Origin of the sequence: Nocardiopsis alba DSM 43377 (assembly GCF_000341225.1) — a bacterium.
In the GTDB taxonomy this organism is placed as follows: domain Bacteria; phylum Actinomycetota; class Actinomycetes; order Streptosporangiales; family Streptosporangiaceae; genus Nocardiopsis; species Nocardiopsis alba.
Genome location: NZ_ANAC01000010.1, coordinates 287,101 through 402,443, shown reverse-complemented (window position 1 = coordinate 402,443; position 115,343 = coordinate 287,101). Strand labels below are relative to the sequence as shown.

Below are 115,343 nucleotides of genomic sequence, written 5' to 3'. Positions count from 1 at the left end.
GGCGGTGTCTCCTACATCATGCAGCGGGACCACTCCCTGGACCTGCCGCGCCGTCTGCAGATCGAGTTCTCCCAGGTCATCCAGCAGTTCACCGACGCCGAGGGCGGCGAGTTCCCGGCCGACCGCATCTGGGAGATCTTCTCCAAGACCTACCTGTCCGAGACCGGCCCGGTGTCGGTGCTGGCGCACCGCTCCAGCACCGCGGAGGACGGCACCTACCGGATCGAGGCCGACACCCGCGTCAACGGCGAGGTACGAGAGCTGTCCGGTACCGGCAACGGTCCCATCTCCGCCTTCGCCGACGCCCTGACCGAGGTGGACGTCAAGGTCCGGGTCATCGACTACATCGAGCACTCCATGGGCGAGGACGGCAACGCCCGCGCCGCCGCCTACGTGGAGGCCGAGATCGACGGTCGCGTGGTGTGGGGCGTGGGCATCCACAGCAGCATCACCACGGCCTCCCTGCGCGCCATGTGCAGCGCCATCGGCCGCGCCTGATCCGAGACGAGGGCGGGCCCGGGACCGACACGGTCCCGGGCCCGCCCTCGTGCGTTCGGAAGGCCCGCGGGCTACTCGTAGCCGAACTTCTGGGTCCAGGCGTTGGACGCCTCGCCGACACCGATGGCGGTCAGATCGCAGTTGAGGATGTTGGCGCGGTGGCCGGGACTGTTCATCCAGGCCTCCATCACCTGCTCCGCGCTGCTCTGGCCCTTGGCGACGTTCTCCGCGCCCCAGGAGGAGTAGCCGTGACGTCGGGCCCGATCGCCGGGCCCCTCTCCGTCGGGGTTGTCGTGCGCCATGTAGTCGCGGGCGGCCATGTCCTCGCTGTGCTCCTGGGCGGCGGCGGTGAGCCGGCCGTCCACGTGCACCGGGTCGCAGCCCTGGGCGGCGCGTTCCTCGTTGACCAGGTTCACCACGGCGGTGGCCCGGGGGCCGGACGAGGTCGGGGTCTCGTCTCCGTTCCCACCGCCACCGTTCGTGCCGCCTCCGTCGTCGCCTCCGCCGTCCTCGTCGGAGTTCGGACGGTCGGAGCTCTCAGCGGTGTCCTCGGGGGAGTAGGAGGCGGTGGCCTGGTCGCTCCGCGGGCCGCTGTCGCCGCCGGGGCCGTCGCGCTCGGGCGAGGCGGTGGGCTCGACGAAGAAGTCGTCGTCCTCTTCGGCGCCGGGGACCATGGAGTCGTCGGCGACCCCCTCACCGGACGCCCCGAGGGTGGGCGAACCGTCGGCGGGGCCGGTCTCGTCCCCGACCCCGTGCAGGATCAACGCCCCGGCCAGGGTCAGACCGATGGGTACCGCCGCCACACCCGCCACCAAGGGCAGGGCGCGGCCTCTCCGGCGTCGTTCCGGGTGGCCCTCACGAGAAGCCGCCTCCTGTTCACGAGGGCTCTTCCTGCGTCTGCCTCGGCGACCTCGCGCCATATCGCTGCACCTTCCGTGCCGGGATGGGGAATCGTGCGGGCACCCCTGCGGGGTGGTCGGGACGGAGGGCCCGACGGGGTTGGCGCCGACCGGGGAGTGTCCCTCCCCGGGAGGACTCCTCCCGTGCCCACGGCCACGTGTGGCTTCGGTGACCGGGAGTCCGAGGGGGTCTTCCACGGTTCATGGACCGCGTACGCCGCGGGGGAAGGGCGGCGTGCCCTGGTCGTCGGACTCCTAGCGCGTGAGAGTAGAGCAAATGTAGGGAAAAGGGAATCCAAAACGTAATAAAGCTGATCAGAGTGGCGGGAGTCGTCGGAGAGGTCGGGACATCCGCGACAATGGAAGGGTGAGCCTCTACCGTGACGAGGGTGTCGTCCTGCGCAACCAGAAGCTGGGCGAGGCCGACCGCATCATCACCCTCCTGACCCGACGCACCGGCCTGGTGCGCGCCGTCGGCAAGGGGGTGCGCCGGACCAGATCGCGCTTCGGCGCCCGCCTGGAGCCGTGTACCCACGTCGACGTCCAGTTGCACACCGGGCGCACCCTCGACGTCATCACCCAGGCCGAGACCGTGCGCTCCTACGGGGCCGCCGTGGTCCACGACTACTCCCGTTACACGGCCGCCACCGCGATGCTGGAGACCGCGGAGAAGGTCGTCGCGGTGGAGAAGGACCCGGCGCTGCGCCAGTTCCTCCTGCTCATCGGAGCCCTGCGTACGCTGGGCGAGGGCGTGCACGACTCCAGGCTGATCCTGGACGCCTACCTGCTGCGGACCCTGGCCGTGGCCGGGTACGCTCCGGCCCTGGTCGAGTGCGCCCGGTGTGGAAGCCCTGGGGAGCACCGTGCCTTCGCGGTGCACGCCGGCGGTATGGTCTGCTCGGTGTGCCGTCCCCACGGCTCCGTGTACCCCTCACCCGACACGATCCGCCTGATGGCGGCCCTGCTGGGAGGAGACTGGGACAGCGCGGACGCCAGCGAGGGCGGGCATCGCTCCGAGTGCAGCGGGATGGTCGCCGCCTACCTGCAATGGCACCTGGAGAACGGAATCCGATCACTGCGGCATGTGGAGCGTTCTTGAGTCTGTTCAACTTCGACAACGGCAGGCGGAGTCGACAGGAGTACACGGCTCCCGTCCCGCACCCCGACGGCGCGCGTCCCCCGGCGTTGCCGGCCGAGCTGGTGCCCCGACACGTCGCCGTGGTCATGGACGGCAACGGCCGATGGGCCAAGGAACGCGGTCTACCGCGCACCGAGGGCCACAAGGCGGGGGAGTCCTCCCTCTTCGACGTCATCGAGGGCGCTCTGGAGATGGGGATCCCCCACCTGTCCGCCTACGCCTTCTCCACGGAGAACTGGAAGCGATCCCCCGACGAGGTGCGCTTCCTCCTCGGTTTCAACCGTGACGTCATCCGCCGCAGGCGCGACGAGCTGCACGCCCGCGGTGTGCGCGTCACCTGGTCCGGCCGCCCGGGGATGCTCTGGAAGAGCGTCATCAAGGAGCTGGAGGACGCCGAGGAGCTGACCAAGGACAACACGGCGCTCACCCTCCAGTTCTGCGTGAACTACGGAGGCCAGGCCGAGATCGTCGACGCCGCCCGCGAGTTGGCCCGTCAGGCCGCCGAGGGGCTCATCTCTCCGGAGAAGATCAACGAGGACCTCCTCGCCCGCCACCTCTACTCTCCCGAGGTCCCCCCGGTCGACCTGTTCGTGCGCTCCTCGGGGGAGCAGCGGCTGTCCAACTTCCTCCTGTGGCAGTCCGCCTACGCCGAGTTCGTCTTCCTGGAGACGCTCTGGCCCGACTTCGACCGCCGCGACCTGTGGCGGGCCTGTGAGATCTACGCGAGCCGGGACCGTCGTTACGGCGGTGCCGTGCCCAACCCGGTCGAGGGGGAGAAGAAGTGACGGTAGAGGGAGAGGGACTCCTCCGGCGGGGGATGTCGTTCGTCGCGGTGGGGGACAGCTTCACCGAGGGTGTGGGCGATCCCTACCCGGACGGCTCCGGGGTCTTCCGGGGCTGGGCCGACCGGGTGGCCGGGCATCTGGCCGACCACGTGGGCGGGATCCGCTACGCCAACCTGGCCGTGCGCGGCAAGCTCATCCGGCAGATCGTCACCGACCAGCTCCCGCCGGCGCTGGAGATGTCGCCCGACCTGGTCACCCTGTGCGCCGGGGGCAACGACCTGCTGCGTCCCGGGGGAGACCCCGAACGTCTGGCGCGCGTGCTGGAGCACACCGTGTCCCGGCTGCGGGCCGGCGGCGCCCGGGTCGTCCTCTTCACCGGGGTGAACGTCTCCACCGGCTATATGCGCGGTGCCATCGGGCTGTTCGCCCGCTACTACATGAACGTGCGCGCGATCGCCGACGCCCACGACTGTCTCCTGGTCGACCAGTGGTCCATGGACGTGCTCACCGACCCGCGCGCGTGGGACGACGATCGGCTGCACATGTCCCCGGAGGGGCACCGTCGGCTGGCGCTGAGGGTGGCCGAGGTCCTGGGGGTGCCCACCGAGGAGCGTTGGGACGAGCCCTGGCCGACGGCGGAGACGGTCGGTTGGACCGACGCGCGCCGTGAGGACCTGCGTTGGGTGAAGGACTCCCTGGGGCCGTGGATCGGGCGCAGGCTGACCGGACGTTCCTCCGGTGACACGGTGACCGCCAAGCGGCCCGAGCTCACGCCGTTCGGGGGAGAGGGAGACGGTCCGCTCGGCTGAGGGACGGGGGTCGCTCCACGCGGCCTCCGCCGTACCGTTCGTGGTGTGAGCTCCACCCCAAAACGTGACGAACCAGGAACCTACTGTCGCGTAACCCGGGGGTCGGGTTGCATCATCGAGGACTATGAGCGGTGTGCCGACCGGAAGCTCCGGTGACCTCGAGAACAAGGACATCCTGTCCTACGTCGCCCTCGGAGACAGTTTCACCGAGGGTATGAGCGACCCCTACCCGGACAGTGACAGCGTCCCCAACGGTCGTTATCGCGGTTGGGCCGATCGCGTGGCCGAACACCTCGCCGACCACGTGTCCGAGGTGCGTTACGCCAACCTCGCCGTCCGGGGGCGTCTGATCGCCCAGATCCGTGACGAGCAGGTGCCGCGCGCGGTCGAGATGTCCCCCGACCTGATCACGCTCTGCGCGGGCGGCAACGACATCATCCGCCCCGGCAGCGATCCGGACAAGGTCGTCGAGATCTTCGAGTCGATGATCGCCGAGCTCCGTTCGACCGGCGCCCGCGTGGTCATCTTCACCGGCTTCGACACCAACTGGCAGCCGGTGATGCGTCACCTGCGCGGCAAGATCGCCACGTACAACATGCACATGCGTTCGGTCGCCGACCGTTATGGCTGCGATGTCGTCGACGTGTGGAGCATGCGGATCTTCGACGATCAGCGGGCCTGGAACTGGGACCGGCTGCACCTGTCCTCGGAGGGGCACCGTCGGCTGGCCCTGCGTGTGTGCGAGGTCCTGGGTCTGCCGGTCGACGACGACTGGAACCGTCCCTGGCCGCCGCCGGAGCCTCGGGGTTGGCGCAGCGCCCGGCAGGAGGACCTGCACTGGGCCCGTGAGTTCCTGGTGCCGTGGATCGGTCGTCGGTTGACCGGTCGTTCCTCCGGTGACGGTGTGAGTCCCAAGCGTCCGGAGCTCCAGCGCTGCGAGCGGTATCGTCCGGGCGACTGAGTCCACGTTCGCGAGACGGCCGTCGGGCCCCGCTCCGTGTCCTTTCGAGGGACCGGGGCGGGGCCCGACGTCGTGCGTGCGATCACCCGGTCACGGGCTCGCCCGCGCACGGGGATCTCAGGGGCGCGCGGCGGAGCCGAACACGGGGTAGTGGTCCGAGTAGTCGTCGTAGGTGTAGTCGCGGCCCCAGGAACGGACCGTCCACGGCTCGCTCTTCACCGCCCGGGTCTCGTTGAGGTAGGTCTCGGGGGAGGCCTGGTTGCGGATCGGCAGGACGTGGTCCAGTTGCTGGGGCTCGTGGCCGGAGTAGTCGTGGCCGGCGATGGAGTTGGTGGAGGGGTCCCAGGAGATGGTGTCGTCGACGGGGGTGGGCTCCACCGCGTCGAGCCGGTCGAGGGCGTCGTTCCACTCCTCGGTCCCGCCCACGATGTTCAGGTCGCCCGCGACGTAGATCGGCTCGTCCTCGGGGATCCCTCGTAGGACGGACACGATCTGGTCCAGCTGCCCGGCCCGGATCCGCCGGTCCTCGCCGCTTCGGCAGGCGCCGTCCTCGGCCTGCATGTGGGTGCCCACCACGTGCAGAGGGCCGTCGGGGGTGTCGAGCTCGACGTAGGCGAAACCCTTGTTGGAGAACCAGTCGGCCCCGCAGGCGCGGGAGAAGATGTGCTGCTCGGCGCGGACGATCGGCCAGACGCTGTGCACGCTCACCCCGCCGTTGGTGACGGTCTCGCCGCGGAATCCGGTGGTGTCGTCCCAGCCCGTCTTGGAACGGCCCACGACGGGGGTCGAGTACGGGTAGTCCTCGGAGAGGCCCTCGCGCAGGCGCTCGGCGCTGGAGTTCTCAAAGAGCTCCTGGAGGACCACCACGTCCTGGCCGTCGAGGACCCCGTCGGCCGGGATCAGGTCGGCGCGGATGTCCTGGCCCCAGTTCGGGTAGAGGGCCTTGGGCATGAGGAACGTGTTGTAGGTGGTGATGCGGGGGGCCTGACGTTCCGTCTCGGAGGAGGCGGTGGCCGGGGTCGTGGGCAGGAGCGGGGTGATGAGCAGCGCTGTCAGAAGCGCGGCCGCGGTTCGTCTGTACACGGGGCTCCAGCCTGGTCCGGCCGTGACACGAGGGGGTTACCGGTAAGTAACCTCTGGGTGGAGACCGTATGCACGCCCGGGGCCCGCGCACATGGTGTGCGCGGGCCCCGGGGAGAAGCGTTCTATCGTTCGTGGACGTCTCAGGCCGAGCAGCGGGCGCAGGTCCCGAAGACCTCCACGGTGTGGGTCACCTCGGTGAAGCCGTGCTGGGCGCCGATCTCGGCGGCCCAGCGCTCCACGGCGGGACCCTCGATCTCCACCGCGGTGGAGCACACCCGGCACACCAGGTGATGGTGGTGGTCCTCGGTGTCGCAGGCCCGGTAGACGGCCTCGCCCTCGTCGGTGCGCAGGACGTCGACCTCGCCCGAGTCGCTCATGGCCTGGAGGGCCCGGTAGACGGTGGTCAGGCCGATCTTGGAGCCGTCGGCCCGAAGATCCGCGTACAGGTCCTGGGCGCTACGGAAACCGGAGGACTCGGTCAGCGCCCGGCGGACCGCCTCACGTCGTGTGGTCATGGTGTCACCCTCCCCCGATCGGTCTGGGGCATCGTATCCGTCGGTCCTCCCGTGCCCTGGGGCAGGGGTGGGACTCCTCGGCGCGCGGTCGCCCTGCGCAGCAGGCCTCCGACCACGACCGCCACGCAGTAGACCGCCAGGGCCAGCAGCACGATCGTGGCACCCGGAGCCAGGTCCGAGTAGAAGGCCGTGGTCAGCCCGCCCAGTGACGACAGCAGGCCGATCAGCACGGCCAGCCCGACGGTCACCCGGAAGCTGCGACTCAGTTGCTGGGCCGCGGCGACGGGGACGATCATCAGAGCGCTCACCATCAGCACGCCCACCACGCGCATGGCGATCACCACGGTCAACGCGGCGGTCACCGCCAGCAGGATGCTGAGGAAACGCACCGGAAGCCCGTGGGCCCGCGCCACCTCCTCATCCTGACACAGGACGAACAGTTCGCGACCGAACACGGCCAGGACCGTCAGGACCCCGACGGCCAGCGCCCCCACGATCCAGATGTCCTGTTCGCCGACGGTGCTCACCGAGCCGAAGAGGAACGACGTGAGGGTGGCGTTGCTGGCTCCGGGGGTCAGACCGATCAGCAGGACACCGCCCGCGATGCCCCCGTAGAACAGCAGGGCCAGCGCCACGTCGCCGCTGGTGCGCGTGCGGACCCGCACCAACTCCATGAGGACGGCTCCGAGGGTCGCCACGACGGCGGCGGTCAGCACGGGGGAGGTACTGGTGAGCAACCCCAGGGCCACCCCGGTCAGCGCCACGTGGCCGATGCCGTCGCCCAACAGGGCCAGCCGTCGTTGGACCAGGAAGGTACCGATCACCGGGGTGACCAGACCCACCAGCACCGCGGCGATCAGCGCACGCCGCATGAACTCGTACTGGAGCAGTTCGATCACGGTCGGGCACCTCGCGTCGGGATGATCTCCGGGTGGGCGTCGGGATCGTTGGGGTCGGGATGGGGATGCTGGTGCTCGTGGCCCGGCCGGGCGCACGCGCCGGTGGCCTTGGGCGGGGCCCCGTCATGGACCACCCGGCCGTGTTCGAGCACCACGGCGCGGTCGATGACCTCCTCCAACGGGCCCAGTTCGTGCAGGACCAGGACCACGGTGCTGCCCTGGTCGCGCAGTCGGGAGATGGCCTCGGCCAACGCGCGCTGATTGTCGGCGTCCACCCCCGCCATCGGCTCGTCCATGACGAAGGTGTCGGGGCGTCCCGCCAGCGCTCGGGCGATGAGCACCCGTTGCTGCTGGCCGCCGGAGAGCTCACGGACGGAGTCGCCGGCCCGGTCGCCCAGGTCGACCGCGGCCAGGGCCTCGTCGACCGCCACCCGGTCGGCCCGGGTGGGCAGGGACAGACGGCGTCGGCGCGCGACCTGGCCGGAGGCGACGATCTCGCGGACGGTGGCCGGGACCGCGCCGCCCGCGGTCAGCCGCTGGGGCACGTAGCCGATGCGCCGCCAGTCCCGGAAGCGCTTCAAGGGGGTCCCGTGGACGCGGATCTCACCGGAGGTGAGGGGGACGATGCCGAGCATGGCCCGCATCAGGGTCGACTTCCCGGATCCGTTGGGGCCCAGGACCGCGAGGGTCCGGCCCACGGGTATCTCGACATCGACGCCGTCGAGGACGGGAACGCCGTCGTAGGCGGCGTGGGCGTCGATGATCTGGAAGGCGGCGGGGGCGTCGGGAGAGGTACTCCTCGCCCCATCGAACTGGGCTGACACTCACACATTATGACGAAAGTGAAAATGATTGTCAAAACTCATCGGATCGCCCGGACGCCCCCTTCTCGGAGACCTCCTCAGTAGCCGAGGGCGCGCGCCACGGCCAAGAGCAGCACCACCGCCACCATCAGCACACGCGGGGTCTTCCGTGCCCGGTCCAGCGTCGGCCACGTCAGGAAGGCCAGCCACAGGAAGAACACGGCCACCAGCGTCAGGCACAGGGCGCCGATCACCCCCGGGGCCGTCAACCCCGCGATGAACAGCGCCCCGAAGATCAGCGGGACCGCCCAACGCGGACGCTGCCGCAGCCACACCAGAGGGACGGCGCTGCGCCGCTCCACCGCCCGACGGAACCCTCCCGAGCCGGAGCCGGACGTGCCGTCCCCCTCGGTCGGGGAAGCGCCCCGATCGGTCCGTCGCCGCTCGTCCTCGTGCTCGGGAGAGACCATCGCCGCCCGTTCCTCGTCGTCCACGATCGATTCCCCGGAAGGGTCCGGATCACCCGCTCCCATGGGACACGCGTTCGTCGCTTCCCTGATAGATTCGCAGGTGTCCGTGACAGCCGAGCGAGCGATGACGCGCCGGTCTGCCGGGACCTCCGGTCCGCCATGTCAGTGAAGCAGGAACCGGCCGCCACCGCGAGGCGTGCGGCTCCCCCCGGTCGGCTTCGGATCACCGATCCCATGGTGACGGTTCTATGAGGGAGCCGAGACCCCGGGGCGGCCCCCGGTCCAGATCGACCCGCCTCGACGACGGGGTACAGACGAGCCGGGCACCCGCGCGGTCCCCGCCCCCGGTCGGGACCACGGGGCGTACGGGGGGTCGAGTACCTTCTACAGTCGGTTATCGACCGTTTGAGCAGCGCGGACCTTCCGCACTACGGTGCCCGTACTTCGTCCAGCGACGAACCCTCCGGAGAGTGTCAACTTCCGTGCCCGAACCCACAGTCATCGTGACGTTCGACGTCACCGAGCCTCACCTTCAGAACTGCCTCGACTCCCTGGCCCGTCAACGTGACGAGAGCCGGATCGAGGACACGACGCGCCCCATGGACGTGCCGGACATCGAGGTGGTCCTCGTACCGGTCCGCGCCGTCGGCGAGGCCACCTCGACCGCGCCCACCGTCCCGGAGGATCCCGAAGGGGAGAACACCGAACCGGACACCGGCGGAGACGACGAGACGGCCGAGACCGACGAACAGCGTCCGGAGGAGAACGACCAGGGGGACGAGGCCGTCGACTCCGCGCGCGAGGACGGACTGGCCACGGCGCGCGCCTTCGCCGCGGCGCCCCCGACCGGCCTGCGCGTCACCCTGCTGGACGAGGACCCCGCCCCTCACCACCCCGCGGCCCGCACCCGCGGGGCGGAGGTGGCGAGCGGCGACCACCTGCTCTTCCTCTCCGGCGCCGACGCCCTGACCGGCTACGCCCTCGCGCACTTGGCCCACAGCGCCGCCGACACCCGTTCGGACCTGGTCATCGGCAACGTCCACCGGTTCAACGAGCTGGGCGCCTCCCCCTCCAAGGCGCACCGGCGACTGTGCGGCCGCCGGCGTCTGGCCGAGGACCCCCGGAACGTCCCCGGCCTGATCTCGGACGCGACCCTGGGCAACCGTCTATGGCGGCGGGAGTTCTGGCTCGCCCACGACACCTCGGCCCTCGCCCCCGAAGACGCCGACCTCGCCGTTCGGAGACTGACCCTGAGGGCCGACGCCGTGGACGTGCTCCCGGCCCCGGTACTGCTCATGCGCGAACGGACCGGCGATCGTCTCTCCCTCGACGAGGCCTCCCTCACCCGGCGGCTCACCGCGATGCGCGAGATCGCCCTCGAACTTCCCGGCACCGACCGTGAACTGTGGGACCGCAACCTCCTCCACGGCGAGCTCCACCGTCTCCTCCTGCGTCTGGACGACGCCGAGGAGCCGGTCCGCGAGGTCGTCATGGACCTGCTCAACGCCTACATCGACCACGTGCCGGACACCCTGTTGCGGGGCCTGCCCGTCCTGGACCGTCTCCTCTACCACCTGGTGCGCAAGCGGCGACAGGCCGACCTGCTGGAGGTCGCCACCTTCGCCAAGAGCGTCGAGATCAAGAAGGCGCCCGCCGTCCGACAGGGGCTGGGCTACTACATCCGGTACCCCTTCTTCGACGCCGAGGACCCCGCCAAGGCGGTCCCCCGCGAGATCTACCGCCTCGACGACGAGATCAAGGTCCGGCAGAAGACCGAGGCCCTCTACTGGGAGGACGGGCGGCTGCACATCAAGGGCCGCGTCGGCATCCGCCACCTGCGGGCCCACAAACGTTGGCACCAGCACATCGTCGCCTTCGCGATCAACACCTCCACCAAGCGCCGGATCCGTGTTCCTGTGCAGGTCCGGCTGGCCGCCGAGTACCGCCTGCCGGACCTGCCCGACGCCGCCCGGCACGACTACGGCGGCTTCACCGCGATCCTGGACCCGCGTCGACTGCGCTCCGCCAGGGAGTGGGAACCCGGTGAGTGGAAGATCGAACTGGTCGTGTTCAACCGCGGCCTGACCCGACGCCGCATCATCGCCAACCCCGTCTCCGGCCAGCCCGAACGCCCCGGATACCACGAGGTCGGCGGTGACATGTGGATCCGACCCCACTGGAACCGTGAGCGTCACCTGGTCATCGCGGTCGAGCCCGCGCGCGCCCGTGTCGTCGAGCACCGTTTCGACGCCCGCACCGCCGAACTCCACCTGGAGGGCGAGCTGCTGTCCGCGCCCGCCGCCGACGCCACCGCTCTGCGGTTGGTCCGGCGTCCCGGTACCGCCCGGCTCACCTATCCGGTCCGGATCGAGGGCGGTCGCTTCAGCGCGAGCGTCCGCGCCGAGGAACTGTTCGCCCGAGGCCTCAGCGAGTGCGGCGGGGTGATCCGTCAGGAGGAATGGGACGCCGAACTGGTCACCGACTCCCAGGTCGGGGTACCCCTCGTCCTGCCCGACGAGGTGCCCACCACCCCCTACAACTCCGACGGCGCCCAGCAGGAACTGGTCGTGCTGCGCACGGCCACCGGACACCTCAAGCTCCGCGCGGGCCGGGCCAGGCCCGTGGTGGACCGCGCCGAATGGGACGAACGCGTCCTCATCCTGGGCGGCGAGTTCCCCAGCGGGGTCGACCTGCGCATCGTCGCCAAGGCCCGAGGCCGCGACGAGGAGCACGAACTCTCCCTGGAGCGTTCCGGGAACCGATTCACCACCCGCTTCGATCCCTCCCGCATCCGCACCCTGTCCGGGGAGCTCTCCCTTCCCGCGGGCTCCTACCAGCTGTGGGGTCGCGTCGGCGAGGAGGACGACGCACCGGAGGAGGAGACCGGCGCCGGAAGCGTCGACGTCGGTGTGGAGTTCGCCGACACGCTCCTCGGGGATCTGCCCCTGGAGACCCGGAGCCCCGAGCGCACCTACACGCTCACCTACCAGAACCGCGGCATCCCGGTGATCCAGGTCGGCAGCGACCTGCGCCCCGTGGAACGCGGTGCCTTCGCCCAGCGTCGACTGCGGGAGACCTTCTACCCGGCCCAGCGGAACGAGCCCGTCACCGAGGGCATCCTCTTCGACACCTACACCGGCCGCCAGTACTCCGACAGCCCTCAGAGCATCTACGCCGAACTGCGCCGTCGTGAGGGCTGGGCCGACTACCCGATGTCCTGGCTGGTCGCCGACGGGCAGGTCAACCTGCCCGAGGACCTCACCCCGGTCCGGCACAAGGGCGAGGAGTACTACAGGGAGCTCGCGCGCAGCCGCTACCTGGTCTCCAACTCGCGTCAGCCCGCCTGGTTCCACCGTCACCCCGACCAGGTGGTCGTACAGACCTGGCACGGATCGATGCTCAAGCGCATCGGCTTCGACGTGGAGAACATCCGCGGCAAGTCGCGCGACTACTTCGACAAGCTGGCCTGGGAGACCCGCCAGTGGGACTACCTGGTCTCGCCCAGCCCCTGGGCCACGCCGATCCTGCGCAGTGCCTTCCGCTTCGAGGGCGAGGTGCTGGAGACCGGCTACCCGCGTAACGACATCTTCTTCTCCGCCGACCGGGAACGCATCGCCGAACGCACCCGGCGCGTCCTCGGACTGCCCGAGGGCAAGAAGGTCGTCCTGTACGCGCCCACCTGGCGGGACGACAAGTACTACACGCGGGGCAAGCACAAGCTCGACCTGCACCTGGACCTGCGCCGGATGTACGACAAGCTCGGCGACGACCACGTGCTGCTGGTCCGCCGCCACCCCCGCGTGGTGGACAGTGTGCCGATCGTCGGAGAGGACTTCGTCTACGACGTGTCCCTGTACCCGGAGATCATGGAGCTGTTCCTGATCACCGACGTGCTCATCACGGACTACTCGTCGATGATGTTCGACTTCGCCAACACCGGCCGGCCCATGCTCTTCTTCACCTACGACCTGGAGAGCTACCGCGACAACCTGCGCGGGTTCTACTTCGACTTCGAGGAGACGGCGCCCGGCCCGCTCCTGACCCGCTCCGACGACGTCATCGCCTCCCTGCTCGACATCGACGAGGTCGCCCGGAACAGCGAGGACTCCTATCGGGCGTTCGTCGAACAGTTCTGTCCCCTCGACGACGGTTACGCCGCCGCCCGCGTCGTGGACCGGGTCTTCGGCGAGGGCCGAGGAAGGTAGGGGAGCGGGCGGGAGACCCGGTCTCCCGCCCGCCCCGGGGCCGGGGCGTCCATGGGCTGCGCCACAATGGTCCGGTGATCGTCATCACCCGTTACTCCGTGCCCGAGGCCGACAGCGAGGCCTTTCGAACCGACGCCGACGCCGCCGTGGCGGTGCTGGCCGCCCGACCCGGATTCGTGCGGCACCGTATCGGCCGCGCCGCCGACGACCCCGAGCTGTGGACGGTCGTCACCGAATGGGAGGGCGCGGGCTACTACCGGCGCGCACTCTCGAACTTCGACGTCAAGATCACCGCGGTCCCCCTGCTGTCCCGGGCCATCGACGAGCCGACCGCCTTCGAGATCCTCGACGGAGAGCGGTCCCGCTGAGACCCGTCTCGGAGGCGGGCCGCCCGCCTCCGAGCGTGACCGAATACGTGCGCGAGAGCCCTCCGATTGCTCTAGCCTGGGGTGACGCGGTCGCCCGGAGCGCCACATCCGTGGCTCCGCGCGTGATCCGCGTTCCAACACACCCGACGATGTATCGCGAACAGCGATCCACCGACCGCCAGCCGGATGGAGAGTCACCCATGGCCGCCAAGTCAGAGGCAATGGACGCACTGGTCAACCTCGCCAAACGCCGAGGTCTGGTCTACCCCTCCAGCGAGATCTACGGAGGTCTGCGCGCCGCCTGGGACTACGGCCCCTTGGGCGTGGAGCTGAAGAACAACGTCAAGCGCCAGTGGTGGCGTTCGATGGTGCAGGAGCGCGACGACATCGTCGGCCTCGACTCCAGCGTGATCCTGGCCCGTGAGGTCTGGGAGGCCTCCGGCCACGTCAAGGAGTTCGTGGACCCGCTCACCGAGTGCCAGGCCTGCCACAAGCGCTTCCGCGCGGACCACCTCATCGAGGCCTACGAGGAGAAGCACGGCCACGAGCCCGCCGAGGGCCTGGCCGCCATCGCCTGCCCCAACTGCGGCGCCAAGGCCTCCTTCACCGAGCCGCGCATGTTCAACGGCCTTCTGCGCACCTACCTGGGCCCGGTCCAGGACGAGAAGGGCCTCGCCTACCTGCGCCCGGAGACGGCGCAGGGCATCTTCATCAACTACAAGAACGTCGAGCAGAGCGCCCGCCGCAAGGTCCCCTTCGGCATCGGCCAGATCGGCAAGTCGTTCCGTAACGAGATCACCCCGGGCAACTTCATCTTCCGGACCCGCGAGTTCGAGCAGATGGAGATGGAGTTCTTCTGCAAGCCGGGCAGCGACGAGGAGTGGCACCAGTACTGGATCGACGCCCGTCACCAGTGGTACCTGGACCTGGGCATCGCCAAGGACAACCTGCGCCTGTACGAGCACCCGGCGGACAAGCTGTCCCACTACTCCAAGCGGACCGTGGACATCGAGTACCGGTTCAACTTCCAGGGCAGTGAGTGGGGCGAGCTGGAGGGCGTCGCCAACCGCACCGACTACGACCTGCGGACCCACTCCGAGGCCTCCGGTGTCGACCTGTCCTACTTCGACCAGGAGAACAACGAGCGCTACATCCCCTACGTCATCGAGCCCGCGGCCGGTGTCGACCGGGCGGTGCTCACGTTCATGCTCGACGCCTACAACGTGGACGAGGCGCCCAACGCCAAGGGCAAGCTGGAGAAGCGCGCCGTCATGCGTCTGGACCCGCGCCTGTCCCCGGTCAAGGCCGCCGTCCTGCCGCTGTCGCGCAACGCCGATCTGTCGCCCAAGGCCCGTGACCTGGCCGCGAGGCTGCGCAAGCGCTGGAACGTCGAGTTCGACGACGCCGGCGCGATCGGCCGTCGCTACCGCCGTCAGGACGAGATCGGTACCCCGTTCTGCGTCACGGTGGACTTCGACACCCTCGAGGACGACGCGGTGACCGTGCGCGAGCGCGACACCATGTCGCAGGAGCGCGTGTCCCTGGACCGCGTCGAGATGTACCTGCTGGAGCGTCTGCCCGGTTGCTGACCGGAGCACGCCCTTTCCGGGCCCCGCCCGACCGTCGACGGTCGGGCGGGGCCCGTCCTGTACCCGGTACCTCCCTCGGCGGTAACGTGACGCCGGGGAACCGGACGATGCCGGTGGGCGAGGGACACGGTGAGGTCATGGGACGTGCGACGACGCGCGGGAGGATCCTGCGGATCAGGAACGGCTCCGTCGACGAGCGCGCGGACACCCTCGTGGTGGAGGAGCCCCTGGAGATCCGGGTGAACGGGAAGCCTCTCACGGTGACGATGCGCACGCCGGGGCACGACTTCGATCTGGCCGCCGGTTTCCTGCTCGGCGAGGGTGTGGTGCGCCGGGCGGAGGACCTGAGGGTGATCCGCTACTGCGCGGGGGCGACCGAGGACGGTTCCAACACCTACAACGTCCTGGACGTGTCCCTGGCCGAGCACGTTCCGCCTCCGGACACCTCGCTCGAACGGAACTTCTACACCACCTCCTCGTGCGGGCTGTGCGGGAAGGCGAGCCTGGACGCGGTGCGCACCCGGGCCCAGTGGCCGGTGGCCGACGACCGGGTGGGGATCGGGTCGCGGATCCTGATGGAGCTGCCCGACCGGCTCCGCGGGGCCCAGCGGGTCTTCGACCGCACGGGGGGTCTGCACGCGGCCGGGCTGTTCACCGTCGAGGGGGAGACGCTGGCGGTCTGTGAGGACGTGGGACGGCACAACGCGGTCGACAAGGTGGTCGGATGGGCTCTGCGTCAGGGCCGCGTCCCGCTGAGGGGGAGTGTGCTGATGGTCTCCGGTCGTGCCTCGTTCGAGCTGGTGCAGAAGGCCTGGATGGCCGGGATCCCGACCTTGGCGGCGGTGTCGGCGCCCTCGTCGTTGGCGGTGGAACTCGCGGAGGAGGCGGGCATGACCCTGGTGGGTTTCCTGCGCGGCGCCTCGATGAACGTCTACACCGGTATCGACCGGGTGCTGTTGGAGGAGGGTTCCGGGCACGCGGAGGAGGTCACGACCTAGGTCCGGAACACGACAGAGACGACCGGACCCGGGGGGATGTGGTCTCCGGTCGCCTCCTGGAACCCTCGGCCGCACACGACCGGGGGAACCTTCCCTCAACGTAGCGGTAGGGGGTGGGGGATACGAGGGTGTTTCGTCCTTCTTGTCCTGTCGTGTAAGCCAATCGTGACGATCTGGCCGGAAGCGGTCGTCGGTTCCTCCGGGCGAGGGCGGTCCGGATCCTGCTTCGATCGCGGGGTCAGCCCGCCGTGTAGACCACGAAGGACACGGCGATGTAGTGGCAGATGAACGCCGCGATGGTCAGGGAGTGGAAGATCTCGTGGAACCCGAACCATCGGGGCGCGGGGTCGGGGCGCTTGAGGCCGTAGACCACCGCGCCGACGCTGTAGAGCACGCCCCCCACGAGGATGAGGATCCAGGTGGCCGGGTGGGTGCCGCTCACCAGTTCGGGGATGAACAGGACCGCCACCCAGCCGATGGCCAGGTAGAGGGACGTGGAGAGCCAGCGGGGGGCGTTGAGCCACAGGAGTTTGAAGGCCACCCCGGCGATCGCGCCGCCCCAGACCAGGGAGAGCATGGCCACACGCAGGGTCCCCTCCAGGACCAGCACGATGAACGGCGTGTAGGTCCCGGCGATGATCAGGTAGATGTTCGAGTGGTCCATGCGGCGCAGGGTCCGCTGGGCCCGGGGGGACCACCGCCCCACGTGGTAGATGGCCGAGGTGCTGAACAGCAGCACCGAGCTGAGCGCGTAGACGGCGCCGGCGACCATGGCGGGGATCGTGGGGGAGAGCGCCACCAGGACGATGCCCGCGGCCAGGGCGAGCGGGGCGGTGCCCAGATGCAGCCATCCGCGCAGACGGGGTTTGACCGCCTCCAGCAGGTCGCCGGCGGTGGCCGCGGCCCGTTCGGGTATCGAGGGGTTCCCGTGCTCGGTCCGACCGGTCGCCTCGGGGGCGACCCGTTCGTCCGTTCCGCTTCCGGAAGCCCCGGTCCTCTGCTCCTCCGACACCGCGCGCACCTCTCAGGTCCTCACGGGCCCGCCCCTCGGCGGGTCCGTCGCCCAGCCTAACTTACGGAAGCGTAGGTTACTTTCTGGTAATGCTGTGTCGCCCGGCACAGTCCACGGCCTCGGGGGTGGTCGGCGCGGGTATTGGTCTCCCGGCTCCGATGTGCGGGCGACGGTGTGCCTGTTTCGTATGAGGGCGAAGGCCGGTGCCCTGAACAGGGGTTTCGTCCAAGGGTGTGGTGGTGGTCGCTCGAAGTGGGGTGGGGCGACGGCCTCTCTTTCTGAACCATTGGTATAGACCTCTCTAATAGCCCTGAACAGCAGCTATGCGGTAAAAGGGCGGTTCGTGGAGGGGTGCTCTTGTCGAGTGTGGATAGAGTCGCGGCCAGATTCAGGGGTTGACCCGAACACCGGGTCACCGAGAGAGCGAGGGAGTACCCCCGTGGCCAAGTACGTCTACACGTTCGCCGAGGGCAACAAGGACATGAAGGATCTTCTCGGTGGCAAGGGCGCCAACCTCGCCGAGATGACCAACCTCGGCCTCCCGGTTCCCCCCGGCTTCACCATCACCACCGAGGCGTGCCGGCACTACCTCGACCACGGCAGCATGCCCGACGGCCTGGACGAACAGATCGAGACCCACCTCGTGCGTCTGGAGAAGGAGATGGGGCGCGGACTGGGCCGCCCCGACGACCCACTCCTGGTGAGCGTGCGTTCGGGGGCCAGGTTCTCCATGCCGGGCATGATGGAGACCGTCCTCAACATCGGTCTCAACGACGAGTCCGTCCTCGGCCTGGCCGAACGGAGCGGTGACGAGCGCTTCGCCTGGGACTCCTACCGCCGCCTCATCCAGATGTTCGGCAAGACGGTCCAGGACATCGACGGCGACCTCTTCGAAGAGGCGATCGAGGAGGCCAAGAAGGCCAAGGGCGTCACCGACGACCTCCACCTCGACACCGACGACCTCCGCCGTCTCGTCGACCGCTTCAAGGAGATCGTCGCCGACCGGACCGGTGGCCCCTTCCCGACCGACCCCCGCGAACAGATGATCCGCGCCGTCAGGGCGGTCTTCGAGTCCTGGAACGCCCCCCGCGCCGCGCTCTACCGGCGCCAGGAACGCATCCCCGCCGACCTCGGCACCGCCGTCAACATCTGCTCCATGGTCTTCGGCAACCTCGGCATGGACTCCGGCACCGGGGTCGCCTTCACCCGCGACCCGGCCACCGGGCGCACCGGCGTCTACGGCGACTACCTCCAGAACGCCCAGGGCGAGGACGTCGTGGCGGGTGTGCGCAACACCGTCCCCCTCACCGACCTGGAGCGCATCGACGCCCACAGCCACGAAGAGCTCATGGGCATCATGACCACGCTGGAGAACCACTACCGCGACCTCTGCGACATCGAGTTCACCATCGAGCGCGGCAAGCTGTGGATGCTCCAGACCCGCGTGGGCAAGCGCACGGCCGCGGCGGCCTTCCGCATCGCCGACCAGCTCGTCGAACAGGGCATGATCACCCTCGACGAGGCGGTCCAGCGCGTCACCGGCGACCAGCTCGCCCAACTGATGTTCCCCCGCTTCGACGAGGAGGCCACGTCCGGAGACGACGTCCACCCGCTGGGCCGGGGCATGAACGCCTCGCCGGGGGCCGCCGTGGGCAAGGCCGTCTTCGACTCCTACACCGCCGTCAAGTGGTCCCGAAGCGGGGAACGCGTCATCCTCTGCCGCCGGGAGACCAACCCCGACGACCTGGAGGGCATGATCGCCGCGGAGGGGATCCTCACCAGCCGGGGCGGCAAGACCTCGCACGCGGCCGTCGTCGCCCGGGGCATGGGCAAGACCTGTGTGTGCGGCGCGGAGGAACTCGACATCGACACCAAGAACCGGCGTATGACGGCGCCCGGCGGGGAGGTCGTCGAGGAGGGCGACGTCATCTCCATCGACGGGACCAGTGGACTGGTCTACCTGGGGGAGGTGCCGGTCGTCGACTCCCCGGTGGTCCGCTACTTCGAGGGCGAGATCGATCCCGCCTCCGACCAGGCCGACGACCTCGTGCGCTCCGTCGACCGGATGATGCACTACGTCGACGCGGCCCGCCGCATGTACGTACGGGCCAACGCCGACACCCCCGAGGACGCCGCGCGCGCCCGCCGGATGGGGGCCCAGGGCATCGGCCTGTGCAGGACCGAGCACATGTTCCTCGGCGACCGTCGCCCCCTGGTCGAGCGGCTGATCCTCGCCGACACACCGGAGGAGCAGCGGGAGTCGCTGAGCGCCCTGCTGCCCCTGCAACGGGAGGACTTCGGCGGCATCCTGGAGGCCATGGACGGCCTCCCCGTCACCGTCCGTCTGCTCGACCCGCCCCTGCACGAGTTCCTGCCCGACATCACCGAGCTGTCGGTGCGCGTGGCCGTGGCCGAGGCCCGTGGGGAGGACCATGAGAACGACCTCCGGGTCCTTCAGGCGGTGCACCGCCTGCACGAACAGAACCCCATGCTGGGGCTGCGCGGTGTCCGACTGGGACTGGTCGTCCCCGGTCTGTTCACCATGCAGGTCCGCGCCATCGCCGAGGCGGCGGTCGACCGTATCCGCGCCGGCGGACGTCCCCGGCCCGAGATCATGATCCCGCTGGTGGGAACGGTTCAGGAACTGGAGATCATCAAGGACGACGCCCAGCGCGTGCTGCGCGAGGTGGGGGAGGAGGCCGGGCTGGAGCTGGAGCTCCCGGTCGGCACCATGATCGAGCTGCCCCGGGCGGCGCTCACCGCCGGGCAGATCGCCGAGAACGCCGAGTTCTTCTCCTTCGGTACCAACGACCTCACCCAGACGGTGTGGGGCTTCTCCCGCGACGACGTGGAGGCCTCCTTCTTCTCCGCCTACCTGGAGAAGGGTGTGTTCGGCGTCTCCCCCTTCGAGTCCCTGGACGTGGACGGGGTGGGCCGCCTGGTCCGTATCGCGGCGGAGGAGGGGCGGGCCGCGCGCCCCGACATCAAGCTCGGCGTGTGCGGTGAGCACGGCGGGGACCCCGCGTCGGTGCACTTCTTCCACAAGGTCGGTCTGGACTACGTGTCCTGCTCGCCCTTCCGTGTGCCGGTGGCCCGGTTGGAGGCGGGGCGTGCCGCCGGCCTCCCCCGCTGAACCCGAGTGACGTACATCCCCGTCGGTGTCCCGGGAAGGGCGCCGACGGGGGCGTTTCCGGGTGTCGAGGACACTACAATCGGAACCCCCTCGGTGGCGGGGAGGGAATCAAGGCCGTGATCTTTTCGTGATATATTCTCGGTCGCCGCCACAGCCTTCCCCAGAGCGGCCCTTCGCCCACCCCCACGGGCGGATCTCCAGGGCCGGACGGACCACCCTTCACACTTCACCCCGCGACGGTCGGGGAGGGCCACAACCTGTGACGGACGGGGGACATCCCAGGGGGAACAGGGTTCCCGGAATCAACTGTGCGGAGGTGAGCCGGTGCGAACGGCGAGCGACGGTCGTGGTGACGAGGCGTGGGACCACCACAGTGCCGTGTCGGCCGACGACGAGGCCACCCGGGTCTTCTCCCGAGGCGGCCCCGCGGACGCCCCCACCGGGTCCGAGACGACGCGGGACTTCACCCGTGTCCCCGAGACCACGGGCGCCTTCCCACGGGAGACCTCCGACGACACCACCCGCGTGTTCGACACCTCCGAATGGAACGCCCCCGACGAACGGGACGTCCGGACCCCGGAACCCGATCCGGACTCCGAGTTCACCCGCAGGTTCGTCCGCGAACGCCCCGGATCGCGCTCCCGAGCGGGCGGACCCGCGCCGCGCGAGACCTACCGGACCGATCCCTTCGAACCCGAACCCTTCGAGCCGGGCCCGCCCGTGCCCGGAGAGGACCCCGAGGACGACCCCCGTCGTGGGGACTTCGACGACTTCGGCGGCTCCGGAGGCGGTCCGGGACGCGGTGGCCGCTCTTCGGGCGACGACCGACCGCCCCATCGCCCCAAACGACGCAAACGGCGCCGCTTCCGGCTCCGTCGGATCATCGCCGTGGTCCTGCTCCTCCTCGTGGCGCTGCCCCCGGCGACGTGGGGCTGGGTCTGGTACACCGCGCGCCAGGACGACCGGGACGTCTCCGACGCCATCGTCGTGCTCGGCGCCAGCCAGTACAACGGAGTGCCCTCGCCCGTCTTCGAGGCACGTCTGCGGCAGGCCCAGGTCCTCTACCAGGAGGGTGTGGCGCCGATGATCGTCACCGTCGGCGGAAAACAGCCCGACGACGCCTACACCGAGGCCGCGGCCGGCCGTAACTGGCTGATCGAGGTCGGTATCCCCGCCGACCACGTCATCGCGGTCGAGGAGGGACGCGACACCCTCCAGAGCTTCCAGGCGGTCTCGGAGGTCTTCGAGGCCAACCATTGGGAGACGGCCATCCTCGTCTCCGATCCCTGGCACAGCCTGCGCTCCAAGGTGATGGCGGCCGACCACGGCATCGAGGCGGGCACCTCGCCCGCCCGCTCCGGCCCCGCCGTCATAGAGCGCCGTACCCAGCTCTGGTACATCACCAGGGAGACCGCCTCCCTCTGGTACTACTGGATCTTCAACGACAGCAGCGACATCCGGGTCAACGCGGCCTGACCGTCGCGGATCCACCCCGAACGGGCCCGAAGGTGCGTCACGGGCGTGCTTCGTCATCGTCGAGAAGTAGGGTCGCGACCATGACGAGCACCCCGGGCGAGACCTCGGCCCACGGCTACCGGGCGAACGACACCGAACGCTACGCCCGCGAGTCCCGCAAGAGCCGCAGGCGCGGCCCCTTCGAACGCGACCGCGCCCGGGTCCTGCACAGCTCCGCACTGCGCCGTCTGTCGGCCAAGACCCAGGTCGTCCGACTCGGGATCAGCGACTTCCCCCGCACCAGGCTCACCCACTCCCTGGAGTGCGCCCAGATCGGCCGGGAACTCGGCCGATCGTTCGGCTGCGACCCCGACCTGGTGGAGGCCGCCTGCCTCTCCCACGACCTGGGCCACCCGCCCTTCGGACACAACGGCGAACGCGCCCTCGACGAGGCCGCGGCCTCCTGCGGAGGGTTCGAGGGCAACGCCCAGAGTCTGCGCCTGCTCGTCCGGCTGGAGGGCAAGGTCATCGACCCCGACGGACGCAGCGCCGGCCTCAACCTCACCCGCGCCACCCTCGACGCCACCGTCAAGTACCCCTGGCGCCGTGGAGAGGGCGGCGACACCGCCAAGTTCAACTGCTACCCCGACGACGTCGCCGTGTTCACCTGGTTGAGGGAGGGAGCACCCCTCGGCCGCACCTGCTTCGAGGCACAGGTCATGGACTGGTCCGACGACGTCGCCTACTCCGTGCACGACGTCGAGGACGCCCTGCACGCCGGCCTGGTGAGGATGTCCGCCCTGCGCGACCCCCACGAACGCGCCGAGATCTGTCGGGTGGCGGCCGCCCACTACTGCGACGCCGGCACCGCCGAGCTGGAGGAGGTCTACACCGACCTGCTCGCCGAACCCGTGTGGCCCGAAGCGTTCACCGGCGACCTCGCCTCCCTGGCCGCCCTCAAGAACCTCACCAGCGAGCTCATCGGCCGCTTCTGCCGCGCCGCCGAACAGGCCACTCGCGAGGTCCACGGCCCCGAACGCCTCACCCGCTACGGCGCCGACCTGGTCCTCCCGCGACGGACCCTGCTGGAGTGCGCACTGCTCAAGGCGGTGGCCGCGCACTTCGTGATGTCCCGTGAGGAGGCGAGGATCTACCAGGCGGAGGAACGCCGCGTCCTCACCGAACTGGTCGACGCCCTCCTGCACGGAGCCCCCGAGGCCCTGGAACCTCAGTTCCGGGCCTCCTACGAGGCGGCCACCGACGACGCCGGGGCGCTGCGCGTGATCATCGACCAGGTGGCCTCCCTGACCGACACCTCGGCCGCCCTCCTGCACGCGGACCTCACCGGGACGACCCCGCGACGCTGAGCGGCGCGGGGACTCAGTGATAGCCCCGGATCTCCCGGAACACCTCCTCCAGGTCCAGGTCGCGGGCGTCGAAGACCCGACCACCCGTCCGGGACGACAGACGCTCCATCTCCTCGGCGTCGGCCTCGCCGAACAGCACGGTGAACACCGGCGCGGCCGCGGCGTGGGAGGGCAGCCCCTCCAACGAGGCGAACAACCCGTCCAGGTCCAGCCCCCGGTTCACCTCACCGTCGGTCATCAGCACCACCGACGACAGGTACCCGTCCTCTCCGGCCTCCTCCACGAGGGAGTACGCCGCCTCCACGGCGTCATAGGCCGCGGTCTCGCCGCCGACCTCCAGAGCGGCGATCTCCTCCGCCAACCCCCGCCGAGCGCGGTCCGCGCCCTCCGACTCCACCACGAAGGAGACCGGCTCCCCGGGCTCGTCCGAGAAGGGCAGCAGCGTCACCTCCTCACGTTCCTGGAAGACCTGCCCGCGTGAGGACAGCGGCCCCTCGTCCGCCCCGGTCAACACGGTCAACGCCCGACGCAGCCCCGAGATCCGGGAGCCGGACATCGACCCGGACACGTCCAGCACGTACACCGTGCGCGCCGGGCGGCGCAGCTCCGAGAAGTAGGCCGCCACCAACTCGTCCACGACCTCCCGACGGGCGGGGAACGGCAGCTCCACCACCGAGGGGAACCCACGCTCCGAGACACCGGCCGCGGCCGGACGGCGGAAGGTGGTCTCGGCGATACGGGCCTGGACCTCGGCCGAGGTCAGGTCGGCCACCACCCGTTCGTAGGCGGCCGCGGCCTCCTCCGACGCGCCCGCCAGCAGGGTCAGCGGATAGTCGGCGGTGACCACCCCGTCCTCCGGATACACCAGGACCAGCGGATCCTCGCCGGCCTCGGGGACGTACGACATCAACACCGACTCGTAGTTCACCACCCCGTCGGGGACGACCGCCCCCGACCCGGAGGCGTCGCGCCGACGCCGCTCGAACTCCTCCATCAACCACCCCGACGATCCGGCGGTGAGCTCTTGACCGGAGAAGAACGTCGCCAACCGTTCCTCCACCCCGGCCACGTCCTCGCGCTCCAACGCGGCACCGCTGTCGGCCATCGCCGACGCCGCGCCGATCAGGGCCGAGAAACCCGAGTTGGAGGCGGCCGGGCTGGACATGCCGTAGGTCAACCCCTCCTCCTCGACCGCCAGGGTCACGTCCTCCCAGGTGACCCCGGAGACGCTTCCGTCCCCGGCGACCCAGCCGAGCTCCTCGGCCCGCGAGGCGGACACCCCCAACACCACGGGGGAGAGCATCACCGAGGTCTCGCCGCGCACCGACGAACGGTCGCCGTCGACCAGGTGCAGGTAGCGGTTGGAGGGGAACCACACCGCGTCGTAGTCCTCGACGGCGCCCGCCACGATCCGTTCCGTCCCGTCCAACGTGCCGGAGTAGTCCAGGACCAGCTCGACGCCGGTCCGTTCGGCCGACTCCGCCAACAACGGCTCCATGTCGGCCAGTTCGCTGCCGGCCAGAACCCTCAGAGTCCCGGCGACCCCCGCGCCTTCGACGAAGGAACAGGCGCTCACGGCCAAGAGCGCCGCCAGGGCGCCGGCCCCCGCGCGTGTGCGACCCTTCACGTCCGTCCACCCCCGGAACGTCCGACGAACGCGTCCTCCGGGGCCGCGGGGGCCGTTCCGGTGTCCTCGTACTCCTGCTCGATGGCGTTCAGCAGAGCCTCCAGGGCCTCGTAGGCGGGAGAGTGCACCACGTCGCCGATCCCCGTCCGCACGGCAGGCCCGTACTCCTCGACCAGTTCCCGGAAACGCCCGGTGTCCTCGGTGCGGTAACCGTGCTCGGAGATCAGCCCGCGCAGCTCCGGGTCCTCGGTCAGCAGACGCCCCACCTCGTCACCCGCCCCGGTGAAGGGCACGATGGTATGGGTCGAGAACACGGTCGGCTCCGGGTACATCACCACCGAGTCCTCGGGTGGGGGAGGGCCGAGGACCGCGGCGTGCACGTACTGGGACTCGTAGGCCCACAGCAGCGGGGTGTGCCCCGGCCCCAGGTCTCGGAACTGCTCGAAGGGCTGACGTGAGGACTCCGGGGGCTGCCCTTGGGCCAGGAACAACCGGGCCAGTGTGGACGTCAGCTCCTCGTCCACGGAACCGGGCGTGACCACCTCCTCGTCGTTGAGCAGGTAGGACAGCACCACCACGTACATCGCCGCCGAGTTCGAGGTGCGCGGGTCGGTGGTGCGGGCCAGCACCTCGTTGCGGTTGCTCGAACTCACCGCGTCGCCGGGCAGATCGCGCCAACGGACGCGGTCCTCGGTCAGCTCCAGATAGGCGGCCAGGTCCAGCGACCAGGTGCCGTCCTCGGCGACGCGCGCGACCCCCTCCTCCCGGAGGGCCTCGGCCATGGGGCCGTGCGCGAGCATCACCATGGGCGTGCTGAAGGGGTCGTATTCGTCTTCGACGCCGTGCAGGCCGCGGATGTGCTCCGAGGCGGCCGCGGAACCGGGGGAGACGAAGTCCGACTCGTCGGCCCGCTCGGCCATCGATCGGGAGCCCTGAGGGCGTACCCGAACGTCGTATCCGAGTTCGGCGAACCGTTCCCGGACCCTCTCGTCCTCGAACAGATCGACCTTCTCCGAGCCGACGACCCCCTCGACCACCACCGGGGAACCGCCGAAGCGATCGATCACCACGAGGCCGAGGGCCAGTACCAGTACCGCCACCACGGCACCGCCCGACAGTACGATCCATCTCCGGTACCGATCGGACCGTTGATCCTGAGCACGCACGGGGCGCACCTCCTGGGGGATGTGAGGATCCCCAGCCTGCTCCGCGTCGCCGACCGGCGTCCGACACCGGGATGGCCGGACGGTGGACCCCCGGCGAACCCCGGGCGATGGCCGGAACGTGCTCGAGGAGAACTACCCTGAACACCGTGGCAGGACGGATCAGAGACGAAGACATCGCCCTCGTACGCGAGCGCACCCCCATCGCCGACGTGATCGGCGAGTACCTCCAATTGCGCAACGCGGGAGGCGGATCGCTGAAGGGCCTGTGCCCCTTCCACGACGAGAAGTCCCCCTCCTTCAACGTCACCCCGGCCAAAAACCTCTACTACTGCCTGGCGGGAGAGACACGGGTGCTGACCCGTGACGGGGTCAGGCCCATCAGGGAGTTGGCCGGAGGCAGGCACACGATCCTCACCAGAAGCGCCACTTGGGTGGAGGCGCCCTTCTACTCATTCGGTGAGCAGCGACTCATGAGACTGACCCTGAGCAGGAACGGTCAGCGCAAGGAGATCCACGCCACCCCGGAGCACAGGTGGTTCGTGCAGGCGGGCAAGGACCGTTCGAAGGTCCGTGAGGTCACCACCGAGGAGTTGCGCCCCGACCACCGTCTCGCCTACGTCTTCCCGCCCAAGAAGATCACCAGGACCACCCCCTCGCCGTTCGGAATCGCGCACGGAATCACGTTCGGGGACGGGACACGTCACGGGCGCGGCAGCATGGCCCGACTGGACGCCGAGAAGGATCCCGCGCTGCTCAAGTGGTTCCCCAACAGCGAGACCTCGGAGCAGGGCCGTCAGATCCTGGTCCATCACCTCCCCGGCTTCTTCAAGGACCCGCCGTCGCTGGAGGAGTCCCATTCCTACCTCTACGGTTGGCTCGCCGGGTACCTGGCCGCCGATGGGCACGTCTCCAAGGACGGGACGGTCATGCTCAACTGCGCCGACCGCTCCGTGCTGGAACACGTCCGCATGGTCGCGACCCGGCTCGGGATCGGAACCTACGGGATCACGGAGCAGGTGCGTGAGGGTTTCCCCGGACGTGAGCCCTCCTCGATCTTCCGGGTGCACTTCGTCAACGAGGACCTGACCGAGGAGTTCTTCCTTCACGACGCGCATCGCTCGCGTTTCTCCGAAGCGGAGAAGAAGTTCGCCCGCCGGGGTTGGACCGTGCTCTCGGTGGAGGAGACCGACCGTTTCGAGGAGGTCTTCTGCGCGGTCGTGGACGAGGGACACGCCTTCGTGCTCGAGGACAACATCCTCACGGGGAACTGCTTTGGTTGTGGGGAGGGCGGGGACGTCATCTCCTTCGTTCAGAAGATCGACAGCCTCAGCTTCATCGAGGCCGTCGAGTCCCTGGCCCGCCAGACCGGGATCACGCTCCGCTACGAAGAGGGCGGCCGTAGCACCGCCCGACGCGACGAGGGCAAACGTCGACGTCTGCTCGACGCCCACAAGGCCGCCGCCGAGTACTACGCCGAGCGGCTCCTGACCCCGGAGGCCGTGGCCGCCCGACGGTTCCTGGACGAGCGCGGGTTCAACCGGGTGCACGCCGAACGGTTCGGTCTGGGGTTCGCCCCCGCCGGCTGGGAGAACCTCACCACCCACCTGCGCCACCAGGGCTTCACCGACGCCGAACTGATCGAGGGCGGATTGGCCAGCCAGGGGCGGCGCGGCGCCTACGACCGTTTCCGCAACCGGCTGCTGTGGCCGGTGCGCGAGGTCACCGGCGAGGTCGTCGGCTTCGGCGCGCGCAAGCTCGCCGAGGAGGAGGACGGCCCCAAGTACCTCAACTCCCCGGAGAGCCCCATCTTCCACAAGGGGCGTCTGCTCTACGGGATGGACCTGGCCAAACGGGAGATCTCCCGTAAGGGCGAGGCGGTCATCGTCGAGGGCTACACCGATGTGATGGCCTGCCACGAGGCCGGGGTCACCACGGCGGTCGCCACCTGTGGCACCTCCTTCGGCGAGGACCACCTCAAGATCCTGCGTCGCATGTTGTTGGGCCGCTCCAATCAGGGCGGCAGGGTCGTCTTCACCTTCGACGGCGACAAGGCCGGCCAGAAGGCGGCCGTCCGGGCCTTCGCCGAGGAGCACGGTTTCACCTCGGAGACCTTCGTGGCCGTCCAGCCCGACGGTCTCGACCCCTGCGACCTGCGTCTTCAGCACGGTCCTCAGGCGGTGGCGGACCTGGTCGACGGCGCCAGCCCCTTGTACGAGTTCATGATCCGGACCATCGTCGAGGGCTATGACCTGAACAACGCCGAGGGGCGTATCGCCGCCTTGGACGCCGCCGCCCCCGTGGTCGCCGGTATCCGGGACGAGGGCGTGCGTCTGACCTATGGCAAGAACCTGGACCGTTGGCTGGGGCTGATGGACGAGGCCTTCGTGCTGCGCCGGGTCCGCCAGCACATGGGCCGGGGCCGTGCGCGCGGTGGTGCCGACCGCCCGAGGCAGGCCGCTCCGGCTCCGACGTCGGACGCCCAGGAGGCGCCCTACGACCTGCGCGACCCCTCGGTGCAGCGGGAGCGCCAGGCGCTCAAGCTCGCGATCCAGTACCCCCATTTGGCGCGGGGCTTCGACTCCCTCACCGAGGAGGACTTCACCGTCCCCCAGCACCAGGCGGTGCTCCGGATCATCCGGGATCAGGGCGGCGTCTCGTCGGTGGCCGATCCTCAGCATTGGCCGATCGCTCTGCGTGAGGCGGCCCCCAACGAACTCCAGCGCGATTTCGTCACCCGCCTGGGTGTGGAGGAGATCGAGTTCTACGGAGAACTCGATGAACATTTCGCGCGGGAAATGTTGAGCACGATCAAGACTCATTCCATCAACCGTCGCGAGTCAAACCTCAAGTCGGAGTTGCACCGGATCGACCAGGCCGCGCAACCGGAGGAGTTCGATCGGATCTTCGCCGACCTCATGCGCCTCGGCCAGCAGAAACGTGCCCTGCAAGAGGGTGGCGTCGAGAGTATGTAGCAAAAGGGTGACAATAGTACTTCTCCCCGTTTCAGTGGGGATATGGGCACAATGTACTGATGTCTCCCACGGCTGTGACCAATGGAACGCCGCCTCTGAGTCAGGTGGTCCGACTTCTTCCCGATTCCGGTCGGGGAACGGTGACTCGTGGGGAGGTCGCGTCCGTTCTCGAACGCCTCGACGCGCCCCCCGAGGCCCTGGACCGGACGATCTCCGACCTGTCCCGCAGCGGGGTCGACGTGGCCGCCCCCGAGGAGGCCGTGCCCTCCTCCGACCCGGGGCGTCGCTCCGGCTCCGACCTGGTCAGGCTCTACCTGCGCGAGATCGGCAAGGTCCCCCTGCTGACCGCTCGGGAGGAGGTGGAGCTGGCCAAGGCCGTCGAGGTCGGCCTGTACGCCCAACGGCGTGGTCCCGGAGGCCGGCATTGCACCCAGGACGAACTCGACGCCCTCACGGAAGAGGGACGACGGGCCAAACGGCGACTCATCGAGTCCAACCTGCGGCTGGTCGTGTCGATCGCCAAACGCTACATGGGGCGTGGACTGTCGTTCCTGGACCTGATCCAGGAGGGCAACCTGGGTCTGATCCGCGCGGTGGAGAAGTTCGACTACACCAAGGGCTTCAAGTTCTCGACCTACGCCACCTGGTGGATCCGTCAGGCGATCACCCGCGCCATCGCCGACCAGGCCCGCACCATCCGTATCCCGGTGCACATGGTCGAGACCATCAACAAGCTCGTCCGGGTCCAGCACAGCCTCCACCAGAGACTCGGACGCGAACCCAGCGTCGCCGAGATCTCCTCGGCCGCGGGCTTCGGGGGCGAACGCGTCCTGGAGATCCAACGACTGGCCCGCGAACCCGTCTCCCTTCAGGCTCCCATCGGTGAGGAGGAGTCCGACTTCGGCGACTTCATCGAGGACTCCGACGCCGTGGCCCCGGTGGAGGCGGCCGCCTTCACCCTTCTCCAAGAGCGGCTCCGGGTGATCCTGGGGGACCTGTCCGAACGCGAACGGCGGATCATCCGGCTGCGGTTCGGCCTGGCGGACGGGCGCACCCGGACCCTGGAGGAGGTCGGACGGGAGTTCGGGGTGACCCGCGAACGCATCCGACAGATCGAGGCCAAGACCCTCGCCAAGCTCCGCCACCCTTCTCGCGCGGGCACTCTGAAGGACTTCCTGCACGGCGGCTGACCCTTCGGCGCGGGCCGATACGCTCCGGCCTCGCTACAACGTTCGAGGAGGGGCGCGGGTTCCCTCCGACCCGTGAACGGCCTCATGTGGCCGACATGGGGCGAACGACCTCTCCGGAACACCTCCGTGCCCCTACGGTCGAGGTGTGAACGCCCTGTCGAGTCCCTCCGGTTCCGAACGTCCTTCCGGCCGGCGCCCGCTCCTGGTCCTGGGCGCCGCCGTCGTCGCCGTGGTCCTGGTCGTGGGGATCCTCGTCCTCGTGAACCAGCGCCCGCTCCACCGGATCGGCTATTTCGCCGACTGGAACGTGGCCAACCGCGGTTTCACCATCGAACACCTGCGCGCGAGCGGGGCCGCCGACCGGTTGACCCGGATCATGTGGGCCTTCGGGGACATCGACGAGAACGGTCTGTGCCATATCCCCGAGGACCGGCACGATCAGCCCTGGGAGCTCTACCAACGCCGCTACGACGCGGACGAGAGCGTCGACGGCGAGGCCGACGACTACGAGCAGGAGCTCGCGGGGGGCCTCAACCAGCTCAGGAAGCTCCGCGAACTCGATCCCGACCTGGGCGCGAGCCTGTCCCTGGGCGGCTGGAACCTGTCGGTGGACTTCTCCACCGCGGCCCGGACCGCGGAGTCGAGGGAGGCCTTCGTCGCCTCCTGCCTGGACCTGTGGCTGCGCGGGGACCTGCCGGTCCGGGACGGCGAACCCCAGGGCGGCGAGGGCGTGGCCGCCGGGGTCTTCGACGGCATCGACCTGGACTGGGAATGGCCCGGGGGACAGGGCAACCCCGAGAACGTGGAGCATCCCGACGATCCGGCCAACTTCACGCTCCTGGTCGCCGAGTTCCGTCGGCAGATGGACGAACTCTCACGGGAGACCGGGGAGGAGTACGTCCTGTCCGTCTCCCTGCCCGGCGGCGCGGAGCACGCCGAGGCCTACGATCCGGAGATCTTCGACGACATCGACTTCGCCACGGTCCAGGGGTACGACTTCTCCGGGCCGTGGAACGAACGCACCACCCACCACTCCAACCTCTATCCCCCCGAGCACGATCCGGAGGCCAACAGCGTCGACCGGGCCGTTCGGCGCTACGAGGAACTCGGGGCGGACGCCGATCGACTGGTGATGGGTGTTCCGGCCTTCGGGCGCGGCTGGCAGGGGGTGCCCGCCGAGCGGGACGGGCGGGGACAGACGGCGACCGGCCCCGCCGACGACGACTACGACGGCCCCACCCGGGCCTTCGCCGACCTTCAGGCGATGGACGGCGAGCGTTTTCTCGACGAGGAGGCCGGGGCCCACTGGATCTACGACGGCGACGAATGGTGGACCTACGACGACCCCCGGGTCATCGAGCTCAAGGGGGAGTACGTCCGTGACCGGGGGTTGGCCGGGATGATGGTCTGGAACCTCGACATGGACGCCGAGGGCGAGCTCGTCCGGGCCATGGACGAGTCCTTGGGCTGACAGGCGCGAAAGGCGGAACGACGGGCGGTCCCGGCCGCGCGCCGCGGTTGCCAGGGCGATGAGGGCCGCGTCACTCTGTGGACATGTCCGAGCCGCACAGCAGTACCGCAAGCCCCGACCTCGCCGCACTGCGCGGGGATCTGGAGTCCGCAGTCCGTGGCACCGTCGCCATGGAGGCGGGCACGATCGCCCTCTATACCTCCGACGCCTCCAACTACCGTCGTGTGCCCACGGCCGTGGTCGTCCCGGAGACCGTCGACGACTGCGTCGCGGCCGTCAGGGTCTGCGCCGCGCACGGGGTGCCCGTCGTCCCTCGCGGTGGGGGCACGTCCATCGCGGGCAACTCCATCGGTACCGGCGTGGTCATCGACACCTCACGCCACCTGCGCTCCATCCTCGACATCGATCCCGTAGCCCGGACCGCCACCGTCCAGCCCGGCGTCATCCTCGACGACCTGCGCGCCGCCGCGGCCGAACACGGGCTCACCTTCGCACCCGACCCCTCCACCCACAGCCGTTGCACCATCGGCGGCATGGTCGGCAACAACGCCTGCGGCTCCCACTCGGTGGCCTGGGGCACCACCGCCGACAACATCGTCTCCCTGGACGTGCTCCTGTCCGACGGAACCCGGCTCACCGTCGGCTCCGGGCACACCGCGGAGGAGTTCTCCGAACTGACCCGGCGCCCGGGACGCGAGGGGGAGATCCACGCGGCGCTGGCCCGTCTCGTAGAGACCCATCGGGCCGAGCTGCGCACCGCCATGCCCGAGTTCCGCCGCCGTGTCTCCGGCTACGCGCTGGACCGGCTGCTTCCGGAGAAGGGGCGCGACGTGGCCGCGGCCCTGGTCGGCACCGAGGGCTCCTGTGTCATGGTCCTGGGCGCCACGGTGCGCCTGGTCGAATCGCCGCCCGCCCGCGCTCTGGCGGTGCTGGGCTACGACGACGCCCCGTCCGCCGCCGACGCCGTCCCCGCCCTACTGGGGCACTCGCCGCTCACGGTCGAGGGCATCAACGACCGTATCGTCGCGGCGCTGGACCGGGACGGGTCCCGTTCGCGGGTGGCGTTGCCGGCGGGCGGCGCGTGGCTGTTGGTGGAGATCGCGGGAGGGGACCCGGAGGAGGCGGCCGAGGCCGCGAAGACGATGATCGCCGGCCTGGAGGGCGACGACCGCCCCCGTGACGCCTCCGTGGTCACCGACCCTGCCCACCAGAAGGCCCTGTGGCGGATCCGGGAGGAAGGGGCGGGGCTCACCTCCCGTACTCCCACGGGCGCGGAGGCCTGGTCCGGGTGGGAGGACGCCGCGGTGCCCCCGGAGAACCTGGGCGCCTACCTGCGCGACTTCGACGCCCTCATGGAACGTCACGGCCGCTACGGGGTGGTCTACGGGCACTTCGGCGACGGATGTCTGCACGTGCGCATCGACTTCGAGCTCACCCACGAGGAGGGGCGGCGGGAGTACCGCGCCTTCATGGAGGAGGCGGCCGGGATCGTCGTCCGGCACGGGGGCTCCCTGTCCGGCGAGCACGGCGATGGACAGGCCCGCTCCGAACTGCTCTCCCGCATGTACCCCGAGAGCCTCATCCGGGCCTTCGGCGAGTTCAAGCGGATCTGGGACCCGGAGGGGCTGATGAACCCCGGGATCATCGTCGATCCGCTGCCCCTCGACTCCGACGTGCGGGTCGCCACCGACCTGCGGCCCGAACTCCCCCTGCTCTCCCAGGCCACGCTGGCCTACGGCGAGGACGACGGAGAGTTCGCGAAGGCGCTGCGCCGCTGCTCCGGTGTGGGCAAGTGTCGCCGTCAGAGCGGGCCGGGGGTGATGTGCCCCAGCTACCAGGTCACCCAGGAGGAGAAGCACTCCACGCGTGGCCGCGCCCACCTGCTGTTCGAAATGGCCAACGGCGAGGTCATCACCGACGGATGGCGGTCGGAGGAGGTACGCGAGTCCCTGGACCTGTGCCTGTCCTGCAAGGGATGTCTGAGCGACTGCCCGGTCAACGTCGACATGGCCTCCTACAAGGCCGAGTTCCTGTACCAGCACTACAAGGGGAGGGTGCGGCCGGCCGCGCACTACTCGATGGGCTGGCTACCCCTCCTGGCCCGTCTGGCCGCGCTGGCCCCGAACGAGGCCAACCGGATGATGCGTCTGCCCGGGGTGTCCACGCTGGCCAAGCGGATGGCCGGGGTGGCCGCCCAGCGGGATCTGCCCGCCTTCGCGCCCACCACCTTCACCCGGGCCTTCCGCCGCCGCATGAACCGGGGCGAGGGACGCCAGGGAGGGCCCAAGGTGGTGCTGTGGCCCGACACGTTCGGCAACCTCCTCGACCCCCGGATCCCGATCGGTGCGGTCCGGGTCCTGGAGGACGCGGGCTTCTCCGTGGTCCTGCCCAAGGGGCAGGTGTGCTGCGGTCTGACCTGGGTCTCCACCGGACAGTTGGACGTGGCCCGCGCGGTGATGCGCCGAGCGGTGAACGCGCTGTCCCCGCTGGTCTCCCAGGGGCTGCCGGTGGTGGGGCTGGAGCCCAGCTGTACCGCGGCTCTCAAACACGACCTGGTGGAGCTCCTACCGGGTGAGGAGAGCCGACGGGTCGCCGAGTCCGTCCACACCTTCGCGGGGTTCCTCAACAAGTACGCGCCCGACTGGGAGCCGCCCCGCGTCGACGCCACGGCCCTGGCCCAGGTGCACTGCCACCAGCACGCCGTGATGGGCTTCGACGACGATCGGGAGTTGATCGCCCGGGCCGGGATCGACGGCGAGGTCCTCGACGCGGGCTGCTGCGGTCTGGCCGGCGACTTCGGCTTCACCGAGGGCCACTACGAGGTCTCCGCCGCCATCGGCGAACGCGAACTGTTGCCCAGGGTGCGCGCGGCCTCGGAGGACACCCTGGTCCTGGCCGACGGCTACAGCTGTCGGACCCAGATCGAACAGGGCGCGGACCGACGCCCCCTCCACCTGGCGGAGGTGCTCGCGCGGGGCATCGACGCGCGAGAGAAGAAGGAGAGCGCCGGCTGAGGCCGTGCTAGGTCGGCGGTGTCCGGGACCCCGGACACCGCCGACCGGTGGTCAGACGCCCATCTGTTCCCGGAGCAGCGAGAGCGCGCGGGAGACGGCCTCGGAGAGTTCCGGGTCCTCGGGATCGAGACCTTCGCCCAGATGGACGCGCCAGTCGATCTCGCCGCCCAAGGGCGGACGACGCGCCACCAGACGGAAACCGCGGGTGGAGTCGGGGGAGGGGAAGGGGACGAACCGGTTGACGAGGATGGTCGAGGTCACCCGCTCGGAGACCGCCTCGGCCATCCTGCGGTAGTCCACGGCGTCGCCGGTCTCCTCGGAACGCAACCGGATGATGTGCTCTCCGTGGCCCTCCTCGACGAACGTGAACGTCTCGGTGCCCCACCGGGCCTGGTCGATGTTCTGCCAGAGGACGTCACGGCCGTCCGGCAGGTACAGGGCGCGGGTGGTGGCGACCAGGAGGGGCGGTCCGTCATAGGGGAGGGGGGTGCCGCCCGGGGCCGCGGCGACGGAGGCGTGCGCGAGCACGCGCTCACCGCGCCGCAGCCGGGAGCGGATCTCGGCGGGTACGTCCCGCCCGAACAGGGCCATGGTCAGGTGTTCCGATCTCCGCCGGCGCCGGGGCCGGTCCCGTTGGAGGTGTGGGTCTCCCACTCGATGAGCTCGATCTCCTCGTCCTCGGTGGGACGGGCCAGGAAGTCCCGCACGGAGGTGATGGGCATCTTCTCCACGGCCTTGTCGTAGACGGCCCGGCCCGCGTTGCCCGCCTGGGCGCCGACGAGTCCGGCGACCTCCTGGACGAGCGGGCTGTCGGCCACCTTGCGCGCGGTACGGGCGAGCTGCTCGTAGCGGGCTCGGCCCGCCTTGGCGCCCAAGACGTATCCGATGGCGAGGCCGGCGACGAACGTGATCCGGTAGCGCATGGGTCCCTCTTTAAGGCCTTGGTGACGGTCGGAGTGGTCCGTGCCCCGACGTTACCCTGTCGTGCTTCCGGCCACACAGGTCGACACCGGTCCCGAGCACTCTCAAAGCGCGCTAGTCTATTGGTGTCGCCAGGGCCCACGGGGTCGGGCGACGACGCGATCCCGCGTAGCTCAATCGGCAGAGCAGCCGGCTGTTAACCGGCAGGTTATTGGTTCGAGTCCAATCGCGGGAGCGGGAGAGGGCCCGTCGGAGTCATCCGGCGGGCCCTCACTGCGTTCGACGGAAGGCGGGGCGGAGAACACCGCTCCGAATACGGGAGACCGTCCCGAGCACCCTCGAAAAGGCGCTAGTCTATTGGTGTCGCCAAGGCCTACGGGGTCGGGCGACGACGCGATCCCGCGTAGCTCAATCGGCAGAGCAGCCGGCTATTAACCGGCAGGTTATTGGTTCGAGTCCACTCGCGGGAGCGGGAGAGGGCCCGTCCGAGTCATCCGGCGGGCCCTCACTGCGGTCGACGGAAGGCGGGGCGGAGAACAGCGCTCCGAATACGGGAGACCGTCCCGAGCACCCTCGAAAAGGCGCTAGTCTATTGGTGTCGCCAAGGCCTACGGGGTCGGGCGTCGACGCGATCCCGCGTAGCTCAATCGGCAGAGCAGCCGGCTGTTAACCGGCAGGTTATTGGTTCGAGTCCAATCGCGGGAGCGGGAGAGGGCCCGTCGGAGTCATCCGGCGGGCCCTCGGTCGTCTTCTTCAGGCGGTCTCGCGACGCAGGTGGTGCACCCAGGCGGGCGGGACGTTGCGCCAGACCCTCTTCGACACCACGAGATGGTCGCGTACGAACCGGTCCACGAGCCGCTGGGAGAGCCTCTGACGCGTGTAGGAGGCGCGGGAGGCCGTGACCGCCTTCAACTCCCGGGTGAACAGATAGCCGTAGAGGGACATGTGTCCTCGCGGGGCGATGTGCTCCATGTAGAAGTCCAGGATGTCGCGGGTCTCCTCGTGGGTGAAGTTCGCGAAGGGGAGACCGGAGACGATGAGGTCGTAGGGGGCCTCGGGGGCGAGGTCCCGGATATCGGCCGTGTGGATCGTGTACCCCGTCCCGGGTGACCCGTCGGCCGCCTCCGCCAGGGTCTCGGTCAGGTCCTCCACGTACTCCTTGTTCACCTCGACCGCGTCGAGATGGTCTCCGGGTCGAAGATGCGCGAAGAGCACCCGGGTGACGGCCCCGTTCCCGGCCCCGACCTCCAAAACACGGACCGGGCGTCCGGTGGCCCGGCCCCTGAGGAACCGGGCCAGCTCGTACGCCAGCGGTCGCCCGCTGGGCAATACGGCTCCGGTGTCCCGCATGCTGGCGAGGGCGGAGCGCAGGAACCTGACTTGGTGTTGAAGAGGCACGGTGGTCTCCAGTCGACTTCTCATGATCCGATCGGTGTCAGTTCGTTCCGAGGGGGCGTGCGAACCCCTTGACGGCCAAGAGGGCGCAGGGCAGCGCGATCACCGCGCTTCCGATCACCGCGTAGAGGGTGGCGCTCATGTCGGGATCGCCCAGGATCCAACCTCGGGCCGCCGTGATGGCGTAGGTCATGGGGTTGACGTGGGAGAGACTCCGCAGCCAGTCCGGCAGGCCGTCCAAAGGGACGAACGCGTTGGTGCCGAACATGAGCGCGAACATGGCCAGGCCGGAGAAGGTCTGCATGACCTCGGCGTTGCGGAACCAGCAGGCCATGGCGATGAACACCCAGCCGAGGCAGTTCCCGGTCATCAGGGCGATGAGCATCGCGACCGCCATGCCGACCGCTCCACCGGGGGCGTGGAAGGAGAAGAACAGGTGCGCGGCGGTCGACAGCGCGGAGAGCTGTATCAGGCTCCTCACCAGGTCCGAGGCGCTTCTTCCCAGAAGCACGGATCCCGGCCACACCGGCAGGGTGCGCATGCGATGGACGAAACCGTTCTTGATCTCCTGGCCCAAGGCCGCCCCGGACCCCATGCCGGACTGTAGGACGCCCATGATCATGATCGCGGGCAGCAGGAACTGGATGTAGTCGACTCCTCCGGGGAAGCTCCGGGTCTCGCTGATGCTCGTGAAGACCTGGCTCAGGACCAGGAGCATGACCAGGGGCGAGGCGACACTGACGAGGACGAGCTTCGGATCCATCCAGAGTGCGCGGAGCGCCCTGGTCGTGAGGATGTGGATCTGTAGGGGGACGGAACAGCCCCGCCAGGACACGGACTTCCAAGGGACGGTGGACCTTCGGGCTCTGGCGTCGATCGTCATCGGGTCCTTCACCGATCGCTTCGTGGCCGCGTTCATCGCGTGGAGACATGGGCGAGGTAGACGTCTTCGAGGCTGGGTTCGAAGAGCCGGAGACGGTCGATCCCCAGATTCCTCTCCTCCAGGGCGTGGATCACGGCCCCCAGGTCGCGAGGCGAGGCGATCGTGATGTCGATGTCGAAGTTCGCCTCACCGATGTCGGCGACCAGTCCCATCCTCCGGACCTCGTCCCGGGCGGCCGAGAAACGCTCTCTCTCGTTGAACCCCAGGGACGCCTTCCTCCGGCCCACGCCCCTCTTCAGCTCCGAGGGCGAGCCGGAGGCGACGACGTGTCCCCGGGAGAGGAGGACCACCTGGTCGGAGAGACGGTCGGCCTCCTCCAGGTACTGCGTGGTCAAGAGGACGGTGACGCCCTCCTCCGTCAGTCGGTGGACGATCGCCCACAGCTCCGCGCGGCTCTCGGGGTCCAGCCCCGCCGTGGGCTCGTCCAGGAACAGGACCTCGGGGCCGCCGACGATGCTCGCGGCGAGATCGATCCTTCTTCGCATGCCGCCGGAGTAGGTGCGCACCGCGCGATCGGCGGATTCGGTCATGCCGAACCGCTCCAGAAGCTCGTGCGTCCGCTCTCGTGCCTCTTTACGGGACGCCCCCAACAGCCGTGCGATCAGGACGAGGTTGTCCCGCCCGGAGATCTGTTCGTCCAGGGCCACGTACTGTCCGGCCACACCGATACGACGTCGGACCCGGCTCGCCTGCGAGACCACGTCGAACCCCGCGACCGTCGCCGTTCCCGTGGTCGGTTCGAGGACCCCGGAGAGGATGTTGATGAGTGTGCTCTTGCCGGCCCCGTTGTGTCCCAGCAGACCGAGCACCCCTCCGGGGGAGACGGACAGGGAGACGTCGTTCAGGGCCCGGACGCTTCCGAACACCTTCCCGACCTTCGAGACCTCGATGGAGTCACCCGACATCGTCGCCACCCCCCGCCGTCCCGGCCCGGGGTCGCGTCGCCCGACGGGTCGCGATGATCGCCGCCGTGGCGCGGCGGGCGAGCGGATCGTAGAACCCGATGAGGAGGAGGGCGATCGCGAGGGCTCCGAGCGCCACCGCGACCACGCCGGTGGCCGAGAGGTCCGCGAGGTCCGCCCGTACGACGAGCGGTGGCAGGGCGAGGGCGATCAGGAGCAGGTTCCTCACGATCATGGCGTAACCGATGGCCGAATCCGATCCGCCGAAGCAGGCGCACTCGGAGCGGATACCGCTCCACAGGGCCTTGACCGCCACCCCGGTGAAGGCGGTGAGCAGGGTCAGGGCCACGACGGCCCCCGCCGCGGCGGTGAGGGGCGAGATCAGGAGAAGGCAGGCGAGGACCTCACCGGCGACCACGGTGACGCCCACGGCCCGCGCCGTAGGAGGGGACCACCCGGTCAACCGGGAGATCACCGTCGCGAAGCCGCTGAAACGCCCAGGGCCCTTGATCTTCCCGACCCAGGCGGCCAGGAAGATCAGGAACAGCGCGTACTGCGCCGCGAGCGCGACGATCTCAGTCATCATCACGGACCACGATCACCGGCCTCACCGTCATGACCTTGTGGAAGTGCCGTACTTCCCCGAGCTCTCCCACGGGGGAGCCGTCGACCTCCACCCAGGCGTGCGCCCGGAACGGGGACACACGGACACCCGTGCACCATTCCGGCACGGTCCCCCTGATCCGGCAGAGGAGGAAGGTCGCGATGGAGCGCTGTAGGCAACCGGGGCCCGCGCACCTGCGGCTGACGTGGACCACCGCGTTGCGCGCGGCCAGGGCCTCCGCGAAGCCGGCGGGACCGGCGGAGCCCGCCAGGAAGGCGAGGACGCTCCGGATACGGCCGGGGCTCATCCGTGTCATCAGACGTGCCGGGAGGACGACACACCTCGCGAGGAGGCGATACCTCAGGGGCGGTCGCGTGCTCCGTTCGAGGGCCACGGGTACCGTCATCGCCGCAGCACCCCCACGGATTCGAGCGACCGGATCAGGTCCTCGACGTCGTTCCTGGCCCGGGATTCGTCTATCCCGTACCTGTCCCGGATCTCGGCGACGGCGACGTCCCGATCCCCGTCCTCTCTCAGGGAGCGCAGGATCTCCGCGGCGGTACCGTTCAGGTGCCAGTACACGCCCTTCCTCTGGTCCAGAAGAACGATCCCGTCCTCGGTCTCGGTGGAGATGATGGACGTGTCGTCGATGAATTCCATCCTCAGCCTTCCAGGATCGATACGAGGTCCTTCTCCCTGCTTCCGTCCTCGATGCTCCGGAGCCAGGACTCGCAGGCCAGTGTGTTGATGACGGGGATGATCCCGAAGGAGGAGGACGGGGGGTTGAAGACCGTCCCGCCGAAGGCCTCGGCGTCGACGAGGCCGTGTTCTTCGAGTCTCATTCCGTCGCAGAGTTCGGCGACGGCCTCGCGACTCCTCCGGAGTCCGGTGTAGGCCTCCGCGCTGTACTCGGACTTCGTGGAGCGTTCGAGGATCTCCGGCGGTGCCGTGCCGCGCAGTGCCTCGACGAGGAGGGGTTTGTAGCGGTCCGGCATGGACCATTGGTCGAAGCGGACGCTCAGAGCGATCCTCATGACCCGATCGTCCAGATAGGGGGCCTCCCAGGAGACCCCGTGCGCGCGGGTGATGTGGTTCACCTTCCGGAGCGTGTCTCCGCACAGACGCGCGTCCTGCCAGGAGGCGTGCTGCGCCCGGTAACGGGAGAGAGGGCCCCGGGAGAGGACGTCGTCGCGCCTCAACGCCTCGGAGGCGGCCTCGACGGCCTCCGGGGCGACCCACCGGGCCATCCGGCCCGAGAGGCCCCATCCGAAGTCGGGTGCGGTCGAGAACTCCCGCAGCGGGGTGCGCAGGGAGCCCGTGACCTTCCCCAACCAGGCGGAGAACGTGCTCGAATCGGCCAGCCCTCTGAGCGTCGGAGCGGTCCTCCAGCGGTACAGGGCCTGGTAGCCGAGAACGTGGGCCGGCACCTTGGCCGGATGTGTTCGGGCCAGGGAGTGGAGGTTGAGCGGTGTGGCGAAGAAGAGCTCGTCCGCGCCATGGCCGGTCAGGTGGGTCCGGGACCCCTCATCCGCCACGGCCTCGGCCGCGTGGGCGAGCCGGCCGCGGGTGCGGATCCAGGGAAAGGGGCCCTCGTGGTCGTGTACGCCGGGGCGCCGGGGGAGCAGCTCCGTGAACCAGCCGGGGGCGGAGCGTCGGTCGAAGGTCAGGTGCCGGGCCTCGGGGAGTCGCCGCTCCGCCTTGCGAGCCCATGCCTCGTCCTCGTCGGCCACGTCCGTCGCCTGCCACCTCGTGGTGACGAGGGGTACGCCCGTGGCGGCTGCGACGAAACAGAGACCGGTGGAGTCCAGACCTCCGGAGAGGTCGGCGCTCACCGTGGTCCGTCCTCGGCCGCGGCTGCGCACGGCGTCGTGAACGGCGGACGCCAGGAGCTCGGCCCCCCGCTCCAACGTCAGGTGGGGTTCCTCGGGCGACCACCAGCGGACCTGGCGCGCGGTACCGGTCCGCGAGTCGACCTGGAGGAAGTGGCCCGGGGCGAGGGCGGAGACCCCCTTCCAGACCGGGATCTCGCTCACCGGCCAGGGCGGCCAGGGCGCGATGAGTCGTGAGGCCAGGATCGAGCGGTCCCACTCGCGTCCGACGAACGGGAGCAGCAGGGCGGGGTCGCTGGCGGCCAGGACGGGGGAGCCCCGGTTCGAGTAGAAGATCTGGCGGCCGGAGGAGAGTGTCCCCTGGATCCGGACGCCCTCGTCCAGCTCGGCCACGAGGTGGTAGCTTCCCGGGATCTCCTCCGTGACCCGGGAGAGGTCGGAGAGGCTCTCGGCCGAGTCGAGGACGCGCAGAAGGGCGGGCTCGTCCATGAGGAACCGTCCCAAGAGGACGACCCTCCTGTTCCCGATCCTCGCCTTGTAGACGTCGCCCTCGTCCCAGTCACCGATGATCCACGGCCTCCCGGACGCGCGATGAACGACTTGGAGGTGTGTCCGCGCCAGACGCTCGATCGACACTCCGGCCACGTCGCCCGTGGAGGGAAGAACGATGAACTTCATTTTTCTCCGAGAGGCCTTTCGAGTTCGCCCTGTATTCCTCGTCCTCAGGCCATGAGCGCGCCGACGCCCGAGCGGCGCCGGCGCGACCCCGAGTGCCCGTTCGGTCGTTCCGGGCGGTGGCCGGTTCCGAGATCGGGTCAGCAGACCCGGACGCAGGACCAGTCGTTCTCGAATCCCCAGTTGGGGCGGCCGAGGGTGACCTCGGAGAACGCGCCCATCTCGGTGACGGTCGGAGTCTCGTAGGCGGAGATTTCGTTGCCGATCTTTTCTTCGTCCATTGTCGCTCCCGGTTTCTCGGAGGGTCTCGACGGGGCGGAGATATCCCCGGCGATGAAAGAGACGTTAACCGCGCCCCGGTTCGAGGGTCAAGAGTGCGTCGGTCGGTGCGACAAATGCTTTTTGAGTTGATTTCGCAGATTAAAGTACGATTCTCTGATGTGGTGCGTTCATGGGGATCCATGGGAATCATCGCAGGTGGATGCGGTTCTGGTCTGATCTTTCAGTGAGATCGATGTCGGTGGAGGTGGTGCTTTGGCCGGATCTGGACAAGGGGGACCGTCGAATAATCATTCTGGCTCTATTCGGCCGTTCTCAAGTGCGACATCGCTTCCAGAATGGCTGGACCATGAAGGAGCTTATGGGTGAAGATCCCAGAGTTATTCATCGTCACTCGAAACCGTGTGCGCGATGTCCATCGAACGGGGATCGCGCACACGGGAAGGTGAGACCAGGCGGATCCCCGTCTCATAGGCCACGCTCCGACCATCGGGCCAGTATTGGAGGAACCTGGTCCTCAGGCCCTCACCGCTCTCCCGCCAACGGAAGATCCCCAGAGGCAGATGGGTGGACGACACCCGGACGCCGAACCGCCTCCCCAAGCGCCGGATCCGCTCCTCCCATATCCCGTTCGCACCGTCGTGGGGCTCCCCCGAATCGACGACGATGAGGAGGCGTTCACCCCTCGGCCGGCGGCTTCGATGGGAGGTCCACCACATGCACAGCGTCGCCAGGGCCGAGGAGACGGAGTGCTCGTCGGAGGAGGGTTCGCACCGGTCGTTCGAGTCCTGAGGCCCGGTCCCCTCGGACGGTTCTAGGATCCGCCGCCTGGCACGGAGGTGGACGACGGGGTCTCCGGAGGTCTCGAACGCGAGCACGAGGTCGTTGACGGCGCGGAACCGCTCGTGGCGCCCCTCCCTGCGTTTTCCGCCATAGGCGGACCGGGGGCCCTGGAGGAGGAAGCCCTGTTCCCTCAGCAGTTTCGCGACGGTGTCCGCGGAGAGGACGTGTCCCTGTTCCCCGAGTTCGGCGGTGAGTTCACGGGTGGACTTGACGGACCACCGGAGCGGGGAGGGGGACGGACCCTCCCCTTCCGGCTCCAGGAGCGCCGAGAGCGCCGGAAGGATGCCGGGATCCTCCTCGGTGCGTCGTCTGCGGCCGGCGCCCGCGCGTCGCGCCCGTCCCGGGTCCACCCCGGTCCGGAGCCCCAGTTCCCGGACGCCCTGGGAGACGGTCGCCTCGGACCCCCCCGCCGTACGCGCCACGGTCCGGATACCTCCGTGCCCCAGGGCCCAGGCCTCGGCGCCCAAGAGCACACGCCGTTCGCGTTCGTTGAGAAGGGGGAGGATCCTGCTGAACTTGGCGGCCAGCACCTCCCGCTCCGATCCGGTCACCGGTGCGCCTCCTTCGCGGGGGCCGATGGAAGAGGGGGACGATCCATGGACGTCGATCCGGAACCGGTCTCGCGGACACTCGTCAGGAGGGTGAGCCCGTAGCCGCACAGGAGCACGCAGAGGAGCGCGACGCCCGCGCCGACCGGCCCGCCGCCGTAGGTCTCTCCCAGGAGGACGATCGCGATCACGGTGGCCGTGACCGGGTTCGCGAACACCGTGGCGCCCAAGGGCGCGCCCGGTTCCAGACCCCGGTAGGCCGCCTGGGACAGGAACAGGCCGAGGAGGGCGACGAGCGCGGTACCCAGGACGTAGGGAAGGGCCTCGACCGCCGAACCGCCGCCGGAGGTGGTGTCCACGGCCGTCTTGGCCAGCGCCGAGGAGATCCCGAAGGCCGCTCCGGCGAGGACGCCCGACAGCGGACCGCGTCGGGCGGGGGAGGTGAGTCCGGCGATCCACGCGCCCGCGCCCAGCAGCGCGAGGGAACCCAGGGTGAGACCGAGGGCCTCTCCGGGGTCCAAGGTGCGTCCCGCGCCTCCGGTGGTGGCGATCGCCAGCAGGACCGTCAAGGCCAGGACGGTGAGGAGGACGCCCTTCCACTCCCGGGCGGTCACCGATCGGCGGTCCAGACGCGCCGCCCAGGGGACGGAGAAGACCAGGACCAGCACCCCCAGAGGCTGCACCACGCTCAGGGGGGCCAGAGCCAGAGCGCCGACCTGGAACACCGACCGGGCGACGTTGAGCAGGGTGGCGATCCACCACAGGGGATGCCGCAACAGATCGAACACGGCCCGCCTCGTGGTGAGGGGCGTCGACAGGATCGTGTCGAGTCGCCACTGCGTCACCGCCGCCGCCGTGTAGGCGACGCACGACAGAACGCCCAAGCCGATTCCGAACCATGGATGCGCCATGTCCACGACTCTGCCGGGGGAGCCCGGATCCTGTCGTCCTCCGGGCGCGGGCTTCGCACATACTGCGATCGTCGTATGCGCGCGGCCACGGATTGTACGATCCTGGGTCGGACGGACGAAGCGGGTGGAGGTGCGGCGGGAGTGGGGATCCCTTCGAAGGCACTGCCCCGGCCGCTGGACGCGGCGCTCGCCGTCGCCCTGTTCGTCCTCACCATGGTCTTGGCGGCGACGGACCCGGTGGAGGGCGCCGTCGGCGCGGTGAGTGTGATCGGAGGCGCGCTCGCCTGCGCCCCCGTGGCCTTCCGTGACCGTCTCCCCGTGTGGGTCGCGTTCGTATCGCTGGTCGGATGCGTCCTGGTGGCGGTCTTCGGTGTCTTCCAGACCTCGTTGCAGATCGCTCTGGGGGTGGCGCTGTACAGCGTGGCCTCGCGGAGGGAACGAGGTGTCTCCGTGCGGATCGGGCTCTTCTCCGCCCTGTGCCTCACCGTCGCGGACCTGTCGCGAGGGGAGTACCTGTTCGCCCCGAGCGCGCTGTGGTGGGTCCTCTCGGTGGGGGCGGCGGTCTCCATCGGCTATTCGGTGCGGGTCCACAGAGAACGTCTCACCGACCTCCGGGATCGGGCCCGCCGGGCCGAGGAGCGACGTGAGGAGGAGGCGCGGCGCAGGGTGATGGAGGAGAGGCTGCGCATCGCCAGGGAGTTGCACGACGTGGTCGCGCACAACATCACCCTCATCAACGTGCAGGCCGAGGTGGCCGCCCATCTCCTGCGTGAAGACCCGGACGAGGCCGAACGGGCCCTGACGCACGTGCGCGAGGGGGGAAGATCGGTACTCGCGGAGATGTCCGCCCTGCTCAGCGTGATGCGGGCGGAGGAGGGAGAGGGGCCGCCCACCGCCCCCGCCCCGAGCTTGGAACGGTTGTCGAAGCTCGTCGAGGCGTTCGAAGAGGCCGGGGTAGCGGTCGATTACCGGGTGGAGGGCGCCCCGGCCGGGCTCCCCTCGGGGACGGACCTGGTGGCCTACCGGATCGTCCAGGAGGCGTTGACCAACGCGCGGCGGCACGGCGGAGGCGGTGTCCGGGTCCGGCTCCGGCACGGGGAGGGTGGCCTGTCCATCGACGTGCGCAACCCCCTGCCCCCTTCCACCGAGCGGCGGAGGAGATCGACCGAGGGGTCCGGGTCGGGGATCATCGGTATGCGGGAGCGGGTCGCCGCGGTCGGGGGGAACCTGTGGACGGGGAACGTGGACGACGGATTCCTGGTACGGGCCTTCCTACCCGCGGGTGAGGCCCACGATCGACGGGAACCGGTGCCGGGAGGCGAGGAGGGCGTATGACGATCCGCGTGGTGCTCGCCGACGATCAGGCCCTGGTGCGCGGAGGGTTCCGTGTCCTGATCGACGCGGCCCCGGACATCGAGGTCGTGGGCGAGGCCTCGGAGGGCGCGGAGGCCGTCGCGCTGGTACGCGAGACCGGATGCGACGTGATCCTGATGGACATCCGCATGCCGGGGACCGATGGTCTGACCGCCACCCGGGAGATCACCGAGGATTCGACCCTGGCGGGCGTCAGGGTGGTGATCCTGACGACCTTCGAGATCGACGAGTACGTCTACCAGGCGCTGCGCGCGGGAGCGAGCGGCTTCCTCGGCAAGGGGGTGGAACCGTCCGTGTTGGTGGCCGGTATCCGAGCGGTCGTCAGGGGCGACGCCCTCCTGTCGCCGGAGGCCACCAAGGGACTGATCCGCCGTTTCCTGGAGTCGCCGACGCCCGTGGTCTCCGCCGCGCATCCGGGTGTGGCGGAGCTGACCGCGCGCGAGCGGGAGTTGACCGTTCTGGTGGCCGAGGGGCTGTCCAACGCCGAGATCGCCGACCGGTTGTTCCTCTCGCCCCTGACGGTGAAGACCCATGTCAATCGCGCGATGACCAAGCTCGGCTCGCGGGACAGGGCGCAGTTGGTGGTGGCCGCCTACAGGTACGGGCTGGCCGCTCCGCCGGTTCTTCGGGGGACGGGGACACCGAGGGGTGGAACATCGAGGTGAGGGGGCCGATCCCATCGGTGGGGGCGGGGAACCGTGATGATCCACCCTGTCCGCTGCCGGTCCCTGGAAGGGCTTCGACGCGGAGGGTCAGGGTGGTGTCGCCCTCGTCGGGGAAGGACGGTGGAGCGTGGGGCCGGGACGCGGCTCAGATCCGGCCCACGCCGCCGATGATCAGTCGACGGTTGCGGTGCGGCATCTGGTAGCTGCCGTACACCGGGGGGGCCACGGGCATCGTCCGCCACTTCTGGGCCTGCAACAGGCCGGGCGGCACGGCCTCCCAGCCGTCGAAGAAGGCGGAGATCTCCTCCTCGGTACGCCAGTGGCCGTGGCCGAGGTCGCCGAGGAACAGTTCCTGGAGCTGTTCGGCCCTGAGCGCGTCCTTGCGATACCGCACGGGGTCGGGACGGCAGTAGTGGCTGAGCACCATGTGGCTGCCCGGGGCGAGCCTGTCGCGCAGGGCGGCGATGGAGCGGGAGGCCGCGACGGCGTCCGGGGTGTGCGAGACGACGCCGGTGAGCAGAAGTCCGACCGGACGGTCCAGGTCGAGGAAGTCGTGGACCTCGCGGTCCTCCAGCAGCCCCTCCGGTCGACCCAGCTCCGCCTTGAGGGCGGTGGTGGTGCGGCCGTCACGGATGAGGGCGAGGTGGTGGGTGAGGACGACCGGATCGGAGGTGGCGTAGACGACGCGGCCCTCGGAGGTGGTCTCGCGCACGATCTCGTGCGGGTCGCCCGGGGCGGGGAGCCCCGCGCCCACCTGGAGGAACTGGGTGATGCCCAGATCGGCGACCAGGTGGCGGACGGCGCGCTGGAGGAAGGCGCGTTCCCCCAGGACGAGATCGACGAAGCCGGGGACGATCCGGTCGGCTCGGGCGGCGAACTCCCGATCCACCTCGAAGTGGTCCTTGCCCTTCAGGTGGAAGGAGCGGAGCCGGGTGATATCGGCCCTGGTCAGGTTGACGAGGGGCGGGGGTTCGGCCCGGACGTGATTGTCCCCCGCCTGCCTCAGGAAATCGGGGGAGGTGAAACGAGACATCGCCGTCCTCTTGTCTGAGGTGGGGAAGTGGTCGACTCCCAGGATTGTATTCCTCGATCTCCCGCTTGTTAACCGAGTCCAGGATACAGGTCACAAAAATACCACCCGACCCGGTCCTTGAAGAGGCGTACGCCGCATGTTCGTCAGGTCTTGGGTCTCCTAGTGGTTATACGCCTAATGTCCAATTTGTGGAGAGTGTTGTTCGGGCTCCAACCTGGGCCGTCCGATCCCCGACGGGCGTGAGAACCCCCCTCGGTGAGGGCAGTGGAAGAGGAGGGGTGTACGGGGAAGTCGAGGTCCGGGCCGACACGGGACGTGGACGAGGTCCTCCGAGAGGGGGCGGGAAATCACTCCGAGAAACATGGGAAAAAGAAGGCGATCAATTCCGAAACCGACCCCTGCCAGCGTGAATCCGGAGAGGATCGGTGTTCTCCATTCGTTTCCCGGTGCCGATGGACTTCGAGAAATCGCGTATCGACGAAGAGAACACGCGCGGAGTGGGCGCCCGGCCGTCGCCCCCTGTCCTCGAGGCTAGCCTGGGGTCATGGATCGCCCCTACACCATTCTGAGCTGCGCCATGTCGGTCGACGGTCGCATCGACGACACCGGCCCCGAACGCCTGCGCCTGTCCAACCCCGCCGACTTCGCCGAGATCGACGAGCTGCGGGCCGGCTGCGACGCGATCCTGGTCGGCGCGGGCACCCTGCGCGCCGACGACCCGCGCCTCCTGGTCCGTTCGCCGGTCCTGCGCGAACGCCGGCGCGAACAGGGGCGGACCGAGCACCTTCTCAAGGCCGTGATCACCCGGAGCGGAGAGATCGACCCGAACGCCCGACTCTTCTCCACCGGTGACGCGGGCGCGGTCGTCTACAGCGGGGGAGAGGGAGCCGAGACCGCCGCCCGCCTCCTGGCCGACCTTCCCGACACCCATCCGCCGGCCGAGGTCGTCGACGCCGGCGACCCTCCCACGGCCGAGGCCGTCCTGGCCGATCTGGCCGGACGCGGGGTGTCCCGACTCCTGGTGGAGGGGGGAGGGCACATCCACACCCTCTTCCTCACCTCGGGGTTGGTCGACGAGCTCCGGTTGGCGGTGGCCCCCTTCTTCGTGGGAGAGGAGGACGCTCCGCGCTTCGTCGTGCCCGGGGTCTACCCCCACGGACCGTCCCACCCCATGAGGCTGGTCGAGACCCGCGCGCTGGGGGACGTCGTGGTCCTGCGCTACCGCCTGGGGGACGAGCGATGACCGCCGCTGGTGCGGGGGAGCGGGGGCCGGTTCCGGCCGAGGGGGCGGCCGACGCCCACTGGCTGGAGCGGGCGATCGAGCTGTCCCGCTCCTGCCCGCCCTCGACCACGGCCTTCTCGGTGGGCTCGGTCGTCGTCGCGGCCGACGGTCTGATCCTCGGCGAGGGCTACTCCCGCCGTGACGACCCGCTCGACCACGCGGAGGAGGCGGCCCTGCGCGGGATCGACCCCGGGGACCCGCGGCTGGAGACGGCGACGATCTACACGTCCCTGGAGCCGTGCAGCGCCCGGGCCTCACGGCCCCGCTCGTGCACCGCGCTGATCCTGGGCACCCCGATCCCGCGTGTGGTCATGGCCTGGCGCGAGCCGGCCCTGTTCGTCGACTGCGACGGGGCGGAACGCCTCACGGCGGCCGGACGGTCCGTGGTGGAGCGCCCCGAGCTCGCCGAGGGCGTACGCGAGGTCAACGCGCACCTGCTCGCCTGAGGCCCTCCTCGGGGTGCTTCGAGGAGGGCACGGGGCTACAGACGATCGACGTCGATGACGCGGACCACCGCGCGGCCCTCGGCGTCCGAGGCGGCCAGGTCGACCTCGGCGGCGATCCCCCAGTCGTGATCACCCGCGGGGTCGGCGAGGACCTGTCGGACCCGCCACACGTCGGACTCCTCCTCGATGAGGAGCATCTTCGGACCCCGGGCGTCAGGGCCGGTCCCGATCTCGTCGTGTTCGGCGTAGTACTCCTCGACGGCCTCGGCCCAGTCCTCGCCGGTCCACTCGTCGTCCTCGGAGAGTTTGCCCAGGTCGCCGTAGCGACGGCGGGAGGCCAGCTCCACGCGGCGGAACATCTCGTTGCGCACCAGGACCCGGAAGGCGCGGGCGTTCGCGGTGACCGGGCGGACCCGCTCCTCGGGCTCGTGGCCCTCCTCGGTCTCGTCCTCGGGGTTGGTCAGCCGCTCCCACTCGTCGAGCAGGCTGGAGTCGACCTGGCGGACCAGTTCGCCCAGCCACTCGATGAGGTCGCGCAGTTCCTCGGTCTTGGAGTCGTCGGGCACCGTCTGGTTGAGCGCCTTGTAGGCGCCGGCCAGGTAACGCAGCACCAGGCCCTCGGACCGGGCGAGCTCGTAGTGGCCCACGTATTCGGTGAAGGTCATCGCCCGCTCGTACATGTCGCGGGCGATCGTCTTGGGCCGGAGCGGATGGTCGCCGACCCAGGGGTGGCCGCGCCGGTAGACCTCGTAGGCGTGGTCGAGGAGCTCCTCCAACGGCTTGGGGTAGTCGACCTCCTCCAACCGCTCCATACGCTCCTCGTACTCGATACCGTCCAGCTTCATCTGCTGGACGGCCTCGCCGCGGGCCTTGTTGAGCTGGGCGCCGAGGATCTGACGCGGGTCGTCCAGAGTGGACTCCACCACGCTGAGCACGTCCAGCGGATAGGTGGGCGACTCCACGTCCAACAGGTCCAGCGCCGCCAGCGCGAAGGTGGACAGCGGCTGGTTGAGAGCGAAGTCGGCCTGGAGGTCCACGGTCAGCCGGGCGGTACGGCCCTGCTCGTCGGGCTCGGCGAGGGTCTCCACGATCCCGCCGTCCAGCAGGGACCGGTAGATGGCGATCGCCTCGTGGATGTGGCGGCGCTGGGTCTTGCGGTCGTCGTGGTTCTCGGTCAACAGGTGCTTCATCGCGGTGAAGCAGTTCCCCGGCCGGGCGATCACACTGAGCAGCATGGCGTTGCTCACCCGGAACCGCGAGTTCAGCGGCTCGGGCTCGGCGTCGATGAGCTTGCGGAAGGTCGCCTCGTCCCACGACACGAAACCGTCCGGCGCCTTCTTGCGGACCACCTTGCGGCGCTTCTTGGTGTCGTCACCGGCCTTGGCCAGCGCCTTCTCGTTCTCGATGACGTGTTCGGGGGCCTGGGCGACCACGTTGCCGACGGTGTCGAAGCCGGCGCGACCGGCCCGCCCCGCGATCTGGTGGAACTCGCGTGCGCGCAGGCGGCGCACCCGGACCCCGTCGTACTTGCTCAGCGCGGTGAACAGCACGGTCCGGATCGGCACGTTCACGCCCACGCCCAGGGTGTCGGTGCCGCAGATGACCTTGAGCAGACCGGCCTGGGCCAGACGTTCGACCAGACGCCGGTACTTGGGGAGCATGCCCGCGTGGTGGACGCCGATGCCGTGCCGCACGTACCGGGACAGGTTGCGCCCGAACCTGGTGGTGAAGCGGAAGTCGCCGATCTCCTCGGCGATCCTCGCCTTCTCCTCCTTGGTGCACATGTTGATGCTGGTCAACGACTGAGCGCGCTCCACGGCCTGGGCCTGGGTGAAGTGCACGATGTACACGGGCGCGTTCCCGGAACCGAGGAGTTCCTCCAGGGTCTCGTGCAGCGGGGTGACCCGGTAGTCGTAGTAGAGGGGGACGGGGCGCTCGGCGGAGGCGACCACCGCGGTCGACCGTCCGGTGCGCTTCTCCAGGTCCTCCTCGAAGCGGCTGACGTCGCCCAGGGTGGCCGACATCAGTAGGAACTGAGCCTGGGGCATCTCCAACAACGGCACCTGCCACGCCCAGCCCCGATCGGGCTCGGCGTAGAAGTGGAACTCGTCCATGACGACGGTGTTGATGTCGGCGTCCTTGCCCTCGGCCAGGGCGATCTGGGCGAGGACCTCGGCCGTGCAGCACACGATGGGGGCGTCGGCGTTGACCGAGGCGTCGCCGGTCATCATGCCGACGTTCTCGGTCCCGAAGATCTTGCAGAGATCGAAGAACTTCTCCGAGACCAGGGCCTTGATGGGCGCGGTGTAGAAGGCGCACTCGTCACGGGCCAGGGCGGCGAACAGGGCGCCCGTGGCGACCAGGCTCTTACCGGAGCCGGTGGGCGTGTTGAGGATGACGTTCGACCCGGAGACGACCTCGATGAGGGCCTCTTCCTGGTGCGGGTAGAGGGTGAGACCCCGCTCCTCGACCCACAAAGCGAACGCCTCGAAGAGGGAGTCGGGTTCTGGTTCCGTGGGAAGCGCATCGATGAGACTCACGCTCTCTATACTGCCCGCTCTCCGACCCCTTTCGGGACGCGCCCGTGCGTTCGAACCCTTCCCGGGGCCTTCGGGGCCGAGACGACGAACGGGCACGCCCCCGGAGGGAGCGTGCCCGCGTCGATCCCGCTCGGACACCCGAACGGAAGGAGACTCAGACCAGGCCGAGCTGCTTGACGGTGTCGCGCTCCTCGACGAGCTCCTGCACCGAAGCGTCGATACGAGCACGGGAGAACTCGTCGATCTCCAGGCCCTGGACGATCTCCCACTCGCCGTTCTTCGACACGACGGGGAAGGAGGAGATGAGGCCCTCGGGCACGCCGTAGGAGCCGTCGGAGGGGATGGCGGCCGAGGTCCAGTCGCCCTCCGGGGTGCCGTTGACCCAGTCGTGGACGTGGTCGATGGCGGCGTTGGCGGCGGAGGCGGCCGAGGAGGCCCCGCGGGCCTCGATGATCGCGGCGCCGCGCTTGGCGACGGTCGGGATGAAGTCGTTCTCCAGCCAGGCCTGGTCGCCCACGGCCTTGGCGGCGTTGGCACCGTCGACCTCGGCGTTGAACAGGTCCGGGTACTGGGTGGCGGAGTGGTTGCCCCAGATCGTCAGCTTCTTGATGTCGTTGATCGACACGTCGAGCTTCTTGGCGAGCTGGGTCAGCGCGCGGTTGTGGTCCAGACGGGTCATCGCGGTGAAGCGCTCGGCCGGGACGTCCGGGGCGTGGCTCTGCGCGATGAGGGCGTTGGTGTTGGCCGGGTTGCCGACCACCAGGACGCGGATGTCGTCGGCGGCGCCGGCGTTGATCGCCTCGCCCTGGGGCTTGAAGATGCCGCCGTTGGCCTGGAGCAGGTCGCCGCGCTCCATGCCCTTGCCGCGCGGACGGGCGCCGACCAGCAGGCCGACGTTGGCGCCCTCGAAGGCCTTGCCCGCGTCGTCGAAGATGTCGATGCCCTGAAGCAGCGGGAAGGCGCAGTCGTCGAGCTCCATCGCGGTGCCCTCGGCGGCCTTGACGGCCTGCGGGATCTCCAGCAGGCGCAGCTTCACCGGGGTGTCGGCGCCGAGGAGCTGGCCGGACGCGATCCGGAACAGCAGGGCGTAGCCGATCTGGCCGGCGGCGCCGGTGACGGTGACGTTGACGGGTGCTTTGGACATGACGTGAACTCTCCTGACGACGGTGTGCGACCCGCGATGTTACCAACGGGTTCGAGGCGGCTTCGGTGCCGGGCCAGGGGGTACGACCGAGCACGCCGCACCTTCACACCCTAGACCGACCGGGGACGACCCTCGCGACCCAGGTGCGGTCAAAGGGCGCGCATGTCGGGTTCGGGCCCGTCGGTTCCCGTCGTACAACAGATTCTCGGCGAGGAAACGTCGGACACACCCTGTTAGGATGGCGTTTGCTGACGGCGGAGGGCCGGTAGCTCAGTTGGTTAGAGCAGGGGACTCATAATCCCTGGGTCGCGGGTTCGAGTCCTGCCCGGCCTACCCCTCACCATCGCCTCGGAATCCCTTGTCGCACTGCGCATCGCCGCCGTCGGGCCGTGCGTTCTCCCGGCTTCGCCATTCTCGCCTCAGGTGTTGTGTGGTCGATTACCGTTTTTCGCGACGTTTGTCCGAATAGTTTTCCCTTTTGTTATTCTCGGGCCCCGGTCGCGCGCGAATCGGCCTCAGGGCGAAAACGGATGGGACCGAGACCACCCTCCACGGGGCGTTCGGAGGGCCGTCCCCGGTCCACCGTCTCCTCTACACTGGCCGCCGGTCCGGGGCCACGGTGCCTCAAGTCTCAACAACCGTCGGCCGGTCGGGACCATCGGAGGGTTCGATGGGCTCGGAGCGTCGGGGGAAGGCACGTGGTGGACGGGGGGAGAACGATACGAGGGGGCGAGGGTGAGCCACGCCCCTCCCGGCGACGGTTCGCGCGGATCGTGGCCATGGTCGTCACGGGTGTCCTGCTGCTGACCGTGCTCAACCCCATGAGCCATCCCGACGTGCTGGTGCGCCCCACACCGGGGGAGGACGCCGTCGCCCTCCCCCTGTACGACCTCTTGAACCGGACCGGGATCTCCCAGGACGGGGCATCGGACGAAGGCGACCTCGACGGCGCGGGCAACAGTCTTTCCGCCCGCACCCTGGCCGCGGCCGGCTGGTCGCCGGGCGGTGAGGTCGACATCCTGGACACCTCCATGCGCCTTCCCGTCTACGGTGAGGGCCGTCCCGATCACGTGCTCTCCGACGGCCAGTCCCTCACCTTGGGCGAACCCACCCGCCTGCGGTCCCTGACCTTTCTCGCCACCGGTACCCGCACCGACGGGACCGGCGCCGACGTGCGGAGCGTGGGCAGCGTCGTCTACTCCGACGGCGGTGAGCACAAGTTCGAGCTGGTCGTCCCGGATTGGGCGGCCGGACCCGCCGGCGACGCCGCCCTGACCCTGCCCTACGCCAACTCGGCCACCGGCTTCGGTCTGGACGTGATCGGTTCGGTGCGCCTGTACGCGCGCTCGGTGCCCTTGGAACCCGGGCGCGAGGTCGACCACGTGGTCCTGCCCGAGGTCACCGACCCCGACGCGAACCTGCACGTGTTCTCGGTGGGGGGACGCCAGGCGGATCGGGAATGGACCGGGACCTGGGCGCGCGCCACCTCCGGATACACCGAGGTGGGCCCCTGGCAGGACCAGACGTTGCGCCTGGCGGTGCGCTCGACCACCGGCGGGCACAAGGTCCGGGTACGTCTGGACAACACCTTCGCCTCCCGCCCGGTGACCATCGGCGCGGTCTCGCTGGCCCTGCGCGACACCGGTGCCCGCACACGGGGCGCGGCGATCCCGCTCACCTTCTCCGGTGCCAGGGGCGCCGTCATCCCCGCGGGAGGACGTCTGGTCAGTGATCCGATCGACTTCCTACTGCCGCCGAGCACCGAACTCCTGGTCAGCATCCACCTCCCGGACCGCGTCACCGCGGCGCCGATCCACTACGCCTCGGTGGACACCAACTTCACCACCGCCCCCGGCAGCGGCGATCGCACCCTGGAGCGCGAGGAGGAGCCCTTCACCGGAACGGTGGAGCAGTGGCCCTTCCTCACCGGGATCGAGGTGATGGACGGCCCGGGCGCCGTGGTGACCTTCGGGGACTCCATCACCGACGGGGTCCGTTCGACCCGGGACGCCTACGCCCGTTGGCCGGACGTGTTGAGCGACCGGTTGCGACAGAGATCCGATCTGCCCGACCCCGGTGTGCTGAACCTGGGAGTGGCCGGAAACCGGGTGACCACGGACGGCTATCCGGGCGAGGGGGTGTCGACCTACGCCAACGGGGTGAGCCTGTTGCACCGGGCCCAACGGGACGTGTTCTCCCAGAACGGCGTGGAGAGCGTCGTCGTCTTCGCCGGTATCAACGATCTGCGCTGGGGCGCCTCCGCCGAGGAGGTGATCGCCGGCCTGAACCGGTTGGCGCGGATGGCGCGCGATCACGACGTGCGGATCTTCGTGGCCACCCTGGGGCCCTGTGAGGGGGGTAGCCGCTGTACCCCGGGACTGGAACGACAACGGCAACGGATCAACGCCCACCTGCGCGAGCAGCGGCTGGATCCGGAGTCCCCGTTCACCGGGGTGTGGGACTTCGACGCGGTCCTGCGCGACCCGGAACGGCCCACCCGGCTACGCCCCGAGTACGACTCGGGCGACCACCTGCACCCCGGGGACGCGGGGCTGCGGGCGATCGCCGAGTCGGTGGACCTGTACGAACTGCTCGGTTCCTGAACCGGAGCGTCGCGGGCGGGTGTTCACCGGGGATGGCCGAGTTGATGGTGGATGACCAGGTCGACGTAGACGTCTCCGAGGTCGGCGATGCTCAGCCCGGCCTCGGGGTCGTACCAGTGGAGCAGCGAGTCGAAGGTCTCCAGGACCTTGTCGGCGGCCCTCCCCGGGTCGGTGATCTCGAATCGGCCCTCGCGGATCCCGGCGAGGACGATCTCGCGGACGTGATCGCGGAAGAGTCGGTGCAGACCGCTGATCTCCCGATGTCGTACGGGGTGGATGGCGCGCAGGGTGGGGAGCAGTTCCCGGCCGAGGGCGACGGCGTCCCGATGCCTCCACCCGCTGGCGACGTGCCTGCGGACCAGGTCGGCCATGCGTCGGGTCGCGGGAGAGTCGGGGACGTCGGTGGTCAGTTGGTCGTTGACGCGCTCTCTGGTGGCGCGCAGGACGATCGCGTAGGTCAGATCGAAGCGGGTGGGGAAGGCACGGCGGAGCGCGGCCCCGTCGGTGGAGGTCTCGGCGGCGATCCGGTGGGTCAGGGCGGACATGGGCAGGCCTCGGGAGCCGTGCTCGGCGAACAGGCGTGCCGCGCAGTCCAGGACGGGGGCCGTCGTGCGAAGCGAGTGAGGGGAGAGGTCGGCCGTCATTGATTGTCGTCTCATCGGTCGTTGTGCGCCGTTGAAGTGAGGGACGTCAAGGATATCGACAAGGCTTCGAAAAAAGCGTGGAACGACGGAGATCGATGAAGAATGCCGAGAGCACGAGGTGGGTGACGTCGGTGTTCCACATGAACCGCTTCATGTGTCCTTTCCAGGGCCGGGTCGAGGGCCCTTGCCTCCCCGTCCCGCCACCGTCACACGGGCCCTGCGGCGCGTCAGTCGGGCCCTGCGACCCCTGGAGCCACCTGGGGTACCGGGCCCGAGACCGGGTCTCCATGAGAGGAGGGGCCCTGGGCGCGTCCGGAGGTCAACGACACCAGATCGTCGACGCGTTCGGTGGCTATGGCGTCGACGCCCATTCCGATGAGACGGGCCATCTCCGGGAATTCATTCACGGTCCAGGCGACGACACGATATCCGAAACGATGCATTTCCCCGACCGTTTCCCGGTCCAGCAGCGTGTAATGCTTTCCCAGAAAAGTCGGCCGTAGAGAACGGGCCAGATCCTCGGGGGGAGGCCCGGGTTGGTCCCAGGAGAGCATCATCGGGGTGGCCGGACGGCGCGCGCGCAAGGCCTGGAGCGCCTCCACCGGGCCGGTGAACAACGCCTGATCGACGAAGCCGTGTTCGCGCAGGACCGTGTCGGCGGCCAGAGCGGCCTCGGGCGAGGCGGCGTCGACCATCAGGGGGGTGGTCTCCCGACCGAGGAACTCGGCCAGGACCTCCATCAGGGTCGGCACACGACGTTCGACGTTCTCACGTGCGCCGGCCAGTTCGGCCAGGGTCAGATCACCGATCCGTCGGGGTTCGGAACCCGGGAGGGCCACGACACGTTCGTCCACCAGGACGGGATAACCGTCCGAGGTCAGGTGGACGTCGATCTTGATCAGGTCGACCCCGGCACGTAGGGCCGACCGCAGTGCCGGGAGCGTGTTACCCGGGAAGCGCGCGGTGTCTCCGCGTAGTGCGATGGACAACGTCATGCGATCCAGGGTGGCAAAGATCGGCGCCGCACGTGGTGCAAACAGGAAAAACGCCCACCAAGGCCTACCCTGACGGCGGTGGGGACGTCACGACGGCCGTGGGACACGCCTCGATTGCGAGCGGTCTCACGTCGCGTGGGAATCGTCTCGACCGCTGCGAACTGGGAAACTTTGTTATCGGGTGCCGTGATCGCACGGCGCCCCCAGACAGGCCCCCGAGCGTGAGGCGAACCATGATTCCGGATCAGCGACGCGAGCACATCCTCAAGCTTCTCCAGGAGCGCCATGTGCTGAGTATCAACGAGCTCACGTCGATGCTGTCCGTGTCCCACATGACGGTGCGCCGTGACATCCAGGCCCTGGAGAACGACGGCAAGGTCCTGTCGGTGACCGGAGGGGTACGGCTGGCCGCCAGGTTGAAGAGCGAGCCCTCCTACCTGGCCAAGGCCCAGCTGGAGGTGCCGGCCAAGAGGGCCATCGCCCGCGCCGCCGCCGAGCTGGTCCGGGAGAACTTCACCATCTACCTGGACGCGGGGACGACCACGCTACAGATGGTGCCGCTGCTGACCGACAAGGTCGGGCTGACCGTCATCACCAGCGACTTCAACGTCGTCGGACACCTGATGGAGTACCCGGGGATCGAACTGATCCACACCGGTGGCGTGGTCTCGCACTCGGACCACTCCTCGGTGGGTCAGTTCACCGCCGACTTCCTGCGTCAGGTCAACGTCGACCTGGCCTTCATCGCGAGCAGCTCCTGGGACGCCGAACGCGGTTCCACGACCCCGTCGGAGGCCAAGGTGATCGCCAAGCAGGAGCTGCTGCGCATCGCCTCCAAGAGCGTCCTGGTGGTGGACAGCACCAAGTACGGCAAGTTCGGGACCTTCCGGGTGGCACGGCTGGAGGAGTTCGACCTGATCGTCACCGACGACCGTCTTCCCCGTTCCGCCTTGGACGAGCTGGCCGAGCGCGACGTGCGTCTCAAGATCGTCGACGGCGACTGAGGAAGGGAGCGGGTCCCCGGCCCGTCGTCCGGGGACCGAAGGAGAGGATCAGTCCTCTCCCGTGTCGGGGTCGGCCGGGGCGAACAGGGCCAACGCGGTGCCGTCGGGGTCACGGAAGACGAGGGTGGAGCCCTCCTCGCCGTGCGATACCGGCTCGTGCTCCACGTCCAGCCGGGTGAAGCGGTCCTCCCAGGCCTCCAACTGGCCCAGGTTGTCCACGGCCAGGGTGAGCCGGTCCAGCCCGCAACGGCGGTGGTCGAACCGCCCCTTGAAGTTGTCGGGGTACTGGACCAGGTCGATGAGCACGCCACAGGGATGGCTGAAGCCGGTGCGCAGAACGCCGTGCCGGTACTCCCGCCGTTCGGGACGGAACCCGAGCACGAAACGGTAGAAGCGGGCGCTCACCTCGTGATCGCGTACGGAGAGGGTCACGCGTCCCATGCCGGCCAGCGGCGGGACGGCGGAATCGGAGCGGAGGCGGGCACCCGGTGCCAGCGCCTTGAACATCTCAAGCACGGCTCCCGAGGCTAGACCAGCCCGACCGTTCTCGCGCTCTTCCTTAACGGGTCGTTAACGCCTCATCCGGCCGAGACCCCGGTGTCCTTCGTCACGGGGACCTCCGGTGCCTTCGGAACGCGCTCGTACCAGCGGCCGCGCATCACCAGGACCGTCACGACCAGGGAGATCGCCCCGCCCACGGTGGCCAGACCGAACGCCCCCTGATGGCCGTGGAGATCGGCGAGGGAACCGGCGATCATGGAGCCCAACGCCTGCCCCAGGATCAGGCAGCTCAGCACGATGGCCATGGACTGCGAGAGTCGGCTGGGCGGAGCGGCCCGTTCGATCAGACCGAACAGGCTCACGATGTGCGGACCGATCGCGATGCCCAACACGAAGATCGTCACCGCGAGACCGACGGGGCCGTGATCAAGGTAGAGGGGGAGGGTGAGCAGCGCCAGCCCGCCGGCCGCCACCCTGACCCGCGCGGTCAGGGTGAAGCCCACGGGCAACGAGGCCATCATGAGACCGGCCACGGCGCTGCTGGACCCCATCACCGCGTACATCAACCCCGACAGGTCGCCGTGTCCGGCGTTGTCGGCGAAGGCGGTCACCCCGGTCGACATCCCGCCGAAGAACAGGCCCTGACAGAACATGGGCACGGTCAGGATCAACAGCGCGGGGCGGGCGATCCGCCCCTCGGAGCCGCGTTCGGGGACGCTTCCGGCGGGGGCGGTGGGGTGCAGGGCGAACACGGAGCCGAAGACCCCGAGCAGCACCGCGGCCCCGAGCACGCTCGCGGTCGGGGAGAGGGTGAGGGTGAGGACGCCGACCAGGGCCGGGCCCAGCACGAAGGAGGCCTCGTCGAGGACCCCCTCGACGGACATGGCGGCCGAGACCGAACGCTCGCGCTCCACACCGCGTTCGGGCCCTCGACGGATCAGTACCACCCAGCGGGTCCGGGCCATCGGGCCGACCTGGGGCATGCACAGGCCACCGACCACGGCCAGGACGATCAGGAGGGGGAGCGGGGCGTCCACGGCCACGGCGGCCACGAGCAGGGCGATCAGCGCGGCGTCGACGAGAGCGGTCACCAGGACGGGGAGGCGTTGACCGTGACGGTCGGCGAAACGGGCGATGATCGGCCCGCCCACCGCCTCACCGAGCGCGAACGCACCCGAGACCAGGCCGGCCGCGGCCACGCTGCCGGTCGTGACGGTGACGAGGGTGAGGAGCCCGATCAGGGTCATCGAGATGGGCAGTCGGGCCAGGAAGGTGGCGAGGAGCAACGGCCAACCGGCGATCCGGTTCATCCGCCGCAGGGTCTGCACTGGTGACATCCGACCTCGTCCTGTGTCTCTCGCCCTCGGCCACAAACCATCCCATGATAGGCCTATCGGTCAGGTCGCCCTCGGGGTGGAACGGTCCCCGTCCTCGGAGTTCACCGAGGACGGGAGGGGGAATACCGGCCTCATGGTGAGCTTCGAAGAGCGACCGAACCGTTTCCACCCTCGGCACGAGGAGGACGCGATCCTCCTCTCGGCGGCCTGGGCCCGTCTGGCGGGCGGGGGCTTCGAGGCCAGGGTGGTGGGCCGGGAGCTCCTCGACCGTTGGAGCGAACCGCATCGTCGCTATCACACGCTCTCCCACCTGTGGGACACCCTGCGCGCCGTGGACATCCTCCAGGAGGAGGCGTCCGACGTCGACGCGGTGCGTTACGCGCTCTGGTTCCACGACGCCGTCTACGAGGGACACCCCGGGGAGGACGAGGAACAGAGCGCGTGGCTGGCCGAACGCCTGCTCGACCCACTGGGGGTGGGGCCCGCCATGATCTCCGAGGTGGTGCGCCTGGTTCTGCTCACCAAGGACCACCGGCCCGAGGAGGGGGACCGCGACGGAGGCGTCGTGTGCGACGCGGACCTGGCGGTGCTGGGGAGCGCACGGGACGAGTACCTGGCCTACGTCACCGCGATCCGGGCCGAGTACCGGGAGATCCCGGAGAGGGAGTTCCGCTGTGGGCGGCTGGCCGTCCTGCGCTCACTGCTGGAGCGGCCGAGCCTCTTCAACACCGAATTCGGACGGGAACGGTGGGAGCCCCGGGCCAGGGCCAACATCTCCGCCGAGGTGGACCGGCTCTCCGGTAGGAGGACGGGGGGCCTCTGGTGACCTGGACCGACCGGGGTGCTTGGGCCTGCGCAGACCGGCGGCCCGTAGCCGGGTGACCAGTTCGCGTCCGCCGACATGCTCGGCCCCCAGTTCCAGGGCCCTGGGGTGCAGCTCTTCGGGGATGTCGTAGTGGTCGCGTTCGAAGGCCCGTCCGGGTACGCCGAGTCGGCGGGCGAAGGCGTGCAGTTCCTCGAAGGAGTCGTCGCTGACCAGGTGGGCGAACAGGCGTCCGCCGGGACCGGGCCAGACCGGGGTGTCGACCAGGACGCCCATCACGCCTCCGTCGCGGTCACCGGGCGCCAGGGCACCGGGGTGGACAGGATCATGGTGCTGGAGGGGCGACCGTGCTCCGCCAACCGGTCGATGACCTCCTCGAAGTGCTCCATGGAGCGGACCGCGATGAGCAGGACGCAGCAGGCGTCTCCGGTGACCCGGTGGACCTGGAGGATCTCGGGCAGTTCCAGGGAGGAGCGCTCGCGCAACAGGCAGTGCGCCCCGAAGCACTCCATGCGGACCAGGGCGGTCACCGGCAGGCCCGCGGCGGCCGGGTCGACGTGCGCGTGATAGCCGGTGATCACCCCGCGGTCGGTGAGGCGGCGTACCCGGTCGGCCACGGCGGGGGCCGAGAGGTTGACCCTGCGGGAGAGCTCGTTGAAGGACAGGCGCCCGTCCCGTTGGAGCTCTCCGAGGATCCGCCGGTCGACGCCGTCCAGGGGGATCGGCGGTCGTGAGGTCATGGTTCACGTTCCCAAGGTCGACGTCTTGTTCTCGTTATGAATGTAAAGCCGCAGGGGGTCCTCGCGGGCCGATGGCCCTTCCTTGTGTCGGGAATATATTCGATTATGTGGATTCACGTTCACGGCGTCCGTGCAGAGGGGATCCTTCGAGGGCGACGTGATACGTGCGATCGACGAAGTCACGCAGTACACGAGGGGTAGTGACCATGTTCTCCACCACCACCGCCGGGCAGTGTCCCTACGCACCCGCGGAGAGCGGTGCCGAGGACGCCGCGGCGGCCAGGGCCCACAAGGCCGAGGAGAACCGGGGCCGACCGACCCTGGCCTTCGAACGCAAGACCCCCTACGCCGACTACATCGGCGTCGACACGCTGCTCGACCTTCAGAGGACCCGTACCGACGAGCCCTTCGAGTCCACCTTCATCATCACCACACAGGTGATGGAGCTGCTCTTCTCCCTGGTCCAAGGGCACTGGGAGGCCGCGCGCGACGCGCTGGAGGCCGACGACGTCCCCGGGGCGATCGCCCGACTGCGCAGCTCCTGCAACGCCCAGGACGTCCTCAACGCCTCCTGGGGGCTGCTCTCCGACATGACGCCCACCGGCTTCAACCGGTTCCGCGACTCCTTCGGCGAGGCCTCCGGGTTCCAGTCCTACGGCTATCGCAGGCTGGAGTTCCTCCTCGGCAACAAGTCCGCCGCGATGATCCGCCCGCACAAGGCGATGGGCGACGTGGCCGCGGAACTGACCGGGCTGCTGGAGCGTCCCGGACTCTACGACGCCGCGCTGCGCCTGCTGGACCGGCGAGGCCTTCCCGTCCCCGCCGAGGCGGTGGAGCGGGACTGGACCCAGGCCTATGAACCCTCCGAAGGGGTCGAGCGCGCCTGGGCGGAGGTCTACGCCGACGACCGTCCGGGCAACGAACTGCTCCTGCTGGCCGAGACCCTGGTGGACGTCGCCGAACGGGTGACCCGATGGCGCCACACGCACCTGATGGCGGTCAAGCGCACCATGGGGGCCAAGCCGGGCAGCGGCGGTTCCAACGGCCTCACCTGGCTGGCCCGCAACGCCGAGCAGGACGTCTTCCCCGAGCTGTGGTCCCTGCGCAGTACGGTCTGAGCGGCATCACCCGAACCCACCCCGGCCCCGAGCCCCGTGTAGGAAGCAGGACCCGATGACACCCACCACCCGTGAGGAGTGCGTCGAGCTGGACGCGGCCGACCCCCTCGCCCCCCTTCGCGAGGAGTTCGTCCTCCCCGAGGGGGTGATCTACCTGGACGGGAACTCCCTGGGGGCGTTGCCGCGCTCCACCCCCGGTCGGGTCGCCGACATGATCGAACGCGAATGGGGCCGGGACCTCATCCGCAGTTGGAACGACGCCGGCTGGTGGGACAAGCCGCGCACCCTGGGCGCCAAGGTCGCGCCCCTGGTGGGGGCCGATCCGGACGAGGTGATCGTCGGCGACGGCACCTCCGCCAACCTGTTCAAGGCCCTGGTGGCCGCCGTCCGTCTGTCCGGACGTTCGGTCGTGCTCGGGGAGGCGGGCAACTTCCCCACCGACCTCTACGTCACCGAGGGCGCGGTCTCCCTGCTGGGCGCCGAGCAGCGCCGGGTCGACCCGGACGGCCCCGGTCTGGCCGAGGAGCTGGCGCGCGGGGACGTGGCCGCCCTGCTCCTCAGCCACGTCGACTACCGCAGCGGCGTGCTCCGCGACATGGCGGGCATCACCCGCCTGGCCCACGAGCACGGCGCCCTGGTGATCTGGGACCTGTGCCACAGCGTCGGGGCGGTCCCCATCGACCTGTCGGGTCTCGAAGTGGACTTCGCCGTGGGGTGCACCTACAAGTACCTCAACGGAGGTCCCGGAGCCCCGTCGTTCCTGTACGCGGCCCGCCGGCACCACGCCGTCGCCGACCAGCCGCTCAGCGGGTGGCACGGACACGCCCGTCCGTTCGACTTCACCCCCGACTACGAGCCCTCTCCCGGGGTCTCCCGCTTCCTGAGCGGCTCTCAGCCCCTGGTGGCGGACGCGGCCCTGGAGGCGGGGCTGGACGTGTGGGCCAAGGCCGACATGGACCGGGTCCGCGCCAAGAGCCTGGCCATGACCGACCTGTTCCTGGCCCGCGCGGCCTCGGTGGGGCTGTCCTCCATCACCCCCGCCGAGCACGAGCGGCGCGGAAGCCAGGTGGCCCTGCTCCAGCCCGAGGAGGGCGCCGGATATCCGATCGTGCAGGCGTTGATCGAGCGCGGGGTGATCGGCGACTTCCGGGCCCCCGACGTCATGCGCTTCGGTTTCACCCCGCTCTACCTGCGCTACGTGGACGTCTTCGACGCGGCGACCGCGCTGGTGGAGGTCGTGGAATCGGGGGAGTGGCGGGCCGAGCGCTTCAACCGCAGGTCACAGGTGACCTGACCGACATTCGACCCTCCGGTGGGGCAACCTACCGGGGGGTTCTTTGCGTTCGGAGGGGTTCGCGCTCTCGGGGCTGACCCGGAGCAATACCACGTTGGCGTGGCCTTTGCCGCGTGTGCGTCCCCCGGTTCGATGTCCGAACAGCCCCGCTTTCAGGACGTATCGGTGAACACACCCCTGTTGAGCAGGCATTGTTCGCCTTCGAGGGCCATGTTCAGGTTTATGACGCGCGCCACGCCTGGAGCCTTCTCCGGTCGCCCTTTCACGTCGAGAACCCCTGTGTACCAGGGGTTCTCGCGTTTTTCGGGGCGTGTCCGATCGCTTCCCGAAAGTGGCGGTCAAGACACGGTGTGTCATTTTACCCGCGATCCTTCGGCACTTTGCCAAGGCGTGGGTTAGTGTCCTTCGTGACCGGTTCGTTATGGATCTTTAATGAGCCGGTGCCGAGCCCTTGACCGGCCGAGGCCGGAAGGGGAAGTGAGACCTCTTCTCTCGCTCGGGGACGAGCCGCGCGAATCCACGCGCCAGCTGTCCGGCGGAGCCGATCCGGCCCCCCGTTCCCGCCCGCGGTCCGCCACAGGCGACGCGGAACACCTCATGACCTGATCGACCCCGAGCGCAGTCCTGTGCGCCGGTGCGCCTCGACACGTCATGTCCCGGTCTCCTCGGCCCTGTCGTCAACCTGGCTGATACCACATGAGCAACGACACTCCGATCCAGCACGGCGAAGTCACCGCTACCTACTTCTGGGACGACGCTTCCGGAATCAACGGTGACACGGGCATGCCCGCAGGTGGCGAGCCCATGCAGAAGGGGCTGTTCTCCAGCCCCAGCTGGCCGCTGGGTACCGAGGGCTTCATCGTCTACGAGGGCGAGGAGTACGAATTCTTCATTGGGGACCGCGGTCCCGGGGTCCCCTCCCACGACTGTGACGTCCTTCTCGACATCGACGGCAAGACCTTCGCCGACATGATGGGCGAGTCCTGGGACAGCACCAACTACGTCGTCACGGGTGGCAACGGCCACGCCGAGGTCGAGTACTACATCACCAAGTGGGGCGACGGCGCCGGCAAGGAGGGTGCTCCGCACCCCTTCGAGCAGCCCGAGAACAAGTGCGAGGACGCGGTCTCCCCGATGCCCGCCGAGTACAAGGGCGAGGACGAGAAGTCCGAGAAGAAGGACGACTCCAAGAAGGAGGAGTCCAAGAAGGACGAGGAGTCCAAGAAGGACGAGTCCAAGGAGGAGACCTCCAAGGACGGCTCCGACGAGCAGCAGGCTCAGGACGAGCAGCAGGACCAGGACGGTGCCCCCGTCGCGGGTGAGGACGAGGGTCAGAGCGGCACCGGCGTCACCGCCGAGACCGCCACGAACGACCTGTCCGGCACCGGCCTGATGGGCGCCGAGGGTGCTCCCTCCGCCTCCGCCCTGCTGGCCCTGGCCATCATCCCGGCCGTCATCATCGCTCTGGTCTTCGCCTGGACCCGGCGTCCCGCCGGTGTCCACGCCGGGGCCGACGACGACAGCGGCAAGGGCCTGATGGCCGAGAGCTCCGGTCGTCACGGCGTCTCCTCGCTGCTCGACCTCGTGCGCGAGGGCGGCAACAACGTCTCCGAGATGATCAACCGTCTGCGCAACGGCGGCGACAAGTAGATCAGGACCACCCCTGGACCACTCGGGGCCTCCGTGAAGGAGAGCCCGAACGGCCAGGTTCCCCTCCCTCGGGAGGGGCCAGGGCTCCCCGTCACGGGTGGGCCGGAGTGGAAAGACGAAGGGCCGCGGTCGGATGACCGCGGCCCTTCGGCGTGCCCGACCTTTGCCTCATATACCCCCTTGGGGTATTTTTCGTTCTCGTTCGTACACCAGGACGGAGAGGACGGGCCGATGCGCGTACGAGGAGAGGCCGAAGCCGGCTACGAGGGCCTGAGGGAGGTGCTCCAGAGGTTCGTCGACGACGGACGGGAGACCGGCGCCGGACTCTCGGTCCGGCGAGGAGGACGCGAGGTCGTCCGGCTCTCCGCCGGGTGGGCCGACACGGGGCGGCGACGTCCCTGGCGTGACGACACCCTCGTCCAGACCTACTCGGTGTCCAAACCGTTCGCCGCCCTGGCGGCCCTGGTCGCGGTACGTGACGGGGCCCTCGACCTCGACACACCGATCTCCCGTCACTGGAAGGGCTACGAGCGGTACGGCAAGGGGGCGACCACCCTGAGACACGTGCTCACGCACCGCTCCGGACTGCCCCGTTTCCCGGAATCGGCGGCGACCCTCGACCCTCTCGACGAGCGCGGACTCCTCACGTCACTGGCCGAGGCCGAACCCGAGTACGCCCCAGGCACCCGGACGGGGGAGCAGGCCCTCACCCACGGGCACCTCATCGACGGGATCCTGCGCGGCGCCACCGGGTCCACCCTCGGTGAGATCTTCGATGAGCGGGTACGGCCCGCCCTCGACCTGGACGCCCGATTCGGCGTCCCCGAGAACGAACTGGACCGGGTCGCCGACCTGGAGTACGCCCACCCCGACTGGGCGAGGGATCTGCCCGCCGCGGCCTGGCTCTCCACTCCGCGGGGGAGCCTGGACCCGGACCGCTCCAACTCCGCGATTCGGCGCCGGTCGGTCTTCGGAGGGATCGGCCTGCACGCCACCGCCTCGGCGCTCTCCGGTCTCCTGTCCCGGATCACCGACCCTGAAGGGCCCGTCCGCGCGTTGCTGGGCACCGAACTCCACGAGGAGTATCTCGCGCCGCAGGCGACCGGGCACGACGACGTCTTCGGTGTCGAACTCACCTGGACCCTCGGCTTCCTCCGTGATCCGGACAAGATCGCCAAGGGCGGGATCGGCGGCTCCGCCGTGTGGTGGTCCACCCGTCACGGACATTCCTGCGCCTACCTGACGCGGCGGCTCGACGACCACTCCCGGGCCGCCGAGGTGGCCCGGGCTCTCGGCGACGACCTGTCCCTCAGGCCCATGGACACCGTGTCCTGAGAGGGGGTTCGTGGGCGGGCCGCCGGTCGCCGTTGACCTCGACGGCCCACCCGCACCACGGGCGGGGCGGTGAGGACCGCCCGCCCGCTCCCGCGTCGAGGGCCGATGAGAAGGCGTCCGGACCCGCGTGACTTCCGGCGGCGCCATTGCCGCCCGCGTGGTCCGGGACCCTCCACGGTCCCGACACGGTGGAGTTCGACGAGCACGACCCGCCCGGGACGGTGGACGAACGACGTCCGCGGCCATGGCCGTTCCGCCCCGACGAGCGCGTCGATCCCGGAGCGGGAACCGACGGAGTTCGCCCATCGATGTGCTTCATGTCTTGAATATGAAGTGAATCACCCCATATTGTCGATGCCTCCACGCCGATGCTGGACGAACTGCTCGGTAGGACCCGCCCCCTCGCAGAACATCCGATCCGTCCACCACCGGGACGGTATGAGGTAAGACACATGGCCGAGAAGCTGGACGACACCGACCGCCGGATCATCGCCCTCCTTCGCGACGACGGCCGTATGTCGATCCGCGCCGTCGCCGAACGCGCGCACATCTCCCGCGCCAACGCCTACTCCCGCCTCGAACGCCTCCGCGGTGACGGGGTCATCCGAGGCTTCACCGCGGTCATCGACCCGGAGAAGTACGGCACCGCGCTGTCCGCGTACGTCTCGGTGAGCATCGAACAGCACTCGTGGGAGAGGTTCCGCGAGTACCTGAGCGACATCCCCGAGGTCGACCACGCCGCCCTGGTCTCCGGCGACGTCGACCTGCTCCTCCTGGTCCGGGTCACCGACGCCGCGGCCCTGCGCACCTTCGTCCTCGAACGTCTCCAACGACTGCCCGAGGTCAAGAGCACCCGCACCATGTTCATCCTGGACGAGCCGCCCCTGAGATAGCCGCCGGCGGATGGGGTTCCTCACCCGGGCCGGCGCGGCACGCTCCCCGGCAGGCTCGGCAGAATGAACCCATGCCCGAATACCGCGTCGTCGACGCCTTCACCGAACGCCCACTGGCCGGCAATCCGGCCGCCGTCCTGGTCCTGTCGGACGAGTACCCCGACGTCTGGGCCCAGGGCGTCGCGGCGGAGTTCAACCTCTCCGAGACCGCCTTCGCCCGCCGGATCGACTCCGACGAGGCCGACTACGAACTGCGCTGGTTCACCCCGGTCGCCGAGATCGACCTGTGCGGACACGCCACCCTGGCCACCGCGCACGCCCTCACGCAGCTGGAGGTCGAGGGGCCGTACCGCTTCAGCACGCGCAGCGGGATCCTCACGGTCGAACGCCGCGACGGACGGCTGTGGATGGACTTCCCGGCCCGCCCGGCCGCGGAGGTCGAGGCCCCAGAGGGCCTGGTCGAGGCCCTGGGAGCGCCCCCGGTGCGGACCGGGATCGGCGGCAACAACGACCTCCTGGTCGAGCTCGACGACGAGGACATTGTCCGCTCCCTCACCCCGGACCTCGGCCTGATCGAGGCGCTGCCCTCGCGCGGCGTCATCGTCACCGCGCGGGGCTCCGGAGAGTACGACTTCGTCTCGCGGTTCTTCGCGCCGAAGATGGGGGTCCCCGAGGACCCGGTCACCGGGGCCGCACACACCGTCCTGGCCCCCTACTGGGCCGAACGGCTCGACCGGACCGGGTTCCGGGCGCACCAGGCGTCCCGGCGCGGAGGCGACCTGGAACTGCGGCTGACCGGTGAACGCGTCCTCATCGGCGGCCACGCGGTCACCGTCGCCACCGGCGAACTGGACCTTTGAGAGCAGGAGGAGGAAGCATGGAGCAGTGGAGGACCAGGGAAGAGGTCGTCGCCGGGCTGAACCGGATGGAGGAGGCGCACACCGGTTGGCGACGACCGGTCGCCTTCGCGATCGGCGAGCTCCGTGACGGCGAGACCGTCTTCACCCTGACCAACGTCAACGAACGCCTGCTGTCGAGCATCGCCCTGGCGCGCGCCTGCGGCCACGTCTCGGGCACCGCCACCTACACGCTGGACGCCGAGACGATGGCGGAGGCCGTCGCCCTCCTGTCCCCGGCGGCCGCCTGCACCGATATGGACCACCCCAACCACCGTCACTGGACGGAGTTGGCCGAGCGGCTCGACCGGGACGGCGGACGGGCCGTGGCGGTGTTCGTCCAGGACCTCGACGACGCCCCCGTCGACGACCACGACCGGGCCTTCCGGGCGACCATCGCCTGAGAACCGCCGTGGCCGGCGGGTTTCCGTGATCGCGGAATCCCGGTTTCCCCCTCACGGAGGGCCCGGATCCGATAGGAATGAGGACGTCGGCATCCCCCACCCCCTCCGGGGCGGTGCCGAAACGGTCGTACCGGGGCCCTCCTGACCCGTGTACGACCTTGGCCGGCGACCCCGGTTCCTCCAGAGCCGAGTGGTCGCCCGTGGCCGGAGCGGGGTGTCCCCATGCCGCTCCGGCCACCCGCCGGCCCGCGGCGGGGTGGGTCCTCGGGTCGAAGCCGTGCGGACGGACACGCGAAGTCCGGTGGGGCCGGGATACCCACCGGACCGCTTCGAGGCCCCACCCCCGATGCGTGACCACGAATCGAAGGCCTTGGGGGATCAAGGGAGGTCCAGCGGATCACTGATGTGGAGGTCGCGGTCGAGGAGGGCGGCGACCTCGGCTCCACGCTCCCTCTCGACCAGGGTGAGCAGGCCCCGCAGGTCCTCGTGGACCCGGGTGAGCAGTCCGGGCAGGTCCCGCAGGGGCAGGTCGATCCGCAACTCCTTCCCCTCCTGGGAGAAGCGAATCCTGTCACCGACGAACTCCTGCACGACGCCGGGGTCGTGCCCCATCCAGACATGGGTGCGATCGAGCAGGTTCGACCACTCCCGCCAGTCCTCCAGGCCACAGCAGCACCCGGGGTTCACGCTCGCCCCGGAGGCACGGATCACGCGCAGACCGCCGGGGAACAGGGTCATCTCCTGGTCGAGCAGTCCACGCGGATCCTCCGCGTCGTTGTACTCGGCCCAGGTCGTCAGGAAGGCCTCCAGCCCGGTGGGGGAGAGGTCCCCCGACAACGGCAGGAACCTCCCATGGTCGACCTCCAGCACCGGCTCGATCCGCGGGGAGCTCATCGGGAGGCTTCGATCAGCGCGTGGACGTGGTCGGCGGCGTTGCGGGCCCCGTCCACCCCGGCCAGGTGGGCGCGCAGATCTCGGGCACGGGTGCGCAGGGCCGGATCGTGCAGGACCGCTTCGAAGGCGCGCCGCAGCGGTTCGCCGTGGGCCCGTCGCGGACCGAGCGCCACCGCGGCGCCGAACCGCGCGCACTCGTCGACGTTCCAGCGCTGCTCGGCCTGGAGCCCGATGCCGACGAAGGGCTTGCCCGAGACCGCCGCCGTCTGCACGGTCCCCTCTCCACCGTGAATGACGGAGGCGTCGATCAGGCCGCCCAACAGATGGGCGGGGAGCAGGTCGAACACGTGCACGTGCGGACCGAGCGCGGCGCGGTCGCCCGGCCTCAGGTAGTGGGCCACCGGGGCCAGGACGGTCACGGGCATGCGGGACAGCTCCCGTAGCACCCTGAGCACGATCTCCCGGTTCGCCGAGCTGCCCATGGCGAAGTACACCACCGGTCGGCCGCGCCGCTCGGCCTTCTCCACCACCTCGGTCACCTCGGCCGGTACCTCGCCGCCCAGCCGCGCGTAGATCGGGCCGACCCACCGGTAGTGCGGGGGAAGCAGGTAGGGCCGTAGTCGGATCGACGCGATCAGGTTGAGGTCGCCGTCCAAGGCCTCGACGGTGCGCCGGGGGACGCTCACCCCGTTCTCCCGGGCCACCTGGACGAAGCCCCTCGGTTTGAGGGTGGTGTACCGGGCGACCTCGCGCAGCAGGCGGGCGGCGCCGGCGTCGACGGTCCGGGCGAGGGTGCCGCGTCCGGAGAGCAGCGGCACCGACCGGATCTGGCGCAGGTGCGGCCACGAGTAGGCGAACGGTTTGACGTAGACGAGCGGGACCCCGTCGGCCCGTGCCGAGACGAACTGGCTGATGGTGCTGCCGATGACGGTCGCGGCCGGGCGCAGCAGGGTGTTGAGGGCACGTTCGCCCTCGACCCGCTCCCGCAGGAGTTCGGCGGTGAACGGGTGGGTCACGGCGCGCCCCTGGTCGAACCGGAGCAGCTGTTCGGCCTGGTCGTCGGTGAGGACCGGGGACAGGGGGAAGTACTCGAAGCCCGCCTGTTCGATGAGGCCCGCGTATCGCTCCGAGTAACCGGCGAAGACGCATTCGTGCCGGTCCCTCAGGTGCCGGGCGACCTCGATGGTCCGCGTGGTCTCGGCGAGGTCGAAGGTCTCCGGGGCGAACAGGACCGTGCTCACGGCGGAACTCCTTGTCTGGGCGGGCTTGTACGCAACGTAGTCGTCCGGAGTGGCGGCGGCAACGGCCCTTCGGTGGAACGGGCGAGCATGGCGTGCACCACATGTCCTTGTGCCCCGGGCGGTTCGCGTATAGAAACTGGGACAAGTGTCCCAGTTTTTTCGAGGGGCATCGGCGTCCGCGAACCGCGACGCCCTCCGACCCGATCCCGAGGATCAGCCATGCCCAATCCGTACGCGCGGATCTTCTCCGCGCCCGGGGCCAAAGCCTTCACCGCCGCCGGACTCATCGGCCGCATGCCGGTGGCCATGACCAACATCGGCCTCATCACGATGCTCTCCGCCACCTACGGCGGCTATGGTCTGGCCGGGGCCGTCGCCGCCACGTTCACCCTGTCCATGGCCCTGATCTCGCCTCGGATCTCCCGTCTGGCCGACCGCTTCGGTCAGCGTCGGGTCCTGCCTCCGGCCGCGCTCGTCTCGGTCGCCTCCCTGCTGGCGATGTCGGCGTGCGTATGGCTCGAGGCCCCGACCGCCCTGCTCTTCGTGCTCGCGATCCCCGCCGGCGCCATGCCCAACATGTCCGCCATGTCCCGAGCTCGCTGGACCGAGATCCACCGGGGGACACCTCGACTGCGCACCGCCTACGCCTTCGAATCGGTGGCCGACGAACTCACCTTCATCACCGGCCCCGCGCTGTCCGTGGTCCTGAGCACGATGGCCTTCGCTCAGGCGGGCCCGCTGGCGGCCGCCGCCTTCCTCGCGGTCGGGGTCGGTCTGTTCGTCGCCCAGCGCTCCACCGAACCACCGGTCCGTGTCACCGGACCCAGGGCCACCGAGCGGGGCCGGCGCCTTCTCGACACTCACCTCCTGTTGCTGGTGGCGATCCTTCTCGCGGGAGGGGTGATCGTCGGGGCGATCGACGTCGTCGCGGTCGCCTTCGCCGAGGCCCGCGGCGTCCCCGGCGCCACCGGGATCGTCCTGTCCTGCTACGCCCTCGGCTCGGCCGTCTCCGGTCTGGTCTTCGGAGGACTCCGGATTCCCTGGCGGCCGCGGACCCAGTTGACGGTCGCGGTCACGGGTACGGCCCTGACCGCGCCACTCCTCCTGACGGCCGACGGCATCGTGACCCTCTCCCTGGTGGTGCTGGTCTCCGGGGTGTTCTTCGCCCCCATGATGATCCTGGTCATGACCCTCATTGAGGGGATCGTCGCCCCGGAACGGCTCACCGAGGGCATGACCTGGGCGCTGACCGGACTGACCGTCGGCACGGCCCTGGGCACCTTCGCCGCGGGCCGGGCGGTGGAGGCCGGCGGGACCGACGGCGGTCTCCACGTCGCGATCGTGGCGGGAGCGGCGGCCCTGGTCGTGGTCCTGGTCGCGAACCGCCTGCCGGAGCGGGTCGCGAAGGGCGGAGAGGAGGTGAACGACTCCGCTACCCTCGGTTCCCGGACCGAGGAGGAGCGCTGACCCAGATCGACGGACGCCGAGCCAAGGGCGAACTGCGCCGCAAGGCCCTCATCGAGGCGACCCTGCGCGTCATCGAACGCGACGGGGTGGCCGGGGTCAGCCATCGCACGGTCTCGAAGGAGGCCGGACTGCCCACCTCCGCCACCACCTACTACTTCACCGGCCTGGGTGATCTGCTCACCGCGGCGCTGACCAGCGTGATGGACGAGGACGCGGGGCGGATGCGCCGCCTGACCACCGAGGGCGACCGTCGACGAGAACTCGCCGAACTGCTCTGTCGGGTCGCGGCGGAACCGGGACGTCTGCTCGCCGAGTACGAACTCTTCCTCCTGGCCGCACGCCGCCCCCACCTGCGCCGGTCCACGGACGACTGGCTGGCCGCGGTGGGGGCGTTCGCCCGCCGCTACACCGACGATCCCGTCCGCGTGCGCGTGGTCACCGCCGTGATCGACGGGATCCTGCTGCACACGCTCCTCCAAGAGGCCAAACCCACCGCCGACGAGTTCGAGGAGATCCTCGACGACGTCCTTCCGAACCCGGAGCCGTAGGGCCGTTCGGCGGGTTGTCCACAGGGCCGGAGCGGGGAAGGCGCGAAAGACCTAACCTGGCGGGGCAGTGAGAACCGACGACGCCGGGGGGAAACGATGACGGGACGGCAGGGCCACGGGTACCGCGGGGGCGGTCGAGGAGGCGGAGGCGGCGGGGGACGCCGGCCCGAACCCGAGCCCATTCGCGGGGTGCGCGACGACGCGCGCCTGTCCCAAGAGCTGTCGAAGATGGACGGCGCCTCCTACGGGCGCTACAAGTCCCTCAAGGGTGACTGGGACTTCGGCGACTTCACCCTCACCGTGCAGCGGGTCCAGGCCGACCCCTTCGCGCCGCCCTCCCGACTGCGGATCCTGCGCCCCGACGCCGGGATCCCCGAGAGCGCCTACACCGACCCGGTCCGCCGCCGGGCCACCGCCGACTTCCTGGGCCGACTCGCCCGCCGCCTGCTCAAGGGGTCCAGGCTCAAGATCGACACCGGGGGCCAAGAGGTCCTGGTCCGTTCGTCCTGTCGGGTGGGTGCGGACGGCTCCCTCGACCTGCGGTTCGGTCTGGATCTGCCCGGACACGGGCGGCGGATCGACGGGCGCGCCGCCGAGCGCGAACTCTGCCGGACCGTCCCCGAGTTGGTCGACGACCTCGACTGGGAGGAGATCGACCGGAAGGCCGCCGAGGCCTACGCCGACAGCGTGGTCGACACCGTCGCCCTGCGCGAGGCCCTGTCCGACCGCGGGCTGGTCGCCTTCGTCGCCGACGGGGCCGTCCTGCCCCGCCGCAGTGGGGTGAGTGACGAACCCCTGACCGGGGCGGGCATGGTGCCCTTCGCCTCGCCCGAGTCCCTGCGGGTGAGCGTCGACCTGCCGCACCGGGGCACGGTGACCGGCATGGGGGTGCCCGAGGGCATCACCCTCATCGTCGGCGGCGGTTTCCACGGCAAGTCCACCCTGCTGCACGCCCTGGAACGCGGCGTCTACGACCACGTTCCGGGCGACGGTCGCGAACTCGTGGTCACCCGCGCCGACGCGGTCAAGATCCGTGCCGAGGAGGGCCGCCGGGTGGAACGGGTGGACGTCGGTCCGTTCGTGCGCAACCTGCCCACCGGCTCCGACACCAGGGACTTCCGTACCGAGAACGCCTCCGGTTCCACCTCCCAGGCCGCCAACATCTGCGAGGCGGTGGAGGCCGGATCGCATACCCTCCTGGTGGACGAGGACTCCACGGCCACCAACCTGATGATCCGTGACGAGCGGATGCAGGAACTGGTCCACGGCGACCGGGAACCCCTGGTGCCCTTCATCGACCTGGTGCGCCCCCTGTACCGGGAGCACGGTGTCTCCACGGTGCTGGTGATGGGCGGCAGTGGCGACTACTTCGACGTCGCCGACCACGTCGTGATGCTGGACGCCTACCATCCGCACGACGTCACCGAACGCGCCCGCGCGCTCGCCCGCGAACGCACCGACTCCGTGTTCACCCGGCCCCGGGCCCGTGTGGTGGACCCGAGATCGGTGGACGATCGAGGGGCCAAGGGGCGGAGCAGACTCAAGCGTCGCGACATGGACGTGCTGACCTTCGGGGAGAGCGACGTCGACGTCCGCTCGGTGGAGCAGTTCGTCGACGCCGGGCAGATCACCGGGGCCGGGCTGGCCCTGCGCGCCCTGGTCCAGGGCGGCCACCTGAACGGTTCCCGTACGCTCGCCGAGGCTCTGGACTCGCTGGACCGGGCCCTGGCCGAACGCGGGGTCTCTCTGCTCGGCGACGACTTCGACGGGGACTACGTCCTGCCGCGCCGGCACGAGGTCGCCGCGGTCCTCAACCGACTGCGGACCCTGAGGGTCGCCGAACAGCGCTGACCACCGGGGTGCCTCCGAGGGGGACGGCCGACCGCCCTCTCGGCCATCGCGCCATGCGTGATCGGTCGCCCACACCGAAGCTCGGGTGAGGTGTTCGGTCGGGAACATCCCGGTCGAGCACCTCACCCTGGCGTGGAACGGGCGGAGGTCCGATCACACGGCCGAAGCGTTCGAGACGCCGCCGATCCGATCCGTCGGGTCCGTACCCGGTGTGACGGCCGGACCACGGCGGGCGCTGTGGCCGTGGTCACGACCGAGGGGTCGACGCCGGTGGGGACCCGGAACGGGTCGGTATGGTGGAAAAGCAGGGCGTGGCGACCCCGAAGTGCGTCACAAGGGACCGTTCGGGTGGGCCTTCGTAGGCGAGTCGTCCTGTGATCCCGACCCTATGGAGACGAGAATCCGGTGCGTGACCCCGCAGATCTGTACGAACTCCATCCAGGCTTCGACGACATCGTCGGCCCGGTGATGCTGGTCTGTCTGGACGGTTTCGTCGACGCCGGACAAGCGGGCCGCCAGACCTCCGAGTGGCTCTTCGAACGGTTCACCGCCGAGAAGGTCGCGACCTTCGACACCGACCGACTCGTGGACTACCGTGACCACCGGCCGACGATGACCTTCGTCGAGAACACCTGGACCGAGTACAAGGCCCCCGAGATCGGGCTCTACCGGATGCACGACGACGAGGGCACGCCCTTCCTCGTCCTGCACGGGCCCGAGCCGGATCACGAGTGGGAGCTGTTCGTGGTCGCCGTCCACCGGCTGGTCGAACGCTTCGCGGTCTCGCTGTCCCTGAGCGTCAACGGCATCCCGATGGCGGTCCCGCACACGCGCCCGGTCACGGTCACCCCGCATTCGACCCGTCCCGAACTGGTCGCGGGGCACACCCCCTGGATCGGCAGGGTGGAGGTGCCGGCCGGGGCGGTCTCGCTGCTGGAGTACCGTCTGGGCGAGCTGGACCACGACTTCATCGGCTACGCCGTCCACGTGCCCAGCTACCTGGCGCAGTCGCAGTACCCGCGCGCGGCCATCGCCGCGATCGGCTATCTGACGGCCGCCACCGGGCTGGCGATCCCCACCGACGACATGGAGGAGACGGCCCGGGCCGCCGACGTGGAGATCGCCGAGCAGGTGGCCGCCTCCGAGGAGATCCAGCGGGTGGTCGCCAACCTGGAGCGTCAGTACGACGACATCGTCTCCTCCCGTGCCGAGAGCGAGGGGGACTCGAGGTCGTTCGGCACGGACGAGGAGGGCCTGCCCACCGCCGACGAGCTCGGCGCGGAACTCGAACGCTTCCTCGCGGAACGCGAGGGTGACGGAAACGGATGACCGTGTTCTACCAGATCCTCTTCAGCTCGGTGCTGCGTCACATGGACGCGGAGAAGGTGCACAAACTGAGCTTCGCCGCGTTGCGCGGCGTGACCGCCGTACCGGGGGTCTCCGAGGCCATGACCCGGGTCCTGGGCCCGCGTGAGCCGGAACTGACCGTGCACGCGCTGGGGCGCGAGTTCCCCGGCCCGCTCGGTCTGGCCGCCGGGTTCGACAAGAACGCGGAGAGCCCTCGGGGCCTGGCCGCGCTCGGCTTCGGCTTCGTGGAGGTGGGCACCGTCACCGCCCACCCCCAGCCCGGCAACCCCAGGCCGCGTCTGGCCCGGCTGGTCGCGGACCGCGCGATCGTCAACCGGATGGGCTTCAACAACGAGGGTTCGGCCCTGGTCGCCGAGCGGCTGCACCACGACCGTGACCGTGAGGGCCCTGTGGTCGGGGTGAACATCGGCAAGACCAAGGTGACCCCGGAGGAGGAGGCGCCCGCCGACTACGCGCTCAGCGCGCTGCGGCTGGCCCCCTACTCCGACTACATGGTCATCAACGTCAGCTCGCCCAACACCCCGGGTCTGCGCGACCTCCAGGGCGTGGAGCGTCTGCGTCCGCTGGTCGGCGCGGTGCGCGAGTCGCTGGCCGAGGCCGGCCGCTCCGACCTTCCCCTCCTGGTGAAGATCGCGCCCGATCTGGCCGACGAGGACGTCGACGCCGTCGCCGACTTCGCGCTGGCCGAGGGGCTGGACGGGATCATCGCCACCAACACCACCATCTCCCGTGAGGGCCTGGAGAGCTCGGCCGAGCAGGTGGAGGCGGCCGGTGGCGGCGGTCTGTCGGGGGCCCCGCTCAAGCGGCGTTCGCTGGAGGTCCTGCGCCGTCTGCGCGCCAAGGTCGGCGACCGGGTCACCCTGATCGCGGTCGGCGGCATCGAGACCCCCGAGGACGCCTGGGCCCGGATCCGGGCGGGCGCCACCCTGGTGCAGGGCTACACGGGGCTGATCTACGGCGGACCGCTGTGGCCGCGCCGGATCCACCGGGGCCTGGCCCGGCTGGTGCGTTCCGCCGGCTACCGGTCGATCGAGGAGGCCATCGGCGTCGACGCCCCCGCGCCGGCCCTGAAGGTGGTCGGCGACACCGCGACCGCGGGCTGACACGTGTACGACGAAGGGCCGGTGGGAGAACTCCCACCGGCCCTTCGCCATGGTCCGCCCCCGCTACCAGCTGCCGTCCCAGTCCTCGGGGAAGACGTGCGGGGGTTCGGGGAAGCCCATCGCCTGGCTCGCGGGGACGAACTCGTAGCCCTCGTCCCGCAGCAGCCGGATGATCTCGGGGACCGCGTCCAGGGTGGCCTCCTGGGGGTCGTGCATCAGGACGACGCCGCCGGGCTCGACCAGGTCGACGACCCGGTCCACGATCTCGTCGCTCGTCAGCCCCTCCCAGTCCTCGCTGTCCACCGTCCACAGGGTCTCGACCATGCCCTGATCGGAGATCTCCCGGTGCACGTCGTCGTCGGTGGCCCCGAACGGCGGCCGGAACAGCTCCACCGTGTGGCCGGTCTGGCGGCGGACCATCGCGCTCACCGAGGCGACCTGGGAGGGCAGCTCCTCGGCGTCCATACGGTTCATGTGCTCGTGCAGATCGCCGTGGCTGGCGATCTCGTGACCCTCGGAGTAGGCCCGGCGCAGCGGACCGGGGCGGGTCAGGACGGGGCTTCCGTTGAGGAAGAACGAGGCGGTGACCTTCTCGGCCGCGAGCAGGTCCAGCAGGTCCGAGGTGGCGGCCACCGGCCCGTCGTCGAAGGTGAGCGCGACACAGCGGACCTCGTCGTCCTCACAGTCCACGTCGGGGAGCCGGGCGTCGAAGACCCCGGGGACGGGCGGAGGGGCCTCCTCGTCGTCGTCCTCCTCGAACTCGGCCGGTTCCAGGTCGGCGTTCTCGGTCATGGAGGCCTGCCGAGCCCGCTCTCCCAGGTCGGACAGGAGAGGCGCGGCGGTCTCGTGGTCGACGATCACGACCTTGCGTCCGAACTCGGTGGAGGGCACGTGGCCCTCGATCACGGGGGAGAGGTGCCCGTCGTCGAACTCCACGACCAGGTCGCCGTTCTCGTTGAAGCCGATCGAGTCGTAGGTCCGCAACACCGGGTACAGGGTGTCGCCGTCGACCTCCTCGTCGTCGGCCAACTCGTCTCCGACGATCGCGTCGAGCTCGTCGAGGGCCTCCTGTCCGGCCAAGAGCTCGGTGGAGTGGGCGGAGTGGCCCGCGGTGGCGTCGTACCAGTGGGTGGAGTAGCCCTCGCGCATGCCGTGCATGTCCTCTTCGGAGCGCACCAGCCGCACCCCGAGAACGCCTTCGCCCGCGGCCACCAGCTCCCAGTCGACGCCCAGGCTCACCGGGTCCCGGGTCCCCGCGCGAAAGTCGGCGACCTCTTCGTCGACGCGTTCCTTGAGCGCCTCGGTGAACGCGTCGGCGGTCGGGAAGACGGGGAGGGTCACGTCGACGGCCACGTCCGGAACGGGGATGTGGGGATGGTCGTCGTAGTCCTCGGCGGAGGCGGTCCATTCGGAGATCCCCTCACCGGAACCGTCCTGGAGCACCGCCATCCGCTCGTTCCCGGACAGTCCGACGGCCTGTTCCCCGCAGGCCGTCAGGGCCAGGGACAGAGCCACCAGGGCCGTCCCGGCGCGGACCCGGATCGTCCGACCCTCGTGAGGCCGGGGCGGGGCCTGATCCGGTACGACTGAGTTCGATGACACGACCCGACTCCCTCGTCCCTTCGGCGGATGCTCTCCCGCGCTCGCTGGGAGCAACATAGGGGACAGCGCCCCGGCGCCCGGGGCACTGTCCACATGTGGACACCGATCCTCGTCGGTGGTCCTTCCGCTCTACCGAGGTCAGTCCTCCCCGCCCCGGTCGGCGGGGGAAACCTCCCCACCGACCGAAGCCGGGGTTCTACAGATCCGTCCCGTCCACGTAGACCTGTCCCGGTTCGGTGGTACCCAGGAGCTGGGACACGGTGACCATGGTGTAGCCGCGTTCGTCCAGCTCACGGATGATCTTGCGGGACGCGTCGATCGTGGTGTCGTGGATGTCGTGCATCAGGATGATGGCCCCGTCGGAGGCCCCGTCCAGGGCCCTCTCGGAGACCACGCCGGCCTTCCGGTCCTTCCAGTCGTTGGTGTCCACGCCCCACAGGATCTGCGCCAGACCGAGCTCCTCGGTGACCTGGTCGACCGTGCCGTTGCGGGAGCCGTAGGGCGGCCGCATCAGGTTCATCGTGTGGCCGGTCTCGCGCTGGACCAGGGCCTGGGTGGTCTCCAGGTTGGACCGCACGGCGCCGGCGCCGATCGTGGCCAGATCGGGGTGGTCCAGGGTGTGGTTGGCGATCTCGTGACCCTCGGCGTAGGCACGACGCACCGTCCAGGGGTGCTCCCTGACGGGGAGGCCTGTGACGAAGAACGTCGCCTTGGCGTCGTGGGCGGCGAGCATGTCCAACAGCTCGGGAGTGCGCCCGCCGGGGCCGTCGTCGTAGGTCAGCGCGACACAGCGCACCTCGGGGTCGGAACAGTCGACGGAGTCGTCGCTCGGGGACATCATCCCGGGCGCCGCCTCCACGGAGCCGTCCTTGTCGGCCTCCGGAGCGGTCTCCACGGTGAACTCGTCCACGCCGGTGGTGGCGGCGTCGCGTGCCCGCAGACCGAACTCCGACAGCAGCCCCTCGGCCTCGTCACGGTCGATCACGGCGTGCAGACGCCCCTCCGAGGCGGGGGCGATCTGTCCGTCGTCGAACTCCACGACCAGGTCGCCTTCGGAGGAGAAACCGACCGAGTCGTAGAGGGCGTCGATCGGGTACAGGGAGGAGGTCACCGCGGCGGTGTCGGAGACGGCCTCGCGCACCAGCTCGTTGAGCTCCTCCAGTTCGGCCTGGCCGGCCAGGAGGGAGCTGGAACCGCGGACCACGCCGTCACCGGTCTCGTACCAGTAGATGCTGTGGCCCTCGCGGGTCTCCTCGGAGTCGGTCTCGGTCGTGGTGACGCGCACGCCGACGATCCCATCGCGTGCCGCCGTCAATCGCCACTCGCCGGTCATCGAACGGGCCCCGGGCTCGGCCGCCTCGAACGCGGAGGCGCGTTCGGTGAGCGTGCGGTCCAGGAAGTCGGACAGCGGGTCGGCGTTGGGGATGACCGGATAGGCGACGGTGACCTCACCGCCGCCCTCATAGGAGATGGAGGTCTCTTCGAGGCCGGGGAGCGCGTCCGCGCGGACGTCGGTCAGCCCGTCCACCTCCTCGGCGGGGGGAAGGTCCTCCTCCTCCGCCGACACCGTCGTGGCGTCGTCGGTGCTCGGGCTCATGCCGTTCGGGCCCGGTGGTCGGGTCGCCATGGACAGCAGTCCCACGAGCACCACCAACGCGATCGCGACCGTGAGGACGGGATGATCGGGGGTCATGGTCGGACGGTCTTGCTGCTTCACCTGGGGGTTCTCCACGTTCATCGTCAGACGAACGTCCGCGGGAGAGCGGGGGCATGCCTCTTCCACGCAACGCTGATAACGGGTGTGATGCCGTGCACAGGGCAGGGGTTCGCCCTCGTGCTCGGAGGAAGGGGGTACGCCGGGTACAGGGGCGGAGGGGGATCTCCCTATACTCCCAGCTGTGGAAGGTACACACTCCACCGAGGAATCGGAGTCCGTTCCGCGGACGTCGGAGTGTGTCGAAAGAGGGAACCCGGTGTGAGTCCGGGACTGCCCCGCAGCGGTGAGTGGGAACGAAAGTCGTCAAAGGCACTGGTGCTTCGACCCGACGGGTCGAGCCCGGGAAGCGACGGCCGGTAGGCGGATCGACGTCTCGTCGAAGGTGCCCACGAGTCCGAAGACCTGCCTCCGCCCGGTGACGCGTCCGTGTCGCCGGTGGTCCCGTGCCCCGAGGGAGGGCCGAGGTCGCGAGACGGGTGTGTCCTTCGGCTCATCCGTGCTCCTCGCGTTCTCTCCCCTCTCCGGGATCGGTGCCCGGCTTTCGACGAGGGAGAGAAGCTTTCATGTCCACCACTCCGACGGCCTCCGGACCGTCCGTGCGCTCCACGGTGCACGGCTACCCGCGTATCGGTCCCCGCCGTGAACTCAAACGCGCCATCGAGTCCTACTGGAAGGGCGCCACCACCGCCCGGGAGCTCGACGACGTCGCCGCCGGCCTCCGTCGGGACGCCTACACCCGGCTGCGCGAGGCGGGTGTGGACGACATCCCGTCCAACACGTTCTCCTACTACGACCACGTCCTGGACACGGCGGTCATGTTCGACCTCGTGCCCTCCCGCCTTCCCTCTCCGGCGCGGGCGGAGGAGCGGGACGAGCGGCTCCGCCGCTACTTCGCCCTGGCCCGGGGCGTCCAGGGGGCGCCTCCGTTGGAGATGACCAAGTGGTTCGACACCAACTACCACTATCTGGTCCCCGAGCTCTCGCCGAGCACCCGGCCGCGTCTGGTCGACGACAAACCCGTCGCGGAGTTCCGTGAGGCCCTGGACGCGGGCTTTCGGACCCGGCCCGTGCTGCTCGGTCCGTTGACCTTCCTTCTCTCGGCCAAGGTCGCCGACGACGCCCCCGAGGGGTGGGAGCCCATCGAGCTGCTCGACCAACTCTTGGACGCCTACGTCCGGCTGCTGGCCGATCTCGCGGCGGCGGGCGCCACCGAGGTCCAGCTCGACGAGCCGATCCTGGCCACGGACGAGGGTCGTGCCGCCGTCGGCTACCTGGAGCGCTCCTACAAGCGGCTGGGAGAGGCGGAGGAGCGTCCCTCCCTCCTGGTGTCCACCTACTTCGGTTCGATCGGTCCGGCGGCGCTACGGGTGCTCAAGGAGTCCCGGGTGGAGGCGGTCGGCCTCGACCTGGTCACCGACGGGGAGGGGTTCGAGGACCTGGCGGCCGTCTCCGGTCTGGGCTCCACACGGTTGGTCGCGGGTGTCGTGGACGGTCGTAACGTCTGGCGTACCGACCTGTCCTCGGCGATCGGCCGGCTGGGCACCCTTCTGGCCCTGACGGACGAGCTCTCGGTGAGCACCTCCTGCTCGCTGCTGCACGTGCCCATCGACCTGGACGCGGAGACCTCCCTGGCGCCGGAGCTGCGTGAGGCCCTGGCCTTCGCCGTGCAGAAGGCCGGAGAGGTGGCCCTGCTCGGTCGGATCCTCTCCGAGGGCGAGGCCGTCGACACGGGGGCCTCCACACCGCGCAACCCGGCCTTTACCGACGCCCGTGTCCGGGCCCGCCTCGACGCGCTGGGGCCGGACGCCTACGAGCGTCCCGAGGACAGGGGAGGACCCGACCGGGTCACGCTGGCCACGACCACCATCGGTTCCTTTCCGCAGACCTCGGAGCTGCGCCGGTCCCGTGCCGCCCACCGTCGTGGCGAACTGTCGACGGAGGAGTACCACCGCATCCTCCGCGCGGAGATCGACCGTGTGATCGCGCTCCAAGAGGACATCGGCCTGGACGTCCTCGTCCACGGCGAGCCCGAGCGCAACGACATGGTCCAGTACTTCGCGGAGCGACTGGAGGGCTACGCGACCACCGAGAACGGTTGGGTGCAGTCCTACGGGACGCGCTGTGTCCGACCCCCGATCCTGTTCGGAGACGTCTCGCGTCCCGAGCCGATGACGGTCGAGTGGATCACCTACGCCCAGTCGCGTACCGAGAAGCCGGTGAAGGGCATGCTGACCGGTCCGGTCACCATGCTGGCCTGGTCGTTCGTGCGTACCGACCAGCCGCTCGCGGAGACCGCCCGTCAGGTGGGTCTGGCCCTGCGGGACGAGGTCGCCGATCTGGAGAGGGCGGGGATCCGCCACATCCAGGTGGACGAGGCGGCCCTGCGGGAGCTGCTCCCGTTGCGGGAGGAACGGCGTGAGGAGTACCTGGACTGGGCGGTGGCCTCCTTCCGCCTGGCCACCTCGGGGGTCGCTCCGAGCACGACGATCCACACCCACATGTGCTACTCGGAGTTCAACCGGATCGTGGGCGGGATCGAGGCGCTGGACGCCGACGTCACCAGTGTCGAGGCGGCCCGATCGCGCATGGAACTGGTGGAGGCCCTGGGGCGGCGGGGCTACAAGCGCGGGATCGGCCCGGGCGTGTACGACATCCACTCCCCGAGGGTGCCCTCGGTGGAGGAGATCGAGGTGTCGTTGCGGCTGGCCGTGTCGCACGTGGAGGCCGCGAACCTGTGGGTCAACCCGGACTGCGGGCTGAAGACGCGCGGCTACGCCGAGGCGGAACAGGCGCTGCGCAACATGGTCGAGGCGGCCCGTAGGGTGCGCGCGGACCTCGCCGAGGCCTGATCCGGTCCGTGTCGTCGGGGGCTCGCCCGACGGTACGGACCCGGGTACGGCGAAGGGGCCGCGACACGAGGTCGCGGCCCCTTCTCGTGGTCGTTCCGCGAGGGAACGTCCGGTCGGGTCCTCAGGAACCGACGATGGCGAGGGCCTCGGCCGCCGCGGAGGTCATGATGTCCTCGGCGTTGTCGGGCATGGAGAGGTCCTCGGGGTCGACCGACAGACCATTGATCTGGTAGGTCAGCTCGATGTTGACGTTCGCGGTACGCACCATCAGGACGGCCACGGGGATGAGGTCGCCGAGGTAGTCGTACTCGGTGATCACGAGGTGGGCCTCGTCGCCCAGACCGTCGAGGGCCTTGTCCTCGGTGATGCTGTCCGCCGGGTAGTAGTCGTCGTTACCACCGGTGTAGTAGTCGACGCTGCTCTGGAACTCGCTGGTGGCGGCCTCGATGGAGTCCGAACCGCTGTAGGGCACCGAGTACGACAGGTTCAGGGAACCGTAGGCGTCGTCGGGGTTGCCCTCGGGGGAGTCGCCGATGGTGGAGCAGGTGGCCGAGTTGTCGGACACGCTCTTGCCCGGGTCGGAGCTGAGCAGGAAGTCGCTCATGACCTGGTCGGTGTAGGCCTCGCAGGGCTCCTGGGGCAGCGCGTAGGGCGGCTCGCCGGAGGGGCCCTCGCCGCCGGCGACGGGCTCCTCTGCCGGTTCGTCGGTCTCGACGGGGGCCTCGGTGGTGGGGTCGGGGGTGACGACCTGGTCGTCACCGCCACCGCGGGCGACGAGCATGATGATCACGGCGATCACGAGGACCACGATGATCACGCCGCCGCCGATGACCACCCAGAGACCGGCCTTGCCGCCGCTCTTGGGGGGCTGGGGAGGCGGCGGATAGGCGCCCGGGGCGCCGGGGCCCATGGGGCCGCCCGGCCCACCGGGGCCGCCAGGACCGCCGTAGGGCGGCTGACCGCCCGCGTACATGCCCTGGTCCTGGCCCGGAGCGCCCGCGTACATGCCCGGGTCCTGACCCGGGCCGCCCGGGTAGGGGGCCTGACCGTAGCCGGGCTGACCGCCGGTGCCGGGCCCGTAGGGCGGCTGGCCTCCGGTGCCGTCCCCGCCACCATAGGGGTTCTGCGGTGGCTGGTTGTAAGGTCCGTTTTCGCTCATGGCTCCCCTCGCCCGGTGAAGTGCTGACCGTGTTGTCTGGGATGCGCGTGCGCAATGGTGGGTTCTCACGAGTTTCCCGTGGCGACCTTCGGCGGATGGCCGGTCGGGTGACGGCACGGGGAATCGTGGGGAGGACGGCCCGGGACCACCGTCGATCCGCGGGCGAGGGCGGATGACGGGGAGCGGGAGTTCCCTGCGTCGTGAGTGGATGTCCCGATGGGAGAACGGGGTTCGCCGTGCATCGTGGTCGGGGCCGGAGGAGAAACGTTCCGTGCCCGTCGAAGAGTCGGGACGTCAAGCATCCTAGCTGCGTAGAGGGACGAAAGGCAGGTCGGATCGACGATAGTGGGGCGAATCGTCACCATTTCGTGCCGGCCGAGCCGAGAATCACCCGAGGTGAGGCCTTATCGTGATCTCCCCTTCTGGACATTCGTGTCCTTTCGGGGATAAAGACGAGGTCCGGAACGGGGTTCGTCCCGCTCCGGATCAGAACATCGAGATGTGCACGTGGTCGAAGTGGTTCTCGGTGTTGTTGCCACGGTCCGACATCGCACGCCAGCCCTCGTCACCACGACGGATGTCCCAGATCTGCTGGCGGTAGATGATGTACATGATCCCCAGGTCCTCGGCGTTGTCCTGGGCCCAGTGGGCGATGTCCCAGCCCCGCTGCTCCTGTTCGGGCGGGGGCTTGCGGCCGTTGGCGTCCACCATGAAGTCGCAGGCGCGCCCCTTGGGGTGCTCGCCCACGACCCAGCCGCCCACCTCGCGGTAGCAGCCCACGCCGCCGACGTCGTCGCCGCGGCCGAACTCCTGGATGATCACGTCGCGCATCTGCTCGGTGCGCGGGGTGATGTTGTCCGGCGGCCGCATGGGCTGCTCGGGGTGGTCGGCGATGAGCCGGCGCACCTCCATGCGCCGGTCCTCCAACTCGTCCATGTCGGCCTCGGCCTCGGCCAGCCGTTCCTCGGCGTTCTCCCTGGCGACCTGGTCCCGGGACAGGGCCTGGTCGAGCTGGTCGATCCGGTCCTGATTGCTGCTGGACAGGTAGTCGATGACGACCGCGCGGTCGATGACCTCGTCGGGTTCGGTGTCCACGAACAGCGACATCGACGGGTCGATGCCGCTGCTGGTGTAGGTGGCCACCGCGAGGGCGCGCACCTGGGCGCGGACCTCCTCGACCGCCTCGTTGGTGGCGTCGGCCCGGCTCTGGGCGCGCTCGGCCTCCTCCATGACCTGCTCCATGTCGCGGAGCTCGCCGTTGTACTCCTCGGTGAGGGCCTCGGCCCGCTCCTCCAGGGAGCCCATGCTCTCCGGCTCGCGGGGCGGAAGCGGCGCGGCGGTCGCGGGGGCGGGCAGGGCGGTGGCGGCCAAGAGCGCGGTGACCAGAGCGATCACCTGGGCTCGGCCCGGGAACGGGCCGGAGAGAAGCGCACGGGCGCCATCGGCGAGGGTCTCCCGCCAGGTGGCGTCGGTGGGGTCGGGCGCCCAGAAGTCGACGTAGTCGTCCACTCTGTTCAGATCGTCGGACTGCACGGTGTGGTCGCTCCTCGTGCCCGCGGGCGCCCTCACGGGCACAGGACGCCGTGGGCGCTGCTTCTCGTCATCTCCCGGACCGGTGTCGCGGCCGTCGCCGTGTGGGCGGGCCTCGACCTTCCTCGGTCGCCTCGGCGCGTGAAGGTCACGGGACGGTAATGAGTGTAGGCACTCTCTTGGGTGTTCGTGAGAGGCCGTGCGGCTTACCCCGGTGGTCATGGGGCTGATGTGGTCTAAATAACCATATTCAGGTCAACGATTTTGTCGACCGGCCGACGTGGTCATGGTTGAGTTGGTGCCGTGATGGCTCCTGAGCACGACGAAGCGACCCCCGCCTCCTCGGTGGACACCGCCCGGCGGCCTCTTCCGCTGCCCGGCTGTCGCTGTCGAATGCCCCGCTTCCGCTCCGCCTGAGCCCTTCGCTCCACCGGGGAACGCACGTCGAGCCGTGTCCGGGCTCCGGTCCCGAATCCTCTGGAGCCCCCGACCGCCGGTCCCTCCGGCGCGTCGACGCCGTCCACCGACCGGGCGCTCCGTACGCTCGGGTGTGGGCGTCAAACCCACGCTGATCCAGCCTTTCTCCGCGAAGCGCGGGAGCTGTGACACCACCGCCAGACGTCGATGGGAAAACCGTGATTGACGCAGTGGGTCTGCACAAGACCTACAGGTTGAAGAAACGCCAGGTAGAGGCCCTCAAGGGCGTCGACCTGCATGTCGAGTCCGGCGAGATCTTCGGGGTCGTCGGCCAGAGCGGTGCGGGCAAGAGCACGCTCCTGCGCTCGGTGAACCTCCTGGAACGCCCCGACGAGGGCAGTGTCCGGGTCGGTGACGGGGAGCTCACCGCCCTGCGCGGCTCCCGACTGCGCGAGGCCCGTCGGGGGATCGGCATGGTGCACCAGCACTTCGCCCTGCTCTCCTCACGCACGGTCGCCGGCAACGTCGGCTTCCCGCTGGAGGTCGCCGGCGTCTCCCGCGCCGAGCGCTCACGTCGTGTCGGCGAGCTCTTGGAGCTGGTCGGTCTGAGCGACAAAGCCCGTGCCTACCCCTCTCAGCTCTCCGGTGGACAGAAGCAGCGTGTGGGCATCGCCCGCGCCCTGGCCCCCGAGCCCAAGGTGCTGCTCAGCGACGAGGCGACCTCGGCCCTGGACCCGGCCACGACCGAGTCCATCCTGTCCCTGCTGCGCAGCCTGCGCGACGAGCTCGGTCTGACCATCCTGCTGATCACCCACGAGATGGACGTGATCAAGAGGATCTGCGACTCCGCCGCGATCATGGAGAACGGCGAGTTCCGCGAGTCCGGTCGTGTGCTGGACCTGATCGGTACACCCGGTTCCCTGCTGGCGCGCTCGCTCTTCCCGTTGCCGGACAACGGCGGCCCGGAGACCGTGGTCATCACCTACCCGCGCTCCTTCGACGAGCCCTTCATGTCCGAACTGACCCGCCGCTTCGACGTGGACGTCAACATCCTCGGAGGCGGGGTGGAGCAGGTGGCCGGCCAGTCCGTGGGCCGCCTGAGCGTCGACATGCGCGGTTCTCGTCGTGCCGAGGCGTTGACCTACCTGTCCGAGCACGGCCTGCTGGTCGAGGAGGCCGGAAAGTGACCACCGATCGGATCCTGTACCTGGCCGACGAGGGCAACGCCGTCACGGCCGTCCTCGACTTCGTCTACGACTGGCCGAACATGTGGCCCAGCCTGTGGCTCGGCACCCAGGACACCGTCTACATGGTGCTGTGGGCGACGATCTTCAGCGTGCTCGTCGGTCTTCCCCTGGGAGTCCTGCTGGTCACCACCGACCGGGGCGGGCTCACGCCCGCGCCGGCGGTCCGCGCCGTGCTCAGCGCCATCGTCAACATCGGCCGTTCCCTGCCCTTCATCGTGCTGATGGTGGCGGTGCTGAGCCTGACCCGCTTCCTCGTGGGGACCACTCTGGGCCCCACCGCCGCGATCGTGCCGTTGAGCATCGGCGCCATCCCGTTCTTCGCCCGTCTGGTGGAGACCTCTCTGCGGGAGGTGGATCGCGGGGTGATCGAGGCCGCCTACGCCATGGGAACCCGCAAGCTCACCATCGTGGGCAAGGTGCTGCTGCCGGAGGCGCTGCCCGGTCTGATCGCGGGTCTGGTGATGACCGTGGTCACACTGATCTCCTACTCGGCGATGGCCGGCGCCATCGGTGGCGGTGGTCTGGGCGACCTGGCGATCCGCGAGGGTTACCAGCGCTTCAACGACCACTACCTCTGGGCGACCGTCATCCTCCTCGTCGTCATCGTGCAGATCGCGCAGAGCCTGGGCGATCTGTTGGTGCGCCGCCTCTCCCGGCGCTGAGTCCTTCCCCTTCCCCTCGCCCCTCTGGTCGGATGTCGAATCGACGGCAAGGAGAACGCCATGTCAGGGAGTGTGAAGGCGCCCCGGGGGGTCGCCGTGTTCGGTGCGGTGGCCCTGCTGCTCACCGGGTGCGGAAGTCCCAGTGAACGGGCCGGAGGCGGCGAGGGGGACGAGGACCTGGTGACACTGCGAGTGGGGGCCAGTCCGGTCCCGCACGCGGAGATCCTGGAGTTCGTCGACGAGGAGTTGGCGGCCGAGGCCGGGTTGGCCATCGACGTGGTCGAGTACACCGACTACAACCAGCCCAACGCGGCCCTGTCCGAGGGGGAGTTGGACGCCAACTACTACCAGACGCGTCCCTTCCTGGAGGAGTATCTGGCGGGCAACCCCGAGGCGGACCTGACCTACGTCGGGGACGTGCACCTGGAGGCCTTCGGTCTGTACTCGGAGAAGATCTCCGACCTGGCCGACCTGCCGGAGGGTGCGCGGATCGGGGTGCCCAACGACGTGTCCAACATGGGGCGCGCGTTGAACCTGCTCGCCGAGCACGACGTGATCACCCTCGCCGACAGCGGGGGGAACACCCCCTCCCTGGACGACGTCGAGGAGGATCCGAAGGGCGTCGCGATCACCCCGGTGGAGGCGGCGCAACTACCCCGATCGCTCCCGGACCTGGACGCCGCCGTGGTCAACGGCAACTACGCCCTCGAAGCGGACCTGCCCGACACCGCGGAGGTCCTGGGGTGGGAGCGGACCGAGGGCAGCGTCTACGGCAACGGCCTCGTGGTGCGCGCGGCCGACGCCGACTCCGCGGACATCGCGCGGTTGAACGAGCTGTTGCACAGCCCCCGGGCGCGCTCCTTCATGGAGCAGCGCTGGCAGGGCATCGTCATCCCGATGGGCTGACGAGGGAGCGGTCGGCCGCCCCGCACACGGCCGAGGACGCGCGGTCCCGGCGACGCTCGGGGCCGCGCCCGAAAGATCACGGTTGGGTTGCGTCCGGGTTCGGGTGCGTTGACGCGTGGGTAGGGGTCTGCTTCGGTATTGGGAGCGCTCCCACCTCTGTTTTCTCCCCACGGAAGGTACGTGTGCCACAAGTGAGCAAGCCCGACGATTTCCCCGAGGACTTCCTTTGGGGGGCGGCGACCGCCTCCTTCCAGATCGAAGGGGCCACCACCGCCGACGGCCGCGGTCGCAGCATTTGGGACACCTTCGCCGAGACGCCGGGCAAGGTGCTCAACGGGGACACCGGAGACCCCGCCGACGACCACTACCACCGCTACGCCGAGGACATCGGGCTGATGCGGGCTCTCAACCTCGGCGCCTACCGTTTCTCCATCGCCTGGCCGAGGATCCTTCCGGAAGGGGAGGGAAAGGTGAACCAGGCCGGACTCGACTTCTACGACCGGCTGGTCGACGCCCTCCTCGAAGCCGGCATCCGCCCTTGGGCCACCCTCTACCACTGGGACCTCCCCCAGCCCTTGGAGGACCGCGGTGGTTGGCCGGAACGCGACACCGCCCTGCGCTTCGCCGACTACGCCACCGTCGTGGCCGAGGCCCTCGGCGACCGGGTCGGCGACTGGATGACCATCAACGAGCCGTGGTGTTCGGCCTTCCTCGGCTACGACAACGGACACCACGCCCCCGGTCGCCGTGACACCGCGGCGGCCCTGGCCGCCACCCACCACCTCCTGCTCGGACACGGCCTGGCGGTGGAGGCGATCCGTTCCACCGGGCACCCGGCCCGGGTCGGACTGGCCCACAACCAGGCGGTCATCCGGGCGAACGGGGCGCACGCCGCGGACGTGCGGGCGGCGCGCCGGGCCGACGGGGTGCGCAACCGTATCTTCACCGATCCCCTGTTCAAGGGCTCCTACCCGGCCGACGTGCTGAAGGACATCGCCCACATCAGCGACTTCTCCTTCGTCCGGGAGGGCGACCTCGCCACCATCTCGGCCCCGATCGACTTCCTGGGGGTCAACTACTACACGCCCGAGTTCGTTGCCGGCTCGGACCGGGGGCTGGACCCGGCCGGGGTCGACGGCGGAGGCGGTGCCTGGCCCGGCGCCGAACCGGAGGAGGTCCACGTCTCCCAGGGGCTGCCGGTCACGCAGATGGGCTGGGAGATCGACCCGCGAGGGCTCTACGACGTCCTTCAACGCCTGGCGGGGGAGAGCGGCGGGATCGACCTGTACGTGACCGAGAACGGCTGCGCCTTCGAGGACCGGGTCTCCGAGGACGGCGCGGTCCACGATCCGGAGCGGACCGACTACTACGAGGCGCATCTGAGGGCGGCCAGGGAGGCCGTCCACGCCGGAATCCCGCTCCGCGGTTATTTCGCCTGGTCCCTTCTGGATAATTTCGAGTGGGCGTGGGGGTACTCCCGCAGGTTCGGGATCGTGTACGTGGACTACGAGACGCAGGAGCGCGTGGTCAAGGACACGGGACACTGGTACGCGGAGTTGGCCGGGACCGGTAGGTTCCCCGAACGGTGATCCACGAGTGATCGCGGGGCGCCCTCGGGGGCGCCCCGTACGCGTGACCGACGGAACGGATCCCACCGTGGCGGGCCCGTGCCCTCCCACGTCCACCGTCCGGAACGTCCGGGCGGAGGTACAGACGTCCAAGGAGCCTCGAAGTGGCCAAGAGCGGTGGTCGACAGCGGCCGACCCTGGAGATGGTGGCGCGGCGGGCCGGGGTCGGTCGGGGCACCGTCTCCCGGGTGATCAACGGATCCCCCCAGGTCAGCCCGCGCACCCGCGAAGCCGTGCACGACGCCATCGCCGAGCTGGGCTACAGCCCGAACCAGGCCGCGCGGACCTTGGTCACCCGACGTACGGACACGATCGCCCTGGTGGTGTCCGAGTCGCGTGATCGCCTGTTCGAGGACCCCTTCTTCGCCGACATCATCCGCGGGGTCAGTTCGGTGTTGAACGAGCGCGACCTCCAACTCATGCTCACCACCGCCCGGGGCGAGGCCGAGCACAAGCGTGTGGGCGACTACCTCAGCGGTTCGCACGTGGACGGGGCCCTGCTGGTCTCCCTGCATCGCGACGACCCCCTCACCGCGCGTCTGGCCCAGGCGGGCGTACCGGTCGTGCACGGTGGCCGGCCCTACTCGGACGCCCAGCCCGCCCCCTTCCGGGTGGACATCGACAACGTGGACGGGGGGAGGGTGGCGACCCGCCGGTTGCTGGAGACCGGACACGTCCGGGTCGGGACGATCACCGGCCCCCAGGACATGAGCGCCGGTGTCGAGCGGCTGCGGGGCTACCGGGAGGCCATGGCCGAGGCCGGGCGCGACGTCGACGAGCGGCTGGTGGTCCAGGGCGGGTTCAGCGTCGAAAGCGGTGCCGAGGCGATGGCGCGCCTGCTCGACCAGGGCGGACGTCCGGACGCGGTCTTCGTCGCCTCCGACATGATGGCGATCGGCGCGATCCGCACCCTGCGGGAACGCGGTCTGAGCGTGCCCGACGACGTGGCCCTGGTCGGCTTCGACGACGCGCCGATGGCGCGGCACAGCGATCCGCCGCTGACCACGATCCACCAGCCCACGGACCGCATGGGCCGCGAGATGGCCCGGCTGCTCGTGGACGTGGCGATCCCCCGGGCCGCCGAGGCGGAGGCGATCACGCTCGACACCCGTCTGGTGGTCCGCGGGTCCGGATGAGCCCGGGTCCTGATCCGGACTCCGGGTCCGAGACCTCCGCTGACCCGGACGTTCGCCCCGTTCCTCCCTCTGGACTCGCGGGCACGGCCTGTGCAAGGCTGGTCGCGATTTCGGGGGAGGCGATGGGAGCGCATGGATCCGACACGGGAACCGACCCATAGCCGGTGCGCGATATCCACGTGCGGCTGGTGCGACCGGGACGGGATCGACTGCCGATTCTGCTCCGGGACGGGGTGGTGGCGGCCTCAACGGCCGCATCGGGAGTGCAGCGGCGTGATCGTCTGGCATCGTGTGGACGAACCCTGCCGAGGGTGTGCGGGTACGGGCAAGGAGCACAGCCCGGTCCCGGCGCCCTGAGACGCGGGGTGGGGAGGGTTGTTCGCGGTACGTCAGGGGGAGTGGGGACATTGCGTTGGGTCACCTATCTGTCACCGAGCGGTGGCGGGGTGAGAGCGGGGGCGCTGGACGACGGTGACGTCATGAGCGGGCCCGGGACACCGCCCCTCGACCGCCTTCTGGAGGGCGGGTTCGAGGCGTTGCGCGAGGCCCACGCACGCGCGGTCGATGGGGCCATCGAGATCATCGTGGAGCCGGAGACGCGCATGTGCTCTCCGGTCGCCCCCCGCGAGCCGGTGGCGGTGCGGTTGGGGGACCGGGACGTGGAGATCCCCCCGGAGCTGGTGGTCGGCGCGGACGACGCCGTGGCCCCCGAGGCGCGGGTCGCCCACGCGGGGGTCGCCGCGATCACGGTCGGCGAGGAGAGGGCCGGGGCCTATACCCCGGCCTGTCTGTGGCTGGACGCCGAGGGGGCCGCGGTGCAGCTGAGCCTGGGTCCGGTCCTGACCACCGCCGACGAGCTCACCGAGGGCTCGGTGGAACCGAACACCTCGGTGGACGACGTGGAGAACGGCAGGGGGAGGGTCGACCTCTCCGACCCCTGGTTGACGTCGGGTCCGGGCCGGGTCCGGGCCCGGCTCCCGGCGGTCACCCCGCCCTTGGAGGCGGACGACGAACTGTTCGTCGACGTGGGCGAGCTGGGCTCCTTCGAGGTGAGGGTCGGCTCCCAGGTGTGACCTCCAGGGTCAGGGCGTGTACTCCCAGTGCCAGGGCTCGAATCCGTCGCGCGCCCAGTCGGGGTTCTCCCAGCCGTACTCGGGGGCGTGGTCGAGCATCCACCGATGTTCGGCGCTGTCCAGGACGTCGACCCGACCGCACAGGTCCACGGCGACGCCCAGCCCGTGCGCGCTCGTCCCCGGCCTGGCCGCCATGCCGGGCAGCATCTCCTGGAACAGGCGCACCTGCTCGTGGTAGGGCCGGTAGGAGTCGGTGACGCACATGGGCCTGCCGAACTCCTCGCGATAGGCCCCGTCGAGTTCGACGAAGGCCTCCGCCGCGTCGGCCCGTAGGACCTCCCCGGGCTGGGGGAGGGGGCACAGGGCCGAGTCGGGGACACGGCCGTTCCCGAAGTCGCCCGGATCCCGGCCCTCACAGACCCCGCCCGCGCTCGACGTCGCGTCAGAGGCCGGGGCGTCATTCTCCTCCGAGGAGCCGTCACCGGCCGCGCGCGCGTGCGATCCGTCCGCCGAGGACGGCCTCCCGGCGTCGGTGATGGCCTCCTCCAGCGCGGTCTGTCGCTTCAGGAGCTCTCGTGCCTTCTCCTCCTGCTCGGCGATGGCCTCCTCCGCCTCCTCGCGGGCCCGGGCCGCGGCCTCGGTGGCCTCGCTCCGCTCCTCCTCGGCCTTCTCCGCGCTTCCGGCCAGGGTCGCGGTGGCCACGCGCGAGGCCTCCGCGCGGTCGAGGGCGGCCGAACGGTGCTCGCCCAGTAGAGCGAGGTAGGCGCCGCGTTCCAGGAGGCCGACGGGGCCCTCCGGGCCGGTCCAGGCGCGGGCGGGGGACAGGTCCTCGCCCTTGTAGGCGCCCGCCGCCTGCCTGGCGGCCTCCAACCGACGTTCCCGATGGAGCCTCGTGGCGGTGTCGGCACGGGAGACGGCCGCCTCCCGCGCCTCGGTGGCCTCCTCCAGGAGTTCGGCCTCCCTCTCGTAACGCGTGATCATCTCTCCGGCGTGCTCGCGCAGGTCGGCGACCTCGGCGCGGGCCGACGCCAGTTCGACCCGCAGCGTGTGGAGGCCGCTCTCGTCGGAGGTCCGCGCGGCGGCGGGGGAGGGGACGGCAAGGGTGAGGAGCAGGGCGGCGCTCAGGGGAAGAAGGGACGTGACCGGAGCGAGGCGTGGGGGACGAGGATGATGGACACTCCGGGCATTCGTTTCATTGCACACTGTGATCGATTTCGGACGCGGTGCGGCGCGCATCTCCGCCTCCCCCTCAGGGCCTGCGTACATGTCCTGTCACGATGTCACGGGTCATCGTCCTTGATGGGGAAGTCGGGGGTGTGTCCAAATAGTTACCTCTATGTCCGGAGGGTTTTCGGTCTCCCCGCCTGACCTGGGGGGTTGGTCATAATGCGGACAGAGGGGGCGTTATGGGCCTCCGGGGTTCGAAGTTTCCGTGCCGATCGGCATCAAACGACCGAAGCGAGTGCTTCGCTCCCATTGGTACGCTATCCACCGCACGCGCACCTCAAAGCAGTCGGTGCGCGGCTCCTCTCCTCCCAGGCGAGTCCGGCGGACAGTCTTCACATCTCCCCACATTCCCACCGCTTCCTGTTTTCCGGTGGACCACGTGGTCTCTACCGATTTTCCGATCCGGAGCGGTCCAACCCCTGGGTTCAACAGCCGTTCGAGGCGGTGACACGAAAGGTTGCGAGGGTCCGTGTCGACACGAGCGACGAAGAACGCGGCCGCTGCCCCAAGCGAGGCAACGCAGGCCGACAACGCCGAAGCCACGCCCCGGCGCAGAGCCGACTGGTGGCGGCCACGTAACTGGCGGGTGCGCACCCGACTGGTGGCCCTCATCGTCATCCCCACCGCCGTGGCGCTCGCGCTCGGTGGCCTGAGGGTCTACGAGGCCTCGGTCTCGACCGTCACCCACGCGCACATCGAGGACCGGGCCGACGTCGGTGTCCTCATCGTGGAGCTGGCCAACCAGCTGGGGCGGGAACGTACCGCCAGCGCCGTCTACATCTCCGACAACTCCGACCCCACGCGTCGGTCGGACGCGCTCCGTCAGGAACTCGACGAGCAGCGGGACGCCTCCCGGGACCTCCAGAGCACCCTCATCGCCCGTCTCGACGACATGGGCGAGATGGACGGGGACCTGGCCCAGGGACGACTGTCCACCATGCGCAGTCAGCTCTCCACCGTCGACGACCTGCGCTCCGAGGTCGACGAGAGCCGCATCACGGTCCTGCCGGTGGTCACCAAGTACCGGACCATCATCCGCTCCCTCGCCGACTTCAACCAGACGATCGCGGACGAGACCGACGACACCGACCTGCGGGAGAGCGTGCGCGCGCTCACCGCGCTGTCGAACGCCCGGGACCAGCTCTCCTACGAGACCGCGCTGATGGGTCACTCCCTGACCCGTAACTCGATGACCGGCGGTATCTCCGAGGCCATCGACTCCAGCCGCGCCCGCTACGAGAACGAGATCTCCAACTTCGTCCAGGCGGCCCACCCGGACCAGCGCGCCATCTTCGACGAGCACTTCACCGGCCTGGAGGTCAGCCAGGTCTCCACCATGCGCATGCGCGTCATGTACCGCGCGGACCGCGGAGACGACCTGACCGGCGTCACCGCCAACGACGGCCCCGCCGACTACCAGGAGATCGCCGACGTCGCCCTCGAACGTCTGGAGACGGTCGAGACCGGTCTGGCCGAGGGCATCGCCGATGACGCCAACGAGCTGCGCGGCGCCGCCCTGCTCCGCACGATCATCGACCTCGTCATCGTGGCCGGCGTGCTCCTGGCGGTCTTCATCCTCACCTCGCTCGTGGTCCGCTCCCTGGTGCGCCCGCTGCGCACCCTCCAGGACGGCGCCCGCCGCGTCGCCGAACGCGACCTGCCCGACGCGATCAACCGGATGCAGGAGGCCGGAGCCGTCCCCGAGAACGCGCGTGTCACCCCGATCGAGGTGGACACCCGCGACGAGATCGGCGAGGTGGCGCGGGCCTTCGACGACGTCCACAGGGTCGCCCTGACCCTGGCCTCCGACGAGGCCGCGCTGCGCAGCAACGTCAACGCGATGTTCGTCAACCTCTCCCGCCGAAGCCAGACCCTGGTGGAGCGGCAGCTCCGTCTGATCGACGGTCTGGAGCAGTCCGAGCAGGACGCCGACCGTCTGTCCGACCTCTTCCAGCTGGACCACCTCGCCACGCGTATGCGTCGCAACAACGAGAACCTGCTGGTCCTGTCCGGTCAGGACAACACGCGCAAGTGGGCCCAGCCCGTTCCGCTGGTCGACGTGCTGCGAGGCGCGGTCTCCGAGGTCGAGCAGTACGAGCGCGTCAACGTGCGCGCCCCCTCCCACATCTCGGTACTGGGACGTCCGGTCAACGACGTCATCCACCTCGTCGCCGAGCTGGTGGAGAACGCCACCGCCTTCTCCCCGCACGACACCGAGGTGCTGGTCAGCGCCAAGATCCTGGACGGCGGAGCCGTTCAGGTGGACGTGACCGACAGCGGTATCGGCATGGCCCCCGACGACCTGGCCGCGGTCAACGCGCGCCTGGCCGCCCCGCCGGTCATCGACGTCGCGGTCTCGCGCCGCATGGGTCTGTTCGTGGTCTCGCGCCTGGCCCACCGTCACGGCATCAAGATGACCCTCCAGGAGGCGCACGGCGGAGGCACCACCGCCTGCGTCGTCTTCCCGCCGGACCTGCTCATCACGCCGGTCGAGGGCCAGCACGCGCTCGGTGGCCCCGAGGCCCGTCCCGAGCTCTCCGCGGCCGTCCCCGACACCTTCGCCGACGCCGAGGCGGCCTTCGCGGCCACCCCGCCCGCCGTCGAGCCGGACGACCCCTGGAAGAACCAGGACGCGTCCTCCGCGCCGAGCGACCTCGGTGGTCTGCCCAAGCGCACCCCCGGTGGCGGTCTCTCCGAGGAGCACCCGCCCAGCGGCCAGGACCTGTGGGGCAACGACACCGGCACGAACTGGGAGGCCCCCGCCCGCGCGGAGGGGCTCTCGCCCAACAGCGGCCTCCTCGGCAACGACACCGGGTCCGTGGTGGACCCCTACGACACGCCCGAGGAGGACGAGCCGCAGTCGGAGAACACCGGCCGCAGCCTGTTCGACCCGGCGCCCCGGAACACCGGCTCCACCGGAGGCCCGGACACCGGCTCCTTCCGACGTCCCACCGACACCGGAACCTTCGGCCGGCCGGCATCGGACACGAGCGCCTTCCGCAGGCCCACCGAGGCCGAGCGTCGCGAGGTCGACTCCTACGACGCCTTCGGTGGATCGGGCTCTCGCGGCGGGTCGAACGACACCGGCGCCTTCGACACCGGAACGCACCGGACCAGCGCTTTCGGCGCCTCCGAGCCGACCCCGGAGCGGGGGGACGACAACACCGAGACCTTCCCGGCCCTCTCCTCCTGGGACACCGAGAGCCGTTCGGAAGGCACCTCCGGCCCCGGTCGGGTCGACCCGACCGAGCCCTCTCGGACCGCCGCGAACGAGAATCGCGAGGGCTACGGTTCCACGGCCTACCTCTCTCGCCGTTATGGTGGCACCCAGGGACCGAACAACACCGTCGTGCCCCCCACGCCCGCCGGTGAGGGTTCCGACTCGCTGCCGATCTTCGACGCCATCGAGTCGAACTGGTTCAAGCGTCGCAGTGGTGGTCCGACGGTGGACGCCACGGAGACCGGACCGATCCCGCAGGTCCCTGCGGCGGAGGAACGGCCCGCGCCGAAGGAGGAACCGGCCCCGAGCGGACAGAACGCCCGTTCGGAGCAGGAATGGAACTCCGCGGCCGACCGCGGTTGGAAGGCCGCGCGAACCGCCGCCGAACCGCTCGCCGGTGGTCTGACCACTTCGGGCTTGCCAAAACGTGTTCCCAAGGCAAACCTTGTCCCAGGGACCGCGCCCAAGCCGGAGAACTTCAAGCAGATGCCCACTCGGAGCGCGGACCGGGTCCGGAACCGCTTCTCCGGATTCCAGAAGGGTGTCCGGGAAGGCCGTAACCGGCTCGGTGAGAGTTCGACGGAGGAGTGACCCAAGTGGCCACTGGTGGGACGGGGTCCCCCGCAGTCCTGGAAGCCGGATGCAATAGCATCTACCGAGCTTCTCGGACGCATCACACCCATCGCTTGACGAGAGCGGAACACCAGACTCCCGGTCTCCCCCACCGGAGGGGCCGGGCGGTTCGCAGAGGCAGTGCTGTCACATGCCGTGCCGGCGGTAGCAGTGCCCGAAGACCAGCCGGCGAACTTGGACAGGAGATCAGATGAGTCGACAGGTCAATGAACTCAACTGGTTGATCACTGACTTTGCCGACCGGGTACCGGATGTCGCCCACGCGATCGTCGTCTCTTCTGACGGCCTTCCGTTGGCGTCGTCGGCGGGATTCCCGGCGGATAGGGCCGACCAGCTGGCGGCGATCGCCTCCGGCCTGTCCAGCCTCACCCAGGGCGCGGCCCGGGTGTTCGAGGGTGGAGCGGTCGCCCAGACCGTCGTGGAGATGGAGCGGGGGCTGATGCTCATCATGGCCATCAGCGACGGTTCCTGTCTGGCGGTCCTCGCGGCCGCCGAGAGCGATCTGGGTCTGGTCGCGTACGAGATGACCCTGCTCGTCGAGCGGGCGGGGCGGGCGCTGACACCAACGGCGCGCACCTCGGGAATCCACTGATCCACCACCGACAGGAGGAAGTGGTGGCACCTCACAGTAGAGATGCCGGGAGCGCCTCGTGGTTCGGTCAACAGCCGGGTCATCCCCCCACCGGAGGGATGCCGGCCGTGCCGGGCGGCGGAGATGTTCCTCGACCAATCCAACAACCGTATGACCAGAGATCCGCGCCGGGTAGCGCACCCAGTTCGCTGGTGCGTCCGTACGCGGTCACCAAGGGCCGTACCAAACCGAAGTCACAGCTTCCCCTGGAAGCGCTGATCTCGGCCACCGCGGCGGCTCGTAACGAGTCGGGCACGCTGACGCCTGAATGGCAGGCGATCAGCGACCTGTGTCGGGAATGGCGATCCGTGGCGGAGATCTCCGCCCTGTTGCGGATGCCTCTCGGTGTGGCACGGGTGCTTGTGGCGGACATGTCCGAGCAGGGACTGGTCCAGATCAGGTCTTCGCTCAACAACGACGATCGCCCCAACACCAACCTGCTTGAAAGGGTGCTCAGTGGACTTCGCAAGCTCTAGCCCAGCCGAGGAAGGCGGTGCTGGGGGGAACGCGATGACGTCGGTCAAGATCGTCGTCGCCGGGGGCTTCGGTGTCGGGAAGACGACATTCGTTGGCTCCGTCTCCGAGATCGTGCCGCTGACGACAGAGGCGGTCATGACCAGCGCCAGCGTCGGTGTGGACGACCTCGCCAAGACGCCGGACAAGCAGACCACCACCGTCGCCATGGACTTCGGTCGTGTCTCCCTCGACTCGGATCTGATCCTGTACCTGTTCGGCACCCCCGGACAGCACCGGTTCTGGTTCATGTGGGACGACCTGGTCAAGGGCGCCATCGGTGCCGTCGTGCTGGTGGACACCCGTCGTCTGGCCGACTGCTTCCCCGCGATCGACTACTTCGAAGAGGCGCGCCTGCCCTTCATCGTCGCGATCAACGGGTTCGACGGCTACTACCCCCACGCCGCGGACGAGGTCCGGGACGCGCTCACGCTCAGCCCGGAGATCCCCATCGTCCAGGTGGACGCCCGTGACCGGGCCTCCACCAAGTCGACGCTCATCACCCTCGTCGAACACGCCATCACGGTGGGGGACCCCGAGGGCGCCGCAGGGCAGCAGCCCACCTCCACCGGGGGCCAGACCTCCTGGCGCTGACCCTGGTCACCCCGGGCCGGGGTCCCGCACAGAGCACGGCCCGGTTCCCGCTCGTCGGGAACCGGGCGTCCGTGCCGGCATCATGACCGGATGAGTTCTTCCTCCCGTCCCGACGCCGAAGCGATGACCCGACGATTCCGCGAGGTCGCGGAGGGGGTGCTCGACGCCCTGCTGGACCAGGCCCCGGAATGGGCCCTGGACCTCGGCGACACACGTGGCGCCCATCGCCTGACCGACCACTCGGCGACGGCGGACGCGCGCCGTCTGGCGATGCTCACCGACGCCCTGGGCTCCCTTGACGAGATCGACCAGGACCTGTTGCCGCCCGAGGACTCCGTGGATCTGGAGGTCCTGCGCTCCCGGGTCGCGGCCGACCTGTGGTCCACCTCCGAACTGCGTCCGCACACCTGGGATCCGCTCGTCCACTCGCCGGGCGAGGCCCTGAACCCGCTGATCGAACGCGCCCTCCTGCCCCTGCCCGAACGCCTGGAGGCGTTGGCCTCCCGCTGCGCGGCCCTGCCCGAGTACCTGGCCACGGCCCGCGAGCGTCTGTCCGAAGGCCCCGGCATCCCCAGGACGCACGCCGAGACGGCCCTGGCCCGACTCTCCGGTGTCCGTTCCCTGCTCACCGACGCGTTGCCCGCTCTGGCCCGGAACGAGCCCTCCTTGCGGGGACGGATCGAGCCCGCCCGTGAGGCGGCCCTGGCCGCGGTCGACGAGCACGCCTCCTGGATGCGGGCCGAGGCCGAGTTCGCCACAGCCGACCCCCGGTTGGGCGAGCGGGCCTTCGCCGCCCGCCTCTGGTACACCCTGGACTCCGAGCTCTCGCCCGAGGCCCTCTTGGTCCGGGCCGAGAGCGACCTGCTCGCCACCGAGGAGGAACTGGCCGAGGTGGCGGCGGAGTACGAGGGCGGCCCCCGCCGTCCGGGCGGGGCCGCCGAGGTATTGGACTCCCTCGCCCGAGAGCACGCCACCGACGTCGACACGGTCCGGCCCCTCGCCGAGCGGGCCCTGGCCCACCTGGACCGGAGGGTGCGCGAGCTCGACCTGGTCACCGTGTACGACGATCCGGTCGAGGTGGTGCCCATGCCCGAGGCCCTCAGGGGCGTGGCCGTGGCCTACTGTGAACCGCCCGGACCCCTGGACCCGTCCGCGGCGCGCAGGCCCACCCTGGTCGCCGTGGCGCCTCCGCCCGCCGACTGGCCGACCGCGCGTCGGGAGTCCTTCTTCCGTGAGTACAACGGCGTCATGGTGCGTGACCTCATGGTCCACGAGGCCATGCCCGGCCACGCCCTTCAACTCGCCCACTCGGCCCGGCACGAGGGCTCCACCCGGGTGGGTCGGGCGCTGGCGAGCGGGACCTTCGTCGAGGGCTGGGCGGTGCACGCGGAGACGCTCATGGCCCGCCACGGTTGGGCGGGCGGTACCGACCCGGACTCCCATCGGCTGAACCTGGAACTGCGGCTGGTCCGGCTCAAGATGCGGTTGCGCATGATCCTCAACGCGATCCTGGACGTGCGGGTGCACACCGGGGACATCACCGAGCGCGAGGCGATCGCCCTCATGGTCGAACGCGGGCACCAGGAGGAGGGAGAGGCCTATGGCAAATGGCGCCGGGCCGAACTGACCAGCGCGCAGCTGTCCACCTACTACGTCGGCCAGGCCGAGGTCGCCGACATCGCCCGCGACCTGGAGGCCGCGCGTCCGGAGCTGTCCGAACGCGAACGCCACGACGCGATGCTCGCCCATGGGAGCCCGCCCCCGCGTCACCTGCGCACCCTTCTGGGCCTCTAGAGGGCACGGGCGACCGGAGGATCGTTCTCCGACCGTTCCACGGTCGGTCACCGCACGACGGTGCGCTCCGGTGCGCCCGCTCCCGGGCGCTTCTATGCTGGGACGCGAAGTACGAAACCGGTCATCGAGGGGGACGGACGAGCCATGCGCGGTGCCGACGACGAACCCGAGGACGGTACGGAACCCCACCCCGGAGCGGGGACCGGCGACCCCGACGGTCAGGATCGGCTGTGGACCCCGCATCGCATGGCCTACATCAAAGGCGAGGGCAGGCCCACCGGTCCCCATGCCGAGGACGGCTGTCCGTTCTGCCGCGCGCCCGGCCTTGACGACCCCGAGGGTCTCGTGGTGGCCCGGGGCGAGACCGCCTACGTGGTCCTCAACCTCTACCCCTACAACAGCGGGCATCTGCTGGTCTGCCCGTACCGGCACGTCTCCGAGTACACCTCGCTGGACGAGGAGGAGACCGTCGAGGTCGCCGCGCTGACCCGTGCCGGTCTGACCGCGCTCACCGAGGCCTACCGCCCCCAGGGCTTCAACGTCGGCATGAACCTCGGTACCGTGGCCGGTGCCGGTATCGCCGCCCACCTCCACCAGCACATCGTTCCCCGCTGGGGCGGCGACACCAACTTCATGCCGGTGATCGGCCGGACCAAGGTGCTACCGGAGATGCTGGAGCAGACCCGGGCGACGTTGGCCGAACACTGGCCTCGGGGGTGACCCCGTCCTGACCCGGGCCCCGAACGACCCCGGCCCGGCGACGCGCCACCCCCAGCGGGTGCGGCTCCCACCCCCACGACCGTTCCCGCCCTACGATCACAAGAAGACATGCTGAGAATCCTTCGTCCCATGATCTCCCGGGTCACCGCTCCGCTCGGCCGGAGCCTGGCCCGGATCGGCCTGACACCGAACATCGTCACCATCATCGGTGCCGCGGGTGTCGTCGTCAGCGCCCTGTACTTCTACCCCCGCGGCCAGCTCTACGCGGGATCGGTGGTCATCACCGTCTTCGCCCTCTTCGACATGCTCGACGGCGCCGTGGCCCGCGCCAAGGACAGCGCGAGCGCCTTCGGGGCGTTCCTCGACTCCAGTCTCGACCGGGTCGCCGACGCCGCGATCCTCGCCGGGCTGATGTGGTGGTTCGTCGGCGAGGGAGACGATCCCCTGCTCGCCGGTCTCACCCTGTTCTGCCTGATCAGCGGGTTCATGGTGTCCTACATCAAGGCGCGCGCGGAGGGGCTCGGCGTCAACTGCGACGTCGGCGTCGCCGAACGTACCGAACGTCTGATCATCATCCTGGTCGCCGTGGGCCTGAGCGAACTCGGCGTGCCCTACATCCTCGCGGGCGGTCTGTGGCTGTTGGCCGGGATGAGCCTGATCACCGTCCTCCAGCGACTGGTGGAGACCCGGGCCCGTCTCAACGACTCCGAACGCTCCCGGGACGAGGAGACCGACAAGGCCGACAACGACGCCTGAGCCGTCGGACACGGGAAACGGGAAGAGGACGAGGGAACACGTCGTGGACGAACGCATGGCCGACCTGGCCTACGCGGCCGGGTGGACACTGGTCCGCCGCTCACCGGAGCGGGCGGGCCGGGCGGTGTTCCGTCGGCTCGCCGATCGTGACTGGCGAGCGCACGGAGGCGGTACCCGGGGACTGGAACGCAACCTGCGCAGGGTCGTCGGACCGCACGCCACGGACGCGCAGCTCAGGGCTCTGTCCAAGGCCGGGATGCGCTCCTACATGCGTTACTACTACGAGCTGTTCCGACTGCCCGCGATGGGACGCGAACGGCTGCTCTCCCAGACCCGACAGAGCGGTATCGAGGTCCTGGAAGGGCACCTGAAGGCCGGGCGCGGGGTCGTCGCGGCCCTGCCGCACATGGGGAACTGGGACCACGCCGGGGCCTGGATCGCGGCCCGGGGCACCCCGTTGACCACCGTGGCCCAGAGGCTGAACCCCGAGAGCCTCTATCGACGTTTCACCTCCTACCGGGAGTCCCTGGGCATGGAGGTGCTCCCGCTGACCGGTGGGGACGCCAACACCGTGGGAGTGCTCGCTCGACGGCTGCGCGCGGGCGGCCTGGTCTGTCTGCTCGCCGATCGCGACATCAACGGGACCGGCCTGGAGGTGGACCTCTTCGGCGAGAAGGCGCGTATGCCCTCCGGGCCGGCGGCGTTGGCCCTCAACACCGGGGCCGCCCTGATGCCGGTCTCCCTCTGGTACGACGGGCCGTTCTGGAACATCCGGGTCCACGACGAGATCCCCGTCGCCCCCGGTTCCTCTCGGAGCGAGCGGATTCAGGAGACCACCCGGGCGCTGGCCCGCGTGTTCGAGGGGGCCATCGCCGAGCATCCGGAGGACTGGCACATGCTCCAGCCCGTCTTCTCCGCCGACCACGAGGCGGACCGCGCCCGACGTCGGGACACCGAGGACGGCCGGTGGGACTGAGCACGGCCGGGGGAACGACGAGGACTTCTCCCGCCGGGATCGACACGTTGCGGGTGGGGCTGGTGTGCCCCTACTCCTGGGACGTCCCGGGCGGGGTCCAGCAGCACATCGGCGACCTCGCGGAGACGCTCATCGCCATGGGACACGAGGTGTCGGTGCTGGCACCGGTCGGCGACACCGACCACGAACCGCCCCCCTACCTGGTCCCGGCCGGTCGGCCCGTCCCGGTCCCCTACAACGGGTCGGTCGCCCGGATCGGGTTCGGTCCCCGTTCGGCGTCCCGGGTCCGTCGCTGGATCGCGGAGGGCCGCTTCGACGTCCTGCACATCCACGAGCCCGCCGCCCCCAGTGTGTCCCTGCTGTCGTGCTGGGCCGCTGACGGCCCCATCGTCGCGACCTTCCACACCTCCAACCCCCGGTCGCGCGCGATGACGGCCGGTTCCACCGCCCTGCGCTCGGCCCTGGAGAAGATCAACGCCCGGGTGGCCGTCTCCGAGGCGGCCCGTCGCACCCTCGTCGAACATCTGGGGGGAGACGCCGTACTCATCCCCAACGGGGTCTCGGTTCGACGCTTCGCCCACGCCGAGCCCCTGCCCGGCTGGCCGGGGGAGGGCGGCTCCATCGGTTTCCTGGGCCGGCTGGACGAACCGCGCAAGGGACTGGGGGTCCTGCTGGAGGCCTTCAGCCGACTGGCCCGGGGCCGGCCCGGCCTGCGGCTGCTCGTCGCCGGACCCGGCCGGGCCGACCTGTCCGGGGTCCCCGACGACCTGCGCGAACGCGTGGTCCTCCTCGGTCGTCTCGACGAGGCGGACAAGGTCCGCGCCTACCACTCCGCGGACGTCTTCTGCGCCCCCAACCTGGGTGGAGAGAGCTTCGGTATCGTCCTCACCGAGGCGATGTCCGCCGGAGCGGCCATCGTCGCCAGCGACATCCCCGCCTTCGGCGCGGTCCTGGACGGGGGGAGGGCGGGGGAGCTCTTCCGGGCCGGAGACCCCGACCATCTGGCCGATCGGGCCGCGGCGCTCCTCGACGATCCGAGGCGACGGGACCGTCTGTCCCGCGCGGCCCGGGACGCGGTGCGCGCCTACGACTGGGAGAGCGTCGCCGCCGACATCGCGCACGTGTACGAGACCGTGCTGGGACGGGAGCGCTCCGGCGGAGTCCGGACCGGAGGAGGCCGCTGGGCCTCCGCCCTGCTGCGCAGGGGTGAGCGGCCCTGACCGACGACGTCTTCTTCGTGGCCGTCGTGGCCGGCGCCCTGCTGGTCCTGGTGCTCCTGGGGTTCTACCTGTCCTGGCGGGCCACCCGCCTCGACCGTCTCCACCACCGGGTGGAGACCGCGTGGGCCGCTCTGGACGCCGCCCTGTTGAGAAGGGCCGCGGCCGTACTCGACCTGGCCGCCTCCGGAGGCCCCGACCCGGCCTCGGCCCGTACCCTCGCCGAGGTCGCCGGTCGGGCGAGCCGGGCGGGGGAGGGGGAACGCGAACTCGTGGAGAGCGCGCTCTCGGTCGCCCTGCGCGACGCCCTCGACGGCCGCCCGGTGGAGGGTGTGGGAGAGGACACCCGGGCCCGTCGGGAGGAGGTCCTGCGCGCCGCGCGCGGGGTCCACCTCGCCAGGGTCTTCCACAACGACGCCGTCTCCGACACCCGACGCGCACGCCGTTCCCGCCTGGTCCGGCTCCTGCGTCTGGCCGGGACCGCCGCGCTCCCGGACTACTTCGAGATGGACGATCGGGCCCCGCACCCCTCTCCGGGGAGAAGCGGTACGACCTCGCGGTGAATGCCGCGCGCTCCGGTTCGGAGTGGAACGGGCGCGCACAACACCGATCTGGTCAAAGGCGCCGAAACCGGTGGAACTAGGATGGTGGGTCGGTCGTTCCAGGGGACGCGCCGGGTCCTCACCCGCCCATGCGCGGTCGTCGGTCCGTACCCGAACGGACCACGCCCCGGACGCCGGGTCGAGCCAACCAGCAGACGAAAACGGGAGCCCATCACCGTGGCCAACAACGCATCGAACAGCCCCGACAACGCCGTCGGCACCCAGCGGGTCAAGCGCGGCATGGCCGAACAGCTCAAGAACGGCGTCATCATGGACGTCGTCACCCCCGAGCAGGCCAAGATCGCCGAGGACGCCGGTGCCGTGGCCGTCATGGCCCTGGAGCGGGTCCCCGCCGACATCCGCAAGGACGGCGGCGTCGCCCGCATGTCCGACCCGGACATGATCGACGGCATCGTCGAGGCGGTCTCCATCCCGGTCATGGCCAAGGTCCGCATCGGGCACTTCGTCGAGGCCCAGGTCCTGGAGTCCCTCGGCGTGGACTTCATCGACGAGTCCGAGGTCCTCACCCCCGCCGACGAGGCCTACCACATCGACAAGTGGGCGTTCACCGTTCCCTTCGTCTGCGGCGCGACCAACCTGGGCGAGGCCCTGCGCCGGATCGCCGAGGGCGCCGCGATGATCCGCTCCAAGGGCGAGGCCGGCACCGGCAACGTCGTCGAGGCCACCCGCCACATGCGCTCCATCAACGGTGAGATCAAGCGCCTGGGCACCCTCGACGAGCCCGAGCTCTTCGGTGCGGCCAAGGAGCTGCGCGCCCCCTACGAGATCGTCAAGGAGGTGGCCCGTCTCGGCAAGCTGCCGGTGCCGCTGTTCTCCGCCGGCGGTGTGGCCACCCCGGCCGACGCCGCCCTCATGCGTCAGCTCGGAGCGGAGAGCGTCTTCGTCGGCTCCGGCATCTTCAAGTCCGGCGACCCGGCCAAGCGCGCCGACGCCATCGTGCAGGCCACCCTGCACTACGAGGACCCCGCCGTGATCGCCCGCGTCTCCCGCGGCCTGGGCGAGGCCATGGTCGGCATCAACCTGGACGACCTGTCCGACTCCCAGCGTTACGCCGAACGCGGCTGGTGACGCGAGGCCCCTTCGGCCTCGCCCCCGCCCCGTGTCCGAGGGCCGGGAGAGCGGTGCGACCACGCTCTCCCGGCCCTCGGCCGTTCCCGTACACCCTCCCCGCCAGTACCATGGTCCCCTTCCGTCAGCCGAGTGAGGCCGCTTTTGACCGCCGCACCCACCATCGGTGTCCTCGCCCTCCAGGGCGACGTCGCCGAGCACGTCGCCGTCCTGGAGACATTGGGCGTATCCACCGGGAAGGTCCTGTCCCCGGAGCACCTGGACTCCGTGGACGCGCTGATCATCCCCGGTGGCGAGTCCACCACCATGTCCAAACTCGCCCGCAGGTACGGCCTGATCGACCCGTTGCGCAAGCGCGTCGCGGCCGGGATGCCCGCCTACGGCACCTGCGCGGGCATGATCATGCTCGCCGACGAGATCCTCGGCGGCACGGCCGACCAGGAGACCGTCGGCGGGATCGACATGACGGTCCGACGCAACGCCTTCGGACGTCAGACCGAATCCTTCGAGACCGGTGTGCGGATCGACGGGATCGGGGACGAGCCCTTCGACGCGGTCTTCATCCGGGCGCCCTGGGTGGAACGGGTGGGACCCGAGGTCACCGTCCTCGGACGCGTACCCGGTCCAGGCGAGGCCGGTAGGATCGTCGCCGTACTACAGGGCGGCCTGATGGCCACGTCCTTCCATCCCGAACTCACCGGCGACACGCGCATCCATCGCCTCTTCGTCGACATCGTGAAAGGACACGCATGAGCGGCCACTCCAAGTGGGCCACCACCAAACACAAGAAAGCCGTCATCGATGCCAAGCGCGGCAAGCTCTTCGCCAAGCTGATCAAGAACATCGAGGTGGCCGCGCGTACCGGTGGTGGGGACCCCGACGGGAACCCGACGCTCTACGACGCCATCCAGAAGGCGAAGAAGAACTCGGTCCCCGCCGACAACATCGAACGCGCGCGCAAGCGGGGCTCCGGCGAGGAGGCCGGTGGTGCCGAGTGGCAGACCATCATGTACGAGGGCTACGCCCCCGGCGGTGTGGCCCTGCTCGTGGAGTGCCTCACCGACAACCGCAACCGCGCGGCCTCCGAGGTGCGCGTCGCGGTCACCCGTAACGGTGGCAACATGGCCGACGCCGGATCGGTGTCGTACCTGTTCAACCGCAAGGGCGTCGTGATCGTGCCCAAGGAGGGCACCAACGAGGACGACGTCACCATGGCGGTCCTGGAGGCCGGCGCCGAAGAGGTCGAGGACATCGGCGACTCCTTCGAGATCATCTGCGAGGCCACCGACCTGGTCTCGGTGCGCACCTCGCTCCAGGAGGCCGGCATCGACTACGACTCGGCCGACTCCAACTGGCTGCCGAGCATGGAGGTCCCGGTCGACGCCGAGACCGCCAAGAAGGTCCTGCGCGTCGTGGACGCCCTGGAGGACTCCGACGACGTCCAGAACGTCTTCACCAACGCCGACATCCCCGACGAGGTCATGGCCGAGCTCTGAGCCCGGCCGCTCGATCGCGGTGACCGACCGGCCCGGGGGCCGGTGACGCCTGTGGCCGTACCCCTTTCCGGGGACGGCCACAGGCGTTCGTACGTCCGACCCTCAGCCGGTCATGTTCATCGCGGCGATCACCTTGGTGGGACGCAGCCGCACCACCAGTTCGCCGGGCACCCCGTTGCGCCTTCCGAACTCCTCGGCGCGTTCGGGCCCCATGTAGCGGCGGGCGATCGCGGTGGCGGTGCGCAGCAGCTCGCCCGTATCCTCCGACACCTCCGCCTCGCCCTGGACCTGGACGAACCCGTAGGGATCCTCCTCCAGGTCGACCAGCAGGGTGAGACGGGGGTCGCGCGCGATCGAACGTCCCTTGGCCGTCTCCTTCCCGGTGTTGAAGACCAGCGCGTCGCCGTCGATGACGAACCACACCGGCGCCACCAACGGACGGCCGTCGGCGGAGGTGTAGGCGACCTTGCCGGTACGCGTCCCCTGGAGCAGGAAGTCACGGACCTCGGGATCCTCGATGGAAGTCATGAGCTCACGCTAGGTCCGGAGAGGTGCCGGACCCCGACCCCGACACGCGCCTTCGTCGCCTTCCCCGCGAGGCCGCGCGTGTGCGCGACGGCGCTGTCGTCACGCGCCGCTAGCATGGTGCGAACGAACGTTCGACGGACCGAGGGAACAGGTGACCACGTGCGCGTGCTGGGGATCGACCCGGGGCTGACCCGCTGCGGGATCGGGGTGGTCGAGGGGTCCATCGGACGCCCCCTGCGCCTGCTGTCCGCGGACGCCATCCGGACCTCGCCCGACACCGAACTCCCGCAGCGCCTCCTCGCCGTCGAGCGCGGGATCGAGGAGTGGCTCGACGAGTACGAGCCCGAGGCGGTCGCCGTCGAACGCGTCTTCGCCCAGCACAACCTCAGCACCGTCATGGGCACCGCCCAGGCCAGCGGCCTCGCCCTGGTCTGCGCCGCCCGCCGGGGGTTGCCCGTGGCCACCCACACGCCGAGCGAGGCCAAGGCCGCCATCACCGGCAGTGGCCGAGCCGACAAGGCGCAGGTCGGCACCATGGTGGCGCGTATCCTCGGACTCGACGGACCTCCCAAGCCCGCCGACGCCGCCGACGCGGTGGCCCTGGCCATCTGTCACATCTGGCGTGGCGGCGCCCAGGCACGGGTCGCCCAGGCCCAACAGGACTTCGCCCGCAAGGTGGAGCTGGCCCGCCGCGCGCGGGGCCGGTGACACCGCCCCCAGGAAGGAGACGGGCGCCCCTCCCGGTGCCCACAGCAGATGATCGCGTTCCTCACCGGCCGGGTGGCCGCACGCGGCGCGGGCAGCGCCGTCATCGACGTCGGCGGTGTCGGCATGACCGTCCAGTGCACCCCGTCGGCCCTGTCCCGACTGCACGTGGGCGACGAGGGCACCGTCGCCACCAGCCTGGTCGTGCGGGAGGACTCCCTCACGCTCTTCGGCTTCGTCGACGACGACGAGAAGCACGTGTTCGAGCAGGTGCAGACCGCGTCGGGGGTGGGCCCCCGACTGGCCCTGGCCATGCTCGCCGTGCACAGCCCCGACAGCCTGCGCCAGGCCGTGCACACCGAGGACACCGCCGCCCTGACCCGGGTCCCCGGCATCGGTAAGAAGGGGGCCCAGCGCATCGTGCTGGAGCTGCGCGGCAAACTCGACGCGCCCATCGGCACCGACGGCACCCTGCCCGGGACCGAGGGCACGGCGAACGGCCGGGCGAACGGGGCCTGGCGCGGCCAGGTGGTCTCCGGCCTGGTCAACCTCGGCTGGTCGGCCAAGGACGCCGAGGCCGCCGCCTCGGCCGTGGCCGACGAGGCCGCCGACACCGACGACGTCACGGTCCTGCTGCGCAGCGCCCTGCGCAAGCTCAGCCGGATCTAGGGACCTTCAGGAGAGGAGGCGACGGACATGCACGAACGCGAGGCGGTCTCGCCCGAGGCCGACGTCGACGAACGTCGACTGGAGGGGGCGCTGCGCCCCCGCTCGTTGGAGGACTTCGTCGGCCAGGAACGGGTCCGCGAACAGCTCTCCCTCGTCCTGCACAGCGCCCAGCGACGGAATCGGGCGCCCGACCACATCCTCATGTCCGGTGGCCCGGGGCTGGGCAAGACCACCCTGGCCATGATCATCGCGGCCGAACTCGGCGTGCCGCTGCGCATCACCTCCGGCCCGGCGATCGAACGCTCCGGGGACCTGGCGGCGGTGCTGTCCACCCTTCAAGAAGGAGAGGTCCTCTTCCTCGACGAGATCCACCGCATGGCCCGCCCCGCGGAGGAGATGCTCTACGTCGCCATGGAGGACTTCCGTGTCGACGTGGTGGTCGGCAAGGGGCCCGGCGCGACCGCGATCCCCCTGGACATCGCCCCCTTCACCCTGGTCGGGGCGACCACGCGGGCCGGTATGCTCCCGGCCCCGCTGCGCGACCGCTTCGGGTTCACGGCGCACATGGACTTCTACGACGCCGACGAACTGGAGCGCATCCTGTACCGCTCGGCCGGACTGCTGGGCGCTCCCCTGGACCCCGAGGCCGCTCGGGAGATCGCCGGCCGCTCCCGAGGCACGCCCCGTATCGCCAACCGGCTGCTGCGCCGGGTGCGCGACTACGCCGAGGTGCGCGGGGACGGGGACCTCACCCTCCACAACGCCCGGGCCGCCCTCGACCTGTACGAGGTGGACGCCCTCGGGCTGGACCGACTGGACCGGGCCATCCTGGACGTGTTGATGCGCAGGTTCCGCGGCGGCCCCGTCGGGCTCTCCACCCTCGCCGTGTCGGTGGGGGAGGAGGCGGAGACCGTCGAGGAGGTCGCCGAACCCTTCCTGGTCCGTTCCGGCTTCCTGGCCCGCACCCCGCGCGGTCGGGTCGCCACCCCCCAGGCGTGGGAGCACATGGGGCTGACCCCTCCGCCCGACGCCGCCTTCGGCGCGGGCCGCGTGGAGGACGCCGCCGACACCGGGGCCGCGTGAACGAACCGTTAGCGGGTCGAACCCTGGAGGTTGGTGGTCGGTGACCCCCGCCACGTAAACTGGGCGAACCGGTCGAGAGCGGGGATCGCCCCGTGAGATGTCGTTTCGACATCGGCGGAACGAGTTGACACCCTGGTGCGTTGTACACCCCGGGTAGGAAACCGACCGCCGTGGTCGGGGCGGCCCGAAAGGTGGTCGTCGCGGGTGTCCCAACCGGCAGCCGTCGCCCACGAGAAACGTCAGGAAGGACGCCCCCGTGCAGGGCCTTACTAATCTCGCAGACGCCGCTCAGGGTGAGCAGAGCATCTTCGGCATGCTGCTTCCCTTCGTGCTGATCCTCCTGGTCTTCTGGCTGCTCTTCTGGCGCCCGAACCAGAAGCGTCGCCAGCAGGAGATGCAGATGCAGAGCGCACTGGTCCCGGGCGTCGAGGTCATGACCAAGGCGGGCATCTTCGCCACCGTGGTCGAGATCCACGACCAGGACGTGCTGCTGGAGATCGCTCCGGGCACCCGTATCCGCATGCTCAAGGCCGGTGTCGGCGAGGTCATCACCCCGGCCGCCGACGACACCCCGGTCGAGGACCGTCCCGACTTCGGCGACGACGACAAGCCCAAGGGCTGAACACCCGTCCCACGGGACGCACCACAGACTTCGGTACCGGCCCCGGCACTCCGGGTCCGGTACCGCCGTCGTTCGGTGACCCCATCGAACCGACCCATAGAAGAAGGCACCACCCGCCATGCCCGACGACACCGTGACCCCGGAGATCGCCGTGGACCTCGCCCTGATCGAGTCCCGGATCCGTGACGTCCCCGACTTCCCGCACGAGGGGATCCTGTTCAAGGACATCACCCCGCTGCTCGCCCATAGGGAGGCCTTCGCCGCGGCCGTCGACGGGATGTCGGCCCCCTTCCGCGCGGAGGGCGTCGACCACGTCGTCGGGTTGGAGGCGCGGGGGTTCATCTTCGGCGCCCCGATCGCGATGGCGTTGGGCGCCGGTTTCGTTCCCGCGCGCAAAGCCGGGAAACTGCCCGCGAAGACCATCGACCGGTCCTATGATCTTGAGTACGGCACCGCGACCGTCGAGATCCACGCCGACGCGATCGCTCCGGGCGCCCGTGTGCTCATCGTCGACGACGTCCTCGCGACGGGCGGCACCGGCAGGGCCGCGGTGGAGCTGGTCCGCAAGGCGGGTGGTACGGTCGTGGGATTCTCCGTCCTGATGGAGCTCGCAGCGCTCCGAGGGCGCGAGATGTTGCCCGACGTGGAGCCGCACATCCTCCTCTCGGTCTGACCGGAGATCCTCTCCTCGGCTGTCGCCTCACGGGGAATAGCGCGACGGTCCGTCCTCGTTGATCTACTCCGACACTCGGTGTGACGTACCTGGTGACCCGGGTCACCACGCGTACCACCGAAGTGGTGGGAACGAGGGACGCGAGGGGGTCGGACCGCTCCCCGCCCGCTCGGGGCGGGGCCCACTAGACTGGTGGGAAGAGGTGAACCGCGGCGGCCGCGTCGGCGAACGGCCCTGATGACACACGTGCACCGGAAGCCGAGCCCGCGAACGCCGGCTCCACCGGGCGGATCCGCGGGAGGTAGGCATGCCAAACGAAGTGGTTTCGACCGGAGCGACGTCCGCACGTGAGCAGGAGCGGGCGAACCCGTCCGAGACGGCCGAACGTACCTTCGAGAGGGACCGTGCCCCACAGGCCCCACAAGGCGCTCGCGCCGACGTGCCCGGAGGGCACACCGATGGCGATCGTGCCACGACCGCCGACAGACCACAGGGGGACCGCCCGGAGGGCGCCGCGGAGCATGCGGCGCCCTCCGACGTCTCGGGGCGGGAGATCCCGGGGCGCCAGGCGACCTCCACCACCCCCTCCACGGTGCGAGTACGCAGAAGGCTCGCCCGACTCGGCGCTCAGCGGGGAGTGACGATGAACCCGGTGCTCGAACCACTGATCAAGACGGTGCGGGCCACCCACCCCAAGGTGGACGTCCGGCTGATCGAGCGCGCCTACGAGGTGGCCGCCCACCACCACCGTCACCAGAAACGCAAGAGCGGCGACCCCTACATCACCCACCCGCTCGCCGTCGCCACCATCCTCGCCGAACTCGGCATGCAGGAGGCCACCCTGGCCGCCGCCCTGCTGCACGACACCGTCGAGGACACCGACTACTCCCTCGACGAGCTGCGCGCGGACTTCGGCGACGAGATCGCCGAACTGGTCGACGGCGTCACCAAGCTGGACAAGGTCAAGTACGGCGAGGCCACCCAGGCCGAGACGGTCCGCAAGATGGTCGTGGCCATGGCCCGCGACATCCGGGTCCTGGTCATCAAGCTGTGCGACCGCCTGCACAACATGCGCACCCTGCGCTACCTGCCCAAGAGGGCCAAGCGCGAGAAGAAGGCCCGCGAGACCCTGGAGATCTTCGCGCCGCTCGCCCACCGCCTGGGCATGAACACCATCAAGTGGGAGCTGGAGGACCTGGCCTTCGCCACCCTCTACCCCAAGCGCTTCGACGAGATCGCCCGTCTGGTCTCCGAACGCGCGCCCCGCCGCGACGTCTACCTCCAAGAGGTCATCGAGGCGGTCTCCGCCGACCTGCGCGAGTCCAAGCTCAAGGCGACCGTACGCGGCCGGCCCAAGCACTACTACTCGATCTACCAGAAGATGATCGCCCGCAACTGCGGCTTCGACGAGATCTACGACCTCATCGCGGTGCGGGTCCTGGTGGACAGCGTCCGGGACTGCTACGCGGCCCTGGGGACCATCCACGCGCGATGGAACCCGGTGCCGGGCCGGTTCAAGGACTACATCGCCATGCCGAAGTTCAACATGTACCAGTCGTTGCACACGACGGTCATCGGCCCCTCCGGCAACCCGGTCGAACTCCAGATCCGCACCCGCGCGATGCACCGACGCGCCGAATACGGCATCGCCGCGCACTGGAAGTACAAGGAGGACCGCAACACCGGCGGCGACGCCAAGGCCAAGGGCACCACCGACATGCAGTGGCTGCGCCAGCTCATCGACTGGCAGCAGGAGACCAAGGACCCGGGCGAGTTCCTGGAATCGCTGCGCTTCGACCTGTCGGTGCAGGAGGTGTTCGTCTTCACCCCTCAGGGCGACGTCATCTCCCTTCCGCAGGGGGCCACCGCCGTCGACTTCGCCTACGCGGTGCACACCGAGGTGGGCCACCGCACGGTCGGGGCCCGGATCAACGGACGTCTGGTGCCGCTGGAGAACGAGCTGCACAACGGCGAGACCGTGGAGATCCTCACCTCCAAGGACCCAGACGCCGGCCCCAGCCGCGACTGGCTCAACTTCGTCAAGAGCGCCCGCGCCCGTAACAAGATCCGCCACTGGTTCACCAAGGAACGCCGTGAGGCCGCGATCGAGCAGGGCAAGGAGGAGATCGCCAAGGTCATGCGCAAGCAGGAGCTGCCGGTCAAGCGCCTGTTCAGTGGAGAGGCGCTCATCGCCCTGGC

General features: G+C 69.8%; 99 protein-coding genes, 4 tRNA genes, 1 pseudogene and 1 riboswitch (2 of these 105 only partly in view). Of the genes and pseudogenes, 66 read left to right on the top strand and 38 right to left on the bottom strand.

The features are described 5' to 3' along the window. Positions 1 to 498, top strand: the final stretch of a protein-coding gene (leuA, locus tag D451_RS0109085; RefSeq protein ID WP_014912652.1) for a 2-isopropylmalate synthase. Its footprint begins 1,203 nt before the window's first position; 498 of the gene's 1,701 nt are visible here — the last part of the coding sequence; its start codon lies beyond the left edge, outside the window; its stop codon occupies positions 496 to 498. A gap of 71 nt (positions 499 to 569) precedes the next feature. Here leuA and D451_RS0109080 read toward each other — a convergent pair whose 3' ends face one another. After that, the gene (locus D451_RS0109080) at positions 570 to 1,418 is read right to left on the bottom strand and encodes a CAP domain-containing protein (protein ID WP_017534176.1); all 849 of its coding nucleotides are present in this window, start codon (positions 1,416 to 1,418) and stop codon (positions 570 to 572) included. 346 nt (positions 1,419 to 1,764) lie between these two features. Here D451_RS0109080 and recO point away from each other — a divergent pair, with 346 nt between their 5' ends. From recO to D451_RS0109060, 4 genes are all read left to right on the top strand, one after another. Continuing rightward, the gene (gene recO / locus D451_RS0109075; protein ID WP_014909173.1) at positions 1,765 to 2,496 is read left to right on the top strand and encodes a DNA repair protein RecO; all 732 of its coding nucleotides are present in this window, start codon (positions 1,765 to 1,767) and stop codon (positions 2,494 to 2,496) included. After that, positions 2,493 to 3,320 carry an isoprenyl transferase gene (locus tag D451_RS0109070; protein ID WP_017534175.1) on the top strand — a complete coding sequence of 276 codons (828 nt, stop codon included), beginning with the start codon at positions 2,493 to 2,495 and terminating at the stop codon, positions 3,318 to 3,320. The genes recO and D451_RS0109070 overlap by 4 nt, the downstream gene beginning before the upstream one ends. Before the next feature lie 32 nt (positions 3,321 to 3,352). Beyond that, a complete protein-coding gene (locus D451_RS0109065) occupies positions 3,353 to 4,129 on the top strand; it encodes an SGNH/GDSL hydrolase family protein (protein WP_014908463.1) in 777 nt (258 codons plus the stop codon). Positions 4,130 to 4,253: 124 nt separating this feature from the next. Then, on the top strand, positions 4,254 to 5,090 hold the full coding sequence (locus D451_RS0109060) for an SGNH/GDSL hydrolase family protein (RefSeq protein WP_017534174.1): 837 nt from the start codon (positions 4,254 to 4,256) through the stop codon (positions 5,088 to 5,090). A gap of 117 nt (positions 5,091 to 5,207) precedes the next feature. Here the strand turns inward: D451_RS0109060 and sph are convergent, their stop codons facing one another. The 5 genes from sph to D451_RS0109035 all read right to left on the bottom strand — a co-directional run bounded on the left by sph (position 5,208) and on the right by D451_RS0109035 (position 8,923). Next, on the bottom strand, positions 5,208 to 6,173 hold the full coding sequence (gene sph, locus D451_RS0109055) for a sphingomyelin phosphodiesterase (RefSeq protein ID WP_017534173.1): 966 nt from the start codon (positions 6,171 to 6,173) through the stop codon (positions 5,208 to 5,210). A gap of 140 nt (positions 6,174 to 6,313) precedes the next feature. After that, positions 6,314 to 6,688, bottom strand: a complete 375-nt coding sequence (locus tag D451_RS0109050) for a Fur family transcriptional regulator (protein WP_017534172.1) — start codon at positions 6,686 to 6,688, stop codon at positions 6,314 to 6,316. Further along, entirely contained in the window at positions 6,685 to 7,587 is a 903-nt protein-coding gene (locus tag D451_RS0109045; protein ID WP_014912274.1) for a metal ABC transporter permease, read from the bottom strand. The genes D451_RS0109050 and D451_RS0109045 overlap by 4 nt, the downstream gene beginning before the upstream one ends. Then, positions 7,584 to 8,411: a metal ABC transporter ATP-binding protein gene (locus tag D451_RS0109040; RefSeq protein WP_017534171.1), complete on the bottom strand. Its 828-nt coding sequence runs from the start codon at positions 8,409 to 8,411 to the stop codon at positions 7,584 to 7,586. Before D451_RS0109040 ends, D451_RS0109045 begins: the two co-directional genes overlap by 4 nt. 77 nt (positions 8,412 to 8,488) lie before the next feature. Continuing rightward, the gene (locus D451_RS0109035; protein ID WP_017534170.1) at positions 8,489 to 8,923 is read right to left on the bottom strand and encodes a DUF6703 family protein; all 435 of its coding nucleotides are present in this window, start codon (positions 8,921 to 8,923) and stop codon (positions 8,489 to 8,491) included. Between the two features lie 419 nt (positions 8,924 to 9,342). On the opposite strand from D451_RS0109035, the gene D451_RS0109030 reads away from it, so the two are divergent. The 4 genes from D451_RS0109030 (at position 9,343) to fdhD (ending at position 16,020) form a co-directional block, all read left to right on the top strand. Continuing rightward, a complete protein-coding gene (locus D451_RS0109030; RefSeq protein ID WP_017534169.1) occupies positions 9,343 to 13,065 on the top strand; it encodes a CDP-glycerol glycerophosphotransferase family protein in 3,723 nt (1,240 codons plus the stop codon). 74 nt (positions 13,066 to 13,139) lie between these two features. After that, positions 13,140 to 13,433: an antibiotic biosynthesis monooxygenase gene (locus tag D451_RS0109025; RefSeq protein WP_014908442.1), complete on the top strand. Its 294-nt coding sequence runs from the start codon at positions 13,140 to 13,142 to the stop codon at positions 13,431 to 13,433. A 200-nt stretch (positions 13,434 to 13,633) separates the two neighbouring features. Next, positions 13,634 to 15,022, top strand: a complete 1,389-nt coding sequence (locus tag D451_RS0109020) for a glycine--tRNA ligase (protein ID WP_014912415.1) — start codon at positions 13,634 to 13,636, stop codon at positions 15,020 to 15,022. A 137-nt stretch (positions 15,023 to 15,159) separates the two neighbouring features. Then, positions 15,160 to 16,020, top strand: a complete 861-nt coding sequence (fdhD, locus tag D451_RS0109015; protein ID WP_026124935.1) for a formate dehydrogenase accessory sulfurtransferase FdhD — start codon at positions 15,160 to 15,162, stop codon at positions 16,018 to 16,020. Positions 16,021 to 16,258: 238 nt separating this feature from the next. Here the strand turns inward: fdhD and trhA are convergent, their stop codons facing one another. Beyond that, on the bottom strand, positions 16,259 to 17,041 hold the full coding sequence (trhA, locus tag D451_RS0109010; RefSeq protein WP_014908203.1) for a PAQR family membrane homeostasis protein TrhA: 783 nt from the start codon (positions 17,039 to 17,041) through the stop codon (positions 16,259 to 16,261). A gap of 430 nt (positions 17,042 to 17,471) precedes the next feature. On the opposite strand from trhA, the gene ppdK reads away from it, so the two are divergent. The 3 genes from ppdK (at position 17,472) to D451_RS0108995 (ending at position 22,987) form a co-directional block, all read left to right on the top strand. Continuing rightward, positions 17,472 to 20,165, top strand: coding sequence for a pyruvate, phosphate dikinase (gene ppdK / locus D451_RS0109005; RefSeq protein ID WP_017534167.1), 2,694 nt, complete (start codon positions 17,472 to 17,474; stop codon positions 20,163 to 20,165). A gap of 324 nt (positions 20,166 to 20,489) precedes the next feature. Continuing rightward, positions 20,490 to 21,641 (top strand): YdcF family protein, encoded by a 1,152-nt coding sequence (locus D451_RS0109000; protein ID WP_017534166.1) that lies wholly within the window; start codon positions 20,490 to 20,492, stop codon positions 21,639 to 21,641. 80 nt (positions 21,642 to 21,721) lie between these two features. Further along, complete coding sequence (locus D451_RS0108995) at positions 21,722 to 22,987, top strand: deoxyguanosinetriphosphate triphosphohydrolase (RefSeq protein WP_014908750.1); 1,266 nt, start codon at positions 21,722 to 21,724, stop codon at positions 22,985 to 22,987. A gap of 13 nt (positions 22,988 to 23,000) precedes the next feature. Here the strand turns inward: D451_RS0108995 and D451_RS0108990 are convergent, their stop codons facing one another. Continuing rightward, positions 23,001 to 24,614, bottom strand: coding sequence for a vWA domain-containing protein (locus tag D451_RS0108990; protein ID WP_017534165.1), 1,614 nt, complete (start codon positions 24,612 to 24,614; stop codon positions 23,001 to 23,003). Continuing rightward, positions 24,611 to 25,780, bottom strand: coding sequence for a hypothetical protein (locus D451_RS0108985; RefSeq protein WP_017534164.1), 1,170 nt, complete (start codon positions 25,778 to 25,780; stop codon positions 24,611 to 24,613). Before D451_RS0108985 ends, D451_RS0108990 begins: the two co-directional genes overlap by 4 nt. A 146-nt stretch (positions 25,781 to 25,926) precedes the next feature. Between D451_RS0108985 and dnaG the strand changes: the two genes are divergently transcribed. From dnaG to D451_RS0108965, 4 genes are all read left to right on the top strand, one after another. Then, positions 25,927 to 28,752 (top strand): DNA primase, encoded by a 2,826-nt coding sequence (gene dnaG / locus D451_RS28870; protein WP_017534163.1) that lies wholly within the window; start codon positions 25,927 to 25,929, stop codon positions 28,750 to 28,752. Between the two features lie 104 nt (positions 28,753 to 28,856). Continuing rightward, positions 28,857 to 29,942 carry an RNA polymerase sigma factor RpoD gene (gene rpoD / locus D451_RS0108975; protein WP_017534162.1) on the top strand — a complete coding sequence of 362 codons (1,086 nt, stop codon included), beginning with the start codon at positions 28,857 to 28,859 and terminating at the stop codon, positions 29,940 to 29,942. A 145-nt stretch (positions 29,943 to 30,087) separates the two neighbouring features. Continuing rightward, the gene (locus D451_RS0108970) at positions 30,088 to 31,413 is read left to right on the top strand and encodes a glycoside hydrolase family 18 protein (RefSeq protein ID WP_017534161.1); all 1,326 of its coding nucleotides are present in this window, start codon (positions 30,088 to 30,090) and stop codon (positions 31,411 to 31,413) included. A gap of 83 nt (positions 31,414 to 31,496) precedes the next feature. Beyond that, positions 31,497 to 34,427 carry an FAD-binding and (Fe-S)-binding domain-containing protein gene (locus tag D451_RS0108965; RefSeq protein WP_026124934.1) on the top strand — a complete coding sequence of 977 codons (2,931 nt, stop codon included), beginning with the start codon at positions 31,497 to 31,499 and terminating at the stop codon, positions 34,425 to 34,427. Positions 34,428 to 34,478: 51 nt separating this feature from the next. On the opposite strand, the gene D451_RS0108960 is transcribed toward D451_RS0108965, so the two are convergent. Then, positions 34,479 to 35,018, bottom strand: a complete 540-nt coding sequence (locus D451_RS0108960) for a hypothetical protein (RefSeq protein ID WP_017534159.1) — start codon at positions 35,016 to 35,018, stop codon at positions 34,479 to 34,481. A 2-nt stretch (positions 35,019 to 35,020) separates the two neighbouring features. Next, complete coding sequence (locus tag D451_RS0108955) at positions 35,021 to 35,350, bottom strand: hypothetical protein (protein ID WP_017534158.1); 330 nt, start codon at positions 35,348 to 35,350, stop codon at positions 35,021 to 35,023. Between the two features lie 160 nt (positions 35,351 to 35,510). On the opposite strand from D451_RS0108955, the gene D451_RS0108950 reads away from it, so the two are divergent. From D451_RS0108950 to D451_RS0108940, 3 genes are all read left to right on the top strand, one after another. Beyond that, positions 35,511 to 35,583 (top strand) — tRNA-Asn (locus D451_RS0108950). A 162-nt stretch (positions 35,584 to 35,745) separates the two neighbouring features. After that, a tRNA-Asn gene (locus tag D451_RS0108945) sits at positions 35,746 to 35,818 on the top strand. Between the two features lie 162 nt (positions 35,819 to 35,980). Further along, positions 35,981 to 36,053: transfer RNA gene (locus D451_RS0108940), tRNA-Asn, on the top strand. Between the two features lie 48 nt (positions 36,054 to 36,101). Here D451_RS0108940 and D451_RS0108935 read toward each other — a convergent pair. The 10 genes from D451_RS0108935 to D451_RS0108890 all read right to left on the bottom strand — a co-directional run bounded on the left by D451_RS0108935 (position 36,102) and on the right by D451_RS0108890 (position 44,277). After that, positions 36,102 to 36,770 carry a class I SAM-dependent methyltransferase gene (locus D451_RS0108935; RefSeq protein WP_017534157.1) on the bottom strand — a complete coding sequence of 223 codons (669 nt, stop codon included), beginning with the start codon at positions 36,768 to 36,770 and terminating at the stop codon, positions 36,102 to 36,104. Positions 36,771 to 36,783: 13 nt separating this feature from the next. Further along, positions 36,784 to 37,626: an ABC transporter permease gene (locus D451_RS0108930; RefSeq protein ID WP_036567929.1), complete on the bottom strand. Its 843-nt coding sequence runs from the start codon at positions 37,624 to 37,626 to the stop codon at positions 36,784 to 36,786. Positions 37,627 to 37,658: 32 nt separating this feature from the next. Next, entirely contained in the window at positions 37,659 to 38,591 is a 933-nt protein-coding gene (locus tag D451_RS0108925) for an ABC transporter ATP-binding protein (RefSeq protein ID WP_202421642.1), read from the bottom strand. Continuing rightward, a complete protein-coding gene (locus D451_RS0108920; protein WP_020379946.1) occupies positions 38,581 to 39,174 on the bottom strand; it encodes a MauE/DoxX family redox-associated membrane protein in 594 nt (197 codons plus the stop codon). Before D451_RS0108920 ends, D451_RS0108925 begins: the two co-directional genes overlap by 11 nt. Beyond that, positions 39,164 to 39,598 carry a lasso peptide biosynthesis B2 protein gene (locus tag D451_RS0108915; protein ID WP_026124932.1) on the bottom strand — a complete coding sequence of 145 codons (435 nt, stop codon included), beginning with the start codon at positions 39,596 to 39,598 and terminating at the stop codon, positions 39,164 to 39,166. The genes D451_RS0108920 and D451_RS0108915 overlap by 11 nt, the downstream gene beginning before the upstream one ends. Continuing rightward, positions 39,595 to 39,852, bottom strand: a complete 258-nt coding sequence (locus tag D451_RS0108910) for a lasso peptide biosynthesis PqqD family chaperone (protein ID WP_014908438.1) — start codon at positions 39,850 to 39,852, stop codon at positions 39,595 to 39,597. The genes D451_RS0108915 and D451_RS0108910 overlap by 4 nt, the downstream gene beginning before the upstream one ends. 2 nt (positions 39,853 to 39,854) lie before the next feature. Continuing rightward, positions 39,855 to 41,699 (bottom strand): asparagine synthase-related protein, encoded by a 1,845-nt coding sequence (locus tag D451_RS0108905; RefSeq protein WP_017534152.1) that lies wholly within the window; start codon positions 41,697 to 41,699, stop codon positions 39,855 to 39,857. A 137-nt stretch (positions 41,700 to 41,836) separates the two neighbouring features. Beyond that, a complete protein-coding gene (locus tag D451_RS27835) occupies positions 41,837 to 41,977 on the bottom strand; it encodes a lasso RiPP family leader peptide-containing protein (RefSeq protein ID WP_014911574.1) in 141 nt (46 codons plus the stop codon). 378 nt (positions 41,978 to 42,355) lie between these two features. Continuing rightward, positions 42,356 to 43,369, bottom strand: a complete 1,014-nt coding sequence (locus D451_RS28920) for an ISAzo13-like element transposase-related protein (RefSeq protein ID WP_017534151.1) — start codon at positions 43,367 to 43,369, stop codon at positions 42,356 to 42,358. Next, complete coding sequence (locus D451_RS0108890; protein WP_036567927.1) at positions 43,366 to 44,277, bottom strand: DMT family transporter; 912 nt, start codon at positions 44,275 to 44,277, stop codon at positions 43,366 to 43,368. Before D451_RS0108890 ends, D451_RS28920 begins: the two co-directional genes overlap by 4 nt. 141 nt (positions 44,278 to 44,418) lie before the next feature. Between D451_RS0108890 and D451_RS0108885 the strand changes: the two genes are divergently transcribed. Further along, entirely contained in the window at positions 44,419 to 45,612 is a 1,194-nt protein-coding gene (locus tag D451_RS0108885) for a sensor histidine kinase (protein WP_017534149.1), read from the top strand. Further along, entirely contained in the window at positions 45,609 to 46,316 is a 708-nt protein-coding gene (locus D451_RS0108880) for a response regulator transcription factor (RefSeq protein WP_017534148.1), read from the top strand. The genes D451_RS0108885 and D451_RS0108880 overlap by 4 nt, the downstream gene beginning before the upstream one ends. Before the next feature lie 145 nt (positions 46,317 to 46,461). Here the strand turns inward: D451_RS0108880 and D451_RS0108875 are convergent, their stop codons facing one another. Continuing rightward, positions 46,462 to 47,349 carry an SAM-dependent methyltransferase gene (locus D451_RS0108875; RefSeq protein ID WP_014910771.1) on the bottom strand — a complete coding sequence of 296 codons (888 nt, stop codon included), beginning with the start codon at positions 47,347 to 47,349 and terminating at the stop codon, positions 46,462 to 46,464. 544 nt (positions 47,350 to 47,893) lie between these two features. Between D451_RS0108875 and D451_RS0108870 the strand changes: the two genes are divergently transcribed. Together D451_RS0108870 and D451_RS0108865 are read left to right on the top strand one after the other, a co-directional pair. Beyond that, a complete protein-coding gene (locus tag D451_RS0108870; protein WP_014913269.1) occupies positions 47,894 to 48,592 on the top strand; it encodes a RibD family protein in 699 nt (232 codons plus the stop codon). Continuing rightward, positions 48,589 to 49,077 (top strand): cytidine/deoxycytidylate deaminase family protein, encoded by a 489-nt coding sequence (locus D451_RS0108865; RefSeq protein ID WP_017534147.1) that lies wholly within the window; start codon positions 48,589 to 48,591, stop codon positions 49,075 to 49,077. The genes D451_RS0108870 and D451_RS0108865 overlap by 4 nt, the downstream gene beginning before the upstream one ends. 35 nt (positions 49,078 to 49,112) lie before the next feature. On the opposite strand, the gene D451_RS0108860 is transcribed toward D451_RS0108865, so the two are convergent. After that, positions 49,113 to 51,617, bottom strand: coding sequence for a DEAD/DEAH box helicase (locus D451_RS0108860; RefSeq protein WP_014913452.1), 2,505 nt, complete (start codon positions 51,615 to 51,617; stop codon positions 49,113 to 49,115). Between the two features lie 154 nt (positions 51,618 to 51,771). Continuing rightward, entirely contained in the window at positions 51,772 to 52,761 is a 990-nt protein-coding gene (locus tag D451_RS0108855; protein ID WP_017534146.1) for a malate dehydrogenase, read from the bottom strand. A gap of 259 nt (positions 52,762 to 53,020) precedes the next feature. Between D451_RS0108855 and D451_RS0108850 the strand changes: the two genes are divergently transcribed. Together D451_RS0108850 and D451_RS0108845 are read left to right on the top strand one after the other, a co-directional pair. Continuing rightward, a tRNA-Ile gene (locus D451_RS0108850) sits at positions 53,021 to 53,094 on the top strand. Between the two features lie 446 nt (positions 53,095 to 53,540). Continuing rightward, positions 53,541 to 55,364 carry a GDSL-type esterase/lipase family protein gene (locus D451_RS0108845; RefSeq protein ID WP_159068762.1) on the top strand — a complete coding sequence of 608 codons (1,824 nt, stop codon included), beginning with the start codon at positions 53,541 to 53,543 and terminating at the stop codon, positions 55,362 to 55,364. A gap of 23 nt (positions 55,365 to 55,387) precedes the next feature. Here the strand turns inward: D451_RS0108845 and D451_RS0108840 are convergent, their stop codons facing one another. After that, positions 55,388 to 56,008 (bottom strand): TetR/AcrR family transcriptional regulator, encoded by a 621-nt coding sequence (locus D451_RS0108840; protein WP_014912063.1) that lies wholly within the window; start codon positions 56,006 to 56,008, stop codon positions 55,388 to 55,390. Between the two features lie 227 nt (positions 56,009 to 56,235). Further along, entirely contained in the window at positions 56,236 to 57,003 is a 768-nt protein-coding gene (locus D451_RS0108835; RefSeq protein ID WP_014913242.1) for a glycerophosphodiester phosphodiesterase, read from the bottom strand. Between the two features lie 233 nt (positions 57,004 to 57,236). Here D451_RS0108835 and D451_RS0108830 point away from each other — a divergent pair, with 233 nt between their 5' ends. After that, positions 57,237 to 58,007, top strand: a complete 771-nt coding sequence (locus D451_RS0108830; protein WP_014911725.1) for a DeoR/GlpR family DNA-binding transcription regulator — start codon at positions 57,237 to 57,239, stop codon at positions 58,005 to 58,007. A 48-nt stretch (positions 58,008 to 58,055) separates the two neighbouring features. Here the strand turns inward: D451_RS0108830 and D451_RS0108825 are convergent, their stop codons facing one another. Together D451_RS0108825 and D451_RS0108820 are read right to left on the bottom strand one after the other, a co-directional pair. Further along, the gene (locus tag D451_RS0108825) at positions 58,056 to 58,514 is read right to left on the bottom strand and encodes a VOC family protein (protein ID WP_014908590.1); all 459 of its coding nucleotides are present in this window, start codon (positions 58,512 to 58,514) and stop codon (positions 58,056 to 58,058) included. Between the two features lie 71 nt (positions 58,515 to 58,585). Further along, a complete protein-coding gene (locus tag D451_RS0108820; RefSeq protein ID WP_017534144.1) occupies positions 58,586 to 59,845 on the bottom strand; it encodes an MFS transporter in 1,260 nt (419 codons plus the stop codon). A gap of 133 nt (positions 59,846 to 59,978) precedes the next feature. On the opposite strand from D451_RS0108820, the gene D451_RS0108815 reads away from it, so the two are divergent. Further along, the gene (locus D451_RS0108815; RefSeq protein WP_014908346.1) at positions 59,979 to 60,671 is read left to right on the top strand and encodes an HD domain-containing protein; all 693 of its coding nucleotides are present in this window, start codon (positions 59,979 to 59,981) and stop codon (positions 60,669 to 60,671) included. A gap of 18 nt (positions 60,672 to 60,689) precedes the next feature. Here D451_RS0108815 and D451_RS28520 read toward each other — a convergent pair. Together D451_RS28520 and D451_RS0108810 are read right to left on the bottom strand one after the other, a co-directional pair. Then, positions 60,690 to 60,944: pseudogene (locus D451_RS28520) on the bottom strand (DUF4031 domain-containing protein); the annotation flags it as partial. After that, positions 60,944 to 61,408, bottom strand: coding sequence for an Lrp/AsnC family transcriptional regulator (locus D451_RS0108810; RefSeq protein ID WP_014912898.1), 465 nt, complete (start codon positions 61,406 to 61,408; stop codon positions 60,944 to 60,946). The pseudogene D451_RS28520 and the gene D451_RS0108810, both read right to left, overlap by 1 nt. Before the next feature lie 206 nt (positions 61,409 to 61,614). Here D451_RS0108810 and D451_RS0108805 point away from each other — a divergent pair, with 206 nt between their 5' ends. The 7 genes from D451_RS0108805 (at position 61,615) to D451_RS0108775 (ending at position 68,998) form a co-directional block, all read left to right on the top strand. Next, entirely contained in the window at positions 61,615 to 62,526 is a 912-nt protein-coding gene (locus tag D451_RS0108805) for a tryptophan 2,3-dioxygenase (protein WP_017534142.1), read from the top strand. Between the two features lie 55 nt (positions 62,527 to 62,581). Beyond that, positions 62,582 to 63,820 carry a kynureninase gene (kynU, locus tag D451_RS0108800; protein WP_014908835.1) on the top strand — a complete coding sequence of 413 codons (1,239 nt, stop codon included), beginning with the start codon at positions 62,582 to 62,584 and terminating at the stop codon, positions 63,818 to 63,820. Between the two features lie 696 nt (positions 63,821 to 64,516). After that, positions 64,517 to 65,470: a hypothetical protein gene (locus tag D451_RS0108795; protein ID WP_017534141.1), complete on the top strand. Its 954-nt coding sequence runs from the start codon at positions 64,517 to 64,519 to the stop codon at positions 65,468 to 65,470. A gap of 231 nt (positions 65,471 to 65,701) precedes the next feature. Then, positions 65,702 to 66,805 (top strand): serine hydrolase domain-containing protein, encoded by a 1,104-nt coding sequence (locus tag D451_RS0108790; RefSeq protein WP_017534140.1) that lies wholly within the window; start codon positions 65,702 to 65,704, stop codon positions 66,803 to 66,805. Between the two features lie 452 nt (positions 66,806 to 67,257). Further along, positions 67,258 to 67,698, top strand: coding sequence for an Lrp/AsnC family transcriptional regulator (locus D451_RS0108785; RefSeq protein ID WP_014908665.1), 441 nt, complete (start codon positions 67,258 to 67,260; stop codon positions 67,696 to 67,698). Positions 67,699 to 67,769: 71 nt separating this feature from the next. Beyond that, complete coding sequence (locus D451_RS0108780) at positions 67,770 to 68,558, top strand: PhzF family phenazine biosynthesis protein (RefSeq protein WP_017534139.1); 789 nt, start codon at positions 67,770 to 67,772, stop codon at positions 68,556 to 68,558. A 17-nt stretch (positions 68,559 to 68,575) separates the two neighbouring features. Beyond that, the gene (locus D451_RS0108775; protein ID WP_014913359.1) at positions 68,576 to 68,998 is read left to right on the top strand and encodes a hypothetical protein; all 423 of its coding nucleotides are present in this window, start codon (positions 68,576 to 68,578) and stop codon (positions 68,996 to 68,998) included. Between the two features lie 378 nt (positions 68,999 to 69,376). Here D451_RS0108775 and D451_RS0108770 read toward each other — a convergent pair whose 3' ends face one another. Both D451_RS0108770 and D451_RS0108765 read right to left on the bottom strand, forming a co-directional pair. Then, positions 69,377 to 69,892 carry a hypothetical protein gene (locus D451_RS0108770; RefSeq protein ID WP_017534138.1) on the bottom strand — a complete coding sequence of 172 codons (516 nt, stop codon included), beginning with the start codon at positions 69,890 to 69,892 and terminating at the stop codon, positions 69,377 to 69,379. Beyond that, positions 69,889 to 71,133, bottom strand: coding sequence for a nucleotide disphospho-sugar-binding domain-containing protein (locus D451_RS0108765; protein ID WP_017534137.1), 1,245 nt, complete (start codon positions 71,131 to 71,133; stop codon positions 69,889 to 69,891). The genes D451_RS0108770 and D451_RS0108765 overlap by 4 nt, the downstream gene beginning before the upstream one ends. A gap of 219 nt (positions 71,134 to 71,352) precedes the next feature. Here D451_RS0108765 and D451_RS0108760 point away from each other — a divergent pair, with 219 nt between their 5' ends. The 5 genes from D451_RS0108760 to D451_RS0108740 all read left to right on the top strand — a co-directional run bounded on the left by D451_RS0108760 (position 71,353) and on the right by D451_RS0108740 (position 77,470). Continuing rightward, the gene (locus D451_RS0108760; protein WP_017534136.1) at positions 71,353 to 72,600 is read left to right on the top strand and encodes an MFS transporter; all 1,248 of its coding nucleotides are present in this window, start codon (positions 71,353 to 71,355) and stop codon (positions 72,598 to 72,600) included. Between the two features lie 86 nt (positions 72,601 to 72,686). Further along, a complete protein-coding gene (locus D451_RS0108755) occupies positions 72,687 to 73,148 on the top strand; it encodes a TetR/AcrR family transcriptional regulator (protein WP_014911339.1) in 462 nt (153 codons plus the stop codon). A 96-nt stretch (positions 73,149 to 73,244) separates the two neighbouring features. Next, complete coding sequence (locus D451_RS0108750) at positions 73,245 to 74,999, top strand: ABC-ATPase domain-containing protein (RefSeq protein WP_017534135.1); 1,755 nt, start codon at positions 73,245 to 73,247, stop codon at positions 74,997 to 74,999. 405 nt (positions 75,000 to 75,404) lie between these two features. Then, the gene (locus D451_RS0108745; RefSeq protein ID WP_017534134.1) at positions 75,405 to 76,328 is read left to right on the top strand and encodes a proteasome assembly chaperone family protein; all 924 of its coding nucleotides are present in this window, start codon (positions 75,405 to 75,407) and stop codon (positions 76,326 to 76,328) included. Then, a complete protein-coding gene (locus D451_RS0108740; protein WP_017534133.1) occupies positions 76,325 to 77,470 on the top strand; it encodes a quinone-dependent dihydroorotate dehydrogenase in 1,146 nt (381 codons plus the stop codon). Before D451_RS0108745 ends, D451_RS0108740 begins: the two co-directional genes overlap by 4 nt. Before the next feature lie 63 nt (positions 77,471 to 77,533). On the opposite strand, the gene D451_RS0108735 is transcribed toward D451_RS0108740, so the two are convergent. Both D451_RS0108735 and D451_RS0108730 read right to left on the bottom strand, forming a co-directional pair. Next, positions 77,534 to 78,985: a polysaccharide deacetylase family protein gene (locus tag D451_RS0108735; protein ID WP_017534132.1), complete on the bottom strand. Its 1,452-nt coding sequence runs from the start codon at positions 78,983 to 78,985 to the stop codon at positions 77,534 to 77,536. A 283-nt stretch (positions 78,986 to 79,268) separates the two neighbouring features. Then, complete coding sequence (locus D451_RS0108730; RefSeq protein ID WP_241463300.1) at positions 79,269 to 80,765, bottom strand: polysaccharide deacetylase family protein; 1,497 nt, start codon at positions 80,763 to 80,765, stop codon at positions 79,269 to 79,271. A gap of 233 nt (positions 80,766 to 80,998) precedes the next feature. Continuing rightward, positions 80,999 to 81,213, top strand: a riboswitch (cobalamin riboswitch). A 139-nt stretch (positions 81,214 to 81,352) separates the two neighbouring features. Between D451_RS0108730 and metE the strand changes: the two genes are divergently transcribed. Beyond that, complete coding sequence (metE, locus tag D451_RS0108725) at positions 81,353 to 83,638, top strand: 5-methyltetrahydropteroyltriglutamate--homocysteine S-methyltransferase (RefSeq protein WP_017534130.1); 2,286 nt, start codon at positions 81,353 to 81,355, stop codon at positions 83,636 to 83,638. Positions 83,639 to 83,759: 121 nt separating this feature from the next. Here the strand turns inward: metE and D451_RS0108720 are convergent, their stop codons facing one another. Both D451_RS0108720 and D451_RS0108715 read right to left on the bottom strand, forming a co-directional pair. Next, positions 83,760 to 84,797: a hypothetical protein gene (locus D451_RS0108720; protein ID WP_017534129.1), complete on the bottom strand. Its 1,038-nt coding sequence runs from the start codon at positions 84,795 to 84,797 to the stop codon at positions 83,760 to 83,762. 486 nt (positions 84,798 to 85,283) lie between these two features. Beyond that, positions 85,284 to 86,330, bottom strand: a complete 1,047-nt coding sequence (locus D451_RS0108715; protein ID WP_026124930.1) for a coiled-coil domain-containing protein — start codon at positions 86,328 to 86,330, stop codon at positions 85,284 to 85,286. 644 nt (positions 86,331 to 86,974) lie between these two features. Between D451_RS0108715 and D451_RS0108710 the strand changes: the two genes are divergently transcribed. The 7 genes from D451_RS0108710 (at position 86,975) to D451_RS0108685 (ending at position 93,396) form a co-directional block, all read left to right on the top strand. Next, positions 86,975 to 87,931, top strand: a complete 957-nt coding sequence (locus tag D451_RS0108710) for a methionine ABC transporter ATP-binding protein (RefSeq protein WP_017534127.1) — start codon at positions 86,975 to 86,977, stop codon at positions 87,929 to 87,931. Further along, a complete protein-coding gene (locus D451_RS0108705) occupies positions 87,928 to 88,653 on the top strand; it encodes a methionine ABC transporter permease (protein WP_017534126.1) in 726 nt (241 codons plus the stop codon). The genes D451_RS0108710 and D451_RS0108705 overlap by 4 nt, the downstream gene beginning before the upstream one ends. A 60-nt stretch (positions 88,654 to 88,713) precedes the next feature. Next, positions 88,714 to 89,559, top strand: a complete 846-nt coding sequence (locus D451_RS0108700) for a MetQ/NlpA family ABC transporter substrate-binding protein (protein WP_017534125.1) — start codon at positions 88,714 to 88,716, stop codon at positions 89,557 to 89,559. A gap of 191 nt (positions 89,560 to 89,750) precedes the next feature. After that, a complete protein-coding gene (locus D451_RS0108695) occupies positions 89,751 to 91,148 on the top strand; it encodes a GH1 family beta-glucosidase (RefSeq protein WP_014910366.1) in 1,398 nt (465 codons plus the stop codon). A 143-nt stretch (positions 91,149 to 91,291) separates the two neighbouring features. Beyond that, on the top strand, positions 91,292 to 92,323 hold the full coding sequence (locus D451_RS0108690; protein WP_014908567.1) for a LacI family DNA-binding transcriptional regulator: 1,032 nt from the start codon (positions 91,292 to 91,294) through the stop codon (positions 92,321 to 92,323). A gap of 132 nt (positions 92,324 to 92,455) precedes the next feature. Next, positions 92,456 to 92,680, top strand: coding sequence for a hypothetical protein (locus D451_RS28515; protein WP_081536532.1), 225 nt, complete (start codon positions 92,456 to 92,458; stop codon positions 92,678 to 92,680). A gap of 50 nt (positions 92,681 to 92,730) precedes the next feature. Beyond that, positions 92,731 to 93,396, top strand: a complete 666-nt coding sequence (locus tag D451_RS0108685; RefSeq protein WP_017534124.1) for a hypothetical protein — start codon at positions 92,731 to 92,733, stop codon at positions 93,394 to 93,396. Between the two features lie 9 nt (positions 93,397 to 93,405). Here D451_RS0108685 and D451_RS0108680 read toward each other — a convergent pair whose 3' ends face one another. Beyond that, the gene (locus tag D451_RS0108680) at positions 93,406 to 94,599 is read right to left on the bottom strand and encodes a M15 family metallopeptidase (RefSeq protein ID WP_017534123.1); all 1,194 of its coding nucleotides are present in this window, start codon (positions 94,597 to 94,599) and stop codon (positions 93,406 to 93,408) included. A gap of 610 nt (positions 94,600 to 95,209) precedes the next feature. Here D451_RS0108680 and D451_RS0108675 point away from each other — a divergent pair. From D451_RS0108675 to D451_RS0108615, 13 genes are all read left to right on the top strand, one after another. Continuing rightward, entirely contained in the window at positions 95,210 to 98,434 is a 3,225-nt protein-coding gene (locus D451_RS0108675) for a sensor histidine kinase (RefSeq protein ID WP_017534122.1), read from the top strand. A 232-nt stretch (positions 98,435 to 98,666) separates the two neighbouring features. Then, positions 98,667 to 99,068: a roadblock/LC7 domain-containing protein gene (locus D451_RS0108670; RefSeq protein ID WP_014909276.1), complete on the top strand. Its 402-nt coding sequence runs from the start codon at positions 98,667 to 98,669 to the stop codon at positions 99,066 to 99,068. Between the two features lie 98 nt (positions 99,069 to 99,166). Beyond that, entirely contained in the window at positions 99,167 to 99,583 is a 417-nt protein-coding gene (locus D451_RS0108665) for a DUF742 domain-containing protein (protein ID WP_017534121.1), read from the top strand. A gap of 34 nt (positions 99,584 to 99,617) precedes the next feature. After that, positions 99,618 to 100,214: a GTP-binding protein gene (locus tag D451_RS0108660; RefSeq protein ID WP_014911310.1), complete on the top strand. Its 597-nt coding sequence runs from the start codon at positions 99,618 to 99,620 to the stop codon at positions 100,212 to 100,214. Between the two features lie 90 nt (positions 100,215 to 100,304). Then, entirely contained in the window at positions 100,305 to 102,008 is a 1,704-nt protein-coding gene (locus D451_RS0108655) for a DUF885 domain-containing protein (RefSeq protein ID WP_017534120.1), read from the top strand. Between the two features lie 144 nt (positions 102,009 to 102,152). Further along, positions 102,153 to 102,728, top strand: coding sequence for an HIT family protein (locus D451_RS0108650; protein WP_017534119.1), 576 nt, complete (start codon positions 102,153 to 102,155; stop codon positions 102,726 to 102,728). Positions 102,729 to 102,857: 129 nt separating this feature from the next. Beyond that, on the top strand, positions 102,858 to 103,484 hold the full coding sequence (gene pgsA, locus D451_RS0108645) for a phosphatidylinositol phosphate synthase (RefSeq protein WP_014909638.1): 627 nt from the start codon (positions 102,858 to 102,860) through the stop codon (positions 103,482 to 103,484). A gap of 43 nt (positions 103,485 to 103,527) precedes the next feature. Then, positions 103,528 to 104,460, top strand: coding sequence for a phosphatidylinositol mannoside acyltransferase (locus D451_RS0108640; RefSeq protein ID WP_017534118.1), 933 nt, complete (start codon positions 103,528 to 103,530; stop codon positions 104,458 to 104,460). Continuing rightward, the gene (locus D451_RS0108635) at positions 104,451 to 105,680 is read left to right on the top strand and encodes a glycosyltransferase family 4 protein (RefSeq protein WP_017534117.1); all 1,230 of its coding nucleotides are present in this window, start codon (positions 104,451 to 104,453) and stop codon (positions 105,678 to 105,680) included. The genes D451_RS0108640 and D451_RS0108635 overlap by 10 nt, the downstream gene beginning before the upstream one ends. A 17-nt stretch (positions 105,681 to 105,697) precedes the next feature. Continuing rightward, positions 105,698 to 106,240 (top strand): hypothetical protein, encoded by a 543-nt coding sequence (locus tag D451_RS0108630; RefSeq protein ID WP_017534116.1) that lies wholly within the window; start codon positions 105,698 to 105,700, stop codon positions 106,238 to 106,240. A gap of 216 nt (positions 106,241 to 106,456) precedes the next feature. Continuing rightward, a complete protein-coding gene (gene pdxS / locus D451_RS0108625; protein WP_014910757.1) occupies positions 106,457 to 107,368 on the top strand; it encodes a pyridoxal 5'-phosphate synthase lyase subunit PdxS in 912 nt (303 codons plus the stop codon). A 144-nt stretch (positions 107,369 to 107,512) separates the two neighbouring features. Next, positions 107,513 to 108,121, top strand: a complete 609-nt coding sequence (gene pdxT, locus D451_RS0108620) for a pyridoxal 5'-phosphate synthase glutaminase subunit PdxT (RefSeq protein ID WP_014909716.1) — start codon at positions 107,513 to 107,515, stop codon at positions 108,119 to 108,121. Then, entirely contained in the window at positions 108,118 to 108,864 is a 747-nt protein-coding gene (locus tag D451_RS0108615) for a YebC/PmpR family DNA-binding transcriptional regulator (protein WP_014910458.1), read from the top strand. Before pdxT ends, D451_RS0108615 begins: the two co-directional genes overlap by 4 nt. Positions 108,865 to 108,966: 102 nt before the next feature. Here D451_RS0108615 and D451_RS0108610 read toward each other — a convergent pair whose 3' ends face one another. Next, on the bottom strand, positions 108,967 to 109,392 hold the full coding sequence (locus D451_RS0108610; protein WP_014909625.1) for a PPOX class F420-dependent oxidoreductase: 426 nt from the start codon (positions 109,390 to 109,392) through the stop codon (positions 108,967 to 108,969). Between the two features lie 159 nt (positions 109,393 to 109,551). Between D451_RS0108610 and ruvC the strand changes: the two genes are divergently transcribed. The 6 genes from ruvC to D451_RS0108580 form a co-directional block, all read left to right on the top strand. After that, entirely contained in the window at positions 109,552 to 110,100 is a 549-nt protein-coding gene (gene ruvC, locus D451_RS0108605; RefSeq protein ID WP_014911013.1) for a crossover junction endodeoxyribonuclease RuvC, read from the top strand. 48 nt (positions 110,101 to 110,148) lie between these two features. Continuing rightward, positions 110,149 to 110,766: a Holliday junction branch migration protein RuvA gene (ruvA, locus tag D451_RS0108600; protein WP_017534115.1), complete on the top strand. Its 618-nt coding sequence runs from the start codon at positions 110,149 to 110,151 to the stop codon at positions 110,764 to 110,766. Between the two features lie 27 nt (positions 110,767 to 110,793). After that, entirely contained in the window at positions 110,794 to 111,849 is a 1,056-nt protein-coding gene (gene ruvB / locus D451_RS0108595) for a Holliday junction branch migration DNA helicase RuvB (RefSeq protein ID WP_014913526.1), read from the top strand. Between the two features lie 313 nt (positions 111,850 to 112,162). After that, positions 112,163 to 112,471, top strand: a complete 309-nt coding sequence (gene yajC, locus D451_RS0108590; protein ID WP_187294470.1) for a preprotein translocase subunit YajC — start codon at positions 112,163 to 112,165, stop codon at positions 112,469 to 112,471. Between the two features lie 118 nt (positions 112,472 to 112,589). Beyond that, a complete protein-coding gene (locus D451_RS0108585) occupies positions 112,590 to 113,144 on the top strand; it encodes an adenine phosphoribosyltransferase (protein ID WP_014910858.1) in 555 nt (184 codons plus the stop codon). 643 nt (positions 113,145 to 113,787) lie between these two features. Beyond that, positions 113,788 to 115,343, top strand: the 5' portion of a protein-coding gene (locus D451_RS0108580) for a RelA/SpoT family protein (protein ID WP_017534114.1). 622 nt of this gene lie beyond the right edge of the window; the window shows 1,556 of its 2,178 coding nt (coding positions 1-1,556); it begins with the start codon at positions 113,788 to 113,790; its stop codon lies off the right edge, out of view.

Coding starts and splice junctions, on each gene's coding strand:
- D451_RS0108890 (WP_036567927.1), bottom strand. CDS start 44,277: ATGGCGCATCCATGGTTCGGAATCGGCTTGGGCGTTCTGTCGTGCGTC.
- D451_RS0109080 (WP_017534176.1), bottom strand. CDS start 1,418: ATGGCGCGAGGTCGCCGAGGCAGACGCAGGAAGAGCCCTCGTGAACAG.
- D451_RS0108830 (WP_014911725.1), top strand. CDS start 57,237: ATGATTCCGGATCAGCGACGCGAGCACATCCTCAAGCTTCTCCAGGAG.
- D451_RS0108815 (WP_014908346.1), top strand. CDS start 59,979: ATGGTGAGCTTCGAAGAGCGACCGAACCGTTTCCACCCTCGGCACGAG.
- D451_RS0108585 (WP_014910858.1), top strand. CDS start 112,590: ATGCCCGACGACACCGTGACCCCGGAGATCGCCGTGGACCTCGCCCTG.
- D451_RS27835 (WP_014911574.1), bottom strand. CDS start 41,977: ATGGACGAAGAAAAGATCGGCAACGAAATCTCCGCCTACGAGACTCCG.
- D451_RS0108930 (WP_036567929.1), bottom strand. CDS start 37,626: ATGACGATCGACGCCAGAGCCCGAAGGTCCACCGTCCCTTGGAAGTCC.
- D451_RS0108965 (WP_026124934.1), top strand. CDS start 31,497: ATGTCCGAGCCGCACAGCAGTACCGCAAGCCCCGACCTCGCCGCACTG.
- fdhD (WP_026124935.1), top strand. CDS start 15,160: ATGGGACGTGCGACGACGCGCGGGAGGATCCTGCGGATCAGGAACGGC.
- D451_RS0108760 (WP_017534136.1), top strand. CDS start 71,353: ATGCCCAATCCGTACGCGCGGATCTTCTCCGCGCCCGGGGCCAAAGCC.
- metE (WP_017534130.1), top strand. CDS start 81,353: ATGTCCACCACTCCGACGGCCTCCGGACCGTCCGTGCGCTCCACGGTG.
- D451_RS0108915 (WP_026124932.1), bottom strand. CDS start 39,598: ATGACGGTACCCGTGGCCCTCGAACGGAGCACGCGACCGCCCCTGAGG.
- ruvA (WP_017534115.1), top strand. CDS start 110,149: ATGATCGCGTTCCTCACCGGCCGGGTGGCCGCACGCGGCGCGGGCAGC.
- D451_RS0108935 (WP_017534157.1), bottom strand. CDS start 36,770: ATGAGAAGTCGACTGGAGACCACCGTGCCTCTTCAACACCAAGTCAGG.
- D451_RS0108875 (WP_014910771.1), bottom strand. CDS start 47,349: ATGTCTCGTTTCACCTCCCCCGATTTCCTGAGGCAGGCGGGGGACAAT.
- D451_RS0109020 (WP_014912415.1), top strand. CDS start 13,634: ATGGCCGCCAAGTCAGAGGCAATGGACGCACTGGTCAACCTCGCCAAA.
- D451_RS0108920 (WP_020379946.1), bottom strand. CDS start 39,174: ATGATGACTGAGATCGTCGCGCTCGCGGCGCAGTACGCGCTGTTCCTG.
- D451_RS0108730 (WP_241463300.1), bottom strand. CDS start 80,765: ATGACCCCCGATCATCCCGTCCTCACGGTCGCGATCGCGTTGGTGGTG.
- D451_RS0108720 (WP_017534129.1), bottom strand. CDS start 84,797: ATGAGCGAAAACGGACCTTACAACCAGCCACCGCAGAACCCCTATGGT.
- D451_RS0108615 (WP_014910458.1), top strand. CDS start 108,118: ATGAGCGGCCACTCCAAGTGGGCCACCACCAAACACAAGAAAGCCGTC.
- D451_RS0108700 (WP_017534125.1), top strand. CDS start 88,714: ATGTCAGGGAGTGTGAAGGCGCCCCGGGGGGTCGCCGTGTTCGGTGCG.
- D451_RS0108910 (WP_014908438.1), bottom strand. CDS start 39,852: ATGGAATTCATCGACGACACGTCCATCATCTCCACCGAGACCGAGGAC.
- D451_RS0108870 (WP_014913269.1), top strand. CDS start 47,894: ATGGATCGCCCCTACACCATTCTGAGCTGCGCCATGTCGGTCGACGGT.
- D451_RS0108840 (WP_014912063.1), bottom strand. CDS start 56,008: ATGACGGCCGACCTCTCCCCTCACTCGCTTCGCACGACGGCCCCCGTC.
- D451_RS0108925 (WP_202421642.1), bottom strand. CDS start 38,591: ATGTCGGGTGACTCCATCGAGGTCTCGAAGGTCGGGAAGGTGTTCGGA.
- D451_RS0108880 (WP_017534148.1), top strand. CDS start 45,609: ATGACGATCCGCGTGGTGCTCGCCGACGATCAGGCCCTGGTGCGCGGA.
- D451_RS0108835 (WP_014913242.1), bottom strand. CDS start 57,003: ATGACGTTGTCCATCGCACTACGCGGAGACACCGCGCGCTTCCCGGGT.
- D451_RS0108775 (WP_014913359.1), top strand. CDS start 68,576: ATGGAGCAGTGGAGGACCAGGGAAGAGGTCGTCGCCGGGCTGAACCGG.
- D451_RS0108650 (WP_017534119.1), top strand. CDS start 102,153: ATGCGCGGTGCCGACGACGAACCCGAGGACGGTACGGAACCCCACCCC.
- D451_RS0108665 (WP_017534121.1), top strand. CDS start 99,167: ATGCCGGCCGTGCCGGGCGGCGGAGATGTTCCTCGACCAATCCAACAA.
- ruvB (WP_014913526.1), top strand. CDS start 110,794: ATGCACGAACGCGAGGCGGTCTCGCCCGAGGCCGACGTCGACGAACGT.
- D451_RS0108670 (WP_014909276.1), top strand. CDS start 98,667: ATGAGTCGACAGGTCAATGAACTCAACTGGTTGATCACTGACTTTGCC.
- kynU (WP_014908835.1), top strand. CDS start 62,582: ATGACACCCACCACCCGTGAGGAGTGCGTCGAGCTGGACGCGGCCGAC.
- D451_RS0108820 (WP_017534144.1), bottom strand. CDS start 59,845: ATGTCACCAGTGCAGACCCTGCGGCGGATGAACCGGATCGCCGGTTGG.
- D451_RS0108785 (WP_014908665.1), top strand. CDS start 67,258: ATGGCCGAGAAGCTGGACGACACCGACCGCCGGATCATCGCCCTCCTT.
- D451_RS0108995 (WP_014908750.1), top strand. CDS start 21,722: ATGACGAGCACCCCGGGCGAGACCTCGGCCCACGGCTACCGGGCGAAC.
- D451_RS0108955 (WP_017534158.1), bottom strand. CDS start 35,350: ATGCGCTACCGGATCACGTTCGTCGCCGGCCTCGCCATCGGATACGTC.
- D451_RS0108790 (WP_017534140.1), top strand. CDS start 65,702: ATGCGCGTACGAGGAGAGGCCGAAGCCGGCTACGAGGGCCTGAGGGAG.
- D451_RS0109060 (WP_017534174.1), top strand. CDS start 4,254: ATGAGCGGTGTGCCGACCGGAAGCTCCGGTGACCTCGAGAACAAGGAC.
- D451_RS0109035 (WP_017534170.1), bottom strand. CDS start 8,923: ATGGGAGCGGGTGATCCGGACCCTTCCGGGGAATCGATCGTGGACGAC.
- D451_RS0108655 (WP_017534120.1), top strand. CDS start 100,305: ATGAGTTCTTCCTCCCGTCCCGACGCCGAAGCGATGACCCGACGATTC.
- D451_RS0108805 (WP_017534142.1), top strand. CDS start 61,615: ATGTTCTCCACCACCACCGCCGGGCAGTGTCCCTACGCACCCGCGGAG.
- pgsA (WP_014909638.1), top strand. CDS start 102,858: ATGATCTCCCGGGTCACCGCTCCGCTCGGCCGGAGCCTGGCCCGGATC.
- D451_RS0108905 (WP_017534152.1), bottom strand. CDS start 41,699: ATGAAGTTCATCGTTCTTCCCTCCACGGGCGACGTGGCCGGAGTGTCG.
- D451_RS0108770 (WP_017534138.1), bottom strand. CDS start 69,892: ATGAGCTCCCCGCGGATCGAGCCGGTGCTGGAGGTCGACCATGGGAGG.
- D451_RS0108740 (WP_017534133.1), top strand. CDS start 76,325: ATGACCGTGTTCTACCAGATCCTCTTCAGCTCGGTGCTGCGTCACATG.
- D451_RS0108865 (WP_017534147.1), top strand. CDS start 48,589: ATGACCGCCGCTGGTGCGGGGGAGCGGGGGCCGGTTCCGGCCGAGGGG.
- D451_RS0108750 (WP_017534135.1), top strand. CDS start 73,245: ATGACGGGACGGCAGGGCCACGGGTACCGCGGGGGCGGTCGAGGAGGC.
- D451_RS0108845 (WP_159068762.1), top strand. CDS start 53,541: ATGGTCGTCACGGGTGTCCTGCTGCTGACCGTGCTCAACCCCATGAGC.
- D451_RS0108780 (WP_017534139.1), top strand. CDS start 67,770: ATGCCCGAATACCGCGTCGTCGACGCCTTCACCGAACGCCCACTGGCC.
- D451_RS0108660 (WP_014911310.1), top strand. CDS start 99,618: ATGACGTCGGTCAAGATCGTCGTCGCCGGGGGCTTCGGTGTCGGGAAG.
- D451_RS0108810 (WP_014912898.1), bottom strand. CDS start 61,408: ATGACCTCACGACCGCCGATCCCCCTGGACGGCGTCGACCGGCGGATC.
- D451_RS0108795 (WP_017534141.1), top strand. CDS start 64,517: ATGAGCAACGACACTCCGATCCAGCACGGCGAAGTCACCGCTACCTAC.
- D451_RS28515 (WP_081536532.1), top strand. CDS start 92,456: ATGGATCCGACACGGGAACCGACCCATAGCCGGTGCGCGATATCCACG.
- D451_RS0108610 (WP_014909625.1), bottom strand. CDS start 109,392: ATGACTTCCATCGAGGATCCCGAGGTCCGTGACTTCCTGCTCCAGGGG.
- D451_RS0108855 (WP_017534146.1), bottom strand. CDS start 52,761: ATGTCCAAAGCACCCGTCAACGTCACCGTCACCGGCGCCGCCGGCCAG.
- yajC (WP_187294470.1), top strand. CDS start 112,163: ATGCTGCTTCCCTTCGTGCTGATCCTCCTGGTCTTCTGGCTGCTCTTC.
- D451_RS0108960 (WP_017534159.1), bottom strand. CDS start 35,018: ATGGCCCTGTTCGGGCGGGACGTACCCGCCGAGATCCGCTCCCGGCTG.
- D451_RS0109065 (WP_014908463.1), top strand. CDS start 3,353: ATGTCGTTCGTCGCGGTGGGGGACAGCTTCACCGAGGGTGTGGGCGAT.
- D451_RS0109050 (WP_017534172.1), bottom strand. CDS start 6,688: ATGACCACACGACGTGAGGCGGTCCGCCGGGCGCTGACCGAGTCCTCC.
- D451_RS0108825 (WP_014908590.1), bottom strand. CDS start 58,514: ATGTTCAAGGCGCTGGCACCGGGTGCCCGCCTCCGCTCCGATTCCGCC.